This window comes from Arcicella rosea, assembly GCF_040543805.1.
Lineage (GTDB): Bacteria > Bacteroidota > Bacteroidia > Cytophagales > Spirosomataceae > Arcicella > Arcicella rosea.
The window spans coordinates 1-115,343 of the sequence record NZ_JBEUMS010000005.1 but is presented as its reverse complement, the minus strand read 5'-3'; the positions used below and the strand labels follow the sequence as shown (position 1 = coordinate 115,343).

At 34.3% G+C, this 115,343-nt stretch carries 86 protein-coding genes (1 of these 86 running past the window's edge); 36 read left to right on the top strand and 50 right to left on the bottom strand.

All coding sequences use genetic code 11. The features are described from left to right. The 5 genes from ABID42_RS08200 to ABID42_RS08180 form a co-directional block, all read left to right on the top strand. Positions 1 to 428, top strand: the 3' portion of a protein-coding gene (locus tag ABID42_RS08200; RefSeq protein WP_367283227.1) for an RNA polymerase sigma factor. 202 nt of this gene lie to the left of the window's left edge; only the last 428 of its 630 coding nucleotides appear in the window; its start codon lies beyond the left edge, outside the window; it ends in the stop codon at positions 426 to 428. Positions 429 to 641: 213 nt separating this feature from the next. After that, positions 642 to 1,745 carry a FecR family protein gene (locus ABID42_RS08195; RefSeq protein WP_367283226.1) on the top strand — a complete coding sequence of 368 codons (1,104 nt, stop codon included), beginning with the start codon at positions 642 to 644 and terminating at the stop codon, positions 1,743 to 1,745. Between the two features lie 191 nt (positions 1,746 to 1,936). After that, complete coding sequence (locus tag ABID42_RS08190; RefSeq protein ID WP_367283225.1) at positions 1,937 to 5,362, top strand: SusC/RagA family TonB-linked outer membrane protein; 3,426 nt, start codon at positions 1,937 to 1,939, stop codon at positions 5,360 to 5,362. A gap of 18 nt (positions 5,363 to 5,380) precedes the next feature. Next, a complete protein-coding gene (locus tag ABID42_RS08185; protein ID WP_367283224.1) occupies positions 5,381 to 7,063 on the top strand; it encodes a RagB/SusD family nutrient uptake outer membrane protein in 1,683 nt (560 codons plus the stop codon). 96 nt (positions 7,064 to 7,159) lie between these two features. After that, positions 7,160 to 8,758, top strand: coding sequence for a glycoside hydrolase (locus ABID42_RS08180; RefSeq protein WP_367283223.1), 1,599 nt, complete (start codon positions 7,160 to 7,162; stop codon positions 8,756 to 8,758). A 70-nt stretch (positions 8,759 to 8,828) separates the two neighbouring features. On the opposite strand, the gene ABID42_RS08175 is transcribed toward ABID42_RS08180, so the two are convergent. Continuing rightward, complete coding sequence (locus ABID42_RS08175; RefSeq protein ID WP_367283222.1) at positions 8,829 to 9,788, bottom strand: sugar phosphate isomerase/epimerase family protein; 960 nt, start codon at positions 9,786 to 9,788, stop codon at positions 8,829 to 8,831. Positions 9,789 to 10,191: 403 nt separating this feature from the next. Here ABID42_RS08175 and ABID42_RS08170 point away from each other — a divergent pair, with 403 nt between their 5' ends. Next, the gene (locus tag ABID42_RS08170) at positions 10,192 to 11,658 is read left to right on the top strand and encodes an arabinose isomerase (protein ID WP_367283221.1); all 1,467 of its coding nucleotides are present in this window, start codon (positions 10,192 to 10,194) and stop codon (positions 11,656 to 11,658) included. An 11-nt stretch (positions 11,659 to 11,669) separates the two neighbouring features. On the opposite strand, the gene ABID42_RS08165 is transcribed toward ABID42_RS08170, so the two are convergent. The 5 genes from ABID42_RS08165 to ABID42_RS08145 form a co-directional block, all read right to left on the bottom strand. Then, positions 11,670 to 12,554 (bottom strand): sterol desaturase family protein, encoded by an 885-nt coding sequence (locus ABID42_RS08165; RefSeq protein WP_367283220.1) that lies wholly within the window; start codon positions 12,552 to 12,554, stop codon positions 11,670 to 11,672. 39 nt (positions 12,555 to 12,593) lie between these two features. After that, positions 12,594 to 12,902 carry a thioredoxin gene (trxA, locus tag ABID42_RS08160; RefSeq protein WP_367283219.1) on the bottom strand — a complete coding sequence of 103 codons (309 nt, stop codon included), beginning with the start codon at positions 12,900 to 12,902 and terminating at the stop codon, positions 12,594 to 12,596. Between the two features lie 11 nt (positions 12,903 to 12,913). Beyond that, entirely contained in the window at positions 12,914 to 13,150 is a 237-nt protein-coding gene (locus tag ABID42_RS08155) for a hypothetical protein (protein ID WP_367283218.1), read from the bottom strand. Positions 13,151 to 13,160: 10 nt separating this feature from the next. After that, positions 13,161 to 13,487 carry a rhodanese-like domain-containing protein gene (locus ABID42_RS08150; RefSeq protein WP_367283217.1) on the bottom strand — a complete coding sequence of 109 codons (327 nt, stop codon included), beginning with the start codon at positions 13,485 to 13,487 and terminating at the stop codon, positions 13,161 to 13,163. Positions 13,488 to 13,581: 94 nt separating this feature from the next. Next, entirely contained in the window at positions 13,582 to 14,217 is a 636-nt protein-coding gene (locus ABID42_RS08145) for a Crp/Fnr family transcriptional regulator (protein WP_367283216.1), read from the bottom strand. A gap of 229 nt (positions 14,218 to 14,446) precedes the next feature. On the opposite strand from ABID42_RS08145, the gene ABID42_RS08140 reads away from it, so the two are divergent. Together ABID42_RS08140 and ABID42_RS08135 are read left to right on the top strand one after the other, a co-directional pair. Further along, entirely contained in the window at positions 14,447 to 15,037 is a 591-nt protein-coding gene (locus ABID42_RS08140; protein ID WP_367283215.1) for a hypothetical protein, read from the top strand. Between the two features lie 16 nt (positions 15,038 to 15,053). Further along, positions 15,054 to 15,884 carry a caspase family protein gene (locus tag ABID42_RS08135; RefSeq protein ID WP_367283214.1) on the top strand — a complete coding sequence of 277 codons (831 nt, stop codon included), beginning with the start codon at positions 15,054 to 15,056 and terminating at the stop codon, positions 15,882 to 15,884. 37 nt (positions 15,885 to 15,921) lie between these two features. On the opposite strand, the gene ABID42_RS08130 is transcribed toward ABID42_RS08135, so the two are convergent. The 7 genes from ABID42_RS08130 to ABID42_RS08100 form a co-directional block, all read right to left on the bottom strand. Continuing rightward, positions 15,922 to 17,211: a TolB family protein gene (locus ABID42_RS08130; RefSeq protein WP_323259191.1), complete on the bottom strand. Its 1,290-nt coding sequence runs from the start codon at positions 17,209 to 17,211 to the stop codon at positions 15,922 to 15,924. Positions 17,212 to 17,244: 33 nt separating this feature from the next. Next, positions 17,245 to 18,855 (bottom strand): thrombospondin type 3 repeat-containing protein, encoded by a 1,611-nt coding sequence (locus ABID42_RS08125; RefSeq protein ID WP_367283213.1) that lies wholly within the window; start codon positions 18,853 to 18,855, stop codon positions 17,245 to 17,247. Between the two features lie 63 nt (positions 18,856 to 18,918). After that, a complete protein-coding gene (locus ABID42_RS08120; protein WP_367283212.1) occupies positions 18,919 to 20,790 on the bottom strand; it encodes a caspase family protein in 1,872 nt (623 codons plus the stop codon). 30 nt (positions 20,791 to 20,820) lie between these two features. Beyond that, complete coding sequence (locus ABID42_RS08115) at positions 20,821 to 22,095, bottom strand: hypothetical protein (protein ID WP_367283211.1); 1,275 nt, start codon at positions 22,093 to 22,095, stop codon at positions 20,821 to 20,823. Then, positions 22,092 to 22,535, bottom strand: a complete 444-nt coding sequence (locus ABID42_RS08110) for a hypothetical protein (RefSeq protein ID WP_367283210.1) — start codon at positions 22,533 to 22,535, stop codon at positions 22,092 to 22,094. Before ABID42_RS08110 ends, ABID42_RS08115 begins: the two co-directional genes overlap by 4 nt. 297 nt (positions 22,536 to 22,832) lie before the next feature. Beyond that, positions 22,833 to 23,063, bottom strand: coding sequence for a hypothetical protein (locus tag ABID42_RS08105; RefSeq protein WP_367283209.1), 231 nt, complete (start codon positions 23,061 to 23,063; stop codon positions 22,833 to 22,835). 92 nt (positions 23,064 to 23,155) lie between these two features. Then, entirely contained in the window at positions 23,156 to 23,719 is a 564-nt protein-coding gene (locus ABID42_RS08100; RefSeq protein ID WP_367283208.1) for a hypothetical protein, read from the bottom strand. Positions 23,720 to 24,422: 703 nt separating this feature from the next. On the opposite strand from ABID42_RS08100, the gene ABID42_RS08095 reads away from it, so the two are divergent. After that, the gene (locus ABID42_RS08095) at positions 24,423 to 27,071 is read left to right on the top strand and encodes a CHAT domain-containing protein (RefSeq protein ID WP_367283207.1); all 2,649 of its coding nucleotides are present in this window, start codon (positions 24,423 to 24,425) and stop codon (positions 27,069 to 27,071) included. Here ABID42_RS08095 and ABID42_RS08090 read toward each other — a convergent pair. Together ABID42_RS08090 and ABID42_RS08085 are read right to left on the bottom strand one after the other, a co-directional pair. Continuing rightward, positions 27,058 to 27,747, bottom strand: coding sequence for a tetratricopeptide repeat protein (locus ABID42_RS08090; RefSeq protein WP_367283206.1), 690 nt, complete (start codon positions 27,745 to 27,747; stop codon positions 27,058 to 27,060). The two genes, ABID42_RS08095 and ABID42_RS08090, sit on opposite strands and share 14 nt — an antisense overlap. After that, positions 27,744 to 28,322, bottom strand: coding sequence for an RNA polymerase sigma factor (locus ABID42_RS08085; protein ID WP_323259209.1), 579 nt, complete (start codon positions 28,320 to 28,322; stop codon positions 27,744 to 27,746). The genes ABID42_RS08090 and ABID42_RS08085 overlap by 4 nt, the downstream gene beginning before the upstream one ends. Before the next feature lie 255 nt (positions 28,323 to 28,577). Here ABID42_RS08085 and ABID42_RS08080 point away from each other — a divergent pair, with 255 nt between their 5' ends. Then, positions 28,578 to 28,751: a hypothetical protein gene (locus tag ABID42_RS08080; RefSeq protein WP_367283205.1), complete on the top strand. Its 174-nt coding sequence runs from the start codon at positions 28,578 to 28,580 to the stop codon at positions 28,749 to 28,751. A 160-nt stretch (positions 28,752 to 28,911) separates the two neighbouring features. Here ABID42_RS08080 and ABID42_RS08075 read toward each other — a convergent pair whose 3' ends face one another. From ABID42_RS08075 to ABID42_RS08015, 13 genes are all read right to left on the bottom strand, one after another. Further along, a complete protein-coding gene (locus tag ABID42_RS08075; protein ID WP_367283204.1) occupies positions 28,912 to 29,553 on the bottom strand; it encodes a hypothetical protein in 642 nt (213 codons plus the stop codon). A gap of 21 nt (positions 29,554 to 29,574) precedes the next feature. Then, the gene (locus tag ABID42_RS08070; RefSeq protein ID WP_367283203.1) at positions 29,575 to 30,747 is read right to left on the bottom strand and encodes a hypothetical protein; all 1,173 of its coding nucleotides are present in this window, start codon (positions 30,745 to 30,747) and stop codon (positions 29,575 to 29,577) included. Positions 30,748 to 30,820: 73 nt separating this feature from the next. Continuing rightward, positions 30,821 to 31,183, bottom strand: coding sequence for a LytR/AlgR family response regulator transcription factor (locus ABID42_RS08065; RefSeq protein ID WP_323259217.1), 363 nt, complete (start codon positions 31,181 to 31,183; stop codon positions 30,821 to 30,823). Positions 31,184 to 31,261: 78 nt separating this feature from the next. Next, positions 31,262 to 32,722, bottom strand: a complete 1,461-nt coding sequence (locus ABID42_RS08060; protein WP_367283202.1) for a hypothetical protein — start codon at positions 32,720 to 32,722, stop codon at positions 31,262 to 31,264. 101 nt (positions 32,723 to 32,823) lie between these two features. Then, on the bottom strand, positions 32,824 to 34,347 hold the full coding sequence (locus tag ABID42_RS08055) for a C1 family peptidase (RefSeq protein WP_367283201.1): 1,524 nt from the start codon (positions 34,345 to 34,347) through the stop codon (positions 32,824 to 32,826). A gap of 42 nt (positions 34,348 to 34,389) precedes the next feature. Continuing rightward, positions 34,390 to 35,496, bottom strand: a complete 1,107-nt coding sequence (locus ABID42_RS08050) for a hypothetical protein (RefSeq protein WP_367283200.1) — start codon at positions 35,494 to 35,496, stop codon at positions 34,390 to 34,392. 135 nt (positions 35,497 to 35,631) lie between these two features. Beyond that, entirely contained in the window at positions 35,632 to 36,495 is an 864-nt protein-coding gene (locus tag ABID42_RS08045) for a hypothetical protein (RefSeq protein ID WP_367283199.1), read from the bottom strand. Positions 36,496 to 36,498: 3 nt separating this feature from the next. Beyond that, positions 36,499 to 37,113: a hypothetical protein gene (locus tag ABID42_RS08040; RefSeq protein ID WP_367283198.1), complete on the bottom strand. Its 615-nt coding sequence runs from the start codon at positions 37,111 to 37,113 to the stop codon at positions 36,499 to 36,501. Positions 37,114 to 37,124: 11 nt separating this feature from the next. Beyond that, positions 37,125 to 38,231, bottom strand: a complete 1,107-nt coding sequence (locus ABID42_RS08035) for a hypothetical protein (RefSeq protein ID WP_367283197.1) — start codon at positions 38,229 to 38,231, stop codon at positions 37,125 to 37,127. A 91-nt stretch (positions 38,232 to 38,322) separates the two neighbouring features. Next, complete coding sequence (locus tag ABID42_RS08030) at positions 38,323 to 39,081, bottom strand: SDR family NAD(P)-dependent oxidoreductase (protein WP_367283196.1); 759 nt, start codon at positions 39,079 to 39,081, stop codon at positions 38,323 to 38,325. A gap of 96 nt (positions 39,082 to 39,177) precedes the next feature. Beyond that, positions 39,178 to 39,567 (bottom strand): helix-turn-helix domain-containing protein, encoded by a 390-nt coding sequence (locus tag ABID42_RS08025; protein ID WP_367283195.1) that lies wholly within the window; start codon positions 39,565 to 39,567, stop codon positions 39,178 to 39,180. A 150-nt stretch (positions 39,568 to 39,717) separates the two neighbouring features. Then, positions 39,718 to 40,386, bottom strand: coding sequence for an MCP four helix bundle domain-containing protein (locus tag ABID42_RS08020; RefSeq protein ID WP_367283194.1), 669 nt, complete (start codon positions 40,384 to 40,386; stop codon positions 39,718 to 39,720). A 182-nt stretch (positions 40,387 to 40,568) separates the two neighbouring features. Further along, entirely contained in the window at positions 40,569 to 42,692 is a 2,124-nt protein-coding gene (locus ABID42_RS08015) for an outer membrane protein assembly factor BamB family protein (protein WP_367283193.1), read from the bottom strand. A gap of 267 nt (positions 42,693 to 42,959) precedes the next feature. Between ABID42_RS08015 and ABID42_RS08010 the strand changes: the two genes are divergently transcribed. Both ABID42_RS08010 and ABID42_RS08005 read left to right on the top strand, forming a co-directional pair. Continuing rightward, positions 42,960 to 44,291, top strand: a complete 1,332-nt coding sequence (locus ABID42_RS08010) for a sigma-54-dependent transcriptional regulator (RefSeq protein WP_367283192.1) — start codon at positions 42,960 to 42,962, stop codon at positions 44,289 to 44,291. A gap of 223 nt (positions 44,292 to 44,514) precedes the next feature. Then, positions 44,515 to 45,564 carry an acyltransferase family protein gene (locus tag ABID42_RS08005; RefSeq protein ID WP_367283191.1) on the top strand — a complete coding sequence of 350 codons (1,050 nt, stop codon included), beginning with the start codon at positions 44,515 to 44,517 and terminating at the stop codon, positions 45,562 to 45,564. 48 nt (positions 45,565 to 45,612) lie between these two features. On the opposite strand, the gene ABID42_RS08000 is transcribed toward ABID42_RS08005, so the two are convergent. From ABID42_RS08000 to ABID42_RS07990, 3 genes are all read right to left on the bottom strand, one after another. Further along, positions 45,613 to 46,350 carry an SDR family NAD(P)-dependent oxidoreductase gene (locus ABID42_RS08000; protein WP_367283190.1) on the bottom strand — a complete coding sequence of 246 codons (738 nt, stop codon included), beginning with the start codon at positions 46,348 to 46,350 and terminating at the stop codon, positions 45,613 to 45,615. Positions 46,351 to 46,425: 75 nt separating this feature from the next. Next, a complete protein-coding gene (locus ABID42_RS07995) occupies positions 46,426 to 46,995 on the bottom strand; it encodes a Crp/Fnr family transcriptional regulator (protein ID WP_367283189.1) in 570 nt (189 codons plus the stop codon). A 440-nt stretch (positions 46,996 to 47,435) separates the two neighbouring features. Further along, entirely contained in the window at positions 47,436 to 48,245 is an 810-nt protein-coding gene (locus ABID42_RS07990; protein ID WP_367283188.1) for a hypothetical protein, read from the bottom strand. Positions 48,246 to 48,717: 472 nt separating this feature from the next. On the opposite strand from ABID42_RS07990, the gene kdpF reads away from it, so the two are divergent. From kdpF to ABID42_RS07955, 7 genes are all read left to right on the top strand, one after another. Next, on the top strand, positions 48,718 to 48,798 hold the full coding sequence (gene kdpF / locus ABID42_RS07985; protein WP_184135434.1) for a K(+)-transporting ATPase subunit F: 81 nt from the start codon (positions 48,718 to 48,720) through the stop codon (positions 48,796 to 48,798). 3 nt (positions 48,799 to 48,801) lie between these two features. Next, entirely contained in the window at positions 48,802 to 50,496 is a 1,695-nt protein-coding gene (gene kdpA, locus ABID42_RS07980) for a potassium-transporting ATPase subunit KdpA (protein ID WP_367283187.1), read from the top strand. 269 nt (positions 50,497 to 50,765) lie between these two features. Continuing rightward, positions 50,766 to 52,811: a potassium-transporting ATPase subunit KdpB gene (gene kdpB / locus ABID42_RS07975; RefSeq protein WP_367283186.1), complete on the top strand. Its 2,046-nt coding sequence runs from the start codon at positions 50,766 to 50,768 to the stop codon at positions 52,809 to 52,811. Between the two features lie 129 nt (positions 52,812 to 52,940). Then, positions 52,941 to 53,513, top strand: coding sequence for a K(+)-transporting ATPase subunit C (locus tag ABID42_RS07970; protein ID WP_367283185.1), 573 nt, complete (start codon positions 52,941 to 52,943; stop codon positions 53,511 to 53,513). 239 nt (positions 53,514 to 53,752) lie between these two features. Further along, positions 53,753 to 54,832 (top strand): porin, encoded by a 1,080-nt coding sequence (locus ABID42_RS07965; protein ID WP_367283184.1) that lies wholly within the window; start codon positions 53,753 to 53,755, stop codon positions 54,830 to 54,832. A 118-nt stretch (positions 54,833 to 54,950) separates the two neighbouring features. After that, positions 54,951 to 56,063 (top strand): sensor protein KdpD, encoded by a 1,113-nt coding sequence (locus tag ABID42_RS07960; protein WP_367283183.1) that lies wholly within the window; start codon positions 54,951 to 54,953, stop codon positions 56,061 to 56,063. Between the two features lie 92 nt (positions 56,064 to 56,155). Beyond that, positions 56,156 to 57,838: a sensor histidine kinase gene (locus ABID42_RS07955; RefSeq protein WP_367283182.1), complete on the top strand. Its 1,683-nt coding sequence runs from the start codon at positions 56,156 to 56,158 to the stop codon at positions 57,836 to 57,838. Between the two features lie 110 nt (positions 57,839 to 57,948). On the opposite strand, the gene ABID42_RS07950 is transcribed toward ABID42_RS07955, so the two are convergent. Continuing rightward, positions 57,949 to 58,461, bottom strand: a complete 513-nt coding sequence (locus ABID42_RS07950) for a RidA family protein (RefSeq protein ID WP_367283181.1) — start codon at positions 58,459 to 58,461, stop codon at positions 57,949 to 57,951. A gap of 291 nt (positions 58,462 to 58,752) precedes the next feature. Here ABID42_RS07950 and ABID42_RS07945 point away from each other — a divergent pair, with 291 nt between their 5' ends. Continuing rightward, a complete protein-coding gene (locus tag ABID42_RS07945; protein ID WP_367283180.1) occupies positions 58,753 to 60,285 on the top strand; it encodes a SulP family inorganic anion transporter in 1,533 nt (510 codons plus the stop codon). A gap of 78 nt (positions 60,286 to 60,363) precedes the next feature. Here the strand turns inward: ABID42_RS07945 and ABID42_RS07940 are convergent, their stop codons facing one another. From ABID42_RS07940 to ABID42_RS07895, 10 genes are all read right to left on the bottom strand, one after another. Beyond that, positions 60,364 to 63,201: a M16 family metallopeptidase gene (locus ABID42_RS07940; protein WP_367283179.1), complete on the bottom strand. Its 2,838-nt coding sequence runs from the start codon at positions 63,199 to 63,201 to the stop codon at positions 60,364 to 60,366. A gap of 55 nt (positions 63,202 to 63,256) precedes the next feature. Further along, positions 63,257 to 65,317 (bottom strand): protein-disulfide reductase DsbD family protein, encoded by a 2,061-nt coding sequence (locus ABID42_RS07935; RefSeq protein ID WP_367283178.1) that lies wholly within the window; start codon positions 65,315 to 65,317, stop codon positions 63,257 to 63,259. Between the two features lie 28 nt (positions 65,318 to 65,345). Next, a complete protein-coding gene (locus ABID42_RS07930; protein ID WP_367283177.1) occupies positions 65,346 to 66,449 on the bottom strand; it encodes a PLP-dependent cysteine synthase family protein in 1,104 nt (367 codons plus the stop codon). A 90-nt stretch (positions 66,450 to 66,539) separates the two neighbouring features. Then, complete coding sequence (locus tag ABID42_RS07925; RefSeq protein ID WP_367283176.1) at positions 66,540 to 67,664, bottom strand: redoxin domain-containing protein; 1,125 nt, start codon at positions 67,662 to 67,664, stop codon at positions 66,540 to 66,542. 82 nt (positions 67,665 to 67,746) lie between these two features. Beyond that, a complete protein-coding gene (locus ABID42_RS07920; RefSeq protein WP_367283175.1) occupies positions 67,747 to 69,123 on the bottom strand; it encodes a RagB/SusD family nutrient uptake outer membrane protein in 1,377 nt (458 codons plus the stop codon). 13 nt (positions 69,124 to 69,136) lie between these two features. Beyond that, on the bottom strand, positions 69,137 to 72,505 hold the full coding sequence (locus tag ABID42_RS07915) for a SusC/RagA family TonB-linked outer membrane protein (RefSeq protein ID WP_367283174.1): 3,369 nt from the start codon (positions 72,503 to 72,505) through the stop codon (positions 69,137 to 69,139). Positions 72,506 to 72,792: 287 nt separating this feature from the next. Then, complete coding sequence (locus ABID42_RS07910) at positions 72,793 to 73,761, bottom strand: FecR family protein (protein WP_367283173.1); 969 nt, start codon at positions 73,759 to 73,761, stop codon at positions 72,793 to 72,795. Positions 73,762 to 73,938: 177 nt separating this feature from the next. Further along, positions 73,939 to 74,487, bottom strand: coding sequence for an RNA polymerase sigma-70 factor (locus ABID42_RS07905; protein ID WP_323259274.1), 549 nt, complete (start codon positions 74,485 to 74,487; stop codon positions 73,939 to 73,941). Positions 74,488 to 74,957: 470 nt separating this feature from the next. Next, positions 74,958 to 75,728 (bottom strand): response regulator, encoded by a 771-nt coding sequence (locus ABID42_RS07900; protein WP_323259276.1) that lies wholly within the window; start codon positions 75,726 to 75,728, stop codon positions 74,958 to 74,960. An 18-nt stretch (positions 75,729 to 75,746) separates the two neighbouring features. Further along, positions 75,747 to 78,803 (bottom strand): ligand-binding sensor domain-containing protein, encoded by a 3,057-nt coding sequence (locus tag ABID42_RS07895; RefSeq protein WP_367283172.1) that lies wholly within the window; start codon positions 78,801 to 78,803, stop codon positions 75,747 to 75,749. A gap of 282 nt (positions 78,804 to 79,085) precedes the next feature. Here ABID42_RS07895 and ABID42_RS07890 point away from each other — a divergent pair, with 282 nt between their 5' ends. Further along, positions 79,086 to 81,536: a glutaminase family protein gene (locus ABID42_RS07890; protein ID WP_367283171.1), complete on the top strand. Its 2,451-nt coding sequence runs from the start codon at positions 79,086 to 79,088 to the stop codon at positions 81,534 to 81,536. 110 nt (positions 81,537 to 81,646) lie between these two features. On the opposite strand, the gene ABID42_RS07885 is transcribed toward ABID42_RS07890, so the two are convergent. Continuing rightward, on the bottom strand, positions 81,647 to 82,702 hold the full coding sequence (locus tag ABID42_RS07885; RefSeq protein ID WP_323259282.1) for a glycoside hydrolase family 76 protein: 1,056 nt from the start codon (positions 82,700 to 82,702) through the stop codon (positions 81,647 to 81,649). Positions 82,703 to 83,244: 542 nt separating this feature from the next. On the opposite strand from ABID42_RS07885, the gene ABID42_RS07880 reads away from it, so the two are divergent. From ABID42_RS07880 to ABID42_RS07835, 10 genes are all read left to right on the top strand, one after another. Further along, positions 83,245 to 87,078, top strand: a complete 3,834-nt coding sequence (locus ABID42_RS07880) for a PAS domain S-box protein (RefSeq protein ID WP_367283170.1) — start codon at positions 83,245 to 83,247, stop codon at positions 87,076 to 87,078. Between the two features lie 269 nt (positions 87,079 to 87,347). Further along, entirely contained in the window at positions 87,348 to 88,934 is a 1,587-nt protein-coding gene (locus ABID42_RS07875; protein WP_367283169.1) for a glycoside hydrolase family 32 protein, read from the top strand. A 253-nt stretch (positions 88,935 to 89,187) separates the two neighbouring features. Then, positions 89,188 to 91,884: a substrate-binding domain-containing protein gene (locus ABID42_RS07870; RefSeq protein ID WP_367283168.1), complete on the top strand. Its 2,697-nt coding sequence runs from the start codon at positions 89,188 to 89,190 to the stop codon at positions 91,882 to 91,884. A gap of 171 nt (positions 91,885 to 92,055) precedes the next feature. Continuing rightward, positions 92,056 to 93,399, top strand: coding sequence for a sugar porter family MFS transporter (locus tag ABID42_RS07865; RefSeq protein ID WP_323698113.1), 1,344 nt, complete (start codon positions 92,056 to 92,058; stop codon positions 93,397 to 93,399). A gap of 34 nt (positions 93,400 to 93,433) precedes the next feature. Beyond that, a complete protein-coding gene (locus ABID42_RS07860; protein ID WP_367283167.1) occupies positions 93,434 to 94,342 on the top strand; it encodes a carbohydrate kinase family protein in 909 nt (302 codons plus the stop codon). Positions 94,343 to 94,371: 29 nt separating this feature from the next. After that, the gene (locus ABID42_RS07855) at positions 94,372 to 97,512 is read left to right on the top strand and encodes a SusC/RagA family TonB-linked outer membrane protein (RefSeq protein ID WP_367283166.1); all 3,141 of its coding nucleotides are present in this window, start codon (positions 94,372 to 94,374) and stop codon (positions 97,510 to 97,512) included. Between the two features lie 113 nt (positions 97,513 to 97,625). After that, a complete protein-coding gene (locus tag ABID42_RS07850; protein WP_367283165.1) occupies positions 97,626 to 99,332 on the top strand; it encodes a RagB/SusD family nutrient uptake outer membrane protein in 1,707 nt (568 codons plus the stop codon). Positions 99,333 to 99,496: 164 nt separating this feature from the next. Next, positions 99,497 to 99,733, top strand: a complete 237-nt coding sequence (locus ABID42_RS07845; RefSeq protein ID WP_184135379.1) for a hypothetical protein — start codon at positions 99,497 to 99,499, stop codon at positions 99,731 to 99,733. Between the two features lie 287 nt (positions 99,734 to 100,020). Continuing rightward, complete coding sequence (locus tag ABID42_RS07840) at positions 100,021 to 100,731, top strand: PDDEXK nuclease domain-containing protein (protein ID WP_367283164.1); 711 nt, start codon at positions 100,021 to 100,023, stop codon at positions 100,729 to 100,731. Positions 100,732 to 100,900: 169 nt separating this feature from the next. Beyond that, on the top strand, positions 100,901 to 102,472 hold the full coding sequence (locus tag ABID42_RS07835) for a M61 family metallopeptidase (RefSeq protein ID WP_367283163.1): 1,572 nt from the start codon (positions 100,901 to 100,903) through the stop codon (positions 102,470 to 102,472). Between the two features lie 40 nt (positions 102,473 to 102,512). Here ABID42_RS07835 and ABID42_RS07830 read toward each other — a convergent pair whose 3' ends face one another. From ABID42_RS07830 to ABID42_RS07810, 5 genes are all read right to left on the bottom strand, one after another. Then, on the bottom strand, positions 102,513 to 103,910 hold the full coding sequence (locus tag ABID42_RS07830) for a hypothetical protein (protein WP_367283162.1): 1,398 nt from the start codon (positions 103,908 to 103,910) through the stop codon (positions 102,513 to 102,515). 30 nt (positions 103,911 to 103,940) lie between these two features. Further along, on the bottom strand, positions 103,941 to 104,420 hold the full coding sequence (locus tag ABID42_RS07825; protein ID WP_367283161.1) for a DsrE family protein: 480 nt from the start codon (positions 104,418 to 104,420) through the stop codon (positions 103,941 to 103,943). Continuing rightward, positions 104,417 to 105,517: a c-type cytochrome gene (locus ABID42_RS07820; protein ID WP_367283160.1), complete on the bottom strand. Its 1,101-nt coding sequence runs from the start codon at positions 105,515 to 105,517 to the stop codon at positions 104,417 to 104,419. Before ABID42_RS07820 ends, ABID42_RS07825 begins: the two co-directional genes overlap by 4 nt. A gap of 8 nt (positions 105,518 to 105,525) precedes the next feature. Further along, entirely contained in the window at positions 105,526 to 105,936 is a 411-nt protein-coding gene (locus tag ABID42_RS07815) for a rhodanese-like domain-containing protein (RefSeq protein ID WP_367283159.1), read from the bottom strand. 140 nt (positions 105,937 to 106,076) lie between these two features. After that, positions 106,077 to 107,498, bottom strand: coding sequence for an MBL fold metallo-hydrolase (locus ABID42_RS07810; RefSeq protein ID WP_367283158.1), 1,422 nt, complete (start codon positions 107,496 to 107,498; stop codon positions 106,077 to 106,079). 125 nt (positions 107,499 to 107,623) lie between these two features. On the opposite strand from ABID42_RS07810, the gene ABID42_RS07805 reads away from it, so the two are divergent. Both ABID42_RS07805 and ABID42_RS07800 read left to right on the top strand, forming a co-directional pair. Then, positions 107,624 to 108,211 carry a Crp/Fnr family transcriptional regulator gene (locus ABID42_RS07805; RefSeq protein ID WP_367283157.1) on the top strand — a complete coding sequence of 196 codons (588 nt, stop codon included), beginning with the start codon at positions 107,624 to 107,626 and terminating at the stop codon, positions 108,209 to 108,211. Between the two features lie 63 nt (positions 108,212 to 108,274). After that, the gene (locus ABID42_RS07800; protein ID WP_367283156.1) at positions 108,275 to 109,477 is read left to right on the top strand and encodes an MFS transporter; all 1,203 of its coding nucleotides are present in this window, start codon (positions 108,275 to 108,277) and stop codon (positions 109,475 to 109,477) included. Between the two features lie 54 nt (positions 109,478 to 109,531). Here the strand turns inward: ABID42_RS07800 and ABID42_RS07795 are convergent, their stop codons facing one another. Next, the gene (locus ABID42_RS07795; protein ID WP_367283155.1) at positions 109,532 to 110,518 is read right to left on the bottom strand and encodes an App1 family protein phosphatidate phosphatase; all 987 of its coding nucleotides are present in this window, start codon (positions 110,516 to 110,518) and stop codon (positions 109,532 to 109,534) included. 47 nt (positions 110,519 to 110,565) lie between these two features. Between ABID42_RS07795 and ABID42_RS07790 the strand changes: the two genes are divergently transcribed. Both ABID42_RS07790 and ABID42_RS07785 read left to right on the top strand, forming a co-directional pair. Beyond that, on the top strand, positions 110,566 to 111,465 hold the full coding sequence (locus ABID42_RS07790; RefSeq protein WP_367283154.1) for a diacylglycerol/lipid kinase family protein: 900 nt from the start codon (positions 110,566 to 110,568) through the stop codon (positions 111,463 to 111,465). Positions 111,466 to 111,663: 198 nt separating this feature from the next. Further along, on the top strand, positions 111,664 to 112,758 hold the full coding sequence (locus ABID42_RS07785; RefSeq protein ID WP_367283153.1) for an AI-2E family transporter: 1,095 nt from the start codon (positions 111,664 to 111,666) through the stop codon (positions 112,756 to 112,758). Positions 112,759 to 112,873: 115 nt separating this feature from the next. Here the strand turns inward: ABID42_RS07785 and ABID42_RS07780 are convergent, their stop codons facing one another. After that, positions 112,874 to 113,923, bottom strand: a complete 1,050-nt coding sequence (locus ABID42_RS07780) for a sugar phosphate isomerase/epimerase family protein (protein ID WP_367283152.1) — start codon at positions 113,921 to 113,923, stop codon at positions 112,874 to 112,876. Between the two features lie 342 nt (positions 113,924 to 114,265). Between ABID42_RS07780 and ABID42_RS07775 the strand changes: the two genes are divergently transcribed. Next, the gene (locus tag ABID42_RS07775) at positions 114,266 to 114,775 is read left to right on the top strand and encodes a hypothetical protein (RefSeq protein WP_367283151.1); all 510 of its coding nucleotides are present in this window, start codon (positions 114,266 to 114,268) and stop codon (positions 114,773 to 114,775) included. The last annotated feature ends 568 nt before the right edge of the window (positions 114,776 to 115,343 follow it).

The following is a 115,343-nucleotide window of genomic DNA, read 5'->3' as shown; positions in this document are numbered from 1 at the left end:
TGGAAATTTGGCTTCGCCGTGCTACACTTGGCGAAACGGATTTTGTGAAATATTATTTGTTGAAATCACTTAGAAGAAGAATTTTTAGAGAGTACAAAAAGTGGTTTGCTCAACATGAAGAAGCTTCGGATGATTATCATTTTATGGTAGATTTTTCGGTAGAAACTCAACTGATAGAACAAGAACATTCAAGCGAGCAAATCGGAAAAATGGAAATGCTTTTGAATAAATTGCCGAAAAGACAAAAAGAGGCGGTTTATTTAAAATTCTATCAAAACCTGAGCAACGAGCAAATTGCAGAAGTACTTGGCGTGAACCGTCAGTCGGTTTATAATTTATTATACGAAGCCCTCCGAAAGCTCAGAACTGAATGGCCAAACGAATACGTAAATTGCATTTTACTGCTTTTTGCTTGGCGTGTTATATAATTTCATTTTAAATTTATATATTTTTTTACACTTCGAAAATGCTTCATTTGGTTCATTAATCATTTGATTATAAGTTGTTTACAACGATGGTGAAAACTATTAATAAACATTTAATTATATTTTTTTATAAAATTTTATAATTATTACAGTAGATACCAATAGCCACTTGCATATTATCAATAAAGCGTATGTGTTGAGTTTGATAATATGGAAATGAAAGAATATCACAATTTTGAAATAGAAGATTTTTTGCTGGATGAGTATTTTGTGCAATGGGTAAAAAATCCCAATGCAGAAAATAATGCTTTCTGGAAGGCTTGGCTAATTGCTAATCCGTCTAAAGAACGCATACTTCACGAAGCGAAAAGTTTGATTTTATCTATCAAAGTAAAACCGTTTAAAGAAATCTCATCTTCAAAGATTGAAAGTCATGTGAAAGTGATGATGGATGAAATTCAGCAGATTGATTTACAAGAAAAAAGTAAAGGAAAAACAAAACGACTACCTTGGGCAAATTGGATAAAAGTTGCTGCAATTTTGACAATTGGTTTAGGTGTTTCTTGGCTATTTTATCAACAGTATAATGAAAAAGGTAACTCTGCACCGATGTATGAATCAATGGTGGCATCTTCTAAAATACAATTAATCGAAAAAATTAATGAAGATGAAAAACCTTTATTGGTAAAACTGAGTGACGGAAGTAAAATTACACTTTATCAAAATAGTAGAGTAAGTTATCCAGTAAAATTTGAAGCAGACAAAAGGGAAGTATATTTAACGGGCGATGCTTTTTTTAACATTGCAAAAAATCCTAATAAACCTTTTTTAGTTCATGCTGGCGAGATTGTCACCAGAGTATTAGGAACAAGCTTTTTCGTGAAAGCACCGAACAAAGAAAGCAACGTACAAGTTGAAGTAATTACAGGTAAAGTTTCAGTTTTTGAGAAAAATACGCAACCAAATAGTGGAGTCGTGCTATCTCCAAATCATAAAGTTACTTTTTACGAAGGACAACATCATTTTGTGACGGGCTTGATTGATAATCCACAGCCACAAATTGCTGCTGAGCAAGACAATGCAAATATTTTTGAATTTCACGATACGCCACTTTCGGAAGTATTAGAAAAAATTTCAATGATTTACGGCATTCGTATTGAAGTAGAGAATGAAAAATTATATGATTGTCCGTTTACGGCAGACATCAGAAAACAGCCATTGCATACACAATTAGAAATTATTTGTACGGCAATTAATGGAAATTACGAAATCAAAGGAACAGTGATACTCATCAATGGGCAAGGCTGTGACTCACTTTAAATTTAATATTCAGTCCAATAACAATCAACCATAAAAATTTCTCAAATGAAAAAGTAAACATTTTATTACAAAAAAAGGTCTAGCAATGTTCGCACCATTGCCAAACCTTAGGAATTACCTACGCTCTGAGAGAGCGATGGGCAAATATTGTCATGCTAAAAATGTGAAAAATTAACAAAACAGTCCAAATTATGAAAAAAAATCGACAAAACAGTAGGATGCTACTGATTGCTATGAAAATTTCGGTAATACAAATTGCCTTGGCGATGGTCTTTACAAGTTTTTCTTATGGCTTTGATACAAAGGCACAAGAATTCTTGAATAAATCCATTACAATAAAAGCAGTAAACATAAAACTTAGAGACGTGCTGGAGAAGATTGAACAGCAGGCTCAAGTAAAATTTGTGTATAGTTCAAAGGCAATTAAAGCGGATAGAAAGTTAAATATTACTTCTTCAGAACAACGTTTATCAGAAGTATTAGAAGCACTTTTGAAACCTATGAATGTAGGTTATAAAGTACTGGGTGGACAAATTATCTTAAATGCCAATCCCTCGCTTTCGGTCTCGTTTGTTAATGAAGACCCAATTACTTCTGACATATTAGTGAAGGAAGAACGTACAATTACTGGAAAAGTAGTGGATTCGGAAAAAGGTGAACCTTTACCGGGTGTAAATATTAGCATCAAAGGAACCCAAAGAGGAACTTCAACAGATAGCAATGGTAAGTATTCTATTACCGTACCCGATGATGCTGAAGCATTGGTTTTTAGCTTTGTAGGTTACGACAGACAAGAGCAAATTATCGGAAAGCGTATAGTTGTTGACGTTAGCATGAAAGTAGATGTTCGTTCATTGGAAGAAGTGGTTGTTGTGGGTTATGGTACACAGAAAAAAGTAACTTTAACGGGTTCGGTTTCTGAAGTAAAAGGTTCTGAAATTGTGAAAAGTCCACAGCCCAATTTATCAAACTCTTTGGCTGGTCGTTTTTCTGGTTTTGTGGCAAACAACAGAGGTGGAGAACCTGGTTATGACGGTTCAAGCTATACGGTAAGAGGTTTTGCTTCTACTGGGAACAATGATGTATTGATTGTAGTGGATGGAGTACCCGGACAAATTGGTGGTTTAGAGCGTTTAGACCCAAATGATGTAGAAAGTATTTCAATTTTGAAAGATGCTTCGGCGGCTGTTTATGGAAGTAGAGCGGCAAATGGAGTAATCCTTGTAACAACTAAAAAAGGAGGAAAAGGAAAACCAACGATTTCTTACAGCTTTAATCAAGGCTTGAGTTCACCTACTCGTTTGCCAAAATTGGCGAATGCGGCTACTTATGCAACAATCTTGAACGAAATCGATTATTATAATAATCCAGCAGGTGGAATGAATCAGCATTATAGTGCAGATGAAATCACTAAATTTGGAAATGGTTCAGACCCAATTAATTACCCAAATACCAACTGGCAAAAAGAAACATTGAAAAGTGTTGCTTTACAAAATCAGCATAGTTTAAGTATCAATGGTGGAACGGATAATACCAAATATTACTTGTCACTTGGAACAATTTACCAAGATGGTTTATACAGAAATGGCGTTACGCAGTACAAACAGTATAATTTCAGATCGAACGTTGAAGCTAGTATTACTGATAATTTCAAGGTAAGCTTATCATTGGCAGGTCGTCAGGAAGACAGACAATATCCTACTTCTGGTGCTGGTAATATTTTCCGTTCTATTTATAGAGCATATCCAACAGTTGTTTCGGTATATCCAAATGGCTTGCCATCAACTGGTGTTGAAAATAATAATCCAGTAGTTTTAGGTACTTCAGCAGGTGGAATCAATTCGAACCCAACAACTGTTTTCAATGGTATTTTAAGAGCAAGTTATAAACTTCCTTTTGTAAAAGGAGTAAGTATCGACGGATTCTATTCGGCTGATAGATCTTATAATTTCTCAAAATCTTTCAGTACTCCGTATCCTTTGTATTCTTATGACAAAAATAATAATGTCTATAATAGAGTAATTACAGGTGGTTCTGCGGGTGCAGCAACTTTGAGCCAAGATGAAACAAATACTTCTTCGATGGTTCAAAATATTAAATTGAACTATGAATTACATGCTGGCAAACACAATCTTTCAACGTTTGTAGCTTACGAGCAAAGTAAAAATTCACAACAAAGATTTGGTGCTTCAAGAATCAATTATCCTACTGTTTCAACGCCTGAATTATCGCAAGGTGGTGCGGCTGCAACCGACAAAAACAATTATGGAAGTAGCTACAACTTTACTAGAAAAAGTTATATCAGTAGAATTGCTTATAATTTCAATGAAAAATATCTTGGAGAAGTGCAGATGCGTGTTGATGGTTCTTCAATTTTCCCTGAAGGAAAACAATATGGTTTCTTCCCTTCGGTATCGGTAGGTTGGAGAGTTTCTGAAGAGCCTTGGTTTAAAACTGATAAAGTAAATGATTTGAAATTACGAGCTTCTTATGGTTCGTTAGGAAATGATAACGTTGGTCAGTTCCAATATTATAATAATTACTCGTTCAGTAATAATTATGTGATTGGCGCAAATACAATTCATTCAGGAATTGATTTAACGAAATTAGCGAACCCAGATATTACTTGGGAAACAGCGAAAAAGATGGATTTAGGCTTGAATACTACTGTTTTCAAAGATATTACTTTAGAATTTATCTATTTCCAACAACAACGTTCAAATATTCTTGCTACCAGAAATGCTTCGATTCCTAATGTATCAGGAATTGTGAATCCTTATGGCTCAGGAACTTTAGTGCCTGACGAGAACATCGGTAAAGTAAATAACAGTGGTTTTGAAACAAGTTTGGGTTATAGCCATGCTGGAGAATTTAGATACAATATTTCTGCCAATTTTACTTATGCTAAAAGTAAAGTAATTTTTATTGACGAAGCCGCTGGTGCTTTGGATTATCAACGCCAGACTGGTCGCCCACTTTATACTTATCAATTATATAAAGCAATTGGTATTTTCAGAACAAAAGCTGAGTTAGATACTTATCCTCACGTTGCAGGAGCACAATTAGGAGATTTGATTTTGGAAGATTACAACAAAGACGGAAAAATCACAGCTGATGACCAAACCAGAACGGAATACGGTAACGTACCACAAATTACTTATGGTGTAGTGTTTAATGCAGGATATAAAAACTTCGATTTTTCATGTGTTGTTTCTGGACAAACCAATGTAAGTCAATACGTTTTACCTGAATCTGGACAAGTAGGGAATTTCTACAGCAGTTGGGCTGATAACCGTTGGAGTCCATCAAATCCAAATGGTACTTATCCACGTGTAGATACTAGAGCTTCTTCATCTATCAATGGTGGCTTATATAATAATACTTTCTGGTTGAATGATGCTTCTTTTGTTCGTTTGAAAAATGTTGAGGTTGGTTTTACGCTTCCAAAAACATTGTTAAGTTCGATAAAATTACAACAAGTACGTATTTATGCGAATGCTTTCAACTTGCTGACACTTACAGGTGTAAAAGATTATGACCCTGAAGGAAACAGTAACAGTGGACAGTTCTATCCACAACAGAGAATTATCAATCTCGGTGTAAATGTTAAGTTTTAATATTTAAAATTATCGACCATGAAATCAAAAAGAATAATATCAATATTTGTCATTGCCACAGGGATTTTCCTTTCTGTAAATGCTTGTAAAAATGACTTCCTGAATGTAGTACCAACCGATAGAGTATCTGATGCGTCTATTCTTTCAGATTCTTCTTTGTTTGAATCTTATGTAATTAACCGTTATGTTGGCGTGCGACTTACCGAAAAAGAAGCCGAAGGTACTCCTCCTGGTTTTGGTAGAGGTTTTGAATATGCCTTATGGTCTTCATTGACCGACGAGTCAATTTATAATAACGATGACAATACTTGGTTAGTACAAAGAGGACAATTAGCGCCAGAAAATACAGGAATTGCGGGTACGATTTGGGGAAGAAGCTACCGTGGTATTCGTGACGTTAATTATGCTTTATCAAACCTTGATAAAGTACCAATGAGTGCTACTCAGAAAAATAGATTGAAAGGCGAATTGAAGTTTTTAAGAGCTTTCCGTTATCAAGACCTTATTCGTAACTACGGTGGTGTGGTTTTGATGAAAGATAAAGTAATGGAATTAGGAGAAGATTTAGCCAATGCCGACATTTATACAAAATCGTCTATTAAAGATTGTATCGATTACGTAGTAGCTGAATTGGATGAAGCAGGCACGCTTTTACCAAGAGATAATGGCAACAATTGGCAGTTGGGCAGAGCTACAAAAGGGGCAGCATTGGCTTTAAAAGCACGTTTGTTATTGTACGCAGCGAGTCCACTGTATAATAGTGGTAACTGGCAAGCCGCTGCAAAAGCAGCCAAAGATGTAATGGATATGGGTAAATACAGCCTTTATACAAATGGTTATGATAAGCTATTTTTAACGGCAGAAAACAATCCAGAAATCATTTTTGAGAGATTATATACACAAGGTGCTCGCCACGTATGTTTAGAAATTTCAAATGCACCAAACAGCTATGGCGGTTGGGGTGGAAATGTGCCTTTACAAAACATGGTAGATGCTTACGAAATGAACAATGGTAAACCTATTACTGAACCAACTTCTGGTTATAATAGTCAAGACCCATACACCAATCGTGATCCACGTTTTTATATGACGATTCTTTATAATAATGCGGGTTATAGAACAAATACGGTTCAATCTTATTTACCGGGTGGAAAAGACAGTAAGGATGGACCATCAAACTGGAATACTTCTAAAACTGGTTATTATTTAAAGAAATACATGAATGATAATTTGCCAATTGATAATCCTTGGGATGTTGCAGGTACTCAGCCTTGGATTTACTTTAGATATGCTGAAATTCTGTTAAACTACGCAGAAGCACAAAACGAAGCAGTTGGTCCAGACCAAAGTGTTTACGATGCCGTTAATGCTATCAGAAAAAGACCAAGTGTAAATATGCCGGCACTTCAAGCAGGTTTAACACAAACACAAATGCGTGAAGTAATTCGTCGTGAACGTCAGGTAGAATTAGCTTTTGAAGAACACCGTTATTATGATGTTCGTCGTTGGAAAATTGCAAATGTTACTGAAAACGTTCCTGCGTATGGTATTGAAGTTGTGAGAAATGGTACCACGCTTACTTATAACAGAAAAGAAGCTTTATCGGGTCGTCATTTTGAAGAGAAACATAATTTCTTGCCAATTCCAAGAGCTGAAATTCAAGCTTCTAATGGAAAATTAACACAAACGAGCGGTTATTAATCATAGAACCCTTTCATTTAAAATCACTTGAATGAAAGGGTTTCTTTCTATATTGGTGTCTCATTCTATCTTTTTATTCAAACATACCTCGAAAGCATGATAAGAACATCTTTTAAAGTAAGCAAATCATTTTTGCTAAGAAAATGGCTGATGGCTTATATTTTTCTGTTTTTACTTTTTAGCTGTACAAAAGCTCAAGTAGTTCCAGATAATGTAAAAGCACAGGAAAACAAACAAGTAAACATTAGCATTGATGGAGCAAAAACCTTTCAAACCATTGAACATTTTGGAGCTTCGGACGCATGGTCTTGTCAATTTGTTGGAAACTGGCCCGAAAGTAAAAAAAATGGCATTGCCGATTTATTATTTAGTCAGGATACAACTTCCAACGGACAGCCAAAAGGCATAGGCTTATCTTTATGGCGATTTAATATTGGAGCTGGAAGTGCAGCTGTTGGCGACGATAGTGGAATCAAAGACGAATGGAGAAGAGCAGAATCCTTTCTTGATAATGATGGAAGTTATCATTGGGATAGACAAGCTGGACAAATTTGGTTTCTGAATGCTGCAAAACAAAGAAATGTAAAAAACTTTTTAGCGTTCACCAATTCACCACCGATTCAATTTACTGTTAATAAAAAAGCGTACGCAAGTAACGGTAAGTCGAACCTAAGTGTGGATAAATTTGATACTTTCGCTAATTTTTTGGCGACTGTTATCAAAGGTGTGAAAGATAAAACAGGAATTCTGTTTGATTACGTAAGTCCAGTGAATGAGCCTCAGTGGGAGTGGAGCGATGGCGGACAAGAAGGTACTCCTTTTAACAATACTGAAATTGCAGGTATTACTCGTTCGTTGAGTACAAGCTTATTGAAAGCAAATCTTTCAACTAAAATCAATATTGCTGAAGCGGGGGAATTAAACTTTTTGTATGCGAAAGATAATCTTGTGAAAGGCTATCAAATCACAGACTTTTTTGAAGCAAGTTCTTCTAATTATGTTGGAAATTTACCGAATCTTGAAAAAGCCATTTCGGGACATAGTTATTTTACGAGTTCACCATTTTTGCAAGCTCGTGATAAAAGAAAATTATTGGCTGAACGTGTTGCCACGATTCCTAACCTAAAATACTGGATGTCGGAATATTGTATTTTGGGCGATAACGCTGGCGAAATGGATGGCAATAAAAAAGACCTTGGTATCGACCCCGCTTTGTATGTTGCCAGAACAATTCACAACGATTTAGTCAATGGCAATGCTACAGCATGGCATTGGTGGTTATCAATTTCGCCTTATGATTATAAAGACGGATTGATTTACATTGACAAAAATAAAACAGACGGAAACTTTAGTGCAAGTAAAATGCTTTGGGCTTTCGGTAATTTTAGTCGTTTCGTTCGTCCGAATGCAGAGCGTATTGCCACAACAGTTGAAAATGAAAATACTCAGAATAACTTATTCCAAGTTTCATCTTACAAAGACCTTGCTCAAAAACAATTGATTACCGTTGTTATCAACTCGGATATTAATCCTGTTGATGTGAAACTTGTGCTTTCAAACATGAAAGTAAGTACAGTAAAAGCTTACATTACTTCTAAAGATGCAGATTTAAAGCCTTTGCCATCTACCTCTACTAAACAGTTGATTACAGTTCCAGCCCGCTCGATTATTACTTTGGTTGGAAATTTAGAGTAGTATTAAATAAAATTGGATAATAATATTAAAAGCATGCCATTTTTGATGACATGCTTTTTTGCTTTAAATCTTAAATAAGATTTCCTTTGATATAGTCGTAACTCATTTTAATACTTTCAAATTTGTCCTCTCTATAAATTTGGTCTTGTTCTACAAAAATATATTCAAGGTCTTTGTTATGAGCGAAAATTTCTTTGAAATTCACTGCTCCAGTTCCTACCTCTGTAAATTTTACTTCACGCAAAGTATCAAAAATACCTTTCTTGTTGGCATCAGGATATACCGCTTTAGCAAATTGTTTGTCGATGTCTTTTACGTGCCACATCACAAAGCGTTTTGGATATTTTTTGAACAATTCAACTGGATTTTTTCCTGCTTTTACAGTCCAAAACAAATCTAATTCAAAGCTCAATAAAGCTGGGTCAGTTTCTTCTAGCAATACTTCATAACCCGACTTATTATCTTGTAATACTTTAAATTCCCAGAAGTGATTGTGATAACCTAATTGTAAGCCTGCTTTATGGCACAGTTCGCCAGCCTTGTTGAATTGCGCTGCCATAAACTTATAATCATCCAAAGTCATTTTGTCGATTAAACCGAACGGAGGTACTGGCACAACTAAATATTTTTGACCTAAAGCTGCCGCAAGTTCAATTTGGGTTTTTAGTGCATCATCCTTTCCATTGTTGGGCGTAAGGAAATCATTCAACTGGTAATGCCCACTGTGACTTACTAAATTATTATCCGATAATAATTGTTTTAACTCAGTTGCTTTTAAATTCCAGAATAAATCTTTGCTTGCATCGCCTGTGTAATTAAAAAAAGTTTCAACATGGTTGAAGCCAATTTTTGATACTTTACTGATGGTTCCTTTTACATCTTTCGCTAATTCTTCACGAAGTGTGTACAATTGCAAGCCGATTTGCTTAGGCTTTGCAAAGGAACGTGCAGCGAGCAAATCTGATTGTGCCATCAGTAAGCCAGCACTTGCCAATCCCATCTTCTTGAGAAAGTCTCTTCTTTGGTTCATGTAATAATCGGATTAATAGTAATAAAATGTATTATTGTGTTTTTGATTGATTGTCTTTTGTTTATAAAAACATCGCTAATGGATGCTTGTTGATATTATTTTATCATTATGATACAATAGTACAAAAAAATATAGTATCACCAAAATATTAAATCTTTTTATTGAAATAATTATACAAAAAAAGATGTTTTAAATGGAATATTATTTCTTTAAACATTAAGATGTAGTATCAAAAAATGCAAATAATGAATCATAAATGGTATTTAATTGCATTGATTAATACTATTATTTTGTGAAAAAATAATAAGAATAAATAGATTGGTGGATAATGGCGAATCTTATAATGTATATTTTGATATGTTAAATAGAGTGTCGTTTTTATCCCGATAAAAACCCATCCAAAATGTCAATTATAGTAAAAGAAACAGGAGTAACGTCAGACAGTATTTCATCCCTTAAAATCGGCTTATTCGGTATCGGTTTAGATACTTATTGGCCACAGTTTGAAGGATTAAAAGAACGTTTGGAAGGTTACCTTGCTATTGTAGAAGAAAAAATAACTAAGATTCATCCTAATATTATCAACGTTGGTTTGGTGGATACGCCTGATAAAGCTTTTGAAGCAGGTAAAACTTTCAGGAGAGAAGATGTTGATATTATCTTTTTGTATGTTACTACTTATGCACTTTCTTCGACTGTTTTGCCAGTAGTTCAAAGAGCTAAAGTACCTGTGATTATTTTGAATCTTGCTCCTGAATCAGCCATTAATTATCAGCAATTTAATGCCATGACTGACCGCACCCAAATGACGGGCGAATGGTTGGCGTATTGTTCAGCCTGTCCAGTGCCAGAAATTGCGAATGTTTTTAATAGAGTAGGTATTACTTTCCACCAAATTACAGGAATGTTACACGATGATCCTGAATGTTGGAATGAAATCGGCGAATGGGTAGAAGCTGCTAAAGTAAAATACATTATGGCGTATAATCGAATGGGTTGTATGGGACATTATTATAGCGGAATGCTAGATATTTATTCAGATTTAACCCAGCAATACGCACATTTTGGCGGACATATTGAATTACTAGAAGTAGAAGAATTGGCAATGTTAAGAAAAGAAGTAAGTGCTGAAGCAATGCAAAATAGGCTCAATTACTTTTATGAAACTTTTGATATTCAGTCAGATTGTCCTGTTGATGAACTTGAAAAAGCGGCAATTACTTCTGTTGCGCTTGATAAATTAGTAGCAAAACATCAATTGGGTTCTATAGCATATTATTACAAAGGCACTGGAAATCTTGAAAATGAAGAGGCAATAGCTTCAATAATTTTAGGAAATTCTTTGCTAACAGCCAATGGAATTCCTGTAGCAGGTGAGTACGAAATTAAAAATGCACAAGCCATGAAAATTATGGATAGTTTTGGCGCTGGCGGTTCATTTACAGAATATTATGCGATGGATTTTAAAGATGACGTAGTTTTGATGGGACATGATGGTCCAGGACATATCGCTATTGCTGAAGGAAAAACGAAGGTTCGTCCATTGAAAGTATATCATGGAAAAGTAGGGAAAGGTGTTTCTGTAGAAATGAGTGTGAAAAATGGTCCAGTTACTTTATTATCAGTTGTTGAAAAAAGAGGTGGTGGTTTAATGCTTTTGGTAGCTGAAGGAAAATCTGTTGCTGGCCCAATCCTAGAAATTGGAAATACTAATAGTCGTTACCAGTTTTCGATTGGAGCCAGAAAATTTGTGAACGATTGGAATAGCCACGGACCAGCGCATCATTGTGCTATTGGCATTGGTCACATCAGTAGTAAAATTGAAAAATTAGGTGCTTTATTGGAAATGGATGTTATTAAAGTATGTTAATTAAAGTAAGATTAATGTTTGCCTTTGATTTTCTCAAAAGGATATTTTACTTGTTTCCAAAAAGTTTTTGGAAACAAGTGAATATTGGGAAAACCCAATTTCAAAGTGCTGTCTTGATAAGGAATTTTAGCATAGCCGAATAAATAATCCCAAATACTGAGTGTAATTCCAAAATTGATGCCATTCGGATAACCTTCTGGTAGTTCTTCAGCATGATGCCACAAGTGCATTTGTGGGCTATTCAAAATGTATTTGAATGGACCCAAAGGCAAATAAATATTAGCATGATTTAAATGCCCAATTGTCAACGTAAATAAATGAACGATAATAAAATCATCAATACCAAAACCAATCATTGCCAAAGGAATATATTCAAGGCTTCGATAAGTAATAGTTTCCATCCAATGATAACGAAGATGTGCCGCAAAACCCATTTCCATAACACTATGATGTACTTTATGGAATTCCCAAAGCCAAGGCACATGGTGTAATAATCGATGAATATTCCATTGCACAAAATCTCGGACAATCAATAAAATCAATAATTGTGACCAAAAAGGAAGGCTTTCTACTTGAATAGCAATTAGATTTTGGATGCCGAAAAGCCCTAAGAAATCTTTGAAAGCCAGAACCGCTACATCTGAAACGGCATTATAAACAACTAACGAAAACAAGAAAAAATTGAAGAACATATAGAATACATCCAACCAAAAATCATGTCGGATTGTAGCCTGTTGTTTTCGCCAAGGAAAAACAATTTCCAATGCCCAAACAAAAAAAGAAATAGCAATGAGCCAATAAAAGTAATTATGCCAACTTGGATGTAAAATTTCGTTCAAAACATACATAAAGTAATTGGCATATCCCATGTAAAAGGCTTCAAAGTATTTTTCCATTAATCGTTAAATTGCTTTTTTGAGAACGAATAACTAAGCTTAGTGTGGCAATTGGTTAACGATTTGTGTTAATTGTTGTTTTTGCACTACACCCGACTGTCTCCAGACAATTTTTCCATCCTTAAATAAAATCAAAGTAGGCACACCCTGAATACGATAAGTTGCGGCAGTACTTGGGCTTTTATCTACGTCAATTTTCAAAACCCTTACTCTGTCGCCCATTTGGGTAGCAAAATCTTTTAAAATTGGCGACCTTGTTTTACAAGGTCCGCACCATTCCGCAAAGAAATCTACCAAGACAGGTGTTGAACCTTGAATTATTTCTGAAAAACTTTCTTTCTTTTCCATTTTTTTCAAAACTATTTAATTTCCTCAAAATCTACCGTTTCACTATTTGAATTTCGAGTATAGTGTTTAGGTTTTACTTCACAAGCTTCCATCGTACAACCTGTATTCATTATGGCTTGATATAGGAAAAACCCACCCAATAAGCCCAATAAAATTTGATGTTCCCTGATTGACTCTACAATGATATAGATTCCCATCAACAGACGTACTATTCGTAAAACGCCCCAATCTTTAAATATATTCTCCATGATGATAACCTTAAAATGTATTATTCATAATGCCACCTGAAAGATTATATAGATTTTTAAAACCCAAATCTCCCATCAATTTACAGGCTTGTCCGCTTCTATTTCCACTTCTACAATACACAAAATAAGTTTTATCTTTATCCATTTTTGCAATTTCCTGTTTGAAACTCCCGCCAATCAAATCAAGATTTACTGCACCCCTGATTGCACCTTGCTTAAACTCTTCTTTGGTTCTAACATCCAAAATTACGGCATTCGGATGTTCATCAAATAATTTTTTAAAAGCATCCGCAGATACATTTTCGTAGCTCTTTTTTACATTAAAAAAATCAAACATTTTCATAAATCTTTTTTGTTTATAAATTGATGCTACAAATGTCAGTTTTTATAATACAATAAACCGTGATAAATGTTACATAGAAATCTGTATTTTAACAGAGTTCTACTTTATTTCTCGAAAGTTTTACTTTACCAAGCTTTTCTAATTGCTTTAAAAGTCTAGAAATCACCTCCCTAGAAGTAGCAAGTTCATTGGCTAGTTCTTCATGAGTGATGTTAAAAATGTTATTTCCGCTTTGTTTAGCCTTTCTTTGAAGAAGCTTAATGAGACGTTCGTCAAGTTTATGAAAAACAACATCGTCAATGACATTGAGTAAATCTTCAAACCTTTTTTGATAGGTAGCAAAAACAAAATGTTTCCAAGAGGAATATTTAGTAATCCATTCTTCTATTTTTTCGACAGGTACACTGATTAAAGTCGTTTTTTCTTCGGCGATAGCAGTAATTTCACTAACCTTTCGGTCAAGACAACAAGTAAGAGATAACGCACATGAATCCATTCCGCCCAAATAATATAAAAGCGCTTCACGACCTTGACTATCATTCCTAAGAATTTTGATAGAACCCTGCAAAATAATTGGTACAGAACGAATATATCCACCCGGACGTATCAATACAAAACCCTCTTCAACCGTCATAAAATTACCAGTTAGAGCCAACTCTTTGAGTAACTCACTTTCAAAAACATTTCCAAACGTTTCCTGAAGAAATTTTAAATCAATTTGCATAACTAATGTTGGGTGATAGTAATGAGACGCTAAAGATATTACATTCAATTGTTTTTTTGAGGATAATTGTAGAGAAATTAGGCATCTTTATTTATGTTAAAAGCTGTAGATAATGCAATGACAATTAACAGCTTTTTTACAAATTACTTTTACATTCTATTATACGCTATTGCGAAATTTCTCTCTTTGTAAAATACCTTCATCCATTCCCAAAGTACTGTAGGCTCTCATGAAAATAAAAGTATTACATATTCTATTTTGGTGGTTTACCTTTTACCAAACTGGATGGTCGAATCCTAATCTTTTATTTAATGAGAGAAAAAAAATAGCAGTAATCAATCATAAAAATACTTTTGAAAATACAGATTCTACTTCTGAAGTATTTAAGGGTTTTAATCGATTTAGACTTTTTTTAGGAATGAACGCTAGTAAAACCATTGTACAAGCAGAACAGATTACACCATTTCTTCTTTATCCATTTAAACATGACGGTGAGACCTTTGCAGGTTATACTGTCCGAAAAAAAGGAGCCTTACTTACACAAAATGAAATAATTAGTTTGAAGAAAATAATTTGTTCTGATAGAAATTACGCATTTGATAACTTGATGAAAAATTGCACGTTTACACCAATTTTAGGATTAGAGTTTAAAAAAGGTACTCAAATAGTGCAAGTCTTAATTTGTTTGGATTGTGATGTTTGGCGTTTTGTAGGGCATAATCTGAATAAAGAAGAAGATTTTGATATTGCCCATGAACGTATGATAAATTATCTCAGGCAAATATTTCCTACGGATGCAGTTGTAAAACAAATACATTAAAATAAAGAGAAATTTTATGAAAAGAAGAATGTTCCTTGCGAAGTTATATGGATTTGGGGTATTTACTTTTTTGAAGAAACCAAAAGTCAATTTACAAATTGGAAAACCAATTTTAAATGTGTTGTTAGCAATTGATTTAAGTCAAGAAAACAGGAAAAAAGATAGATTAGCTGACCTCAGAGCAATGGAATTTTTTTTCCGCTCCAAGGGAGAAATGGCAGGGATGAATGTTCAAGTTCATACTTTTTTAAATGCAAGTTTTACTCCTACACATTTAATCGAAACTATTAATAAAATAGGAGATATTACTAAAAATCAACCACAGAATAGCGGAATTGTCTTTTACTTTTCAGGACATGGTGCAAATTTTGGAGACGAAATTTTTCCACGATTTTCGTTTGGAAACGAAGTGCTTGCGATGAATAAACTAAATGCAATGATTGGAGCTTGTAATCCTAGATTAAGGTTTATCCTTGCTGATTGTTGTAATAATTTTATTCAAGGGATGTCGCAGATTCCTAATACAGCTAACCCAACAGATGAAGATTTGGTTAAAAAACTATTTTGGGATTTTGGAGCTTCTAATGTTAAAAAGACAATATTAATTTGTGCTGCAGAACGTGGTGAGTATTCATATAGTGTGGAGTCTGGTAGTATTTTTCAGCAAATGTTTAGGAAGGCTTTTTATGAATGTACTTCTAACGATAACATTAATACTAGCTGGGAGCAAATAAAAAATAGGACAATGAAGGAGGTAAAGAGAATTTTAGATAGACAATCTAAAACCACAGGTATTAATTATGGACAATCGCCTATTTTTACAATCATCTCTACCTCAGACATTTGAGTAATACACATCAATTCAACTAAACGCTATTATAAAATCATTGCCTATTTTTCAGAATTTCAATTCTTTTAGTTTTTGTATTGTTTTTAGGTGTTGGTGTTGATACACTCATTGTACTAGCTGGAATCAGTTTTGGAATGGCTTGCATCAAAAAATCTTTTGCAATTAATTCACAGTTATTGAAGGAATTTCCTCCGATAGACAAACCTTTGTTTATATAACCTTCCGTTTTAATATTTAAAGTAAATTCATCATAAGTTGGTAAAACAACAGTGTATCTACCATCTGAAATATTTGTTTCGAAAGTAGCGAAAATTTCACTAGGAGAAGTTTTCGCTATTACATCAATTTTGGCATGAAGAGGAGCTTGAGAAAGAGAATCTAACACAAAACCTTGTATGACAGCATTTTTTTGTGGTTTGTATTCTTCTGGAATTACTGAGGAGTAAATATCACCATCAGAAACAAAGTAAAGTATATCACCGCAAGGATTAATCGTCACAAACTTATCATCTTTTCTTGAGTTGATAAACTTCAAATTAACAGGTTCTAGCCAAGTTCCGTCGTCCTGTAATACAGATTTATATACATCGAAATCGCCTTTGCTTTCTTTTCTGATTGACGAAAAAAATAGTGTTTTACCATCAGCATGAATCCTTGGAGCACATTCACAGCCTTGATTGATAGGATATGGTAGCTGGATGGGGCGTTCCCAAGGGTCATTAATACTTTCACGTTCAGATAGCAGGATTTTATAACATTGTTGATTCCCTATTTTTTGATTAGGTATTTCTCGAATAAAAAAAAGCCTTTTGCCATCTGGAGATATACTTGGTGAACCTTCGAAAGCTGCTGTATTGATAGCTTCCCCTGCATTTTGTGGAATACTCCAATTATCATTAATTCTGGTAGAAAAGTAGATGTCTTCACTTCCTTTTCCAATTTTATTAATGCCAGAAAAAAATATACTATTACCATCATAACTAATATTTGGATGGTTTACAATACGTGATGGTTGAAAAAAATTATTAATATTTTCAATAGCTTGCGGTGGTTGATATTCACCTCTTTGATGGAGCTTCGTCTCGAATATTCCAATAATGTGAGGATTTATGATAGAATCTCCAATATAAGAGACCTCTCTATTGGGGTTATATTTATTAGATTGATAAATAAAACTAGTTCTATCTGCACTTATTGAAGGTGAATCTTCTAAAAACTCGGAGTTAATCGGACTAGGTAAACGCTTTTTGCTGACTTGGCCTAATCCGAAATGACTTAAAGTAATAAGAATAAGTATTGATATTTGAATTTTTATTTGCTTCATATTTAACAGTCTTTTGAATCAATATTATATTCCTTATTTAATAGGACATCCCTTGTTTTCTTTTGGTCCTGCTTCGTTGGGACAATTATCTTTTTCATCAGGAATACCGTCGTTATCAGAATCTGGACAACCATTGAATTTTGGAAGTCCTTTTTGATCAGGACATTTATCGCTATCATCAGGAATACCATCACCATCTCTATCAGGGCACCCGTGTGTTTTAATCGTTCCTGCTTTATCTGGACAAGCATCATCTTTATCCTGTATGCCATCATTATCGTTATCTGGACACCCGTCAAATTCAACTAAGCCTTGATTATCTGGGCATTTGTCTTTGCGATTAGATACACCATCATTATCATTATCTTTAATTCGTTTAGCTTTTTTTGATATTGATATTCCAACATAGAAAGTAGGCTTAATTCCTTTCGACTGGTCAAAAAGAAAATTGATATTTTCTGTTCCGAAAATTAATGAGCCAAGACGTACATGGAAACCAACACCTATAGATTTATTGTCAATGTCATATGAAATTGGCATGCTCCAACTTCCATCACCAGATTCTGCTCTAAAAGCTGCAGAAACCATAGATGGTTGAGAGTAACTATTACTCTTTTTCACATTTCGGTACATCAAATTAAAATACCAGGTTTTTCCTAGATAAGCATCTGCTTGAAGTATGAGGGTAGAAGGTAAAACAGAAAGGTTATCTACAATAGTATCTTTAAAATATGGATTAAAGCTTTCTGTGATAGGGTCTAAGGCAAGCCCACTAAATGTTTTGCTGTTAATACTACTTTTGGCAATACTCCCAGTTAGTAATTTTTTAGCATTATTAACTCTGTAATTGCCCAAATCTAAGAGAGAAAGCCCTAATTTCAAGCGATACTTATTTTTTTCAACATCTGAACGGTCATATTTATCCATTTTGTAATGATATTGCTGATAATTAGGTCTGAATTCATAGGTTAAACCTAAATCAAAACCTGTTCCATCATGCTGAGCCATAATATTATTATAGCTATGATCAATATCGCCAAAGAGTCTTTGTCCAGTAAAGTTTATTTTGGATGAATCAGCATCAAAGCTATAAGCTTGATTATTGGTTGTTCTGTACCATTTTATGGTTGCACCAATTTTCAAAAAATGCTGATTTCTGATGAATATTGGTAAGGCATATCCTAAACTGTAATCTCTGACTGTGGCTGTATTGTAAGTTTGATTCTTGAAAAGAAATGTATCAACACTAATAGGGTCTGTTCCGAATAAACGGTTTAGATTTCCATTTTCACTTTGCCAAGTCCGAAGGCGAGTACCAAATACGATGGCATGATTATTATAAAGTTGTATCATCAAACCTGGTCCAGCCCAATCTTCATAATTAGTTCTCCACTTTTTTTCGCCAACATCAACAGTGGTAGATGATGGGGATGCCCAAGGATTATTTAAGGTATTCTCTGTACCGACCCAATACATTGATCCCAAGTGAATTTGCCAAGCTAGCCTAGAGTCTGAAATACTAGATGGATTCATCTGTGCTTCTCTGACGCCAGCATTATTATTCGTTTGCCATATTCCAGTATATTGGGCATTGATTGTGGATATTAAAGAAACAAAAAATATGGTAAAGAGCGCTTTTTTCATGAGTAAGTTTTTAAATAAATTTTAATTTTGAAGCAATGAAATTTTGTAAATGCCTGATGAGACTCACCAAGTCATCCCAAAACGTCCGAGGGCTTTTTGTGCTGAATCATTACCTAGTTTAGCTGCTTTTTTATAGTAGTCTTTTGCTAAACTGCTATTTTTAGATACACCTTTTCCGTATTCATATATAATTCCTAAATTATAATACGCCAATGGCAGCCCTTGTTTAGCTGCTTTTTGATACCAATTGATTGCTTCATCATAATTTTGATTTGAACCATTTTTAGTTGCATCGTACATTACTGCTAGATTAAATTGCGCTATAGGATGTCCTTGATTAGCTGCTTTTTGATACCAATTAATTGCTTGTGAAGTATTTTGAAGAGTCCCTTTACTTGTTTCATAAATGTATCCTAAATTTAACTGTGCCTCAATGTGCCCTTGTTTTGCTGCTTGAGTGTAGAGATTGATTAATTCTTGGCTTGATAAAGAATTGCTAGCCAATCTAGCAAAATTATATGAACCTTCAGCATCACCTTGGTCAGAAGCCTTTTTATACCATTTTACGGCTTCTTTGAGGTCTTGTGGAAGTCCTTGAGCAGTTTCATAGATAAAGCCTAAGTTTACTTGTGCATCGGCATCTCCTTGTTCGGCCGCTTTACGATACCATTCGGTAGCTTCCCGGTAGTTTTGTGCTACTCCCAATCCTTTTTCACATAAAAAACCTAGGTTGAACTGAGCATCTGCTAAATGATGCTCTGCGGCTTTAAGATACCATTCTGCGGCTTTTTTATAGTCTTGACGATTACTTAATCCTCTTTCATAAAAGATGCCAAGATTATATTCAGCACGTGCATCACCTTTTTCAGCAGCTTTTAGATACCATTTCATCGCTTCTGAATAATCTTGACGTACACCAAAACCCATGTCGTACATAAAACCAAGCTGCCCTTGATTAAATGATTTAAAAAGGGTATGTTCTTTATGTGGAAAATAGTATCTGAAGGCATCATCATATTGTTTTTGTTCAAAAGCGGCTTCTCCTTCTTGAATAGACTTATTTACATCATCATAGCTGATGACTGTCCTTGTTTTTAGGAAATAAAAATCTCCTTCTAGTTCATCATAACGGCCAGGTGATTGACGATAATTTGTTTTTGTTCTTACTCCAGCTGTTGTACTATCTAAAATACTTCTGATACCAATATTAGGTATCTCAATATACTTTAGAAGAGTCCCTGTAAACATTCCATTTCGCTCGTTGATATTATCATCGGCTGTACTGCCTTCTCGAGTAGCGTAAACAACCATACTTCCTTGTGGATTATTGGTAGGACGTACAAGCCCTGTCGGAGCAGTAATGTTTCTTTTACTGGCATCACAACTCATTAAATGTGGAAAATCTCTACAAGCATCAAGAAAGACGAAGCTGTTTTTTACACTTTTTGAAGCAATATCTACTAAGATACGATTGAGTGAAATACCAGAAGATTCAATTTGTTCTAGGCAACGAATTTTGGTATCAGTTGGCAATAAGTAATTAACGTTGTTATAACTTACACCATGCCCCGAGTAATAGAACAAAACTACATCGCTACTCCTAAGTTGAGAAGTGAAGATGTTTAAAGAATCTATAAAAGTTCTATAATCAGCATTTTTTAAAGTAAATACTTCAAAGCCTAGCCTTTTCAAGGAGTTTGTCATATCAATAGCATCATTGATAGGGTTTCTAAGCTTTGAAACACCAGTATAATCTTTGTTCCCAATAACGAGAGCAATTCTTCGTTCGCCTGTCGGATTTGGGCTAAACGACCTATTTTGTGCTATTGATGTTTGTAATGCAAAAACCAAGAAAAGGAATGAAAGTACCGCTTTCTTTTTAGAGGTTAAAAAAAAGGATAGCTTGAGTATTTTATTAAAAAATAGAGCAATCATCTTAGTAATTATTTATTAGTTAAATACAATTTATTTAGGTTTGGCGATTGATAGCCGATCTTTTGTGGTAATTAATAATTTATCTTCTAAAACAATATTATTAGGGGAGTTCCTGGAACAACTCAAGACTTCCTTCAAATCTTCTTTAACAAATTTTGTACCCTTGTATATCATAAGGTTTAGCTTGCAAAAAGGTTGTGTAGAAGCAAAAGACATTAAATAATCTACTCCAAAAGGAGCAACACAGATAATAGACTTGCCTTTTGCAATTTTTATTTCAACCCATTTTGAAACCTCTTCAGGTTTTACTTCATAATTATCTAATAACAAACAGATACGATTATCTGGCCAAATATCAATTAGTCTTAAAAAACAGGGTTTAGTCGTTTTAAACCAATATCTTATTGTATCACTTTTGTAATAAACTATATCGTTTCGCCCCTTATCGGTTTTTATCTCAATTTCAAAATCATCAATTCGATAAGTATTAGTACTAACATCAATAACTATCTGTTTTTCAATTTCTTCTTGAGTTTTATTAGATTCAACGTATTGAATATTGTTTTCATAAACTGGATTTTGTATAAAACTGGCATCATTTTCTAGTACTTTTTTAGGGGTTAATTGTGCCGTTTTTTGTGCAATAACTTCCCAATGCGGTAGCTCTGAATAAAACTGTTCATTTAAAGCACTAAAAAAACATTGACCAAAAATTCCTCCTTCATCAGTAATGATTGAACGTTGACTAACATTACAAGACATCATAATAAATGACCCTTTTGAATCATTGAACAATGCCTTTATTGTCTTTTTATTAAGATTTGTCCGTGGAGTATTCCTACTAAAAAGCTGTTGAGTTTTATAAAGTACATTGCAGGATTCATTCAAAAGAACATAAAGCCGAACTTGTTTTTGTGTTAGAAGTTGCTTTAAACTTCCCAAATAAATGTCAGATTGATTCGTTGTCCCTAGTCTTACAGTAGGATACAATTCATTATTTTTGTTATAACCATGAGCGGCTACGTAGCAGAAAATGGCATCATTTTGATTTACTTGTAAATTTTTAATTTTGCGGATTACAAAATTTGTATCAGCCAGTTCTTCTTTTAAGAAAAAGATAGTATCTACCTCATAATCTGTATTTCTAAAGATGTTTTCTAACTCAATGAGCTGATTTTTTATATATTTATTTCCATACACTCTTTCATCACTTTGATAATCTATCAAACCAATAATGTGTATTTTTTGTGAAAACACCGAAAATACAAAGAGATGTAAAAGAAGAGTAAAGTATATTTTCCTCATAAATGATTGAATTGCTTAATTAGAAATTGATTATGCTTTGTCTTAGGCAAACCGATCCTTAGTCCATTTTTTCCAATATTGTCAATTGCGTAAGGCTCACTCCAAACGATAGATGATGTATCCACATTGGTTGCCGAAATAACTAAACAATTAATTTTATCGTCTTTTAGGAGTCGGTATAGTTCTTTCAGAGTCCTACTTTTATATTTTTCTGTGTTGATTTTAGCCTTATAATACCGCTGAAAACGGAATAGTAACATTTCATGATCAACATATTCTTCAGTAGAACCAATATACAGCGTATCTGAATTTAAGTGTATATCTTTATATTGGCTGACATCCCAGTTCTTAGCCTTTATTCTATAAATAATTACTACGAAAGCTATGGCTAATAGCGCTAAAATTTTATAAAAAACTGATTTTTGCCCATGATTTTCCATCCTGAATATGTTGATTTAGCTTTTATAAAAAACGATTAAAACACAAGGATTAAAATTATCTAAGGTTGTATAAACCTTAGATTCGAAGGGTTAAAAAAGTAAAAATGACAGTCAGAAAAATAGCAATAAGATACCGCTAAACTGAGAAAAGTAGCAATTGATATATTTTTTTTCATGATGGGAGAAATTAATGGTTCATGCCATCACTAAATAGAATTGTAGTCTATTTTGTAATTTTTAAGAAAGAAAAAAATGTAAAGAAGGTATATTTAATAGAAAAAGGAATTTGCAAACAAATCAATCTGTTTGTCCTGATTCTTCTTTTTGGGCAGTTTCGTGTATTGCTTTTAGTTTTTTACTTATTATAGATGCTTTTAGAGCAGTACGTAGTTTTTGAAGTTTTTCATATTCACGGAGAAGATTTGGGTTTGAATTTAATTCTTCAATGATTGCGGTCTTCTCTTGTTCTGTTTCATCTCCACTTAAATGGTTGATAAGCCTTAATGTATCTTCACTAGTAATATTCATTTGATATAAATTTTAGTGTAAAGCTACCAACCTTTTAACTAAAGAAAAATGATATTTTTAAAATTATTTAACAAGCACAAAGTAAAAAATGTCTATTCATCTAATTGGTCTCTTAATATTTTTAAACAATTGCTGAAAAGTACTCTCAAGCTTCCTTCGTTGTCATTAGGGTATTTTTGATATATTTTTTTCCATTCCAAATCGTTTATTAATTTATCAGTAAGTAAGTCCCTGCATTTATTTGGCATTCCATCTATCAATGTAATAACTTGCTGATAATATAAAATGCTCTCAGCTTCTGATTGAACAACGCCAAAAAGTTCAGTAACGTTATCAAGTCGGCTAACATCTTTATAACCACAACTTTTCCAATAATCTCTTCTCTTCCAGTCGAGATGCCTTTTGGCCCATGCAATAATCATCGCTGAATTATCATTATTTAGTTTTTCTATTTTCCCTTCAGTTACTCGAATATAAAGTTCAATAATTACATCATGATAAAGATCAAACGCAGTATTTGAGTCTCCTTTTAATTCGAATAAATGCCCAGAATAGAGTATTTTTTCTAAATACTCAAAAGCCCATGTTTCCCCGTTCTTAATTGCATCATATAAGTCCGAGTGAAGAGGCTGCTTGATTTTAATAGATTGTGCCAAGTGTTTGTAATTTTATAGGTTATTAATAAGTAAGTTCTTCAAAAAATTAATCTTGAATCAAGGAATTGATGAGTTTTGTTTCTTTCTGGGTATAATGAAATTGCAAAACTGAATATTAATCTATTTGATAATATGTTAGTTGCTTGTTGTGGGATAAACGCTGAAAAGATCAACGATGCTTTTCAACGTTTAAATTTTTCTTTGATGACCTAATTGCATAACATTGAGTTATAAATATAGGAATAAATAAATAATTAACTTTTTTAAGTAAGTCCAATCCAAGTGTTTCTATTAACTACAAAGAATATACGTTTACAGTTTAGCTCAAAAATTAAAGCGTTTGTAAAAAAAATACGACGTTTAAAAAAGAAGCAGACCGAAAAATAAGTTTTTGGCTTTTGCCGCATTGATGCAGGCTAATTGAGCTATTTACATACTCAAAAATTCAGATTTAGAGTATTTTCTCCTTCTTTCTCTTCCAAAAGGCTTTTTCTTGGTTTATCAAATTCTTTTTAATCTGAAGAGGTTATTTGTCTGATTATTCTAAATAATTTATTTATATTAACATAGTGTTTTCCTAAGTAATATTTACATTCAGAATGTAAATAATGTCTTTTACTTAACCACTCCTTGCTTTTTATACATGAAATATTTTATACTAGGCTTTTTAATAAATTTCTTCTTGATTCAAAATGGAATCTCAATGAGATTATCCAAGGATAAAAATTTGGAATTAGCTGAAAAAAAACTAGATGAATTAGAATCTTTATATGCTCTTGCTCAACATGAAGCCTCCATCAAAGTAGGTAGAGAAGTTCTCCAGCTTTTGCCTAATATTAATAAGTCTAATGAGAAATGTATTTTTAAAGTATATCTGAATCTAGCTACGAACTATTTTACTTTGTATAAAAGTGATTCAACGGATTATTTTTTTAGCAAAGCCAATAATTTACTACGACAAAGCCCTAATTTAACTGTTGAAATTCCTAATTATGTTGCCAATCATTGGGATCATCAAGGGATGTTTTATGCTCGTAAAGCAAATTATACACAGGCGATTCATTATATCCAAAAAAGTTTATTGGTTTGTAAAGAATACCACTTAAATCAATATGAACTTCCTTTTCTGAATAATCTTGCCAATACTTATGATTGGATGGGAGATTATCAAAATGCGTTTTTGATATATCAAAAAATCCAACAAATTGGAATACCTAAGCATTATCATGGTTTACAAACGCTCATATCAATGGGTTGGAATGCCTTACGTAGAAAAGAATATGTCCAAGCGGAAGTTTTTTTTCAAAAAGGTTTAACAATGTATCAATTCCTTGTTAAAGAGAAACTTCTCGTTCATAATGAACGAGATAAAATGCTCATAAAATTTGATTTAGGAGTTTGTTATTCATTGAGTACGTCATTTGAAAAAAGTAATTTATATCTTGATAAAGTAATTGATTTTTATGGGAAGAGTAAAATTAAAAAAGATAAGTATTTAAGTTTAGCCCATTTACAAAAAGCTAAGAATTTATATGCTTTAGGAGCAAAGCAACAAGCTTTACAGGAAGTTCAAAAAGGACTTCAGGCACTTGTGCTTGAATTTAATAGTAATATTATAGCTGATAACCCGTTGCTTTCACAAACTATTTTAGATAAAAAAAGCCTATTTCAATTGTTAACTTTTAAAGGTGAAATTTTGAGTGATTTTTACGCAACCAAACACCAAGAGGAAATACTTGAAAAGAGTGTTAGATGTTTTTATTTAGCTGTGCTATTAGCAGAAAAGCATCGAAAAGCTATTGATTACCAAGAAGATAAATTGAGATTTAATCAAGATAATAAGCTAGTGTTTGAAAAAGCTATTCATTTAGGATATAAGTTTTACCAATTACAGCCTAGCATTGCTAATGCTAATTTATTTTTGAGAATTATGGAAAGCACAAAAGCCATAGCGCTAAATGATAAAATAGCAATTGATAAAGTAAAAATTTCAACCAAAGCAATGCCTATTCAAGATGAAGAACAGAAAGAATTACGTTATAATGCTGGATTAAAACAGGCTATGCTTGATAATAAAGTTAATGCTAAAAGCTTGGATAGTTTACGAAAATTGTTGACAGACAGTGAGTTAAAACTTTATGAATTGAATAATAAACTGGCGTCGTATATGCCACATCGTAATAGCCAATACTCTAATGCTGATATATCAATAAAAGAAATTATAGCAAATTTAAGTCCCGAAAGCGCCTATGTCAGTTATACAATAACCTCTGATTTTAAAGTTTTTGTATTGGCTGTTAATCATCAAAAAGTAATCATTAAAAAACTAGATATAGGCTCTAACTTTATACATCAAACGCAAAAATTAATACTTTCATTAAGAGAAAACCCTACTTTATTTGCTTACCAAGGAAGTCCAGAGGCTGTAGCTTTGTATAAGATTTTAATAAATCCTGTAGAACAAGTATTGGTAGGAACAAAATGCTTAATTATCAGTAGAGATGGCATTTTAAATTATTTACCTTTTGAAGTATTAGAATTAGGGAAAAATAAAAATGATTATCTCGTTCGCTATTTTGCCATTTCATATCAATATAATGCACTTACTTATCTACTAAAACAAGAGTTAAAGACTAATTCAAAACCTAAGCTTTTAACAATTGCCCCTTTTACTAAGCAACAAATTATTGCTGAAGACACACTAATGGCTTTGCCTGCGAGTTCGAAAATAGAAAATAATGATGTTTTACAGGATGCTAAAGCAACTAAAAATCATTTTATTCAGCTTTCGGATAAGTATGATGTATTCCATCTTAAGTGTCATTCCGTTTCCGACCCCAATAAGTATGCAGACTCATACATTTATTTTAATCCATCTTCATCACCTTGGAAATTAGGCTTTCATGAAATTTTGACTTTACCAATGAAGCAATGTCAATTGTTAATGTTGGGTTCATGCAATAGTGGAAATGGACATATTGAACCTCAAGAAGGAGTAATGTCTCTTTGTTATGCTTTTTATAAAGCAGGATGCAAAGCAGTATTATCTGCTCAATGGCAAGCACATGATCGTTCGAGTGAATTCATTACTTCAAGATTTTATACTTATCTTAAAGAGGGAGTAACGAAAGACATTGCTTTACAAAAGGCAAAAATAGATTTTTTAAATGAACCACTTGGTAATGAATTAAATCACCCTTTTTATTGGGCAAATCTAACAATTACAGGAAATATTAGCCCAATAGTTGAGAACAGCTTTTCAAGTATTTACCTTTTTGTTGGAATAACAGTTTTTTCACTCCTAATCATATTTTTATTCAAAAAATACGTCAAGAAGCCTAGAAAACCTTAGCCCAAAAAATTTGCCACCAAAGTTTAGCTTTATCGATTTTTCCAATTGGATACACACAATCATTACAAGAACTTAACTCATCATATAAATGATTGGCTTCTTGTATTTGACCACTTTTTAAGTAAGCCAAAACCAAGTGCCATTGAGTCGCTTCTTTAAAGTATGGACGAAGATTATTATTCTTTAATACAACTTGAAAACTTTGAACAGCTTTTTGAAACTGCCCTTCAGCTAAATAACTTTGTCCAGCATAAAAGTTATCAAATACTTTTTTTTCTACAGGAGAAAGAATAGAAACATCTACATCCCTAACAATTGTAAGGTCATTTTCCGAACCAGGTAGTTGAATAACTGAGAATGAAGCATACAATACAAAAATTAAACAAGCTGCAACCAGACCGCTTAAATAAGGGAAAAGTGTTAGGAAAGAAGCCTTTTTCTTTAAAGGAGTTATAGGCTCTTCTTGTTCTAATTTATCTAAAGTTGCTATTATGTTTTGTTCAATTGTTATCTCTTTTATCATATTTGTTAATTTTTGATAATCGGATACTTCTTTTGAAAAATCAAAATCATTCTTTAAGGCATTTTCAAAGTTAGCCATTTCGTCAACTGATAAACTGCCATTGAAATATTGCTCAATGGTTTCTAAACGTTGGTAATCATCTTGTGTATTCATGGTTTAAGTAGAAGTGTTTTAAGTTTTTCTAAACATCTAAATTTGCGAACTTTTACTGCATCTGGATTCCCTAAATTGAAACGTAGTGCAATATCTTTAATTGAAAGGTCCTCGCCATAATATGCCATCAGAATACTTCGGCAAGGTTCTCCTAATCGTTCAAGTATATTGGGAAGAAAACTATTTTCTTCTTCGTTTTCTATTATTGCACTAGATATTGGTTCTTGAGTGTAAACGTTTTTTTGAGTCAAATATTCTTGTTCTCTTCTGAAACGCCTTCCATCAGCCTCTTTTTTTTTAAGCCATTTGTTGTTGGCGATTTGTATGAAATAACCTTCCATTTCCTTTAAAGACTTTGCTTCAAACTTTAAATGTCGTACTTGACGAAAAAAAATAATAATTACTTCTTGAAAAATATCCTTAGCATCATCATAATTACCACCTTGTTTAAAAATATGTGATGCTATGATTGGTTTAAAAGAACGATATAAAAATACAGTCACATTATTAATCTCTGTGTGGTTATTACTTCTCAGTATATCAACCACATCACTTGGGCTATATCTTTGATTCATAATTATTTATATTAAAAAATAGGAAGGTAAGGATATGCTGTTTGAAAATTTATTTGATACAAAACAGTACTTAAAGATAGCTGAGAGAAAGTTGAAAATTAACGATTATCATTAAAAATAAAATTGGTTTTATGAATATACCGTCTCTTTTAGTTCAATTTATTTCCTTTAAAATTAAGCACTAAAATCAAAAAGGTTATTTCAGATACATGTAGAGTTGTGTTGCGCTAAACATCCACCAACACGCCTAAGCTCATGTATAAGTTATTAAGCATTTTTGTTTTGGGACTTTTGTTATCTGCTTGCCAAGACGAATCAGTAATTCAGCCTAAAGCAGCTAATGCTAAAAATGTTACTTTATCGGATTCAACAACTGTAAAAAAGGTGAGTGATGACCCTCCAGCTTCAACTGGCAATGGCCGTCCATAAACATGCTGTCGTTTATCTCTAAATGTACTCTTTATTTACCCCATCTATGTTTATAGATGGGGTATTTTTTAATAGGTGTGCTTTTTCAACAATTATGACCCCTTTTGTCAATATATTTATTCCCGCTAATTTAAAAATGTTACATCTTCTTCTTTTAATTTTATAATTCAGCAGTTAGCTTTTCCCATTTGTTTGATTTGATGAGTATGAACTTCTTTTTCCCCAATGTTAATACAAATTTATTAGTAGTATCATCGAAATATATTTTGGCATTCTTATTAAAATCAACACCAACTTTAGGTAATTTGAGTACAATTTTACGCAGGTTGGCGTCTTCATAAACCATTTGATAAGTGGTATCCTTTTGTGATGCTTTTATAACTTCCCATGCTAAGGTTTTTGTAGAAAATTTATGAGACTCTTTAGAAGGGTTTGAGCTATTTTCATAAAGTTTTGTTTGATAACTAAAACTACCTTGTAGTTTATTTAAATCATAAAAGCGTTTATAAATGATTAGGCTAAAGGAAAACATAAAAATCAAACAGGCTGCTAATTCAATGAATTTTAGGCGAAACAATGGGATAATAGGCTTTGTGTTTTCTTTAATGGTTATTTCATCAATCGTTTTTTCTATTTCAAAATAAGTAATTGCATCAAGCCAATTATCAAGCTTTGTCCAAATTAGGTAATCTTGATAAAAACCGTCGTCTTCTTGTAATTTTTTCAAGAAATTTTTCAGTTGATTTACATCTAAATCACCCTTTACGTATTCTTCGAATACTTTATAGTTATCTTCTTGCATATAATATATTTTGCTTTGAAGTTATGGGTTCTCATTACAGATAAATTGATATATAGCTTTCCCTTTAGCATTTGCCCAAGTACTTTCGGGATGATTGATTTCGTTTTGCATCCAATCAATTAAGGCTTTTTTGCAATCTTGTCGTTGTTGAGCTTCTGATTGTTTATTTTTATAATTATATTTTTTGCCAGAACTCAAAAAACCTCTTGAGGCTTCACTAAGCATAGCCTCTATTACGAGTTTGATAAAATGTGATTTACGTCCAGTTAATAAAAGCCTTCTCGCATTTCCAGCATGAACTTTTTCAATGGCATCTAGTCCGTCTTGAATAAATAGAAAAACTTCTTCTAAACAAAATGATTTATCAGCAGGTACTTTTAAATGTTTTATACTTTTAGAACTGCTTTTCTCTCTATTAGATTTATCCAATAAAGTATTGAAGATTCCATGCCAATACTTTTGTATGCTTGTTTTAAGAATAAAATCTTTTCGAGATAATTCACTAAAAAGTAATTCCATACTTTCTGAAAACAAGTCATCGTCAGTACTCCTCTTTTCTGCAAAAGATAGCCTGCAAAGCTCATTAATTTTGTTTTCGGCTTTTTTCTTTGCCGATTCATTTTGAGAATAACGAATTGTAAAAATTAAATATGTTTCATGAATAATATGATGAAATTTGGCTAGTCTATTTCTAGTAATTTTTTCATCTTTCCCTAAAGTTCTATAGATGTAATAATCAAATGTTTGCTGTGCTATCCAATCTGTCATTAATGGTTGGTTAGCGACATTGATGAGTATGTAGTTGTTTTCTGTCGAGTTAAATAATTGTAAAAAAGGGTTTAATATTTTACGGATTTTTTTTTCAATGCTCAAGTAATCTGTTTCTTGTTGATTAATGAACTTGAGCATTTCTTCAGTTAACCGACTTTCATAATGCGTTAATGATACAGTTTTTCTAAGCCTTTTTATTAACTCATCTTCTTTTGGTAAATAGTCATACTCAATAATGGCAGATAATATCATTTTCAAGGCATTATCAATTTCTTTTTCTGCTTCAGTATCAGACAGATACTTTTGTTTAGCATGATTCTTCAGATGCTTACTATACATTGCTCTAAAGTTATGAATAGCATTAGTCTGAACTGTTTTATCATTACTTTTTAAGGCTAATATTACTTCTTCATGTAAAGTCATTATAAATTTTTGATAAATGGTTGTAATTCAGCAATGTAACAATGATAGTTTCTTTGAGAAATGAAGAAAATACTTAAAAAATATGTGGGAAAGATGATTTTTGATCGAATAAGTAATAATCTAAGAATTCTTTTCTCCTTCTTGAGATACTAGCTCTTAGGTTATTTTGCATTAATATATAATTTTTATGTCTTGAATATCTTTCCATATAAGCACTATTGATAATATATGCTCGATGTACCCTTAAAAAGCCATGACTGATAAATTGTTCTTCAAACGACTTTATTGTTTTGGCATACATAATTTTTTTTCCATTATTTAAGTAAAAGAAAGTGTAATTGATGGATGCTTCCAGCATTACTATGTCTGAAATTGGGTAAATCTCAGCTCCAATGCGAATATCATTAGACTGTGTTTTGTTCTTATGTGTTTTCATAAACCTATGTTAAGAAAAAGGTAGAGTTCCTCTGTTGAATTCTTACATATGAATACCGCCACATCATGAAACGTTACATCATTTTGAATATGTTGTTATTTGAATAATTCTTTCTACTGTCTGTTCTGAAGTAGATTTACTCTTTAATTTCTCTAATGAATCTAAAATATAAGTAATGCCTTGTTTTTTTTCTGACTGTAATATTCCAAAATCACCAGTAGTGGCGAAACCAATCAAGGCTTCAATGCCAAAAGGTGCTGCACATTTAAATTCTTCTGGAATTTTTATGAGTCTATTAATGTCTTGAGCTTTTATTTCAATGTCATTATTATTCATCAACAAAAGATTATTTATAGCATCTCTGTAAACTAATCTTATTTTACAAGGGCGATTAGCCATGATAAAAATAGAGAGAATCTCTCCTTCTGTAAAACGTTGTGCCTGATTCCCTTTATTTGTCCTTATATCAAATTGTAATTGTTTGGAGTCATAGTTTGCAGGAGTGTTTTTAACGATTTTATTAATATTTTCTACTTCAACTAAATGCTCTTTTTGTGGAATAATGTCTTTTGACCAGCTTTCAGCATTATTAATAATTACTTTATCGGAAATTTTGATAATCTCTGTTCCCTCTGTATTGATAAGTGTTGCATTAATCTCTAAGTATTTTCCAATTATTTTATAATCGCTTTTTAAACTTAGAATTCTATTCATTGAACGACTTGTAGTAGGTAAAGTAATCTTTAGGCTTGGGTGGGCAAGTCCCAACATCGTTTTTAATTCACCTGTAAACATTGTAGAAAAAGTATTCACAATGTTTTTTCCTTCAAATGAAGTTTTTTCAATATTAATCTCTTCTGTTTCAGATTTTGGAATAACCTTACTGAGTTCTCCTGCTAATTTTTCGGCAACATCCTCTAAAGTTCTTTGTTGAAGGTTATTAGTGTAGTCTTCAACGGTTGTTGCTTTATTAAATTCGCTTAGGTCGTTATCTAGGTATGCAATTTTAATTTCTCTTTGATCTTTATTATCTTTTTCATTTAATCTTAACGCTATTCTACACCATTGATAATTATTTAAGAAGGTTTTTCTTTTACCATCAAAATACCAATCGCCTTGCATATACTTATGTGCATACACATAAATTTCTTTATTTTTCTTGAAAAAGATTCTCGCTTTACTAAAATCAATATTAAAATTTAGTCCATTAGGATATCTTGTCTGAACCAATTGTAAATACTCTTCAATTGGTAAATCTTTACTATCATCTTTTAGAAAACCTTTTGGATTTAAATCATTTTCAAAAACTACTCCTTCAAGTAAATGAGAAGCAATCTGCCTCCAAGCATTTTTTTCATCATCATCCGTTTTAGCATTGAAGAACACTTGTAATGAAGCCTTGGTTTTTTTGAGTATTTTGATACTTTTTTGAGTGGATTCGATCTGATTATTCGATTTATTTGAAAGTTTTTGAGACTTCGATATTGCTGAATATATCAAAAATAAGAATAGTAATATGGAGCTGCTTTTTATATTCATTTTGATAAAAAGAAAAGAGAATGCTGTTTTTTGATGTCCAAAATCCTCTTCTCAATTATTGAGAAGAGGATTTAATAGGTATCTTTTCGCTAAATAAGGTGTTACTTCATGTGTTTTATTTTAAGTAATAATGGAACAATCGTCCCGTTAGGTGTGCCCTTCAGCTCAAAAGCAATATTGTTTGATTCATATAAGATAGTATCAGCTGACACTAAATCTTTGCCAATTACTGAATATACTTTCTGTTTAAATTCGCCTTGAGCATTGGCAATATCATTTTTGAGTTTATCAATATCTAGTTCTTTGGTTGAATACAATACTAGGAAATAATCATTACCAGGTTTATTATCCATCGTAAATGAGCTATTTGTTGATGGTAACATGGCAATATTATTAGATGGAATCAAAGCACTTACTTCATCATCATAAGGAAATAATTTGGTTACTCTATTGTTATCATCTGAGGCAATGATGTACATATAGCTTGATATATTATTGATGATTTCGGTTTTGAAAGATGTTCCAGATGGATATTCTTTAGTGACATTATAGGTAATCATATCAATATTAGCATCGTTTGTTACATCTAAACCTCTTTCCGCTGAAGTAGAAACAGGCATAAGATCACCATTTGCTAAAAGTGGTTTGATACTTCCCTTTAAAAATATCTCTTGTACAGGTTGTACTGGAGCTGGCGGAACAACATCCGTTGTTGTATTATTTGAAGGTACTACTGGTACCGGAGTAGGTACTGGAACGGGTGTTATTGGTGATAGTACTTCGTAAGCATAAGGAGTAAACTCTATTAAATCTTTATAACTAGCCCATACAAACCCATTATTTGCCCATTTATTTCCCCAACTATTTACAATTAAAAAGGCGTTTTTAGTATCGTCATAGCCAATGACTGCCATTGCATGTCCACCTACTGCATTTTTGATAGTTTCTGCAGGTGCAGCTTTCCAAACTTCTTTGGCTTGAAAAAAGGAATTAGGAATCCACATCCCAATCAAAACTGCATTTTGACTTTCAACCAAAGCCGTTTTAATAGATAAAATCTTTTCTTCAACCGATGCTGTACTTGGAATATCAAAAAGAGTGGTATAGCCTTCAATTTTGTTGGCCGCCGCTTCCTCTTCAAGCATTGTATATTTATTACCACAAGCATAAGGAGCACTTTTTAAAGTTGCAACGCCTTTTTCTTTCATGATGTCAAGTGCATCAGAAATACTCGAGCCTGTTTGACATTGGTAGTCGGTTGGGCTTTTGATACGTTCAAAAACAAAGGTTGGAGAAAATGCGATGGCTCTAATAGTCTCTGGTCCTTTGATGTTTAGCTTTTTAGCCTGCATAATCGTTCGCATGTAATATGCCGTTGACCAACCCACACAAGTACTAAAATCTCCTTGGTCTTCAACTTGTGGAACAAAAGATTTTAAGTTGAACGTGGATGGTAAAATACCTCTCATCAAAGAAAAATTCTTGCTTCGCTTAGGTAGATGGAGATATTTTTTGTCATCTCTGACAAGCCCTAATTTACGTTTTTTTTGAGCGGTGATAGACTGTGAGCAAAGTACTACAGCACAAATTAAAAGAAGGATTCGGCTTAATCTTGAGCTTTTCATATTCTTGTTTTTTGATTTTTAAATTCGGTTATAACGTTAAACTTAAAGCTCTTTTAGCCCTAATTCTGCAAGTTGGTAGTAGCCTCCTTTTGTGGAAAGACAATCTCCATTGACTGGCATACTCGATACAGAGGTTACTTTATTTGTAACTGGATTTTCACCTTCAAACTGAACAACCTCATGAAAAGTAGTGATTCTACAAAACCATTTATCAAACTCGCTTTTTCTAAAATTATCGTACAAGCTGATTTTTGCATAATTGAATTGATAACTGTTTTTATTTTCTAGAACTTGTTGTAGAAACTTCTCTCTTGTTAATTGCACATTTTTGCCATCTTTTGTAGTCAAGTTAACATAGCCACTTGTATCAAAAATAAGATTACTCTCAAGAATCATTTTATTAATTGAGGTTGAATCTTTCTCATTTTTATCCTTTAGTATTGTAAGGTAACCCAAAAATGTTTTTACTTTTTTTTCAGGACTCCAATCAATTATATTATCACTGTTAACTGTAATAAGCTCTTTATTAGTAGTATCAGAGATGTTAGAAACCGTGTTTTTATGATTAACACCACTGATTTTTGTTGATAAAATATTTAGTTTTGAATCTTCTACTATTTCAGTAATAAAATTTAAAGTATCATTAACCTCAACAGCCATTCTTTCATGAGGTTTACCAGTAAATGCCAAACACATCGTTTGTTTATATTTGTACACTTTCTGTTTTTTCAACAAGAGGGAATCTATACTCAATAAACTAGTACTTTGATTACGGAGGTGATAGTTAAAGGCTATCTTGTAAGTACCTACAGTTAGTTTGATAAATTCAGATGCCTCTAATGGAGATTTGCTAACTAAATAATCAACATTAGAGTCTGTTTTAATCATTCCTGGAATTAAATGATTGACAATTTTTATACTATCTGTCGTAAAAAAAGTACTTATAAATGTTGTTTCTTTTTGAACAGAAGGTTTTTTGACCAAAATTGGTATCATTCTAATCAGCTCTTTTTGATAAGCGTTCAGCATTTTATCAAGAGCCTTCTTGTGAGGTTTTGGAATACTATCTTGGGTTAGGCTTGATAAACAGATAAATGAAATTAGCACCCATATACATAGGCTTATTTTATGAAAAATTGATGTTTTCATAGAGTTAAGTTTAGATAGATTCATTAAATAGTTTTTGTGTTTTAATCATTTCTGTAAATAGCCTTTTTGTTTTCATCGTTAAATAAATTTTAAATCACCATAGAAGAAGAAAAGTTACATCAAAAAACTTTTTATTTAATTCAGTTTTAAATCTGTAATTAGCCAACCAGAATTTTCTTTTTCTCTCATAAATTCTCTTATTTCTATTTGATAATTTTTGTGAACACTAATTTTGAATGAGATGTCTTTCGTACCTTTTACTTTTAGCAAGCTTAGTCGTAAAATTTTTTCAAGAATGAATATTTCTTGGTGTTTCAAGATTGTTTGATTGCAAAGAGAAACAATACCTTTTCCTTGATTAAATGCGTTTACCAAAGGAGAAAAAGCTATATCCTGTGCATTAGGACTTAAACCTTCTTCTCTATACGTTGAATCTGTTGTTGTAATATCTTTTCTTTCTATGAGATGCTGATACTCTTCAATTATTTCTTTGGGTAAACTGATATTCGTTATTTGCCATCTAGCTGATCCCTCTTTTTTTAAATATTGCTTTTGTAAAAGAATGTCTAAAATGACACTCTTTTCTTTATACAATGCTTCCAATTTTACATTGGCAGACAACTTCGCTTGTTTGTCGATTTTAATGTCTTCTTCGCATATCATCGCTATGAATTGATTAACTTTTATAAAATAAAGTTGTGTTTTTTCTGTCATTTTTAAACGTTCATCATCTTCATTAAATAGTTTCAAGATATATTGACTTCTTGGATAAAGAATTTGTAAAGAATCGTTCATTTTCTCGCCATCAATAAATACTTCATAGTTAAAACGATGAATAAATTCATTAACACTTTTAACCTGCCATAGCATAAAAGACGCTACAGGTTGCTTAGTGAAAACAACAGTACTAATGCTATCTGGGATAAGTTTGGTCTCTGAATTTTGGGCTAAAGAATTATGAATTATTCCCCAAAAAATAAAAATAAGTATTCTTTTCATTTGTCAATTTGGGCTCAAAGCTGTTGTTTCTATCACACTAATATTCCCAAATGAAATCGTGAATTTCCCTTTTGCATTAGGTTTTTCGGTTACTTCTATGGCTTTTCTGTCTTTACTTTCATAAGATACTTTCCCCTTTTGATCATAACCTTTAAAACTTTGATAATAAAATGCTGTGGCGTGATAGTTCCCATCCATACCTTTTTCAAAGTCGGAGCAATACGATACGTCGTAAGAACTAATTTCTATTTTTGGAAAATGAGGCAATTTAAAAAGATTATTAAAATATTGGCGGATAGGAATATTTTCAACACTGCCATCTTTTCTTGATACTTGTACTGTTGGCATTCTGGTAATTTTTTTGCCATTAGCATTATAATAAACAGTATCAAAAAGACTCATTGCCAATTGAATGGATTTTAATCTAGGTCGCTCAGGTAAAGATTTATCACCAATCTGTTTAATATAATTGGTTAAATCATTGACTCTCCTTAAGGTAAGTTCTTTGAATTCTGAGAGCTGTTCAGGACTAGGGTCGGAGTGTTGAGCAAATGTTTTTACTGTGAAAAACAAACTATGAATACACCAGAATATAAAGCAATAAATGATATTTTTCATAATAGCGTAATTTATCTAATTTCCTGAATTGTAATGATTTGGTATCGACCATCCTGACTAAAAGTGGATAGATTTTCAACTACGTTTATTTGTTTAATAAGATTGGCATTAATAAGAATTTTATTCAAAAAGTCTTCAATAGGGATAGCACTCATATTGTTTTCAATCACATTGATGTATTCATTTGCCTCTGCATCAACATTGAAAAGTTTCTTCATTTGAGTTACCATCAATTTTTCTCTTTTCTCATATTTTAATTTTTCATCAGCCAACGTATTGAGGAACAAATTGGTATCGTTAAAACTTACTGTTGGTGTATGAGGAGTCGGAGTAATAGGCTCTTTTATATCAGCAGTAATTTTCCATTGTGAATGCTGTAGATTGGCTTTATTATCTTGAGCTAATTTTTCTTGAAGTCTTAATTCAGCATCTTTCAAAAGAGAGTCCCAAGTAATGTGAATATTATTATTTTCAGCTTGTGAAAGTGCTTCTAACCATGCAATGGTATAATAAGTGCCGTTATGAGCACTACTGAATGCTTTTTCGTTTTTCTTTGAACTTGAAATAAGGATGTTACCAGAACTTTCTTTGAATAATTTTCTTAAAATATCATTTTCAACAAAAATAGAACGAGTAACTAAAGGCTTCTCAATTATTAAAGTTTGTCGTGGAGTGAGTTGATTATTACAATCTACTAGGCTAATATTGAGTTTTACACCTTTATTGCTTAATTTTTGATGAATATTTTCAATGGATAAATATTTGTCTCTAATCAGAATATTAGGGAATAAATCTGTGGGTTGTGATGAAGAAATACCTCGTCCTGTATAATAAAGTACAATGATGTCGTCAGTATTAATTGGCAAATGGAGTATCTCACGATCTAAATCTTTTTCAGTAAAATCATGAGAGTGGACAGCGATAGGTAAATAATCATAATGTATATTTTTAGCAATTTCTCTAAAAACAGAATCCATCATGAAGAGGTTTCGTTCATAAGTTTTGGCTAAATCAGGATGTTTTGAATCAGCTACCAAGATTGTTCTTATGCTTTGTGTAGCACCTTGATAACAAATTAACACCAAAATGATAAGCAATCCCTTATTTTTTTTTAACATGTTTCTATTATAAAGTCTTAAAAAGTAAAAACTTTTCTGTCCTCATAATAGAAACACATATCAATTTTGTAAATCAAAGGTTTAAATATTCCTACAACATCATCCCGCCAGAAATTTCTATGCGTTGGGCATTAATCCAACGAGCTTCTTCACTACATAAAAAGGCAATGACACCGCCAATATCGTCTGGCAAGCCTACTCTTCCTAAGGCTGTTTGAGAAGCAATATGAGCATTTACTTGTGCATTGTCTCGTACAGTTCCACCTCCGAAATCTGTTTCTATAGCGCCTGGAGCAACAACGTTTACTCTAATTCCTCTTTGTCCTAATTCTTTGGCTTGATATTTCGTTAGGGTTTCGATTGCCCCTTTCATCGAAGCATAAGCAGCATAACCCGGAAAGGAGAATCTAGCTAAACCTGTCGAAATATTAATAATTCCACCACCATTGGCTAAAATTGACAAGGCTTTTTGTGTCAATAAAAAAGCTCCTTTAAAATGAATTGAATACAAAGTATCAAGTTGTTCTTCTGTCGTTTCTGCAAATGAAGCATGAGTACCGATGCCCGCATTATTAATAAGGAAATCTATTTCGTCAGCCTTAAAAGTTTCAGATAAAGCACTTTTCAAACTCTCGATAAAACTATCGAATGTCTTTGAGTTAGCTACGTCCAATTGTAAAGCGACAGCTTGTTGTCCTAATTGTTGGATTTCCTCTATTACTTTTTCAGCTTCTTCTTTTTGAGACTGATAAGTTATGATGACATTATTCCCTTTTTGGGCAAGGCTTAAAGCCATATTTTTCCCTAATCCACGGCTACCGCCTGTTACTAAAGCTATTTTGTTTGGCATCTTTCTGTTTGTTTTAATTAATGCAACAAAATTAACTTTAGCCTATAGCTTTTTTATGGTGACAGTTTCAGGGAAAATGGTGAGTACTTCAGTATTTTATACAAATTGCTCTAGCAAACATTGTTCACGATATTGCTTGGGCGTAAGCTTGGTGTATGCTTTAAAGAATTTGGTAAAATTGGAAGGGTCATAAGTAAGTAAAGTAGCGATTGCTCCAATTGACATTTCGTTTTTAGCAAGCATGCCTTTGGCAATATCAAGTATTTTTTCTTCAAAGAAATAACAAGGGGATTTATTGGTCGTCTCTTTAATTGTATTACTTAAATGTGTTGGATGGATATTCATAATTGATGCGAAATCTCTAATTTCAAACATTTCTTGGGTTCTTCCTTCGGTTAAATCCAATAAATGCTTGTCGATTTCTTTTAGAAACTCGTCTCTTATTTCGTATTGTCGAGCAAAAACTTTAGCAGGAATATTTTTCATTGATGATAATGTAAAATGGGCTTGATACAAAAAGCTAACATTAATCTTCAGAGATAAGTTTAGAAAAAATACTTCAAAACAAATCCAATCTTTAACCTTTTAAACATTAGCTAAAGATTGGATTTATATTTGAGAAGCTTTACTTAGGGTTCAGTTCAGCGATGAATTTTGTGCTATTTTAGAAATAGCAGATTTTGAAGAAACAATCAACACTAAAATAACGATGCCCAACACCATTAAAAGTGAAAGCTCAAATTGACTTTGAGATGCTGAACCAAACACAATTTTCTGAGAAGCTTGATTTAGCCTTTGCCCTTCAGTAATTTGAATATGAGATAAATGATTCAAATTGCTAAGTGTTGCATAAAAAGATTCATCTAAAAGCCTTTTGCTTTGTTCAGTAGAAACTCCTGTTTCCATTGCTGTAATATATTGCTTCTCAAGTAATATGCCTTGCTGGATTTTTTTCTTTAAATCCCGAAACAATACTTCTTCTGTCGGTGTGAGTTGCGTTTTTCCAAAAGCTACAAGTAGTTGTTGGATACTAGTATGATGTTCTTTAATAGCATTATTATGAAGTTTTAAAGCTTCAATATCTTTACTATCGTCAATCAATAATTTTTTACGAGAAAGATGATCTGAAAATTCATAAATGTAACTTTCTGCAAGTAATCTGTCTTCATAAACGTTAGAAAAAGTATCACCCAAAGCGATAAAACTGTTTTTATCGGATACATTCTTAACAAATAGTAGAATAAAAATTACACCCAATATGCTTGCAATTTTTAACTTTTGCGCTATGCTATAAGTCCATTTCATGAGCAGATTTTCATTTAGATATAAAAAATACAACTAATGTAAATGTAATATTTATATAAAAATAAAATGAATTACTTGTACTATTATTTTGTGATTTGTAAGGGACTATAAAAAACAGCGATAAAATGACATTAAGATTAATTCATTTTGTCGCTGTTTATCTAAAAAACTTATCGAAGTATTTACAAAGAAAAAGCTATGTAACTGTCTCCTTTTTTTGTTCCTAATTTAGTACCACCACAGGCGATAACGATGTATTGTTTTCCGTTCAATAAATAAGTACTTGGTGTGGCAAAACCTGCTGCTGGTAATTTTGTTTCCCAGAGAATTTCCCCAGTTTTCTTGTCAAAAATTCTAAACATTCCATCCTTCGTTGCAGCAATAAAAAGTAAACCACTAGCTGTAACCACAGGTCCGCCATAGTTTTCTGAACCCGTTGTTGGAATACCTTTCGCTTTCAATTCTGGATATTCGCCAAATGGTTTTTGCCAAAGATGTTTACCTGTGTTTAAGTCGATGGCAGTAAGTGTTCCCCAAGGCGGACGAATACCGGGATAACCTTTTGAATCGATGAATTTATGATAACCATTAAATTGATAGGGAATAAAAGGTGTTTTCCCTTTAGTACTTTCAGCACTTGCTTCTACTTTTTCATCACCAAATAAAAATGAAACTAGCGCTTGTCGGTCTGTATTTGATAAATGTCCAAATCCGGGCATCATTCCTTTACCTGAAGCAACAACTTTTGAAACATACTCACGGTCTTTTCTGTCAGAAATATTCACTAAAGACGGATAGCCACTGCTAGGATTCCCCTTGAGGTCTTTGCCATGACAAACCATACAAGTACTTGCATAAAGTTTTTGTCCTTTGCTTAAATGGGCTAATTCATCCGCTTTTGGCGTTGGTTTTAAGCTAAATAGCCAAGCCATTTCGTTGGCATTTACATACATAATTCCATCTGGGTCAACCGCTGCACCACCCCATTCTGCACCGCCGTCTGCACCCGGATATACCAAGGTTTCTTTTAAACCAAGTGGCTGAAATACTCCTTTTTGAGTTGTTTTGATGGTTTTAAGTAATGTTTCTTTCTCATCAGAATATGGATTTACGTCTGCTTCAGTAATAGTTTGTCGAGCAAAAGGAGCAGGCAAACTTGGAATTGGCTGTGTTGCCCAAGCACTTTCTTCTGGAATACTTGATTTTGGAAAAGGGGTTTCTTTGATAGGAAATAAAGGTTTTCCCGTTACTCTATCAAACACAAAAACGTGTCCTGTTTTGGTTACTTGTGCTACTGCATCAATGCTTTTTCCATTGCGTTTAATTGTCACCAAGTTCGGAGGCGCTGGTAAGTCTTTATCCCAAATATCATGATGAACGAACTGAAAATGCCAAAGTCTTTTCCCTGTTTTTGCATCCAATGCAATTAAACAGTTGGCAAAAAGGTTTTGTCCTTTACGATTTCCTCCATAAAAATCAGAAGCTGCCGAACCTGTTGGCACAAATAAAATTCCTCTTTTACGGTCGATAGCCATGCCCGACCAATTATTTGCTCCGCCAATTTCAGTATTTTTATAAGTATTCTTTGGCCAAGTATTATAACCAAATTCGTTTGGATGTGGAATCGTATGAAAAACCCAAGAGAGTTTTCCTGTACGAACATTAAATGCCTGAACATTTCCCAAAGCAGCATCTGCTCCTTCCGAAAGGCGCAAAGGCATGATAATATTATCTTCATACAATGTGCCAGGCGTATTTGAAATCACAAATTTATTGACGGCAGTACTGCCTAAACCTTCTTTCAAACTTACTTTGCCATTGTCGCCAAAGGTGTTGATTTTCTCTCCTGTTTTAGCATCAACAGCATATAAAAAAGAACCTAGTGCAAAGATGATTCTTGGAACATCGGCATCGTTTTTATCCTTACTTTCCCAATAAGTAACGCCACGATTAGTATTTAAAGCGGTGCTTCCAGTATTGGTAAATGTCCATAATTCTTTGCCTGTGGCAGCATCCAACGCAAAAAGTTTATTCGTTGCTGTTACTGCATAAAGTATTCCATTTACGATAATCGGATTGCACTGAACTTGTCCAGAATCCAATGTATGGTATTCCCAAGCAACTTTTAATTGATTAAGATTGGTCTTGTTGATTTGTGTGAGGCTAGAGTAATGATTCCGTTCGGGTCCTCCCAAATATTCTGTCCAACCAGTATTTTCATTGGAAGTATTATCCTGCTTAGGCAAATAAGCAGCAGTTAATAAGGCAGTTGCCAAAAATGCCAAGGATAAGTAGATTTTTTGCATAATTTTTTAAATCTGTTGTACTCAGTAATTTCTTGATAAGCTGAATTCAAGCTTTTTTATTTGAATGAGAAACTCATTTCTTGTCAAATTTACATATTTCATTACTTTATTAATAATTGAAATACTGAATTGCTGTCTTAAAACCAGATAAGGCATGGTATTGAAATTTGTCAAAGGGAAGATGATGAGTTGAAATGCAATAATTCTTAAAACATCTACTAATTTAGCCGAAGATAAAGCCTACATGGCTGTAGAAATTAATTCAAGATGAAAGGAACAGTACTGATTATTGATGATGAAAAACAATTAAGAGGATTACTCAAGCGAATTATTGAGTTGGAAGATTATACGGTTTGGGAAGTTGGCGACTTAAAATCTGCATGGAAAATTCTTGAAAATCAAGCGATTCAAGTAGTACTTTCTGATGTAAAACTGCCCGACGGCAATGGTGTGGACTTTACCCAAAAGTTCAAAGAGAAATTCCCAAGTCTTGAGATTATTGTAATGACCGCCTATGGAACAATCCAAGACGGCATCAAAGCCATGAAAAATGGAGCTTTTGATTATTTGGTAAAAGGCGACGACAATGAAAAAATATTGCCAATGCTAAGTTTAGCGATGGATAAAGTGCAAAATCAGTCGCAAAGCGTTCAGCCTAAAAACCAAGGTTTTGAAAAGGTTTTAGGGAAATCTAAGCAGATTAAAGAAGTAATCAGTTTAGCCCAAAAAGTAGCTAAAACCGACACCACCGTTCTGCTAACAGGCGAAACGGGAACTGGAAAAGAAGTGTTTGCCAACGCCATTCATCAAGAAAGTAAAAGGGCTTCTCAAAACTTTGTAGCAGTAAATTGTGCTACTTTTTCAAGAGAAATTCTGGAATCGGAATTGTTCGGACACAAAGTGGGTGCTTTTACTGGGGCGACCAAAGATAAAAAAGGTTTGTTTGAAGAAGCAGACGGCGGAACGATTTTCTTGGATGAAATAGGAGAAATGTCGCTGGATTTACAAGCTAAATTATTAAGAGTATTAGAGACAGGAACATTTATCAAAGTTGGCGATACAAAATTGATAAAAGTAGATGTACGGATTATTTCGGCAACAAATCGTGATTTAAGCAAAGAAGCCAACGAAGGACATTTCCGCTCGGATTTATTTTATAGACTTTCAGTTTTTCAAATAGCTTTACCGCCTTTGCGTGAACGCAAGACTGATATTGAAGTACTCGCTCGTTTTTTTGCCAAAGATTTTGCTAAAAAATTCAACATTACGATAGCTGATTTACAAGAAGATTTTCTGGAAAAACTCAGTAATTACGATTGGCAAGGCAACATTCGTGAGCTCCGAAATGTGATTGAACGAACCATTATTCTCAATGAAAACGGACATTTAACCGTAGAAAGCTTACCGATTGCGATTCAATTTCCTGCTGAAAATTTATCTTCTAAAACCCTTAATTCCTTCGATTTACAAAGCATCGAAAAGCAACACATCCAAAAAGTACTTCAACACACCAAAGGCAACAAAACCGAAACCGCTAGACTTTTGAATATTGGTTTGACAACGCTTTATCGTAAGATTGAGGAATATGGGATTGGTTAGGTCGGGTTGGAAACCCAACTTACTGTAAATACAATCAATATAGTTTGTAGAATTTCCAACTCGACAACAGAAAAATCAAACAAGCTTTAAAGCTTATAGAAACCTACACAGTAAAGTGAAACTTGGGCTTATATTGCGTCTTGAATTAATTTAGAGGTAACAATAGAAGAGATTAGAGTAATATATTTCCGATAATCTCTTTTAAAGGCTAAGTCAACAAACAATGATAAAAAACAAACCCCATTTTGAAATATTAGATGGATTAAGAGGCGTTGCCGCTTTGTGCGTAGTAATATTTCATTTTACAGAATGTGTATATCCCGATTATAGTAAAAACTTTATTGGTCATGGCTTTTTAGCTGTAGATTTTTTCTTTTGCCTTTCAGGATTTGTTATCGCTTATGCTTATGATGATAGAATAAAGCAGATGGGAACCTTAGCTTTCTTCAAAACTCGATTAATTCGTTTACATCCTTTGGTCGTGATAGGAACTTTGCTGGGTGTTATCGGTTTTCTTTGGAGTCCTTGGTCAAGTGTTGCTTCTAATTATACTTGGGTCAATATTGTATTGTTAGCTGGTGGTTCAATGTTGATAATTCCACTTCCGTTGATGGAAGACCGTTACTTTAATTTATTTGGCTTTAATGCTCCTGCTTGGTCGCTATTCTGGGAATATGTTGCCAATATTTTGTACGCCTTTTTCCTGCATAAAATCAGCCGTCGTTTATTAAGTATTCTTGTTATTTTGACCGCAATAGCCCTTGGAATAGTCAGTTATCGTGCTGGAAATTTGATGGGGGGCTGGAGTAAAAACAATTTTTGGGACGGTGGAGTACGCTTGGCATATTCCTTTTTAGCAGGATTATTAGTCAATAGAAGTAAATGGATTATTCAGAATAAATTAGGGTTTATCGGTTTAACACTGATGATATTAGCGGCTTTGATGATACCCGTTTTTGCCAATAATTGGCTAATAGAATTTTTAATAGTAGCCTTTTATTTCCCACTATTGATTGCCTTAGGAGCAGGAACGAAGTTATCGTCTTTTACACAAAAGTTTTGTCAGTTTGCAGGAGAACTTTCTTACCCACTTTACATGACCCACTATGCTTTTATATGGATTTTTGCTAGTTATTTAGCTCATTTTAAGCCAGACATCAATCAAATTACTTGGGTAATTGTACTCGGAACTTGTGGCTTAGTACTTTTTGCAATCGTGATGATGCAATTTGTGGACAAACCTATCAGAAAGTATTTGAGAGCAAAAAAGTGACTTTTTTTCATTAGGGCTTAAGTATCGCCCTAATGAAAAAAATAGGTTTTACCAAGGACTTACTCCCGTTTCATCCTCAATATCATTACTGAAAAACTGCCCTGTCGGAGCATTCTCGTCCGTTAGTGTATGTTTAACGATAAAAGTAGCCGCACTTTCTATTGTTCCTGGGCCACTATAGTGGTTAAAATCGGTTGCCGTATAACCTGGGTCAATCGCATTTACTTTGAATGGCAAATCTTTTAGTTCATAAGCCAATACCACAGTAAAAGCGTTTAAAGCAGTTTTTGATGTTCCATAACTTGCCGATTTAAAGGGATAATATTTCCAATTCGGGTCGCTATGCAATGTCAATGAACCCAGCCCAGAAGTAATATTGCTGATTCGTGGACTTTCAGATTTTTTGAGCAGTTCTAAAAATATTTGTGTTACTCTGATAACTCCAAAAAAATTGGTGTCAAATACTTTTTGAATATCATCAATAGAAGTATCTGAAGCATTTTGAGGAAAATCTCCGCTTATTCCTGCATTATTTATCAAAATGTCTAATTTGCCTTGCTCGTTTTCGATACTACTTTTAGCCGCTAAAATTGAATCAAGATTAGTAACATCAATTGCAATCGCTTTGATGTTTTGAAATCCATCTTCATTTAATGCTGTTACGATAGCGTCTCCTTTTGCGAGGTCACGAGTACCTAAATAAACGAATAATCCTTTTTGTGAAAGTTGTTTTGCTGTTTCTAAACCAATACTTCTGTTGGCTCCTGTAATTAATACTGATTTCATTTTCTTGTTTTTAAATTGATGATGCAAGTTGCCTCGTTTAAAAATGAAATCATTTGCCATTTGGCAAAAAGCGTTTTAGCGAATGTTTTTTCTAATTCTGCTCAATGACGATTGCGTAATGCCTAAATAAGAAGCGATGTAAGAAAGCGGAATACGGTTAACCACAGTTGGATATATTTCTATAAACTTCAAGTAGCGAGTTGTAGCATCTTCTGAAACCAAAGGGCTTCTTCTTTCTACTTTTTGCATTAACGCTTTTGAAATAATTTTATGTACAATGGCATCCCAACCAACAATGGTGTTGAGTAATTCTTGCCAATCTTTTTTTGAAAAAATAATCAATTTGCAATCAGTAATGGCTTGTACATAAGCTGTTGATGGGATTTCATTGTCAAAACTCTCCAAATCCACCACAAGATTGTTTTCTTCAATGAAGTATTTGGTAATTTCTTCGCCTTTATTGTTGTAATAACACACTCGGACAATGCCCTCTAAAACAAAGCCGACTTGGCGAGAAGTTTTACCTGCTTCTGAAAAATATTCGTCTTTATGAATCACTATTTCTTTGGCTTTCGAGGCAATGAAGTCAATTTGTTGTGGGTTTAAATTCCCAAACCGTAATATATATGCTATCAGTTCTTTCATTGTAGCAAGTTAGTCAAAGTTATCTTTTCGGGATTTGTCATTTGGCAAAAAATGCGTTTAGTCTTTAAAATAGTCAGGAGTGTATATTCTCATCATTAAAGAGCTTTAATACAGAAAAAGCGAGCTTTAACTCACAAATTCTGTATTGTAGCTCCATTTCTGAGAGTAAGCATTCAGTTTTTGTGAGTACCAGCTCACAGAAACTGTATCAGCAGACACAAATCCAGCCTTGTAAATCAACATTTCTGAATAGCGACTCTCTTTTTCTGTATTGGTACTCGGGAAAATTGAGTTGTGATGCGGTTTGTGTGAGTTAAAGCTCAAATTTTGTGAGTCACAACTTGAAAAACCAATAAAATGCTTTACATTTTGTAATGTAATATTGCAGTACTTTTTGAAGTAGTTTAATAACTACGCCAAGTAGAGAGGAGTGAATAGTTTTAAAACTGGATATTGTCGATATTTTTTTTTGATGAAAATATTTGTTCAACGGCATCTTCAATCATTTTTTCGTTTTGTTCAGTTTTGAATTTATTAATTAAGTTGATAATTTCTAAAATTCTTAGTTCTTGATTCTTAATTTCTAATTTTGTTTTTTGTTCAAACCCTTTAGTTATTTCAAAAATAAAAGAAAACATGCTATTTAAGATTGCTAAAAATGGAATCATTGTTTTTAATGTTTCCTCAATATCTAAGTTAGATAGCATTTCATAAACTTTAATAGGTTCTTTATCATAGTGAATAGATAAATCTCTTTGAACTTTGAGGGTTTCAAAGTTTACACTTAGATAATTATCAAGTTGTTGCGTTATTAAATCATATTGCGATTGGTATTCAGGCAATATTTCATGAACTACCGTTCCAACTTCTTTAATCCAAAATGAGTTATTGCGGTATTTACTTACCTTATCACCATTATCTTTTTCAATGATAAAGTTGTAGAGTTTCTTATAGCCTTCACATATTATTATGATGATCTGTCTTGATGAATAAATGGACTCATATTGAAATTTAGCTCTTAAATGAATCAATATAGCTGCACATAAATCAAGATTAATTATTCCTACTATTAGTCGAAAGTTTAACAAGTTTTGAAGATTTTCAAAGTAAACATCGTCAGTACAATTAATAGATTTTCGACAAGTCTCTAATATGGAATATTGTCTGTTTAAATCATCAATATCACTCGTTAGCTCATTTAATCTTCTTTCAATATTATTTTGAAGTTGACTTTTTGCTTCTTCTGTCATTAACATTATTTCTCTAATTTATAATCTAATAATTATTAGTTTTCAAATTTACATTTTGTTTCTTAAAAACATATTAAAGACTAAGAACACCAAAATATAATATTAAAAACTTATACAATTTAGGTAGGTTAAGATTCTGGTTTCATCTGAGCTATTGAAAAACAACCCAAATCCGAAACCACAAATCCCAAATCCCTCCCTTCCATTCTGACAAAAACCCTTCCAAAATGGAAGGGTTTTTTATTGTCCCAAAATATGTTTAAATCTCTATTCTATTGATTTTCAACAAGTAACAATCTTTTCTTTTTTCTTGGCTTATATTTTGGCATAAGGTCATCGAACAAATAATTAAAACGATGATAACAATCCTTCTTTTACTCGCTGGGCTTTTGTGCTTTGCTTTCTTTTTTAAAGCCATTGATTTTTTTGAAAACATTTAACCTTCAACGAATCGAAAGATTCTTTTACAACCATGATGACAGCCCTCTTTGCTCTATCCATTGCCGTTTTTGGCTACTTGTGTTATGTTTTGTTAAAACCTGAAAAATTCTAAAAAATGAATACTGAAATTTTAGGAGTAATCCTCACCTTTATCCTCACCGTCGTTTGTGCTATTCCGTTGGGGAAATATATCGCCAAAGTTTTCGGTGGAGAAGCTACTTTTCTGGATGCTGTTTTTAATCCTATCGAAAAACTTTTCTTCCAAATTTCGGGCATCAATCCTAAACAGGAAATGACTTGGAAGCAACATCTTACGGCGCTACTGACCATTAATTTACTCTGGTTTTTCTGGGCAATGTTTATTTTGATGAACCAAGCTTGGTTGCCGTGGAATCCAGACGGAAACCCTTCGATGTCGGCAGATTTGGCTTTTAACACTGCTATTTCCTTTTTATCGAATACCAATTTGCAACATTACTCTGGCGAAAGTGGCATGTCGTACTTAGGACAAATCGCCTGTTTGACTTTATTCCAATTTATCTCAGCAGGAGCAGGAATGGCGGTTTGTGCGATGGTTTTTAATGCCATGAAAGAACGCACCACCGACAAATTAGGTAACTTTTACAATTACTTCTTGAAATCTTGTACTCGTATTTTATTACCGCTTTCATTAGTCGTTGCCTTGATTACTTTGTTCAACGGAACACCCATGAACGTAGAAGGAAAAGCTTCTTTTATTTCAATGCAAGGTGATACCGTACAGGTTTCTCGTGGCCCAGCAGCAGCCATGATTGGCATTAAACAAATCGGGACAAATGGCGGTGGTTACTTTGGCGTAAACTCTGCTCACCCACTTGAAAACCCCAATTACCTCACCAATATCGTAGAAGTAGGCAGTATCCTGTTGATTCCGATAGCGATGGTCTTTGCTTTGGGCTATTATCTGAAAGGTAAAAAATTAGCCTACACCATTTTTGGCGTAATGACTTTAGGTTTCCTCCTGTTCTTGATACCTTCTATTTATTTAGAAATGAATGGCAATACCGCCATTGAGCGAATGGGAATTACCCAACAGCTTGGTAGCATGGAAGGCAAAGAAGTACGTTTTGGTTCTGCCGCTTCTGCATACTGGGGTATATCCACTACGGTTACTTCAAACGGTTCTGTAAACGCCATGCACGATAGCTTTACACCACTGACGGGAATGTTTACGCTCTTGGGTATGATGATTAACGCCCTTTACGGTGGAGTAGGCGTTGGCTTCTTGAACTTCTATGTTTTTATCATCATCGCAGTATTTATTTCTGGCTTGATGGTCGGGCGTACTCCTGAATTTTTGGGTAAAAAAATCGAAGCAAGAGAAATGAAAATCGCAACGATTATCGCTCTATTACATCCGCTGATGATTTTGGGAGCTACTGCTTTATCGTCTTTCATTTTTGTGAAAAATCCTGAGATTGGTTGGTTGAATAATCCTTCTTTTCACGGATTTTCAGAAATGTTGTATGAATATACTTCTTCGGCAGCCAACAACGGTTCGGGCTTTGAAGGCTTGGGCGACAATACGCTTTGGTGGAATATTAGTTGCGGTATCGTGATGGTACTGAGCAGATTTTTACCCATCATCGGGCCAGTAGCCATTGCAGGAATTTTAGCCAATAAAAAGTACATTCCTGAAAGTGCAGGTACTTTAAAAACTGACACAGGTACTTTTGGTTTGATGGTTTTTGCCGTAATTTTTATCGTAGCAGCCTTATCATTCTTCCCAGCATTGACCTTGGGGCCGATTGCGGAATTTTTCAGCTTATAGCTGTAAGCTACGAGCTGTGAGCAGTGAGATTTTTAGAAATAAACACTCAAAGTCCAAAGCTCATAACTCACAGCTCAAAGCTTACATCTCATTTCTCATATCAAAACTTAAAGCTGATAGCTCAAGGCTAAAAGTTTAAAGCTTTAGCCGTAAGATTTTTAAAAATAAACACTCAAAGCTCATTGCTCATAACTCACTGCTCAAAGCTCATAACTCATATCAAAACTCAAAGCTGATAGCTCAAGGCTCACAGCTTAAAGCTTACTCTCATGAAAACCCAACCAACTTCGCTTTTCCAAGCGGATTTAGTGAAAGAAGCCTTCGCTGCTTCGTTTGTAAAACTAAATCCAAAAATAATGTTCCGAAACCCAGTGATGTTCACGGTTGAATTAGGAACGCTTGTGATGTTATTCGTTACGATTTATAGCATCAATCATACAGACCAAGGTTCATTTGCTTATAATTTAACAGTTTTAATCATCTTATTTTTCACGCTATTGTTTGCCAATTTTGCTGAAGCCATCGCCGAAGCACGAGGCAAAGCTCAAGCAGATTCTTTGCGTAAAACTCGTGAAGAAACGCCTGCAAAGCTTATCAAACAAGTAGGTGAAATGTATTTGAACGAAATTCAAATTGTAAATTCTGCCCAACTCCGTAAAGGAGATGTATTTGTCTGCGAAGCAGGCGACACAATCCCTACTGATGGCGAAATTATTGAAGGTTTAGCAACGATTGATGAATCTGCGATTACGGGCGAATCTGCTCCAGTCATTCGTGAGTCGGGTGGCGATAAATCTTCGGTAACGGGTGGTACAAAAGTACTTTCTGATAAAATTAAAGTAATCGTTACGACCGAACCGGGCGAGAGTTTTTTAGATAAAATGATTGCTTTGGTAGAAGGTGCATCTCGCCAAAAAACACCGAATGAAATCGCTCTAACGATACTCTTGGCAGGTTTTACCTTAATTTTTATCATCGTTTGCGTAGCCCTAAAACCTTTTGCAGATTACGCCAATACGCCGATTACGATTGCCGCTTTTATCTCACTTTTTGTCTGCTTGATTCCTACTACAATTGGCGGTTTATTATCTGCAATTGGGATTGCTGGGATGGACAGAGCTTTGCGTGCCAATGTAATTACTAAATCAGGAAAAGCCGTAGAAACAGCAGGAGATATAGATGTGTTGTTGTTGGATAAAACGGGAACAATTACGATTGGAAACCGAAAAGCGACCAATTTTTACGCTGCGAATGGCACTGATAACAAGACATTTATGAATGCTGTAGTGCTAAGTTCTTTAGCAGATGATACTCCAGAAGGAAAGTCAATCATCGAGTTGGGCATTAGTCATGGTTTGAAAATTCCGACTTTGCAAAATGATGTTGAACTGATAAAATTCACGGCAGAAACTCGTTCGTCAGGTGTGAATTTAGCGAATGGTATTCGTATTCGTAAAGGTGCTTTTGATTCGATGAAAAACCTTGCTGAAAGTGCAGGCAATACTTTTCCAACAGAAATTGCAGACAAAGTGAAATTTATTGCCAGCAATGGTGGTACGCCTTTGGTGGTAACTCAAAATGAAAAAGTATTGGGTGTTATCGAATTGCAAGATATTATCAAAGTAGGTATTCAAGAACGTTTTGAACGTTTGAGAAAAATGGGCATTAAAACGGTAATGGTAACAGGAGATAATCCTCTGACAGCCAAGTATATTGCCGAAAAAGCAGGCGTAGATGATTTTATCGCTGAGGCAAAGCCAGAAGATAAAATGAATTATATCAAAGCCGAACAAGCCAGTGGGAAATTGGTAGCGATGATGGGCGATGGTACAAACGATGCACCAGCTTTGGCTCAGTCGGATGTGGGTGTAGCAATGAACTCTGGAACGGTGGCCGCCAAAGAAGCGGGAAATATGGTGGATTTGGACAATGACCCAACGAAATTGATTGAGATTGTAGAAATCGGTAAACAATTATTAATGACTCGTGGTACGCTCACTACTTTTTCTATCGCCAACGACGTAGCTAAGTACTTTGCCATTGTGCCAGCCTTATTTATTGCCAGTATTCCAAGTTTGCAAGGCCTAAATATTATGCACTTGCATTCGCCCGAAAGTGCTATTTTATCGGCTGTGATTTTCAATGCTCTTATCATTCCAGCGTTGATTCCTTTGGCTTTGCGTGGTGTTGACTACAAGCCTATCGGAGCAAGTGCTTTATTAAGAAGAAACTTATTGATTTACGGACTCGGCGGTGTAATTATTCCTTTTATCGGAATTAAAGTACTTGATTTGGCGGTGGGAATGTTTTTCTAAATCGGTTATCGGTTATCAAGGAGTTCTTTTTGAGCTAAAAAGTTCCCAAATTAAGAAAGTTTATTAAAGTAATATACGGTTAACTATTAACAGATAACAATTAACGGTTAACCGATAACAGACAAGAAGATGAAAACTCAATTTTTTCCAGCACTTAAACTCACTTTATTGTGTGTATTGCTATTTGCTTTTGTGTATCCTTTAATCGTGTTAGGCTTTGCTCAACTTGCTCCTGATAAAGGAAAAGTTACTTTTGTTGAATACAAAGGTAAAGTTGTTGGAGCAGCCAATATTGGTCAGAAATTCGACCAGGACCAGTATTTTAATGGTCGTCCTTCGGTGGTGAATTATAATGCTGCGGGTTCTGGTGGTTCAAACAAAGGAACTACCAACCCTGATTATTTGGCTCAAGTACAAGCTCGTATTGATACATTTTTAGTTCATAACCCAACAGTACCCAAAGCAGAAATTCCTTCTGAATTAGTAACTGCTTCTGGGAGTGGACTCGACCCACACATTTCGCCAAAAGCTGCTTTGGTACAAGTTGACAGAATTGCTACAATCAGACATTTATCTAAAGAAAAATTAATCGCTTTAGTGAATGCCCAAACCGAAGAACCACTTTTAGGCTTGTTCGGAACAGAAAAAGTAAATGTACTGAAATTGAATATTGCTTTGGAAGCTGTGAGCCTTGAGCAGTGAGCTATGAGCTTTTTTTACTGATGGCAGGACTCGAAGTCATGCTATCAGTAGGAAGTAATATTCCCAAAAATTTGAATAAATTATTACAACTCGTTGCTCATGGCTCATAGCTCATAGCTCGCAGCTCAAAGCTCGAAGTCATGCCATGAGTCGTAAGTAGTATTCCCAGAAATTTGAATAAATTATTACAGCTCGTTGCTCAAGGCTCATAGCTCTAAGCTAACAGCTCACACAATCTCATGAAAACCATTTATTTTACTTTCATTGCCTTGTTCTTTTTTCAAACAAGTATTTTTGGACAAACTGAAAGTAAACCAAGTATCACTTGGTCGGGCTATTTGGAAACCTATTATGGCTATGATTTCAATCAACCTGCCAACCACGAGCGTCCGAGTTTCATGTATAATCATAACCGACACAATGAGTTTAACCTCAATCTCGGTTTTATTAAAGGCACTTATACTTCAGCAAACACACGAGCTAATTTGGCTTTGATGGCTGGTACTTATGCCCAGTACAATTTGGCAAGCGAGCCTTCATTGATGCAACACGTTTTTGAAGCGAATGTAGGAATGAAACTTTCAAATAAACAAAACCTTTGGTTGGATGCTGGTATTATGCCTTCTCATATTGGTTTTGAAAGTGCCATTTCAAAAGATTGTTGGACGCTCACCAGAAGTATTTTGGCGGAAAATTCACCCTATTATGAGTCTGGAGCGAAAATTACTTATATCAATGCTGATAATCGTTGGACGATTTCGGGTTTGGTATTGAACGGTTGGCAGCGAATCAAACGACCAGACGGGAACCAAACATTAGCTTTGGGAACGCAAGTACAATTTAAACCGAATGAAAAAACAACACTCAATTGGAGTACTTTTATCGGAAATGATAAACCAAGTAGCCAAAAGCAAGAGCGTTATTTTTCAAATCTTTATGGTATTTTTCAACTGTCTTCAACATTGGGTTTGATTACAGGGTTTGATTATGGTTTAGAACAAAAAGCGGTGGCTTCGTCCGAATACAATACTTGGTATAGTCCTGTGGCAATTTTAAAATATACCGCAAACACAAAATGGTCAGGAGCGGTGCGGTGGGAGTATTATCAAGATAAAAATGGGGTAATTATCGCCAGCAATACGCCAAATGGCTTTCAAACAAAAGGTTATTCATTGAATATCGACTATAAAGTAAGTGACAATCTACTTTGGAGAGTGGAAGGGAAATTATTAGAAAGTAAAGACGCAATTTTCAGTAAAGAAGGAAAAACGGTAAACAATAATTTCTCACTGAATACTTCAATGGCTGTTCAGCTTTGAGTGACGAGCTATGAGCAGTGAGCTTTGAGCTTTACTATTAAATAAGTTAAGTACTCAATTTTATAGCTCAAAGCTCAAGGCTGAAAGCTCACAGCTCATAACTCATTGCTAAAAAAACATGGAACATTCGGCTCAATATTTTTTAGATTTAATTAAAAGTTCCAAAAGAGGGAAGTTTAAAATTTACATTGGTATGAGTGCTGGCGTGGGTAAAACTTTTAGGATGTTGCAAGAAGCCCATACTTTGCTTAGAAACAATGTCAATATAAAAATTGCTTATATCGAAACCCACAACCGAGCCGAAACTCATGCTTTGTTGGAAGGTATTCCTATGATTCCTCGCCGAAAACTTTTTTACAAAGGCAAAGAATTAGAAGAAATGGACGTTCAGGCTGTCATCAACCAACGTCCAGAAATTGCTATTGTCGATGAACTCGCTCATACTAATATTGAAGGCTCTAAAAACGAAAAGCGTTGGCAGGATGTCATGGACATTCTGAATGCGGGCATTAATGTGATTTCTGCTGTCAATATTCAACACCTTGAAAGCCTAAACGACGAAGTAAAACAAATTACCAATGTAGAAGTAGCCGAAAGAGTACCCGACTGGGTTTTGCAACAAGCTGATGAAGTGGTAAACATTGATTTAACGGCTAATGAATTAATAACAAGGCTCAAAGAAGGTAAAATCTACGATTTGAGGAAAGTAGAAACTGCCTTGAATAATTTTTTCCAACCTGCTAAATTATTGCAATTGAGAGAATTAGCTTTGAAAGAAGTAGCTCATCAAGTAGAAAGAAAAGTATTCAACGAAGTTGCCAGTAGCAAATTTACGCATGAACGATTTTTGGCTTGTATCAGTTCTAATGCCAATACTTCTAAAAATATCATTCGCAAAACGGCTCGATTGGCTTCGCATTATGATTCAAAATGGTTTGTATTGTACGTACAAACGCCTTCAGAATCGGGAGATAAAATCAATTTAGCAACGCAAAGGCATTTGATTAATAATTTGAAATTAGCTACAGAATTAGGAGCAGAAGTCATCAGAATACCAAGTGATTCGGTAGCAAAAAGTATTGTAGAAATCGCTGAAAAGTACGAAATCACGACAATTTGTATCGGAAAACCACATTTTAGTTTATTCAGAATTATCTTGGCAACGAATTTATTTAATCAATTACTAAAAAAACTATCGTCTTCGGATATTGATATTGTGATTTTAAGTTAAATAGATTACTCATTAATGGTTGTCTATTATTTCACTGGCAGGCAATCAAAAAAAGCTGAAAGCTCATTGCTCACAACTCACAGCTAATTACCATGAAAATCAAAGCAAAACTTCAACTGGGATTATTCTTCCTTTTTTCCGTCATCGTCTTGTTGGGCGGAATGGGAACGTATTATCTGAATCAATTACAGGCTGATTCCAGCAAAATCTTGAAAGATAATATTGAGTCCTTGGAATATGTGCAAGGTATGGAAGAAATACTCAATACTTGGTCGTCTGTAGATACCGTCAAGCATAAATCTTTTGAAGTTTTGTTGGATAAACAAGCCCACAACGTAACGGAAGTAGGCGAGCTTGAAGCTACACAAAATCTACGAAAAGCCTATTTTGAATTTAAAAAAGATAGTTCAGAAACACATTTTACCAAACTGAATCAAACTTTGTTCAACATTGCAGAGTTGAATCAACAAGGCATTGTTCGTAAAAATGATTTGGCTTTGAAAACCGCTGAAAATGCCAGCAATTATTTAAAGATGGTTGCCATTGTTTGTATGTTGCTGACTTTTACTTTTATCGTCAATTTTCCCTCTTACATTGCTAACCCCATCAAAGAACTGACAAAAGGGATTCAGGCAATTACCAATAAAAATTATGAACAACGCTTGCATTTTTCTTCGGAAGATGAATTCGGTGAATTGGCTTCGGCATTTAATTCAATGGCGGAAAAATTGAACGAATACGAACATTCGAATCTTGCAAAAATACTTTTTGAAAAGAGTAGAATTGAAGCCATTATCAATAACCTAAACGATGCCGTAATTGGTTTAGACGAAAAGAATAAAATACTCTTCGTCAATATTGTAGCGATTAAAATGTTGAATGTAAAATCAGAAGATTTGATTGGAAAATACGCTCCAGACGTAGCTTTGTACAACGATTTACTGAGAACACTTTTGAATGAAAAAGACCAAAATAAAGAAATTAAAATCTATGCTGACGAACGTGAAAGCTATTTTACTAAAGAAACTTTAACGGTAGAAAGTAACGAGAAAGTTTTAGGAAAAGTAATTTTATTGAAAAACATTACTCGCTTCCACGAATTAGATGAAGCCAAAACCAACTTTATCGCCACGATTTCGCATGAATTAAAAACGCCAATTTCAGCGATAAAAATGAGTTTGAAATTATTAGAAAATGAAAAAGTAGGCATTCTAAATCCAGAACAAAGTCAATTATTAGAAAATATCAAATCAGACAGTCAGCGACTGTTAAATATTACGGGCGAATTGTTGGATTTGACCCAAGTGGAAAGTGGAAAAATCAGTTTGAATTTACAAGCCGTAGCACCGCAAAATATAATCGAATACGCCACTTCGGCTATACAGTTTCAAGCACAACAACAAAATATAGAAATTGAAATTCAGCTTTCAGACAAGCTTCCACAAGTACAAGCTGATGCCGAAAAGTCAGCATGGATTTTAGTGAATTTATTGACGAACGCCATTCGTTACAGTCCTGAAAACAGTAAAATTATTGTTTCAGCTATTCGTCAAAATGGAACAGTTGTATTTTCTGTACAAGATTTTGGAAAAGGAATCGCACAAGAATATTTAGAAAAAATATTCGATAAGTACTTCCAAACGCCTGATAGTCAAAAAGGAACAGGCTTAGGTTTGGCAATTGCTCGTCAATTCATAGAAGCACAGAACGGACAAATTTGGGTAGAATCTGAAATCGGGAAAGGCAGTACTTTTTACTTTTCTTTGAAAGGGTAAGCTTTTAAAAAAACCTATAAGGATTTATATAAATATCTAATAATGAGATTTTATATTCAAATCCTTATAGGTTTATATGCTCAATTAATTTATAGGATAAATATTTTCGGCTATTCTACTTCTACAATCATTTCTACTTCAACTGCCATATTAAAGGGCAAAGCATTTACACCAAGCGCAGAACGTGCGTGTTTCCCTTTTTCGCCAAAAACCTGAATCATTAAATTAGAAGTGCCATTTATTACTTTTGGATGGTCAAAAAACTCACTATCGCTATTCACGAAACCCAAAACTTTTACAATTCTTTTTACTTTGCTTAAATCTCCCAAAGTGGCTTTTAGTACTGCTAATTGTTGAATTGCCGCTAATTCAGCCGCTTTTGCACCTTCTTCAATGGATAAATCTTTTCCTAATTTTCCTTTAATATATTGTCCATCAGCCTTTAAAGGACCTTTTCCTGAAAGGAATAAAAGATTTCCTGTTCGTACTACATTTACATAACTAGCCACTGGCTGACTCACAGTGGGAAGCGTGATGCCTAATTTTGTTAATTGCTCTTCAGGCGTTTGAGCATGAACTTTAACAGAGAAAAATAACAGGCAAAGTAAGATAAGTTTTTTCATGATGAATAAATTAGTAAGGATGATGATTTTCGATTACTCAAATATTGTTTAAAAAAAGGATTATTCAAATAGGAGCGAAGAGGCTACATCCTATTCTCTTTGATTTTCAACCTTCAGAAGGTACTTTTGTGTGAAATAATGGAAAAACTAGCTAACAAAGCTTCGTTTATTACTTCATCTTGATAGCATTTCAAGATGATTTTTCTCTCCAAACTTTCTTCAATGACAATTACTTGTATTTAGAAAATTACTTTTCCTGAGGTAATATTTTATAGAATCAATTTTAAAATAATGTTAAAGTCTATCAACTTATTTGATTTTAATCAAAAAGTAAATTATAAAACAGAAGTACTAGCGGGACTTACTGTAGCCATGACGATGATTCCAGAATCGCTGTCGTTTGCCATTTTAGCTGATTTTCCACCATTAATGGGTCTTTACGCCGCCTTTATTATGGGTTTGGTAACAGCAATTTTTGGCGGAAGACCGGGGTTAATTTCTGGCGGAGCAGGCGCAACGGTAGTTGTATTGATTGCCTTGATGAAATCGCATGGTTTAGAATATGTTTTTGCCGCAGTAGCAATGGCAGGAGTATTTCAGATTATTGTGGGTTTGTTTAAGTTGGGAAAATTCATTCGTTTGGTGCCACAACCAGTAATGTTTGGCTTTGTAAATGGTTTGGCGGTTATCATTTTTATGGCGCAAATAGAGCAATTTAAAACGGCACTTGATGGGAAAACTGTTTGGTTATCAGGTACTCCGCTCTATATTATGGCTGGTTTGGTAGCTTTGACGATTGCTATCGTGTTGATTTTTCCTAAAATCAGTAAAGCGGTTCCAGCGTCATTAATGGCAATTATTGTGGTGGGAATTTTGGTTTTTACGCTTAACATAGAAACCAAAACAGTAAAAGATATTGCTTCTGTTTCGGGAGGGTTTCCGCCTTTTCACATTCCAAATATTCCTTTCACTTTTGAAACATTTCAAATTATTTTACCTTATGGTTTGATAATGGCTGGTGTAGGTTTAACCGAAGGGTTGCTGACGCTCAATGTGGTTGATGAACTTACACAGACAAAAGGAAATGGTAACAGAGAATCTTTAGCGCAAGGAGTAGCCAATATTTTGAATGGTTTTTTCTTTGGTATGGGCGGTTGCCCGATGATTGCCCAAACCTTAGTGAATATTTCTGCGGGTTCAAGAGCAAGACTTTCAGGAATCATCGCAGCACTTACTATTTTGTCGGTTATTCTTTTTGCTTCGCCATTGATTGAAAATTTACCGATGGCGGCTCTCACAGGCGTAATGATTATGGTGGCGATTAGCACTTTTGAATGGATGAGTTTTAAAATCATCAACAAAATGCCTAAACAGGATATTATTGTTGGAATGCTAGTGGCTGGGATTACGATTTGGTTGCATAATTTAGCTTTAGCAGTACTTGTAGGCGTAATTATTTCTGCTTTGGTTTTTGCTTGGGAAAGTGCCAAACGTATCAGAGCAAGAAAATATATAGATGATAAAGGCGTAAAATATTATGAAATTTATGGTCCGCTTTTCTTTGCTTCAACGACTGCTTTTACAGAGAAATTTGACGTTGTAAACGACCCAAATGAAGTCGTAATTGACTTTGCAGAAAGTAGAATTGCAGATATGAGCGCCATTGAAGCGGTCAATAAAATTACTGAACGTTATGCTCAATTAAACAAAACGGTTCGTTTAAAACATCTTAGCGAAGATTGTAGAAAATTATTAGCCAGAGCCGATAAAGTAATCGTTGTAAATATTCTGGAAGACCCGACTTACAGAGTTGCGGGAGATTAGAAGAATTTATTTAAAGTTCATCCACTTCTCCTGTAAAGAAATGGATGAGCTTATTTTTAAACATAAAATTTTCAAAAACTATATTTCAACACCACTTTTATCCAATTCCACTACTTCATAACCAAGCTTTTCTAAACCTGATTTGATGTTTTTCTTGTCGCCAACTACTACAATTACCATATTTCTATAAGGTAAATATTGTTTGGCTAAAGCATTTACTTTTGTTTGAGTAAGACTTTTTAGTATATTTTTTCTAGCCTCTACAAAATTATCAATTTGCTCATATTCAAGTATTAAGCCTAAAAATGAAGCTTTTTGAACAGGCGTTTCGTATTTTAGCGCATCACTTTGTCCGATAGAATTTTTGGTAAAAAGTAATTCATCAGTAGTAATTCCCTGTTCTGCATAGTTTTTGATTTCCTTCATAAACTCTACAACTGAACTATCTGTTGTAGAAGCTTTTACTCCCGCTTGTGCCGTAAAACTTCCTGAAATTTTGGTATTACTAAATGACGAACGAGCACCATAAGTATAACCTTTGTTTTCTCTTAAATTCAAGTTTAATCGGCTATTAAATGCTCCGCCCAAAATATAATTCATCACATACGTTTGGTAATATTCACCTACTGGACTGTAAGGTAAATTGGTAGCATAACCAATTCTGATTTCAGATTGAGCCGCATTTTCTTTGTCCACCAAGTAAATTTTAGTTTTTAAAGATTTTCTATCTTGATTAATCACAGGCATTTTTACTTCTTTGGCTTTCCATTGCGTCAAGAAAGAAAGTTTTGGTATGATTGCATTTTTTGTAATGTCACCGACAATAATCAAGTTTGTAACCGATGGAGAAAAGTATTGCTGATAAAAGGATTTTACATCTTCTAAAGTAATATTTTTAAGCGTTTCAGCAGTTCCATTCATTGAAAATGACTGAATACTTTCTTTACCATAAAGTATTTTGTCAAAAACTTGATCGGCAATGGCAACGGGCTGAGTACTTTGATTGGCGATGCCTTCTAATTGTTGTTTTTTTAAACGGTCAAAATCTTCTTGAGCAAATTTTGGACTCAAAAGTTTTTCTGCTAAAATCGCCAAAGTAGCATCTAAATGTTTAGTTAAAGAATTTACTTGTACATAAATGCCTTCTAAACCTGAATTGAATGAAACGGAACTTCCTAATTTTTGTAAAGAAGTACTCAGTTGTTCGGCAGTGTGTTCGTTCGTTGCTTCGTTCATCATGGCAACGGTTAAAGGCATGATTCCAACTTTTGATAAATCATTGGCAGATAAAAAATGTCCTCCTTTAATCGTAAAGGAAAGTGTAACGGCTGGGATTTCATTGGTATTTGTCCCTATTATTTTGATGCCGTTTGGTAATTTTTCTTTCCAATAATTAGGCAATTTCATTTCTGGATTTACTCCAGTAGCTGGCTTTTTACTTCTGTCGAAAATATCTTTTGCCTTTACATATTTCAATCCATCATAACCATAATTAGGTGCTTGGTAATTCTCTGGTTGAGCAACAAAATTATTTTCTGAAGCAATCAATTCCTTTTTGCCTTTTGGATAAACACTCAAAATAACAGCTTTTTTTCCTTGAATATATTGCTGATATACTCGCATGACATCTTCTTTGGTCACTGCTTGAATACTTGCTAATTCTTTGGTCAACAAACCAGCATCACTAGCCAATGCCTGATAATTTGCTAATTGAGAAACTTTACCTGATACGCTTGATAAATTTCGAACTGTACTTGCTTCATAATTTGCCTTGAATTGAGCCAAATCGTCGTCGTTTACGCCTCTTTTTTCAAATTCTTCAAAAGTACTTCTAATCATTTTCTCCATTTGGTTCAAAGGAGTATTGGGTAAAGCAACTACGGTCATGGTAAATTCACCTGCTAATTCTGACGTTGAATTGTAGGCTCCTGCCTGCAAAGCTTTTTGATTTTTCACAAAATTCTTGTAGAAAAGGGAAGTTTTGCCACCCCCTAAAATCTGAGCGAGAACATCTAATGCTGCTTCGTCTTTATGAAATGCAGGCGTGGTTGGAAAAACCATTTGCAACATCGGAAAACGAATATTGTCTTCATAACTTACATAACGGTCGGTTGATAAAGCCACTGCTGGAACGCTCGTTTTATCAACAGCAGGACAAGTAGGAATTGAACCGAAGTACTTTTCAACCAATTTGATTACTTCTTTAGGATTAACATCTCCACCAATCGACAAAGCGGCATTGTTTGGTCCATACCAACGTAAAAAGAAATTTTTAAGGTCGTTTACATTTACTCGGTTCAGGTCTTCAATATAACCTATTGTTAACCAAGAATATGGATGCCCATAAGGATAAAGCGTTTTGGCAACATATTCACTTCCTAAACCGTAAGGGCGATTATCATAATTTTGTCCTCTTTCATTTTTCACAGTAGCTCGTTGAATCTCAAATTTGCCTTGCGTTACGGCATCTAATAAAAATCCCATACGGTCGGCTTCTAGCCACAAAGCTCTTTCTAATTGATTACTCGGAACAGTTTCAAAATAATTGGTACGGTCACGATTGGTCGTACCGTTCATATTGCCACCTGCTTCAGTAATAATTTTAAAATGTTCTTCGTCGCCTACGTGGTCAGAACCTTGAAACATCATGTGTTCAAAGAAATGTGCAAAGCCAGATTTTCCGATTTCTTCTCTTGCCGAACCCACATGATAGGTTACGTCAACATGAACAACAGGGTCGGAATGGTCTTCGTGAATAATCAATGTTAAACCATTGGGCAAAATATATTTTTCATAAGGAATCACCAATTCATTTCCTTTTTTGGTGACTTTCTCGACCAATTTAGTCTGAGAAAAACTGATATAAGTACTGCTTAAAGCCAGTAATAATGCTATGATAGCTTGTGTTTTTTTCATAAATATTTTAAGTTCTGAATTTGAAAAAATATAATAATTCCTATTCGAAGGCGAATTAATTCGTCGCCGAATGGAAAATTTTTAAACTCGTAAAAGCCTTCAATCCGCTTTCTAGGAATTGTACAAAATTGTTTACTTCATAATTTGCACCTTGTGGTTTAACTAATTCTTTGCCATCGGAATCTAGCAAAACATAATATGGTTGCGAATTGGTATTGAAGCGTTTAGCTTGCATTTCACTCCATTTTTTTCCTATTGTGGTGATTTTCTTTTGACTATAATCCGACAAATATTGCTCTTGTGAAGGCAGTTCTGTTTTGTCATCCACATACAATTGAATCAATACATAATCATTTTGTAAATACTTCAATACTTCTGGCTTCGACCAAACGGTTGCTTCCATTTTACGACAATTCACACAGGCATGACCAGTAAAATCTATCATCACAGGTTTATGTTGTTTTTTGGCAAAAGCTATTCCTTCTTCATAATCAAAAAAAGTATCCAAATTGAGCGGAGCGTGGAAAATATCGGCGTATTTATGGGTGTTTTCAGAAGTTTTTGAGCTGTTTGTACCGAGTCGGGAAGTATATAAATCGAAATCTTGCGTATGTTGTGGTGGCAAAAATGCCGCAATGGCATCAAGCGGAGCACCCCATAAACCCGGAATCATATAAACCGTAAAAGCAGCCGTAACGATACTCATAAACAAACGAGAAGTAGAAAGGTAAGCCAAAGGACTATCATGAGAAAATTTGACTTTGCCTAATAAGTATAAGGTTAGCAAACCGAAAATAACAATCCATAGGGCTAGGAAAATCTCTCTATCAAACCATTGCCAATGATAAGCCAAATCTACATTGGATAAAAATTTTAGAGCAAGTGCTACTTCTAAAAAGCCTAAAACAACTTTCACACTATTCAGCCAACCACCAGATTTTGGGAGCGCATTTAACCAAGATGGAAACATTGAAAACAAAGTAAAAGGCAAAGCCAATGCCAAAGCAAAACCAAACATTCCTATGGCTGGTCCAAGTATTTGTCCCATCGTAGCGGCTTGTACTAACAAAGTGCCAATAATTGGTCCTGTGCAAGAAAATGAGACCAAAGCCAGCGTAGTAGCCATAAAAAATATGCCTAAATAACCACCTTTATCAGCTTTTGAATCGGAAGCATTGAGCCAAGAAGCGGGCAACATGATTTCGAAAGCACCAAAAAACGAAGCGGCAAAAACCAATAACAAAATAAAAAAGGCGAAGTTGAAAATGCCATTGGTAGATAAATCGTTAAGGGCATCTGCACCAAAGAAAATGGTAATCAAAAGCCCCAAGCTCACGTAAATCACGATAATTGATAAACCGTAAACTAAAGATTTGGTGATGCCTTCGGTTTTTGTACCTGCTCTTTTGGTAAAAAAACTTACCGTCATAGGTAACATCGGGAAAATACAAGGCATTAAAATAGCTGCAAAACCTCCTAATAAACCTGCTAAAAAAGTCAGCCAAAGCGGTTTGGGTTCTGTAGCTTTTTCTACGGAAATAGTTGTAACTGTTGATTTGCTGGCGGATGTATCTTGAATATTTGTTACTTGATTTTGTACTTGCTCGACAAGTGTATCTGTTGTTTTGAGTGCTAAAGCAGTATTTTTTTGAAGAGGAATTTTCGCAGTAATTTTTACAGGAATTTCAAAGGCTACTTGGTCTGGCGGTAAGCATTGTACATCGTTACAAACCATAAATTCTACACTTCCTTTTACCAAGGCTTTATTTTCTTTGAGCTTTATTTTCTGAGAAAACTTAGCGGTATGCTCAAACCAAAGTAAGTCCATACTGAAAGATTGGTCGTAAGCTTTAATCACTTTACTTTCTTCGATTACTTTCCCAATAAGTTCAAAAGTAGGCGATGGACTGATATTAAACGAAGTTGGTACTGGTCCACCATCACTAATATGTTGTGAATAAATATGCCAATGCTTGTCGATGTTTGCGGAGAAAGTAAGCATTACTTCTTGCCCAGTAATCGGTTTTGCTTTGAAAGACCATTTCACAGGTTTTTCAATCTGAGCTTCTGAACAAAAGCATAGCAATAGCGATAAAAAAAGAAATATCTTTTTCATAAAGAGTTGTTTTTGATTACAACGATGGTTAAATAATACGAGGAGATAAAATAGATAAACGACTGATAGGACGATAATTAATAAAATCTATTTCAGTAGAAAGATAGCCTTCTTTTGGGTTTTCCTCTTTCATCAAATCGGTACTCAAATATTTTTTATTGTCGTCACACAAAATCGTGACGATTCGAGCATCAGCACCCATTTTCTCTTGTAATTTAATTGCCCCAATCAAGTTTGCTCCAGAAGAAATACCAACAGCCAAGCCCAATTGATGAGCTAGTTTTTGGGCAACAATAATAGAATCTCCATCGCTAGCTTGAACAGGCTTTTCTAGTTCATCAAACTTGATAATTTCAGGAATAAATTCATCTGAAATACCTTGAATACGATGTGTTCCTATTTTTTTACCTGCTGTAAGTGTTGGTGATTCTTCAGGTTCTAAAGGATGCACACAAATAGCAGGATTTCTAGATTTTAGGTAGCGTCCTACGCCCATTACTGTTCCGCCAGTACCGACACCTGCAACGAAAGCATCGGGAGTAATATCTATATTTTGTAATTGTAACCAGATTTCTTTTCCAGTAGTAACTTGATGAGCATCAGCATTATAATCATTCGCAAATTGACGGGGTAAGAAAATATTAGTATTCATTGCCGCCATTTGTTCTGAAAGGCGAATACTTCCTAAAAAACCGCCTTCTTCTTTAGAAATCAATGTGATTTTAGCGCCGAGACTGGCAATTATGTCCATTCGTTCTTTACTGAGCCAATCGGGCATGATGATTTGAACAGGATGCCCCAACGTGCGACCAATGGCAGAAAAAGAAATACCAGTACTTCCGCTGGTGGCTTCAACGATTAAATCGTTCGGAGAAATTTTACCTTCTTGATATGACTTTTGAAGAATATACAAAGCCATTCGGTCTTTGATACTTCCCGTAAGATTATACTGTTCGCATTTTACATATAGCGAGCGAATACTGCCTTTGTATGAATAGAAAATCTCAAGCATTGGCGTATTGCCCACCAAATGCCAAAGGTGATTAAATTTTTCTTGTAAGTCCTTTTTTAATGGATTTATTTGTGTTGATGAGTGCATTTTTGTATTAATTCTGATGAGCAAATCTTGCATTCAGTCATGTTTGAGCAATACTACTTTGTGTATTGTGTAAGCAAAGAGCTTACACAATACAAGAAAGCAACTATTAATCTAGTGATTTGATTAGTGAATTAATTCAGCTAGTTTTTTATGAAGCTCTTCACTTCTGAGGTTTTTGGCAATGATTTTACCATTTTTATCCAACAAGAAATTCATCGGAACAGCACTTACAGCATACATTTTTGCTGCTTCATTTTGCCAACCTTTTAAATCTGAAACGTGAATCCAAGTCAATTTATCAGCATTGATAGCTTTTAACCAATTGGCTTTTTTATCGTCTAAAGAAACACCCACAATTTCAAAATTCTTATCACGGTATTCATTATACGCTTTTACAACATTTGGGTTTTCTTTTCTACATGGTCCACACCAGCTTGCCCAGAAATCTACCAATACATATTTACCTTTAAGCGATGCTAAAGTAAAAGCATTGCCAGTAGTATCTGCCATGCTAAAAGCTGGAGCCATTCTACCAACATCAACTTTTGCTGATTTGTCTAAAAACTCTTTAACACTTGTTCCATAATATGAAGACTGAGCACTTTTAGCTAAAAGGTTATAATATTCTTTCGCTTTGTTTTCAGAACCCGCACCCATGAAATAGCTATTGATGATAAATGCACTAATCATAGAATTAGGGCGAGTCGTAATGAATTGTCTGCAAATACTATCAGCATAAGCTTCCCCAGCAACAAATAGTGTATGAGCCTTCTGTCTGATGGCAACACTATCTGGATTATTCGTTTTTACAGTAGTTCTGTATAATTTATCCGACTGACTCATAATGGCATACGCTCCTTCCATTTGTTTGCGGTGTATCATCCATTCGTTGTGCAAAGGCGAACCTTTTACTGTTCCTTTGCTGATAGAATCTTTAGTAGTTTGTACCGAAATAGCTCCTCCTTGTACAAAAATATTAAGGCGTTCTTTTCTAGGATTCAAATATAAACCATAGATAGATGGATATTTTATTTTCCCTTTGAAGATAAATTTTCCGTCGGCACTTACTAAAGAATCAACGTCGAAACCTTTACCATTATAGTGCGAAAGGAAGATTTTTTCATCTTTTAATCCTTCAATTTTTCCTGTAAGGCTAAATACTTCTTCTTTCTCTGCTGGCTTTGTTTGCGCCATCATACCAGAAATCGACAGAGCTAATAAGCTCAATGCCATTACTATTTTTTTCATAACCTTTACTTGTTTATTGTGAATGATTTTTGGGTTCAATTTTTTATCAATAGGAATGGGATTCATCCCATTCCTATTTGATTTAATATCCTGAATTCTGTGTCAAATTTCTGTTTGCAAGTCTTTGATTTTCAGGAATTGGATAAAGTGATGCAGTCGATTTCCAAGTTTTTGGTTTCAATCCTCCCAAAACTGCATCGGCTCTGTTGGTACGTTTTAAGTCTAACCAACGATGTCCCCATTCTCCGAAAAACTCTACTTTACGTTCTTGTTCAATTGCCAATAATAATTGTTCTTTGGTCAACGAACTTGATAAAGCTGGTAATCCTGCTCTTTTACGAATAATGTCGGCATCAGCTTTGGCCTCTGTCAATTTACCTTGTTGTGCTGCTGCTTCTGAACGAATCAAATACAATTCTGCAAAACGCAAAGCAACGCTGTATTCATTGCCTGTGCCTGTTCTTACTTTGTATTTGTTGATAAAATAATAATTGTTTGTACCAATTTTGGTAACGCCCGTCCAATTGGTTTTTCTTAAATCAACTTCTTCAAACGATTTGTACAAAGTATCATAAAGTGAAAAAGCTGGAATGACACCTGTCGCTGCCAAGTAATTCCCTCCGAAAATAGAAACTCCCGTTGTGTTGGCTACTTGCCAAATAATTTCATTACTTGTATTCACAAAAGCATCGGCTGGTGCTGGCAAAGTATAAGCCTGTGCCGTAATTACTTGACTTGCTTGGCTTTCAGCATTTGCCCAATCTTTGCTGTACAAATAAGCACGTGCCAACAACGTAGTAGCGGCATGTTTGTTGACACGGCCTTTGAAAGTACCCACATAAGTAACAGGTAAATGTGCTTGAGCTTCTTTTAAATCAGTGATGATTTGTGCCCAAATAGCAGTAGCGGGTGTTCTTGGCAAACTTGCTTTTGCTTCATAGTCAGCATCTGGTGTTAGCGACATCGGTACATCACCAAATAAATTCACCAAATAGAAGTACGATAATGCTCTGACAAATTTTGCTTCGCCCAATAATTGTTCTTTTACTGTTGGTGTCAATGTTTGTGATTTATTCAAACCCGAAATTGCATTATTTGCATTTTTGATTTGTTGATAAGAATAAGCCCAAATCGTATTTTCTACCAAAGAGTTATTGGTACTCAAAGCATTATTTTCAAATTCATCATAAGATGTATTGGCTGCATTATACTGAATATCATCTGCCGACATGCCTGGAAAGAAAGTACATCCTTGAACAAATTGACTCATGTTCGTTCCTGAATACAAACCTAAAATAGCACTTGAAGCCGTGGCATCAGCTTTGAAAACATCTTCAGAAACAACCTGCGTAGGCGGTGCACCTAATTCTACAAACGATTCGCATGAAGAAAAAAGCGATAAGGAAGTGATGGCTGTCGCCCAAAATACTCCTTTGAATTTTTTATGGATATTTATCATGATATTTCCTTAATTAAAATGAGCAATTGATACCAAACAAAATCGTTCTAAGTGGCGGTAAAACCTGTGCAATTGTACCTGTCCCTAAACCTGGAGGGCCACCGCCAACAGTAGTTTCTGTATCTAAAATGTATTTGTTCTTAGACCACGTAAACAAGTTTTGTCCTTGTACATAAATTCTACAATTGGTCATTCCCAATACTTTTGAAATGTTTTTAGGAACATTGTAAGCAATACTTGCTGATCTCAATTTCAAGTAAGAAGCATCTCCCCAGAAAGCATCCGACGAGCTGAAGAAATTGTATGAATTATACAAAGCTGTACCTGCTGTGGTCGTTGCTGCTGGAATATTCGTAACATCACCTTCTTGTTTCCAAACATTCAAATACGAAGTATTTTGGTTATTCAAAGTTCCCGGTCTGTTATTTAAAATATTGGTTTGTCCGAAACGATGATTGTATTGGAAGAAGAAATCTAATTGGAAGTTTTTATAAGAAACACTATTCCCTAAACCACCATAATAAGGCGTTCCGATTTTCGCTACATAACGGTCATCAAAAGTAACCACGCCATCTTTGTTGATGTCTTCATATTGAGCAGCTCCTGTCTTTGGGTCAACACCCAAATAGTGAAGGACTTTTGTAAAGTTGATTGGTTGTCCAACTACATAAGAACCACTAGAGAAAGTATTCTCTATGCCTGGGAATTCAACTAATTTGTTTTTCGGTAAAGTAATATTGAAGGTAGAAGTCCACTTCCAGTCGCCAGCAGAAACATTTGTTGTATTCAAATCAAATTCTAAACCGCTGTTTTCAATCAAAGCAGGTAAGTTTGATAGAATGGCATTATAACCAGTTTGTGTTGGCAAACGCAAGTAAGCAATTTGGTTACTTGAACGGTTATTATAATATTCTGCTGTTAATAATACTTTATCTTTCAAGAAACCTAATTCTAAGGCCAGTTCAAATTTCTTTGTTGTTTCCCATTGAATATCGGCATTTGGTAAAGTAGCAGGGTTCATCACAGGATTATTCAAGTACGTTCCTGAAGTACTGTAAAGCGGTAAATATAAGTAGTTAGAAATCTGGTCGTTACCAGTAGTTCCATAACTTGCTCTTAATTTACCGAAACTCAATACTGGTAATTTTTTAGCGAAATCTTCTTCACTGAAAACCCAAGCTGCACCAATTGCACCAAAGTTTCCGAAGCGATTATTTGGACCAAAACGAGAAGAACCATCTCTACGGAAAGTAGCGTTAGCAAAGTATTTCCCTTTCCAATCATAATTTACACGACCGAAAAGTGCATTGTATTTATATTCTACAATGTTGTTGTAATTGATGGTAATTAAACCTGCTGCCGAAAGCGTATTCAATAATGCTTCGCTACTATAATTACTTCCTGTGATATAATATCCATTTGAAGTATTATGTTGCCAGCTTGCTCCTGCTACTGCTAATAATTTACCTTCGCCAATTTCTTTTGTATATTCTGCTGTTGGTTCAATAATGTAGTTTTGTGCCTTATTATTCGCAAAAACAGAATTACTTGTTGGGTTTGAAACAGGATTCAATACCGAAGCAGGCGTTAAATTTTTCTGGTCTAAATCAGTAATGGTATAACCAAAGTTTGATTTGATATTGAAGCCAGAAAATACATTATATTTCACACTTGCATTAGCAATTAAGTTAGAACTATTTGATAAATAAGTTCTTCCCAAAGTTGACAATGGATTCGTGAAATTTGATGACCAAAACCATTTTCCGTTTGCATCATACAATGGCAAGTTTGGCGGTAAATTATACACCATACTCACATCACTTTGTGGTAGATTGGTATTGTCTTTCGAATAACTTACAGCAAAAGCAACATTCAATTTTCTATTTTTTGAATTATGGTCTAAATTCAAACGACTTGTAAATCTTTTGTTTGAAAAATCGCCCGGAAAAATTGTTGTTTCAGTTCTATAACCTGCATTAAACAAGAAACGAGTATTGGCATCACCGCCCGAAAGTGTTGTTTGAATATCATTGATTTTACCAGTTCCACCCAATAAAAACTTTTGCCAGTCGGTTGTTTTAGTTTTATCCCAAACCAATAAATCTGGGGCATTATTAACTGTTGGCGTAATACCATCGTTTTTGAATGCTTGCGTTCTTAAATCATAATATTGTTCAGGATTCAACATCGGGATAAAACGATTCAATTCACTAAAACCCGTTGAAGCATTGACATCAAATTTCGTTTTACCTGATTTTCCTCTTTTGGTCGTAATCAATACTACGCCATTCGCACCACGAGAACCATAAATTGAAGTAGCATCTGCATCTTTCAAAATATCAATACGTTCGATGTCGGCTGGGTTAATCATACTAAATGGACTCACGCCACCATTTGCACCAGAAGTACCAAAAGCATTCAAATTGTCTGTCGCTGGCGAACCACCGTTGAAATTCGTAAATGGCACACCATCAATTACATACAAAGGAATTGTACCTGAAGAAAGTGAACCCTGACCACGGATTTGGATTTGTACCGCACTTCCTGGAAGTCCGTTATTTTGTGCAATCTGCGCTCCAGGAATACGTCCAGGCAAAGCAGCCAATACGTTGGCAATTGGTTGTTTTGAAATTTCAGCCGAAGTAATTGAACTTACCGAACCCGTATTGATTCTTTTTGATGAAGTTCCATAACCAATTACCACTACTTCATCCAAGGCTTTTTGAGAAGGCTTTAGCGATATTTTTAAATCCGTAGCATTTCCAACTGTAATTGTATATGATTCAAAACCAACATAAGTAAACAAAAGAATGTATCCTTTCTTTGCCAAAATGCGGAATTTACCGTTTTCATCTGTGATAGTTCCAAATGGTGTACCTTTGGCAGTTACAGATACCCCTATTAAAGGTTCGCCCGTTTCGGCAGAGGTAACAATACCTGTAACGTCTTCCTTTACTGCTTCACTAGAAGTACTCGTTACAGTGCTTCCTTTCAATAAATTCAAAGGAGTATTGTTGGCACTACGAGAAAGAATAATCAAATGGTCATCTTTCACGGCATATTTTATGCCCATCGGTTTAAGTAATCCATCCAATAAAATTCCTAAAGATTCTTTAGAAGAAGTAACACTTACCGTTTGATTCAAATTGATTTGACTGCTACTGTAAACAAACTTTATTTTCGCTTCTTTTTCCAAACGTGACAAAGCACTTTTGAGTGAAACGTTTTCAATTTTGATGGAAACACCTTGATTAAGAACTCCTTGTGCAAAATTTACATGAGCATTGATGATTCCAGTAAAAACCATAATTATGATGGCTTGATACATGGTAAACCGCATAATTCTTAGGGTTAAGTCTTTGATTCGATAATTTTCTATCATACCTTTGGTTGGGTTTTATTCTTTGTTGAAATGGAGGAATAAGACAATAGTTTCTCATCACCGTTTTCCAAACGGTGTTATGAAATGATTGAGCCAAGGCAGGAGTGCTGGGAACACTCTTGCCTTTTTTTACGATTTTTTTTCTGTCATTAAGGATTATATTGGGGTTTGTTGATTATTTAGTTTGGTTTTATTTTTATTGCTGTAGGCTTTGGGCGGTAAGCTTTAGGCATTTTAATCATTGATAAACCTGTTTTTTCATATTTTATAATTCATAACTCATCACTCTATTTACATCCTTCTGCTTTCAGCCAGACGCTATTGTTTTCTATCTCAAAAGTGCCATTCAAGGTTTGGCAAAGTACTTCAAAAGTTTTTACTAAAGACTGATCTGTGAAATCTGCTGTAATCAAACAATTGGCTACGGTATTATCTGTTAGTTTTACTTTAACATCGAATTTAGCTTCAATTTTCTTGATGATTTCACTCATTTGAGCATCTTCAAAATTCATGTTGTATTCAGTATTTGCCAAATATTCTTCTTTTTGAACGTTTGTTTGTGCTTTAATTTCCTTTTCAGCAGGCATACAAATAGCTTTTTCTGAAGGTAGTATCAACAGTTGCTTATTCGTGTTAGCCAATGAAACGGTTACTTTCCCAGTAAAAACTACGACTTCGATATGCTTACCGATGGGTCTGATGTTAAAACTTGTTCCCAACACACGAGTATCCATATTTCCTGAATGAACGATGAAAGGATGTTGGGCATCTTTGGCTACTTCAAATAGTGCTTCACCGCTTAAACTTACTTCACGAGTGGCTTGGTCAAAATGTTCTGGATAAGTCAAAGTACTTTTTCCCTTCAACCAAATAATACTGCCATCAGGAAGCATTATTTTTTTGGTTTGTCCTTCCGACGAAGCCTGTAATGTTTCATTTTTCCAATCGAATACATCATAAGCAAGTACTAATGAAACTGCCAAACCGATAAAAACAACCAAAACTGCTGCTATTTTAACATAAGCAGCCCAATTAAAAAGCTTTACCGTTTCTTTAGGTAAGGGCTTAATTTCTTCCTTGATTTTGGCAAACATTCTTTGTTTGATAGCCAATTTTTCTTTTTCATTTATTTCCTCAAAGGCGTTTTCCTCAATTGCTAAAGAATTCATCCATTCTTCAACAATTAATTTTTCTGCTGGCGTACAGTTGCCTTGTTGGTACTTGTCAATAAGTACTATAAGTTTTAAATCTTTCATTGCTGTTTTAAAAATGAGTAGATAAAATAATATTTTGGAAGATTCATGAATGCCCAAATATTATTTTATGTATCCTCTTATAGTGAAGTAAATGCAAAGGCGAAATACACCTATCTCAAAATGAAAATATTTAATCTTTTTTTAAAATAGCTTAATACGGCTAAAAAAACAGGTTTTTTAGTGTATAAATAATTCAAAAAAAATGCTGAAAACTAAAAAATCGCCCAAGGAACTACGCAAATGTTTGAGTCCTTTACTAAGATGATTTTCGACGGTCTTATGAGAAATGTTTAATTGAAGCGCAATTTCTTGGATACTTAAATGATGAATTCTACTGAGTCGAAATACTTCTTGACATTTTTCTGGAAGCTCTTCTATGCTTTTTTCTAGCATCATTTTCAAATCATTCAATGCCATTTGTTCATTGGTTGAATCATCAAAAAGAGCATCTCTGAAATGGTTAAAGCTATCAATATAGCTATTTCGTACTTGTGTTGATTTCATAAAATTCAACATTTGGTACTTTACTGCTTGGAAAAGATAGCCTGAAAGAGAGCTCGTAATTTGAAGATTTTCACGATTAGACCAAAGTGAAACAAAAATATCTTGGATGATTTCTTCACAGGCTTCTTTTTCTCTAAGACGATTGTAAGCAAAAGCATATAATTTAGCCCAGTACTTTTCATAAATTTCATCAAAAGCTAAAGTATCGCCTTGCTGTATCAAAGCAAATAATTCTTGGTCAGTATGTAATATCGTTTTATTTATCGCTTTAGGGTTATGAATTTTTTCAAGCTCTATTTTGTGAAATTACAAAAAATATGAGGATTTTCAATCTGAATCATAAAGCTACAAACATCTTATTTAGGATTGATATTTTTTCCAAAAAATGTATAAATGGAACTGATTTTTAATAAAAAAACAAAAAAAAGTCAAAATATAAATCTTTTCGCAAGCTCAACGCATTTGATTGACAAAAAAACAGCTGAAAAATATTGAAAATTAAACCTGTTGTTTTTATTTGATTACATTTGTTATAATGTATAATCTATAAAAACTATAGACAAAATTACAAAATACAATCAATAGCGCAATCATATTCCTGTTTTTTACAAGATTAATTGCACAAAGGATAAGAAAAGCTATTGATTTTTGGAGAATAAATGGAAGAAAAATGAAGCGAATAAAAGGTAATTTTACTTCTTTTCTAATTGTTTAGAATTCATGTATTCGGTAGGCGTAACATTGAATTGCTTCTGGAAATTTCGGGCAAAATTACTTTGTGAACTAAAACCAACCATATAAGAAACCTCGAAAATGCGGTGATTTCCTTGTGCCAATAATTCAGCGGCTTTTTTCAAACGAGTAATGTTAATGAGTTCGATGGGCGTGAGTACTGAAATGGCTTTAATTTTTCGATAAAGCGTTATGCGGCTCATGTTCATGATTTCTGCCAATTTTTCTACATCTAAATCTGTATCTTCAATATTTTTGGTAATGGTATCATGAAGGGTTTCTAAGAATAACTCGTCTGCCCTTGAATGCGCCATACTTTTGATGTGAATCAATGGAGAATTGGCGAAATATTCCCGGATGATATTTCGATTATTCAGTAAACTGGCAATTTGTGCTTGGAGGTATTCTTTAGAAAATGGTTTTTCAATATAGGCATCAGCACCTAGTTCCAAACCTTCTACTTTGGCTTGAATAGCGTTTTTGGCAGTCAATAAAATTACTGGAATATGCGAAAACTCAACATTTGATTTAATTTTTTTACACAATTCAAAACCATCCATCACGGGCATCATCACATCGCTGATAATTAATTGTACGGACTCTCTTTCCAAAATTTTCAAAGCTTCTGCACCATCTTCTGCTTTCAGGATGGCGTACTTACTTTTGAGCATTCTTTCCAAGAATTCTAAAATTTCGTCATTATCATCTACTAATAATACGACGGGTTGCATATCGTTTGTCATTAATTTTTAAGCTTTATTGGTTCTTTCAAGGGGCAATTGCAATACAAAAACAATTGAGCCGTCGGCTGTTTCTTTCAAAAATAAATCGCCATGGAGTAATTCAGTCAGCGACCTAGCCAAAGCCAAGCCAATGCCAGTACCTTCTTGTTTAGATTCTTTGAGGCGATAAAAAGGTTCAAAAATCTTTTCTTTCATCTCAAAAGGAATACTCAATCCATCATTTTCAAATTCAATAGTGATATAATCTGCATTTTCCAGTAATGGCAAAAGACGAATCGCTACTTTCTTTTGCGCAAATTTGATGGCATTACTAAAAAGATTACTGAAAATTTTGTTTAAAGCTTCTTCATCGACTAAAGCAAAAATATCATTTGGCGGATAATCAATGCTATACGCTAGTCTTCGCTTTTTAGTCAGCAAAGTAAAATTGCTATAAGAATCCTTGAGCATTTCGGTGATATTTATGCTGATAAAATCTACCGTAAAACTTTTGGTTTCAACTTTCCTGAAATCCAGAATTTGGGTCACCAAAGCAATTAAACGATTGGTGTTTCTTTCCATCAGCACCACGTCTTCTTTAATATCTGGATTTTCTTCTACTTGTTCTAAAAGATTCTCTACTGGTCCTTTTATCAAAGTAAGTGGCGTTCTGATTTCATGGGCTAAATTGGTAAAAAAGTCAATTTTGGCTTCATAAATTTCCTTCGCTTTTTTATCTTCAATGATGATTAAATAAGTTCTTAATAAATAATAAATCAACGAAATCGTAATGATTCCATAACATAAATAAGCCCAAATTGTAGCCCACCAAGGGGGTAAAATATTGATTATCAGAATCTTTTCTTCTTTACTCCAATTACCATTAATATAAGCCTTTAAGTGGAAAGTGTATTTTCTGGGTGCAAGATTGGTGAAATATACTTTACGATTGGGTTTGATGGCTGTCCATTCTTTATCCAAGCCTTTCATAAAATAACTGTACTCAGTCATTTCGGGCGAAATATAACTCAATGCGGCAAATTCTATATTGAAAGACGATTTATCATAAGGCAAAGTAATTTCGTTGGTGTAAATAATCGACTTTTTTAACAGTGAATGCTGACCATCAATTTCCTGTTCTTTGTTTTCTACACTAAAACCTGTGATATAAATCGGTGCCGAACTAGATGTTTTTATAATCTCATTCGAATTGAAGGTAATCATTCCTTTTACGCTACCAAAATACATTTTGCCATTGGCATCTTGGTAGCCAGAATTATAATTAAACTGGTCGGTTAGTAAGCCATTGTCTTTGGTATAAGTAACCATTTCTTTGCTTGTCGGATTATAATTTACCAGTCCTTTAGAAGTCGTAATCCACATATTATGCTGTTTATCTTCTAAAGCTTTATAGACAAAATTACTTGGCAAACCATCGTTGGTAGTAATGCTAGTAATGGTTTTTCGGTCATTACTTAATTTACAAAGTCCACCGCCTTCTGTAGAAAACCAAATGCAATGTTGGCTATCCTCATAAATGGCATTGATGTTATTGTTGGTGAGGCTAGTAGTGCTATTGGCTTCATGCCTTAGGTGTCCTTTTTCTTTGGTAATTGGATTAAAGTAATAAATCCCACCATGCGAACCCGCCCAAATAGTACCTTGGCTATCTTCAATAATCGTAGAAACCCAAATATTGTAAGGCATTTCTTTTATTATTTCAAAGCCATCAATTTTTGGATTATATTTATACAAAGCCGTAGCACCACCCACATAAATATCCCCTGATTTCGTTTGTAAAAAACTAACAATAAAGCTGTGTTTTAAATCATTTTTGCCTGTGCCAACATTATAATGACGGCGCACTTTGCCAGTTCGGATGTCTAGCACATCCAAACCGTGTTCAAAAGTTCCTATCCAAATATCATTTCCAGCAGCTAACAAACCGTGAATATTGGAGTAAGAAATACTCGTTTTTTCACCTGTTGGTAAAAACTGTGTAATGGCACCCGTTTTTGGGTTGAGCTTATTCAAACCTGCATCTTCAGTACCAATCCAAATATTTCCAAAACGGTCTTCACAAATTTCTCTGACGGCATTTCCGCTGATGGATTTTTTAGAATTATCGGCAAAAAACTTTTGAAAAAGAGAATGTCTTTTAGAGTAAAAGTTGATTCCCCCAAAATAAGTACCGACCCACATTCCACCTTCTTTGTCTTTACAAAGCGAATAAACGGCATTGTCTGCCAAAGAAAATGGATCCAAAAATTTCTTTTTGAGATTGATGAATTTGTTCGTCAGCGTATTCAAAATAAAAATGCCAGATTCGGTGGCAAACCATAATTCATGTTCAGAATATTGTTGAATATCACGCACATGTACTTTGGTTTTATCTGGATTCACACTCAAAATATCTTTATAAGTAGCCGTCGGGATGTCAAATTGCTTTAAACCTTGGCTGGCAGTTCCGATGTACAAAGTATTTTTACCGACAAAGTACATTTTATGAATCCAATTAGGGGAAACTTTAGGTGAATGCCAGAAAACATCATAAGTGCTAAAAGTACCAGTTTGCTCATTGAATTTCTTTAGAAAACCGTTACTTGTCGATGTCCAAAGTTTACCATCAGCATCTACGGCTAATGAAGTAGCTTCAAAAAAATCATAAGTTGGGAAAACCGTCAGTACTTTTTTCTCAAAATTGTAGCGACAAAGCATTAACCTCGAAATAAACCAAAGTTGGTTTTTACCATCTTGGGCAATGGCGTTGATTTCATCTACCAATTCCGATTTAATAAAACGAACCAAACGTTCCTTTTCATTATCAAAATAATATAAACCTTTGGTATTGCCAACCCATAACTTCCCTTCAGTGTCGGTTTTGAGACAATGAATCAAATCGGGATTGAAATTATTCTCTTCACTTGCCTTAAATGTTTTGAAGCGATAGCCATCAAAACGATTTAGTCCGTCTTTTGTTCCGAACCAAAGAAAGCCATTTTTGTCTTGTGCGCTGCAATAAACGGTATTATTAGAAAGTCCATTTTCTACTTGATAATGCCTAAAAAAGTAGGATTGCGCCATACTTTTGTTCAGATAAAAAGACAAAATAAGGGTGACGCCTAGCAGAAATACGATATGTTGCTGTTTTTTCAAAAAGTATAAATTGAATCTGAGAATGAATGATTGCCTTTGTGATGATAAAGTTATGAAATAATAATACAAACAATATAAAATGAAACATTATGGAGAAATAATGATACTTATTGAATTAAGTGTGGAAAATTGAAACGCTAATTTTGTAGCCATCTATTCAATTACAGTTGTATTGATGCCCAACAACATTATTTTTCAAATCATTTTAACATGAAAAAACTGATTTTATTCGGCTTGATATTGTGCAAAACAGCCTTTACGTTTGCCCAAAGTACTAAAGCCCCTGCTTATCCGCTCATTACGCATGACCCATATTTTAGTATTTGGTCGAATAGCGACAATTTGAATGCTTCGCCAACCAAACATTGGACGGGTACAGACCATTCTTTGATTGGAATGTTAAAAGTTGATGGACAAACTTACCGCTTTTTAGGAGCACCAAGCACAAATTATAGCAGTATTTTACCAGCAGGTGATGAAGTAAATTATACAGCAAAATACACAGAAACAAAGCCTTCGGAAGATTGGATGAATCCTAATTTTGATGATAAACAATGGCAAAATGGTTTAGCGCCTTTCGGTAATGTAAGAGGTACTTCAAAAACTTTATGGTTGACGAACGATATTTGGGTTCGTCGTGAATTCACCTTGGATAAGATAAATTTTAAAGAACCCATCTTAAAATTACAGTACGATGACGAAGTAAAAGTGTATTTGAATGGAGATTTGATTTACACAGCAGGCTGTTGCGCAGGGAAGTTCCTTTACTTGCCAATGTCAACCGAAATGAAAAGTAAACTCAAAAAAGGTAAAAACGTTTTAGCGATTCATGTAAAAAATACTGGCGGTGGCGATGCACTGTTAGACGCAGGCATTGTTGAAAAAGTAATTAATCCCGCTGAAAATTTGATTCGTTTGGCAGCACAAAAAAGTGTAAAATTGAACGCTACACAAACTATTTATGACTTTACTTGTGGCAAAACAAACCTTACACTTACGTTCACTTCGCCTTTATTAATCAATGAACTTGATATTTTGGCTAGACCAGTTTCTTATATCAGCGCTAAAGTAAAAGCGAATGATGGAAAGCAACATAGTGTACAATTGTACTTGGGTGCTTCGACGGACATTGCTACCAACACGACTGCACAAGTAGTAAAAGTCGAAAAATATAACAGTAATCATCTCAGTATTTTAAAAGCTGGAACGGAAGAGCAAGCCATTTTAAAGAAAAGAGGCGATGACCTTCGTATTGATTGGGGTTATATGTATGTAGCTACCAAAACGGGAGCGAATGTAAAACAATCAATTAGCAATATGCCTGTTAATCCATTTCAATCAACAGGAACGGAACTTTCATCAGGAAAGCGTTTGGTATTGAATACAATCGTTGACATGGGCAAAATTACTTCTTCTCAAAAAGAACAAGTAATCATGTTGGGTTATGACGATTTGTATGCCATCCAATATTTTGGACAAAATCTTCGTCCTTGGTGGAATAATAATGGCACAATAAGTATCGAAAGTCAGCTAGATTTAGCGTCAAAAGAGTATGATTCAATCATCAAAAAATGTGAAGTAACAAACGCAACCATTTATAATGATGCTTTGAAAGCTGGCGGTGAAAAATATGCCAAATTATGTGAATTGGCTTATCGTCAAAGTATTGCGGCGCATAAATTATTGAAAAGTCCAACGGGAGAAACTTTGTTTTTATCGAAAGAAAATTTCAGTAATGGCTCTATTAATACGGTTGATGTTACTTATCCTTCGGCACCACTTTTCTTGGCTTATAATCCTGAATTGATGAGAGGAATGTTAAATGGTATTTTCTATTACAGCGAAAGTGGTAAATGGGCAAAACCATTCCCAGCGCATGATTTAGGTACATATCCATTAGCCAACGGACAAACTTATGGCGAAGACATGCCAGTGGAAGAATGTGGTAATATGATGATTTTGGCGGCAGCCATTTGTAAAGCTGAAGGCAATAACGATTATGCCAAAAAACATTGGGATGTCATGAAAATTTGGGCTGATTTCTTAACAAAAGAAGGTTTTGACCCAGCAAATCAATTGTGTACAGATGATTTTGCAGGACATTTAGCACGTAATATTAATCTTTCTGCCAAAGCCATTGTAGCACTTGAAACGTTCACACAATTAGCTAAAGAAATTGGGGAAACCGCTACTTACCAAAAGTATGATGCTATCACAAAAGGTTTTGTAACGAAGTGGATAGAAATGGCAAAAGATGGTGACCACTATGCTTTGACTTTCGATAAAAAAGGGACTTGGAGCCAGAAATATAATTTGGTTTGGGATAAAGTATTGAATTTGAATTACTTCCCGAAAGAAGTTTTTGATACTGAAGTAAAATACTATTTAACGAAACAAAATGAATTTGGTTTGCCACTTGATAGCAGAGCGACTTATACAAAATCTGACTGGGTAATTTGGACATCGGTATTAACTAACAATGACAAAGATTTTCAAGCTTTAGTCAACCCAATGTTTGAATATGCTGTTAAAACTAATTCAAGAGTACCGATTAGCGATTGGCACGAAACTAAAACGGGCAAAATGGTAGGTTTTCAGGCTAGAAGTGTTGTTGGCGGTTATTACATGAAAGTATTAGAACAAAAATTGAAAAATAAATAGAGAGGAATCAGTTTATGATGTCGTTTACTATTATCCAATTTAGCAATGGCATCGCATAAAAAATGGAGCAAATTTGCTCCATTTTTTTATTTACAGCCAAAAACAATTTACTACTTTTCAGAAAGTCTCAATAAAATTTCAATCATTCCTGCTTGATTAACCAAATTGACAGCTTTGTTTTTTCCCATTAATCCTTGTGCATTCAAGTCGTTTGTTAAAGCAACATCTGTACAAGTTTTAAAAGCATTCAGGTATTTTTCATCTTTATCATATTTGTAAAGATGTTTAAATGCTCTCAACATCACTGCATTAAACCAATAATCATCTTTGAATTTTGGTTTTGCATAAAAAGTTTTTAAAGATGATTCCGCAATGGTTTTCGCTTCTATCAAGTACTTTTTATCTTTCGTGATTTCATATAAATAAACATTACTTTGAAGCATCGCACCAGTATTATAAGTATAAGCGTGCTTGTCAATCACATCGGTTTTGATGACTACATTATCATAAAAAATACCTTCTGGCGAACGCAACCTTTTGTTTGTCCAATCATAAAGATTTTCTGCCACCTTCAAATACTTTTTGTCTTTCGTAGCCTTGTACAATTGCAAAGCCAAAATAATACCCGGTGCATTCGAACAAGTATTTTTGGTTATTTTATCTACTTCACGCCAGTAAAGTCCACCACCAGCGGCTTCGTCGTAGCCCGTCATCATAAAATCGTAAATCATTATCGAGGTTTTCAAGTAATCTTTTCTCTTATTTCTTTCGTAAGCATCCATAAGAGCAATACCAACCCATTGGTTATCATCATAATAACGATCGCCACCGCCCAATTTCACCAAGTAAGAATCGTAGCCGCCGATTGAATTCTTTTCAGAATAATAGGCATTGATGGCGCTCATCACATCAGACATATAGTCTTTTTTAGGTTGTGCTTTTTCTAATTCATTCACTACTTGAATCATGCAACACAAACCCCATAAATGCGAAAACTTTCGTTCAAGGGTATCGACATCCGTATAGAGTTTTGCGTTTTTGTCATAAAATCGCTCTTGCACTTTTTCATATAAACTGAGTGCTTCTTGCTGATATTTTTGACTGTAAGCAATTTGATTAATCAATAATAAAGTGATGATAATAGTAAAGTGTTGTTTGATTTTCATCGTTTTTTTGTTTAGCGTAAATTAATTTTGGAATCCGAAAGTGGTTTCATTCAAGTATTTTGACTGTAAATAGTTGATAAATCCTTATTAGCCCTTGATTATCTTTCAGCTGAGAAATACCCTTTTGTCAATAAAAAATCTCAAAAAAGAATCAACCAGTGAGGAATAATAAAGCTAAAATCTCATGGAAAAAAGACGGGCATTTTCTAAGAAAAATGTGCTATCAAATTTGCGTAAAGTTTAAAAAACGATGAACAAATACTTTGGTGATATGTTTCATATTATATTCAAAATGACACAAAATAGATAATTTCAATTATTTATTTAACTTAATGAAGATTTGTTTCTGTAATTTCCCTTTGAAATACCTTTTTGATGGAAATACTGTTAGCCATTTTTCCATTAAGATTTTACGAAACAATCACGTACATTTGGCATTAAAGTGCTTTTAAAGCGAGATTTCCATCAATATTGAATAAATGAGCTAGCTCATAAAATACAAATCCTAACTACTTTATTAGATTATTTAACATTTCATCATTATGAATCTAGCATTTCCAAACAACATTTTTAAAGTTCTTCCTTCGCCATGCTTACTATTATCAATGGATGAAAAAGACTTTAAAATCATCGATATTAATGATGCTTATTTAAAAATGTGCGCTTTAGATAATGTTGATTTAATCGGAAAAAGCATTTTTGAGATACAAGGAACACAAGCTGAAATACGCTCATCACTTAGGCTTTCTTTAGCAAAAGTGGTTCAACAGAAAATACCTCATACAATTTCTGTTTCGCCAACGGCAGTGTTAAACAAAGAAGACCAATATTGGGAAATAACACATACTCCTATTTTGGAAGGCGAACAAGTACAATTCGTTATGCAAACGCTAGTGGATGTTAGTGAACGTGTTTTGCAGAAACAACAATTAGAACAGGCGAATGAAATCATTAGCAAAAACACTGAGCTACTGAATAAAGCTGAAGTCATTTCAAAATTTGGTACTTGGGAGTTAGATTTTAAAACGAATAAACTACATTGGTCAGACGGAGTCTATCGAATTTGTGGTTATGAGCCAAAAGCTTTTGAAGTAAATTTTGAAAGAGGTTTGGGCGTAATTCATCCAGAAGATAGATCAATGGCTATTGCAGCAATGGAAAGTGCCATGCAAACGGGGAAGGAGTACAGGGTTGAAAAAAGATTTCTTCTTGAAGACCAGACAATCAAACACATTATTTCGAGAGGAAGCTTAGTTAAAGATCAAGAGGGTAATGCCATAAAATTGTTTGGCGTTTTTCAAGATATTACCGATGAAAAACTTCAACAGATTGCGCTTCAAAAAACAAAAGAGAAGCTTCATAAAGTCATGCAATCGTCTTTGGATATGATTTGTACCATTGATATAGAAGGACGATTCATACAAGTAAGTGATGCTTCTTTCAAAATTTTAGGCTATAAACCTGAAGAATTGATAGGAAAACATTTTATCAATTATGTACACCCAGAAGATTGCAATCGAACAATAGAAAGAGAAAATATCATAAAAAGTGGTGTAGAAACAACAAATTTCCAGAACAGATATATTCATAAAGAAGGTTGGACAGTGCCAATTACTTGGTCGAGTACTTGGGACGAAATAGACCAACTTTATTACAGCGTTGCTAAAGACGCAACTGAAAAAAAAGCCAATGAATTAGCGTTGGTAGAATTGGTAAAACAATACAAACATCTTTTTGAAAACAATCCTGCTCCAATGTTTATTTGGGATTTCAAAACTCTTGAGATTGTGGATTGCAATGAAGTAGCCCATACCAAATATGGTTATACTCGTGAAGAATTTTTGGCATTAACCATCTTAGATTTAAGACCAATGTCTGAAATTCCAGAGATGTTTGAGGTCATATATAGCGAAGAAAGCTATAAGAGACTTTACAAGAAAACAAGAATTCATCAGACTAAAAATGGGGAACTCATAAAAGTTGAAGGCTTGGGACGTTTAATGGACTATCAAGGAAGACGAGTAGTTTTAGTACAAATAAATGATGTTACTGAAAAAGAGAACGTTTTACAAGAATTAAGAGATAATGAAATAAAACTGCGTGCAGCCACTAATATTGCTAAATTAGGTTACTGGCAAGTAAATATCAAAGAGCAAAGTCTGTATTGGTCAGACGAAGTATATGTTATTTGGGGACTTTCAAAACAATCATTTAAGGTTAATAACGAGTCGTTCTTACTTACTTTACAAGCAGAAGACAGAGAGCATTATATCGAGCAACAAGCCACTGCGTTGAAAGGAGAAAAAGACCTTGACATACAGTACCGTATTATTTTGCCAGATGGTTCGAGTAAATGGATTTATGAAATCGGGAAAATTATCAGAGATGAAGATGGTAATCCACTCTTTTTAGAAGGAACGGTACAGGATATTACCGAATATCAAAATAGTCAAATCGCATTAAAAGAAAGAAATAAGTTTATTGAAACTGCTTTAGAAAACTTGCCGATTGGTATTGCAGTAAATAAAATAGATGAAGGAACAGCCACTTTGATGAACAAAAAGTTTAGTGAAATTTATGGCTGGACAAATGAAGATATTTTAGATATTACTACTTTCTTTGAAAAAATATATCCTGATGAAGCTTATAGAAAAGAAATAAGCGAACGCATTATGACGGATATTTTAAGTGGAGATAAGAGTAGAATGAGTTGGGAAGGAATAACCATCACTACTAAAACGGGTGAAAAACGCATTGTAAACGCCAAAAATATTCCGATTTACGAGCAAAACCTGATGATTTCTACTGTGGTAGATGTTACAGATAAAGTGGAAGCTCAAAAATCTGTTATTGAAAGTAATGAAAGATACCAATTTGCTTCTAAAGCAACTTCTGATGCTATATGGGATTGGGATTTAGAAAATAATATTATTCTTTGGGGAGAAGGATACCGCAATATGTTTGGTCATGAACATGAATCTCCTACAACTATTTTAGACTCTTGGACTTGCTACTTACATCCTGATGATAAAGAGAGAGTCATTAAAAGTATCAACCTTTCTATTGAAGGTACTGGAAATAATTGGTACGATGAATACCGCTTTCAAAGAGCTGATGGCAAATATGCGCATGTGATTGATAAGGGATTCCTCATCAGAAATGAGCAAGGAAAAGGCATTAGAATGGTAGGTGCGATACAGGATATTACTTTACAAAAGGAAAGAGAACGCCAATTGAAATTGTTAGAGTCTGTGGTGGTAAATACAAATGATGCAGTAATGATTACTGAAGCTGAACCTTTTGATGAACCCGGACCAAGAATTTTGTATGTAAACGAAGCCTTTACCAGCATGACTGGCTATACTTCTGAAGAAGTAATCGGAAAAACACCTCGTATTTTACAAGGTCCAAAATCTGATAGAGCAGAATTAGCTCGTTTAAGTAAGTCTTTGCGTAAATGGGAACCTTGTGAAATTACCACCATCAATTATAAGAAAAATGGAGAGGAATTCTGGATAAATTTCACCGTAATTCCAGTGGCAGACGAAACGGGTTGGTTTACTCATTGGATTTCCATTGAAAGAGATATTACCGAAATAAAATTAGCAGAAGAAGCTCAGAAACAACTTAAAAAATTAGAGTTATCGTTGGAGAAAGAACGTGAAATGAACATCCTTAAAAATCGTTTCACAGCACTTGCTTCTCATGAATTCAGAACACCCATTGCGACCATTGTAAGTAGTATTGATATTCTGGATATTTATGTAAACATGATTGAAAATGAAACGCTTAAAGAAAAAACGAAACAACATTTAAGCAAAATCGTGTTTCAGTCGAATCGTCTTACAGAAATGTTGAGAGATATTTTATTATTGGAAAAAACTAGCGTGAATCACGAAGAGTACAATGTTGAATCCATTGATATTATCCAATTGATTCATCATGTAAATAATCAATATTATATCGACCGAAAAGACGGTAGAAGTTTAGATTTAATATTGCCAGAAAAACACAGATTGATTACTTCTAATACTTCATTCTTGAACCATATCATCAGTAATTTGGTGAATAATGCTTTTAAGTATTCACCAAATGCTAAAAACCCAAGTTTAGAATTAGTTTTTGCTCAAGATACTTTCAACCTTATCATTACCGATTATGGAATTGGGATTCCTGTGGCTGATCAGGAGCATTTATTTGAACTGTTTTTCAGGGCGAATAATGTATTACAAATCGAAGGAACAGGCTTGGGGTTAACCATTACCAAAGAATTTACCAATATTTTAGGCGGACAAATTTCATTTATAAGTACCGAAGGGAAAGGCACTTCTTTCACCTTAACCTTCCCTTATGATGCTAAAACAAAAGCTTGTTAAGCTGCAAAATGTATGGAATAAAAGGCAAGAGGTTTATGGATGTAACATGAATTGAATTTTGGTAACATATTTAATAGTTTAATGTTTTGATGAATAGCTAATTTGTTGATATTGAGCTAGTTGATTTTTGTATCAAAATTGGAATTTTTGGAAAGATTAATACATCATTTAAAAAATATCTACCAGTAATTTTGAATCATAGAAAAGCACAAAGGTCAACTTTGGCATTCACTCACTATTTAAATGATGAAAAAATGATTTACATTAAAATGGCTAAACACATAAGCTTGCTTTGCATAGTCTTCGTTTTGTTTTTGACAACAGAAGGCTTTGGACAGCATCATGAAACATCAAAATTATACCAAAAACAACACAGACCTCAATTCCATTTTTCACCTGCTAAAGGTTGGATGAACGACCCCAACGGAATGTTTTTTTATGAAGGGGAGTATCATTTATTCTATCAACATTATCCTGATAAAACCGTTTGGGGACCCATGCACTGGGGACATGCTGTTAGTAAAAACTTAACACACTGGGAAAACCTACCCATTGCACTTTATCCTGATACTTTAGGCTATATTTTTTCAGGAAGTGCCGTGGTTGACTGGAAAAATACAAGTGGTTTTGGTATCAATAATCAACCGCCACTAGTAGCTATTTTTACTTATCATAATATGGAAGGGGAAAAAGCTGGAAAAAATGATTTCGAAAGTCAGGGAATTGCTTATAGTAACGATAAAGGACGCACTTGGACAAAATTCACAGGAAACCCAGTTGTTAAAAATACAGGAACACGTGATTTTAGAGACCCAAAAGTAATTTGGGATGAAGCCCATAATCAATGGGTAATGTCGCTTGCTGTGCAAGATCATCATGAATTTTGGGTTTCTAAAAACTTGAAAGATTGGGAAAATACAGGAAGTTTTGGAAAAGAATGGGGTAATCACGGTGGCGTTTGGGAATGTGCAGATATGTTTCCGTTAAAAGATGGTAATGTTACCAAATGGGTTTTAATTGTAAACATTAATCCGGGTGGACCAAACGGTGGTTCAGGAACACAATACTTCGTGGGTGATTTTGATGGAAAAACTTTTATTCTTGACGAAGCCCTTAAACCTTTTGTAAAAAATGGCAACGGACTTTGGTTGGATTATGGCAGAGATAATTATGCGGGCGTAACTTGGTCGGATATTCCAAAAGCTGATGGTAGAAGAATTTTAATCGGTTGGATGAGTAACTGGCAATATGCTAATATTGTTCCAACTGGAGTATGGAGAAGTGCCGCTACACTTCCAAGAGTATTAAGTTTAAAATCAACTAGCCAAGGCTACAGAGTTGCCGTTACTCCTGTTAAAGAACTTCAAGGCTTGAGAAATCCTGCTAAAAAAGCGCTACAATTAAGTAATTTAAACATTGCAGGTTCGCTAGATGTTACTTCGAAATTGAACTTTAAGCCTACTTTATCTGAATTGGAACTATCTTTTGAGAAACCACAAAAAGGGAAGGTGGAAGTAGAACTCTCAAACAGTAAAGGTGAAAAATATATCATTGGTTATGATAGTGAAAATAATACTTTCTTTAGCGATAGAACCAAATCTGGGAAAATAGATTTTTCTGATACTTTTGCTCAAAAAGTACATCTTGCACCAAGATTAGCGAGTGACAAAACTATCAAATTACACGTTTATTTCGACGTATCATCAGCTGAGTTATTTGCAGATAATGGCGAAACAGTAATTACCGATATTTTCTTTCCGAATGAAGATTACACAAAAATGAAAATCAATACTTCTGAAAAAACTTTCAAAGTAAAGGCCTTCAAAGTCTGGAATTTGAAAAGTAGTTGGAAGTAAGATTCCATTAATGTTGCGTACAACTAATAAGTTAAGAGTTGTGAATTGTGAGTGATGAATATAAAAATACAGGTATATATCACTTTAATTCATAGAATAACTTCGTTTATTTTATATTTATATAGAATACTTAGATAAACTACTGGATTAAAACCCAGTAGTTTATCTTTTTCTTGTTTATAAAGCTTTCGTATTTTAGCATTTTCATTGAAACAAAACTCAAAAATTTATACCATTTTATAACAGAAAACAGATGAGAAAAATCTATCAAATATTTGTAGCACTATCGATCATCTTGATGTTGTACGCTTGTAATAAGTCCGAAAAAAAGACCTTTCAAATTGGTTTTGCTCAATGTACAATGAACGATAATTGGCGTAAAACAATGGTAGAAGGAATGGAAAGTGAATTGGCTTTCCATAATAATATCGGGATGACTATCGCCAATGCAAACAGTAATAGTACTAAACAAATCGCTCAGATTCAGCAGTTTATTGATGATAAAGTAGATTTAATTATCGTTACACCCAATGAAGCCAAACCACTGACGGCTATTATTGAAAAAGCATTCGATGCAGGTATTCCTGTGGTTATCGTTGATCGTAAAACTACTTCTGAAAAATATACGGCTTTTGTTGGTGCAGATAACAAACTCATCGGACAAAATGCTGGGATTTACGCAAACATCATCCTGAAAGGACAAGGAACAATTTTTGAAGTAGGCGAAGGCGCAAAAACGTCTCCTACGATAGACAGACACCAAGGTTTTCTGAAAATAATCAATAAGAATCCTCAATTAAAATTGGTGAAATCGCTCTTTTCAGCGAGACAACCACAGTATTTTCAAGAAGAAATTCGGGCTTTTCTAAGTCAGCATCCTAAAGTTGATTTGATTTATGCGCATAATGATAGATTAGCTCACGCCATCGCAAACGTATGTAAAAGCTTGGGTTTGAACAAAAAAATCATTGGTGTTGATGGTTTGTATGGTGCAAATCAAGGCATTGATTTGGTGAGGAAAGGCATTATTTCTGCAACTATTTTATATCCTACTGGTGGTGAAGAAGCCATCAAAACGGCGGTTAAAATTTTGAATAAACAACCTTTTGAAAAGGAAAATCAATTATTTACGACCATCATCAATGCAGAAAATGTAGGCATTATGTTGGCTCAATACCAAAAAATAAAAGAGCAACAAGACGACATTAAACGACAAGCTAGTAAAATAAAAGAGCTAACTCGTATCTTTTCAACCCAACAAAATACACTTTATTTAACCGTTATTTTCTTGCTGGTGGTTATTTCTCTAGGGGGAATTTTATTCTATCTTTTACGAGAAAAACAGAAATCGAATCAAGTTTTAGCCAACCAAAATCGTGCAATTTTGGAACAAAAAGATGAAATTGAACGAATTTCGCAACTTGCCCGACAAGCTACAGAAGATAAATTACGCTTTTACTCTTATATCTCACACGAATTTCGCACGCCTTTGAGTTTGATTTTAACGCCTACGGAAGATATTTTGCATCGTAAATCTGTGGATGCAAAAGAAACCAAAAATGCACTTCAATTAATTTATAAAAATGCCAACAGATTACTCCGCTTGGTTGATCAACTGCTAGAATTAAGAAAAGTTGATGCAGGCAAAATGGAATTGGAAGTAAGTCAACAAGATTTGGTAGCTTTTGTGAAAGACATCGTTTCCGATTTTAATGTAAAAGCTAAAACACAACATATCGACTTACAATTTATTTGTCCATTTGCGCAAATGCCATTCGGTTTCGATGCTGAAAAATTGGACAAAGTACTCTTCAATATTATTTCAAATGCCTTTAAATACACGCCAGTTGGTGGTTTAATTCACGTGTCGCTCTTAAAAAATATTGAGAAAATAGAGATTTTGATTTCGGATAATGGCATCGGGATGAGTAAAGAAGAAAAAGAGCGAGCTTTCGATTTATTTTATCGTGGAAATCAGAATATTTCTTTGGGAACAGGTTTGGGTTTGGCACTTTCTCGTGAATTCGTTTCGCTTCATCAAGGAGATATAGAAGTAGAATCTGAAAAAGGGAAAGGAACAACGTTTAAAATCATTTTGCCTTATGTTGAATGCCAAAGTATTGAAAAAGAGTCGGTTAAAGAAAATGCTTATTTGCGTGAAAGCGTTGAGCCCATCACGCCGATGCTCACAAATAATTCTGTAGTTCATGATAATACGATTGTGTTGATTGAAGATAATCAAGATTTAAACCAATTTTTGACCCAAAAGTTAAGAATCGCTTATAATACTGTTCCCGTAGAAAGTGCAGAAAAAGGCTGGGAAGAAATCCTGAATAATATTCCAGATTTAATCATTAGTGATGTGATGTTGCCAGAAATGGATGGATTTTCGTTGACCCAAAAAATCAAAAATGATTTCCGTACTTCGCATATTCCTGTGATTTTACTGACCGCCAAAGGACAAATGGAAAGCCAAATTGAAGGAGCAAAAGCTGGAGCAGACGCTTATATTTCAAAACCGTTTAATCAGCAATTATTAGAAGAAAAAATCAAAGGACTTTTAGAAAACCGAGATAGAATGCGTCGCCGTTTTTCTAGCGAAATCACCAATCCTAGTCAAATTCAAAAAACAGAACGTAAATTTTTAGTAGAATTTGAATTACTTATTGAAAAAAATCTGAACGATAGCTCTTTATCAGTAGAGAAATTAAGTAAAGAATTGGGAATGTCGAGAGTACAATTATTCCGCAAAATTTCTGCTTTGACAAATAAAAATGTAACTGATTATATAGCAGATTTTAAATTGTTAAAAGCTAAAGCATTATTAAAAGAAACCGATAAAACTATTGCCGAAGTAGCTTACGAAACAGGCTTTAACAACCCAAGTTATTTCACTACTTTCTTTAAACAAAAAACCAATCAAACGCCATCAGAATGGCGAAATTCTTGATGTAACATTTATTAAAATGCTGTATCAAATTTAATGATTTAATTATTTTAAATATATTTAAATTGTTGATTATCAGGTATTTAAAACAATGTATCAAATTAAATACTCTTTGAAAGAATACTGACAGCTCTTCGTTATCCTAAGTACTAATTTTGGTTCATCAAAAAACTTATACCAAAAGTTAACATGAATCAAAATATTAAAATATTCTTGTGGGCATTATCCGCAGCTTTAGGAGGATTTCTCTTCGGATTCGACACCGCAGTAATTTCAGGCGTAGAGCAAACGCTTCAAAAATTATGGAATCTAAGCGTTGTTGAACACGGCGTAACGGTTTCAATCGCTTTAATAGGAACAGTTTTAGGTTCTTTAATCGGTGGAATTCCAGCCGAAAAATACGGAAGAAGAACAACCTTATTATTAGTTGCTATTTTGTATTTACTTTCTTCATTAGGAACGGCTTATGCACCCAACTGGAGTATATTTTTAGTATTTAGATTTCTTGGCGGATTAGGTGTTGGGGTTTCTTCGGTGGTAGCACCTATGTATATTTCAGAAATTGCACCTGCACACAAAAGAGGTCGTTTGGTAGCCATGTTCCAATTCAATGTAGTATTCGGAATTTTGATTGCTTATCTTTCAAATTACTTGTTGGTTGATATTGGCGAAAACGCTTGGCGTTGGATGTTGGGTGTACAAGCATTTCCATCAGTACTGTTTTTAGTGACGGTTTTAGTCATTCCTGAAAGTCCAAGATGGCTAATTTTGAAAAAAGGAGCAGTGGATACCGCCAGAAAAATTTTAGCTACCATTGATGCCGACACCGCTGAAGACATTATCGAAGCCATTCAAAATCAGGCAAAAGGTCATTCTTCAAATAGCTTTACCAATTTATTCAAGCCAGCGTATAGCAAGCCCGTTATGTTGGCGGTATTGTTCGCAGTATTCAACCAAGTATCAGGAATCAACGCCATTATTTACTTTGCGCCACGTATTTTTGAAATGGCAGGTTTAGGAAAAGATTCAGCGCTTTTATCATCGGCTGGAATTGGTTTAATCAATCTTGTTTCAACACTTGTAGGAATTTCATTGATTGATAAATTTGGTAGAAAAGTATTGATGTTTTGGGGTTCTTTAGGATTAATTACTTCGCTTGTTTTGGTTGCTCAGGCATTTTTTAGTGGCAATATCGGCATCAATGTTTCTTTCTATCTATTCATCTTTATTGCCTTTTTTGGTTTCTCGCAAGGGGCTGTTATTTGGGTATTTATCTCAGAAATTTTCCCGAACGAAGTACGTGCTTATGGACAAGCATTGGGTAGTTTCACGCACTGGATTTTAGCCGCTATCATCACTTTTACCTTTCCTTATATCGCAGAAACTTTTGGAGGTGGAATCACTTTTACTTTCTTCGCTTCGATGATGATTTTACAATTATTATTCGTCTGGAAAGTAATGCCTGAAACCAAAGGAACTTCTTTGGAAGGCATGGAAAGAGCAGTAGTGCTTCATTAAGTAAGAAAACCTTAACCTTAAAACAATTGAAAGAATGACCAATCCAACTATCATTTGCTTTGGCGAAATGCTTTGGGATGTGCTTCCCACGGGCAAACAAGCGGGTGGAGCGCCCATGAATGTAGCAGTTCAACTAAAAAATTTAGGACTTAACCCAAGCGTAATTAGCCGTGTTGGCGATGATGAACTAGGGGAAGAATTGATACAATTTATCACTGAAAAAGGTTTGTCAACCGAGCTTGTTCAACATGGAAAAACCCACTTGACAGGTGTTGTAAAAGCCAATGTAAGTGATGAAAATGAGGTAACGTATAAAATTGTACATCCTGTTGCTTGGGATTATATCCAAGTAGAAGATAGTTTAATTGAAGCTGTTGAAAATTCAGATGTATTCATTTTTGGGAGTTTATCTGCTCGCAGTGAACAAACGGCTCAAACCTTGAATACTCTTTTGTCAAAAGCTAAATTCAAAGTATTTGATGTGAATCTCAGAACGCCATTTTACACACCAGAACTCGTTTTTTCTTATTTAGAAATAGCCAATATGGTGAAAATGAATGAGCAAGAACTCATTCAAATTGCTACTTGGTGCAAAGAATCTACTGAATTAGAAATTGCCATGCAGGCAATCGCCAAACGATTTGACATTCAAATACTTTGTGTGACACTTGGAGCCGACGGTGCAATTTTGTTGAAAGATGGTATTTTTTATCTAAACGAAGGCTTTCCGGTAACTGTAAAAGATACAATAGGTAGCGGAGATGCCTTTTTAGCAGGTTTGCTCAAGAATTTATTAGCCAACAATAGTCCTACAGAAAGCTTACAATTCGCCTGTGCTATGGGTTCGTTGGTGGCTACTTATCAAGGTGCTACTCCCAACATTAATGAAAGCGAAGTAAAAACAATGATTGAAGCGCACTTAAACTCTTTTTCTAACATATAAAATAACCTTTTTAATTAAACAATTTCAACATGAAAAACTATTTACTCAGCATCACCATGCTGTTTATTACTACCCACTTTGCCTTTGCTCAGCAAAGAACAATAACGGGAAAAGTAATCGCAGCCGAATCGAACGAAGTCCTTATTGGGGCAAACGTACTCGTAACAGGAACATCAAAGGGTGTCACAAGTAATGCAGAAGGTACTTTTACCTTAACAGTACCTGAAAGTGCAACGTCATTATCAGTCTCTTATGTAGGTTACAACAGCAAAGAAGTTTCCATTAAAGGACTTAGCAATATTGTTATTGCACTTACTGCTGGGAAGGAATTGAGCGAAGTTGTAGTAGTAGGTTATACTTCTTCTAAAAAGCAAGATTTAACAGGAGCAGTAGCCGTAGTGGATATGAAACCGTTAAAAAATATCAGCTCAGGTAACCCGATGCAGTCTTTGCAAGGTCGTGTGGCTGGTTTGTACATTGAAAAAGACGGTTCACCAAATGGTTCAAATAGCCGAATCTTAATTCGTGGAGCGAATACTTTAGGAAATAATGACCCGCTTTATATCATCGACGGAATTCCTACTACTCGTCCAGAAGTATTCCAAAACATCAGTCCTACCAACATTGAATCAGTACAAGTATTGAAAGATGCTTCTGCCGAATCAATTTATGGTGCTCGTGCTTCTAATGGTGTAATTATCGTTACGACGAAAAATGGCGGAAATACCAACGGAAAAGTTGAATTTCAATTCAACAGCAGCGTTTCTGTTCAGTCTGAAAAAGCGATGCGTTTTAAAATGTTGAATGCAGTTGACAGAGGTAGAGCACTTTGGCAAGCTTCGGTAAACGATGGACAAGACCCTGCAGCTGGTTATGGTGAAATCTATAATTTCGACTGGAATAAAAGCTTTACTAATCCAATTTTAAATGGTGTTTCGGTAAAACCATTCGTTGGTGGCGACCCAAATACTCCTGCTGGCGATACAGATTGGCAAGATGTAATGTATAAAACAGGCATTGTTACTAGAAATGACTTTACGATTTCAACAGGAAATAAGGCATCTTCAATTGAAGTGAACTTTGGTCAATTGAAAAACACGGGTATGTTGAAATTCACCAATTATGACCGTATTAATGGAAGTATCAACGCCATTACTCGTGCTTTTGATGATAAATTAAAAATTGGTCTTAGTTTGCGTATCGCTAATTCTAACGAAACCTTAACTTCAACCGATTTGGGTGGTGCTAGTACAACAGGTTTGGCAGTTACATTAGTACCAACGATTCCAGTTTATCAAAAAGATGGCGTTACTTATGCGGGTGCTTCTGGTGGTGGATATTCGGACAGAAATAACCCATTGCACATGCAAGACATCGCAAAATGGAACAATGCCAATCGTTTGAGTACTTTCGGAAATATTTTCATTGAAGTTCAACCGATTAAAAACTTGTTTTTCAAAAGTAATATTGGTGCAGACGATTCAAGATATTTGAACAAAGTAATTACGCCAACGTTCTCGGAAGGAGCTTTCAACCGTACTACGAATAGTTTACTTTTCGACCAAAACCATTTTATCAGTACTACTTGGTCGAATACTTTGCGTTATAACTGGGATTTGAATACTGACCATCACTTCAAATTTTTGGTAGGAACAGAATACATCAAAACAGATTTAGATTTCCAAGCTACTAAAAAAGAAGGTTATGCTTTACAAACAGAAGATTACTTTACCTTGAATGCTGGTACTGGTAATACAACTGTTTCTGGCGGTTCTACGGGTCATCGTTTATTTTCACAGTTTGGTCGTGTAGATTATAATTTAGAAGATAAGTATTTGTTAGCATTAACGATTCGCCGTGACGGTTCGTCTCGTTTTGGTACTGATAACCGATATGGTATTTTCCCTGCGGCATCGTTTGGTTGGAGACTTGACCAAGAGAATTTCATGAGAAGTAGCAAATTGTTTTCTGAACTAAAAGCAAGAGTAGGAGTAGGGCGTGTGGGTAACCAACAAATTGGAGATTTGGCTCGTTTTGGTTTGTTTGATACAAGATATGGAACTACGCAAGCACAATTATCTGGCGGTTTCTGGGAGCAGTATATGAATATCGGAACGGCATACTCTTTGTCGGGTGCTAATACAGGTACTTTGCCTTCTGGTTTTGTACAAACACAAGCAGCGAACTCTGCTTTGAAATGGGAAAGTACAGAAGAAATCAACGCAGGTATTGACTTTGCTTTCTTGAACAATAAAATTTCTGGTTCATTCGATTATTTCTCTCGTAAAACATCAGGTATTTTAATTACACCTCCAGTTGCTTCTGCTTTAGGTGAAGGACAGTCGAAAGCTGTAAACGGTGCATCAAAATCTAACAAAGGTTGGGAATTTGTATTGGGTTACCACGGAGAAATTGAAAATGGATTGAAGTATAATGTAACGGCAAACTTTGCACATTTCAGAGATAAAATCACTGATTTACCTGAAAATGTTCGTCCAGCTTATGCAGGAAACTTGGTAAATACTATTATCGGACATTCGCAATTTGATATTTTTGGATATAAAACAAACGGACTTTTCCAATCGCAAGCTGAAGTAGATGCAGCACCAACACAAGTAGGAGCTGGTCCGGGTAGAATTCGTTACGTAGATATTAACAGCGATGGAAAAATTGACGACTTAGACAGAACTTGGATTGGAACTACACTTCCAACGCTTGAATATGGTTTAAGAATAGATGCTTCTTACAAAAACTTTGACATCGCCATTTTTGGCTCTGGAGTAGCAGGTAGAACAGGTTTTGATGTTTATACTTTGTTCAACAACTTGATGAAAGGCAGAGAAAACGTTGGTCCGGGAGTATTCAATGGTTGGACACCTCAAAATACCAACACAACTGTTCCAGCTTTGACTTTGAAGGACAACAACAACGAAGGACGTACTTCTGATTACTTCATGGTAAATACTTCTTACTTCAAATTACGTAATATCCAATTGGGTTATACGCTTCCAACAAAAACGGTTTTCTCAAGACTTCGTTTATTTGTAATGGCTGAAAACTTATTCTGGATTAAAAGTAGTAGCTACCAAAGTCCAGACCCAGAACGCATAGACCTTGGTCCAGTACCAATTCCACAAACATTCACATTTGGTGTAAATGCGTCATTCTAGGCTATAAGCCTTAAGTTATGAGCTATGAGCTTTCTGGCATCTAATATACAAGTCATTACTCAAAGCTTATTGCTCACAGCTCAATGCTAATCATTCAAACTCAGATTCAAAAAATGAAAAAGAAGATATTTTCCCTCATATTAGTTACAGGCTTACTTTCTTTGAATGCTTGTAAAGATGCCCTTGAATACACGCCAACGGGTGTGTTATCATCCTCAGATTTAACTTCTCCAACAGCCATTGATGGCTTGGTTACTTCTGCTTATGCGGCAATTGGTAATGGCGACATGATTGGTCCAATCTATAGCAATTGGGTTTATGGAAGTGTTCGTTCAGACGATGCCTACAAAGGTGGCGGTGGAACGGGCGACGTTGGCGAAATTGATGCTTTAGAGCATTATAACTTGGTTACTCCAACAATGGGTTCGTTTGTAACACGTACTTGGCAAAACCTTTTTAAGTCAATTTCAAGATGTAATGTAGCTTTGCGTGCGGTGAATACACTTTCTGAAACGAGTTATCCAAATAAAAAGATTCGTTTGGCAGAATTACGTTTCTTAAGAGCGCACAGTTACTTCACGATGAAACTTTTGTACAAAAACATTCCAATTTTTGATGAAACAGCTACGGAAGCAGACATTTTAAAAGTGTCAAATACGTTGAGTAATGATGAGTCTTGGAATAAAATTGCGGCTGATTTTCAATTTGCAGTCGATAATTTACCAGCGAATCAAGCTGAAATTGGTAGAGCAAACAAAGTAGCAGCGCAAGCTTATTTGGCGAAATTAAAATTGTATCAAGCTTATGAGCAAGACAATAATCATAAAGTAACGACTATCAATAAAACGAGATTGCAAGAAGTAGTAAATTTAACGCAAGCGGTAATTTCATCAGGAAAATACAGTTTGAGTAACGACATTGCCGACAATTTTGTGCCAGAAACTGAAAATGGACCAGAATCAATTTTTGCCATTCAGTTCACGATTAATGATGGAACAACTGCTGGTCGTTTGAGTTTTGAAGATGGTTTAAATTACCCACACGGGGCGCCACAATATGGCTGTTGTGGTTTCCATGCACCAAGCCAAAACTTGGTAAATGCACATGCAACGGATGAAAATGGCTTACCAAAATTCGATACTTTTAATACTGGAAATGTAGATTTAACAAGTGCAACGGTTGACCCACGTCTTGACCATACAGTTGGTATCGACGGACATCCATATAAGTACGATAATACAAAACCTTTCAGCAATAGTTGGGTGCGTGATGCGGGTGTTTATGGAAATTTCCACTCGATGCGTTTCCAACAATTGGCAACAAGTGGTTCATATTTCAAATTAGGGCCATTTATGGGAACTGCCAAAAACTATGATATTCTTCGTTATGACGATATTTTATTGATTCAGGCAGAAGCGTATATTGAATTAGGACAGCAGGATAAAGCCTTGCCTATCATCAATCAAATCAGAAAAAGAGCTTCAGAAAGTACTGGTAGATTGAAAAAAGCAGATGGCACTTTTGCATCAAAGTATAATGTAAAACAGTATTCAGCAACAGGTTGGACACAAGATTTTGCTCGTAAAGCTTTGCAATGGGAGCGTCGTTTAGAATTTGCTACAGAAGGTGCTCGTTTCTTTGATTTAGTACGTTGGGGCATTGCAGAACCAACGTTGAATGCCTACATCAATGTAGAAAAAACGAAAAGGACTTACTTGACAACGGCAAAATTCACCGCAGGAAGAGATGAATATTTACCGATTCCGCAAGCTGAAATTACTTTTACCAACGGTTTGTATAAACAAAATCCTGGGTATTAATATTTGAATAAATTGGGTTATTATTGCAAAAAAGATAGTCTCGTAAGGACTATCTTTTTTCTTGTTTTAAGGAAAGTCTAAACTAGTTAAACACGAGTAACCAAGAGAGAATCTCGTGGGAAAACCAAATAAATCGTAAATTGCACTGGAATTTAATCACAATCATGGAAGAAAAAGCATTTGTCCCCGCCATCCTTACAGCACAATGGAAAACCCTTCAAAGAGGGCGTAATGCGAAATTTAGGTCGGGCAGATTCAGAGATTCTATGATGAAACATTTATCCTTGCAAGAATCTCAAGTAAATACTTTTTATGCTATTATCAACGGTAAAAAATCAATCGAAACGGGCTACATTAAATATGCAATGGATTTAATGAAGAATTGTCTTTTGATTAAATAATTCTTTATGAAGAAAAGGGATTTTAATAAACAAAATACAGCAAATAAGAAATAAATTGACTTTAAATTCCAAGAAATTTATAACAAAGGATGCAACCAAGTAATAATTTTTATCAAGATATTCGCTTACTTATAGAACAAGCTCGATGGCTATTCTGTGAGTAACTTAGGTTACTTTAGACAATTTTATCTTGAGTTCCCAATTTAATTTACCATGCACTGCATGGTGAATTGGAACGCACATCGTTGCACTTAAGAAAAGAACTGAGCTGGACACACTATAAAATTTTGTTAAAAGTAAAAAATCATCAAGCTCGTGAATGGTATATGAACGAAGCTGCTAATCAAATATGGTCGAGTCGTGCCTTAGAACGTCAAATAAATGTTTTATACTATGAAAGATTATTATCAAGTAAATTTGATGAAGAAATAAAACAAGAAGGGATTCAAAAAATCAATGAATTAGCTCCATCACCACTTGACTTTATTAGAGATCCTTATGTCCTTGACTTTTTGCAAATTTCCCCGAATCATAAATTATATGAAAGTGATTTAGAACAAGGGCTCTTGGATAATATTCAACAATTTCTCCTTGAACTTGGTAAAGGATTTGCCTTTGTAAAACGTCAACAAATTATCAAAGTAGAAGACGAAACCTTCAAAATCGACTTAATTTTTTACAATTATTTGCTTAACTGCTTTGTATTAATCGACCTAAAAATGGGAAAATTGACACATCAAGATGTTGGTCAAATGGATATGTATGTTAGAATGTACGAAGACCTTCAAAGAAAAGAGAATGATAACCCAACAATTGGTATCATTTTGTGTTCAGAAAAAAATGAAGCGGTCGTAAAGTATTCCGTTCTAAACGATAATAAACAATTATTTGCTTCAAAATATTTAACCTATCTACCCACGGAAGCAGAATTGAAAGCAGAAATAGAAAAAGATAGAGAAATTCTAGAGCGAATAAAAAGGATAGGTGTTGAAGAGTAATATTTAATAAATGGAATTACCCCCTCAAAGCTAACAGCTCAATACTCATTCCTGAATTAAGTATAATTACCTGAATTTTGAGGATTCCTTTGTCTTTCAAGAATAATGATGAATATTTGGTAATTAAACCAACTAAAATTCATCTTCTTCAACAAGGCTTTTAATCGAAATGAAAAAAACGAATACCTCAACAAAATATGTTTCGCTCATATTGCTATTATTAATCTTCACTACAACAATTTCTCATGTCGCTGAGGCTCAAAACAAAAAAACTTTAGCTTATACATTATCAATGCCTCAGCCTGAAAACCATACTTTCCATGTAGAACTAAAAGCAAGTGGCTGGTCGCAAGATACTTTATCGTTAAAAATGCCCAAATGGATGCCGGGTTATTATCAAATAATGGATTATGCAAAATCAGTAGAAAATATTTCGGCAAAAGACCAACAAGGCAAAAAACTTAGCATTGTACAAAGTAATGATAATACTTGGAAGCTTACTGGTGCTAAAAACAAAGCTTTTACAGTTAGCTATGACATCAAAACGAAAAGACAGTTTGTAGCGAATAGTTATTTAGACAGCGACCACGCTTATGTGATTTGTACGAATACCTTTTTTTATATTGATGGATTTTTGAATACTCCCGTTAGCATAAAGGTTTTAACTAATCAACCAAAGCATATTATTGCTACAGGTTTAGATAAAGTGGTTGGAAAAAGTAATGAATTTACAGCGCCAGATTTTGATATTTTGTATGATTGTCCCTTACTCATTGGTGAATTAGAATCCTTGCCTAGTTTTAAAGTAAAGGGCATTAATCATCAATTTATTGCCTATAAAATGGGTACTTTCAACCGTGATTTATTCAATGAAAACCTTGAAAAAATTGTCGGTTCAGCAGTGAAAATCATGGGTGATATTCCATACAATGAATATACTTTTATCGGAATTGGACCGGGAAGGGGAGGAATTGAGCATTTGAATAATACAACTGTTAGTTTCGACGGAACTGGACTGACAACCACCGCTTCGATGGGACAAGTAATGAATTTTCTAGCGCATGAGTACTTCCATCATTATAATGTAAAACGCATTCGTCCTTTTGAATTAGGCCCTTTTGATTACGACAAAGGAAGCAGAAGTAATTTACTTTGGATAAGTGAAGGCTTGACGGTTTATTACGAATATTTGGTTGTAAAAAGAGCGGGTTTGATGGATGAAAAAACGCTTTTCAATAATTTAGAACATAATATCAATGCTGTAGAAAATAACAATGGTCGCTTCTATCAATCTTTGAGTCAGGCGAGTTATAATACTTGGAAAGATGGTCCTTTTGGTACGCAAGGCGAAGAAGTTGGTAAAACAATTTCATATTACGATAAAGGACCTTTGGTAGGATTATTATTAGATTTCGCTATCAGAAATGCTAGTCAGAATACGAAATCACTGGATGATGTGATGCGCTTACTTTATTGGCAATATTACAAAAAACAGAATCGTGGATTTACTGATGCTGAATTCCAAACTGCTTGTGAACAAGCTGCTGGTGCATCCTTAGCAAATGTTTTTGAATACATTAATACGACCAAAGAGTTGGATTATCGTAAATATTTAGCCTTTGCTGGACTAGGCATTAAAGAAGAAATTGAATTAAATGGAAAAAGAAAACTAAGCATTGCAAGATTAGAAAAACCAACTCCATTACAAGAACAAATCTTAAAATCTTGGTTAGGAGAATAATGATTTTAGAGGCTATTTTCAATTAAAATAGCCTCTGAAATTAAAACTGATAGTTGAAAATTACATTCCATTGCGACATATTTACTTTATTAATCACGTAACGTTTATTGTTGTACGTTTCTCCTTGATTATCTTTTCTAACAAATAATACTTGTGCCGAAAGTCCTTTCAAAAAGCCTGAAAACTGATAATTGATATTGCCAATAAACTGTGTATAATCTGCAAAACCGTATTTGTTCAGATGAGTATTTTTGGCATCTGGATAACGATAATAACCATAGCCCAATTCTACTTTTAAGGCTTTCTTAAAATATGATTTTCCTAATTTTGTTGAGTAAGCCCAAACATCGCCCGCACCTTCATTTCTTTCTCTGGCTAAAAAAGTATAAAATTGTTCAACGCCCCATTCTCTGGGCATTAAGAAACGCCCTTCTCCCGTAATTCTTCCAAAATTCAAAGAACTTTCCCAAGTATCAAAAGTATATCCTAAACGAGTATTGATAATCAATGAACGATTATTTACAGGAAAATATGCTTTGACGATATCAGCATTTCCGCCATTTCCTGTAGCATTTTGTCTAACTAATAAAGTACCGAAAAACCAACGATGATTTACTTTTTGCAAGCTGTATTCTGTTTTCAGATAAGCTGTATTGAAAACATTTTCAACCAAAATGTCACCTAATATTACCGTAATTTGTGGTTTTGGTTGATAATAAATTTCTAATATCCCCAAACCAGCACTTTGTATTTGATTGGCATATTGAGATTTACTCCCATCTGGATTTACGCCAGTAGGATAATAACCAATGGAGTTTTCAACAGAATACCAATGAGTTGTAGAGCGTGGAGCGATTCGCCAAATCCAATCGGACTTGATTTTCCATTGCTTATTTACTTTCCAGTCTATTCCTAAACCTTGCACATAAGTTGGCGACATTCTACCATCTTGGGCATTGATAAATAAATTTTTAGGTAAATAATTTCCTAAGATGATTGTACCTTTTTTGAATTGATACTTTATGTGAAAATCTTGCAAACGAAACAATAAATCTTTTCGATTAACATCCGTGACATCGTACAAACCTATTTCATAACGATTGGGTGTTTTGGTGATAGAGTCTAATTGTGTAAAATCTGGAGAATTAATGTTCTGATTTACAAAAGCACTTATCCCAAACTGAAAACCTTTGTATGCCAAAGTACGATAAGTTAAGCCAAAACCAATGGCTGTGGCAGCGTAGTCAGATAGATTCGCTTCGTTGTCGGTAACCATTGTCATGAATCGACTTTGTCCACTCCACTTTCCTTTTATAAAAAAATATTTAATACTGATAGAATCTTTAGGATTCACTGTGGAAACCAAAGAATTTTGCCCAAAACCTTGAAGCGAAATCATCAAGATAATGGGCAAAAAGACACTCAATCGTTTGGTCATTAATGGTTTTGAATTGTTATTAATTCAAAATTATAAAAAGCCCCAACCAAGTTTTGTGACAAATGTTACACTGACCAAAAAATAATAGCCAGCCTTAATATAAGACCAACCTTCTTCTTGTTTTAACGCTAATTCTATCAAACCAACAGGTACGTAAATGGCTTGTGGTAATATTTGGTCTTTCGATAATTTCTGAGCCTTCATGGTATTTTCACAAACGGCAAAAACTACGCCTTTATCTTTCAAAGCCTGAATTTCTGATTCTAAAACACTTTTATCTTTGCGCATAAAGTCTATGCCTTTGTTGTGAACCACTACTTCTAATTTTGCGTCTGTCCAAACTGCTAAAACATTATTTAATTGTTTCGTTAAAGAACGATAAGCAGAAGTATCTGCTGTTGATAAATGAAATACGATTTTGTGTTCTTTCATACTTGTCTGTTTTTGTGCCATTAATGAACTTGAAGTCATTAATAATAAGGCAAAAATGCCCATAAATACATTTTTCATAAGGAAGCTATTGGGGTTTTATTAAGTTGATTTTTCTTTTTATCATGGCTTTTATGCCAATCTTTTATGGCTTTATAAGGACCAAATTTATGTTGTTCTTCCGTGAAAGGGTCAGTATAAGGACCAAAAGGATGATCAAAGGGTTTGCTAGCAACATCTGGCCAATCATTACTTAAATCCTTTTCAGGTCTTGGCATCGAATTAATAAAAGCCGCTACGTCCCAAGCTTCTTCGTTACTTAATTGCGGGCTATCATAGTTTACGCCCAAAGGCATATTATATTTTACATAACCCGCTAAATTACTGATTCTGAACAAACCTGCACCAGTATTATAACTATGTTTTCCCCATAAAGGTGGATAGGTATAAGCTTTGGTATTTTCGGCGAGTACTCCTGCTCCATTGGCTTGATGACAGGTTTGGCATTTGGCTTCATAAACTAATTTTCCATTAGCGGGGTCGCTGGCACGGCTCAACATTGGAACTTTAAAAATACCTGCTCCACGAGGTATTTTCTTTTTAGGAACATCAGAACCTAGCCATTTAATATAAGCTAAAATACTTTGCATTTCACGACTGTTTGAATCTAAAGTATTTCCGTTCAAACTTCTTTCAAAGCAATCATTAACTCTTTTAACTTGATTTTCAATCTTGCCAGAGCGAGCTCTAAATTTAGGATAAGTAGCCTCAACAGCTCCATAATTATTTCCCCAAGCTTTTCTGCCTGCATCCAAATGACAATTTTGACAATTCATTCCGTTAGATATTATTTTTACACTTCCATTTGGACCTAAATACTCAGCGGTATGGGCAATCAATTGTTCGCCATATTGTATTTTTTTCTTCGTTTCAGCGTCAACTTGCATCAATCGCCAGTCGGCTGGAGCTTGCCAAAGATGGGTAAAATTTGTATCAGGCATTGCAAGTATTGGCTTATTTTCTGTACTTATTACTGTTTGATTGGGCATTACTTCGCTCAAAGTCATTTGAAACATAAAAAACATAATAAGTAATACCAGAGCGACAATCGTAACTGACAACCACCGAAAAGATGACGACAAAGAACTAAGCGTTTTTTGTATTTCTGAAGATTTCATCACGACAATCAATTATTATTTTTTACAACCGCAAAGCCTTTTTCCTTCCAAGCCTCAATACCACCTTCAAGATTATAAACATGCTCGAACCCATTTCCTGCTAAAACACTGGCAGCCGCAGCACTTCTTCCTCCTGTAGCACAATATACAAATACTGTTTTGCTTTTATCTAATTGCGTTATTTTTTGCTCAAAATTATCGTCCGTGTAATCTATTTGAATGGCATCCGGAATAACTCCTGTGGCTACTTCCATATCTGTTCTTACATCTAAAACAAGCGGAGCATTGCTACTTTCGATTAATCTTTTGAATTCGTCGCTATTGATATTTTTAACGGATTGAGGATTTGAGCAACTAGATAAAACAAAAATTATAGCCACAAGCCAATAATCAAATTTTGAGAACAATCTTTTTTTCATGATGAATAATTTTAAAATATGAGAAAGTAAAATAGCAAAATCTTCCTCTAGCTTGTCAGTGATAAATGTTACAGAAATAAAAAAGGGTTTAATATCCTGAAGATACCAAACCCTTTTTAAAATGTATAATTATAGATGAATTACAAAAGTGAAGTCGGACAAACGTAATCTGTCACTGCTAATTTGCTTACTTTTTTGATGGCTGAAAAACCACCACTTACATCTACTAAATTATCAAAACCACGAGCTTTCAAAATTGAAATCGCAATCATCGAACGATAGCCCCCTGCACAATGAATATAATTAAGCTCGTCTTTTTTTAACTGTGCCATATTAGCATTGAGCGTTTCTAAAGGCAAATTCTCAATACCAACAACGTGTTCAGACAAATACTCATTTTTTCTGCGCACATCGAAATATGCTAATGTTGGGTTTTCTTTGAATAATTGACTAAACTCTTCTGCAGATAAGCTTTGTACTTGGTCAATTGGCTTTCCTGCTTTTTCCCAAGCTTCAAAACCGCCTTCCAAAAAGCCAATACAATTATCATAACCTACACGAGCTAAACGAATAATGGCTTCTTCTTGCTTTCCTTTTTCAGTAATTAACAAAATTGGATGTTTTAAATCTGGAATTAAAGTACCTACCCAAGTAGCGAATTGTCCTTCTAAACCGATATTAATGGCTTTTGGGATAAAACCTTTGGCAAAAACAGAAGCATCACGAACATCTAAAACAAGGGCATCTACTTCATTGGCTACGGTTTCAAAAGTTTCAGGAGATAAGGCTTGGGTACTTCGGTTTATTACCGTATCCAAACTTTCATAACCTTTAATGTTCATCAACACATTTTTAGGGAAATAGGCTGGAGGCGGAGTCAAGCCAGTTAAAATTTCCTTTATAAATTGTTCTTTCATCAATGCGGGGTTCAAAGCATAATTTACTTTCTTTTGATTCCCCAATGTATCAGTGGTTTCTTTACTCATATTTTTCCCGCAGGCACTGCCTGCTCCGTGGTTTGGATAGACGATTAAATCATCCGATAAAGGCATGATTTTATTGCGAAGAGAATCATACAAATAGCTTGCCAATTTTTCTTGTGTTAAGTCCGCTATCACATGTTGTGCCAAATCTGGGCGACCAACATCGCCAATAAATAGAGTATCGCCCGAAAAAATGGCAACATCTTTCCCATTTTCATCCATCAATAAATAACAAGACGATTCCATCGTATGCCCTGGCGTATGCAATACTTTGATACTGATTTTACCAAGTTTAAATACTTGTCCATCTTCCGCAACGATGGCTTCATAAGCTGGTTTAGCAATGGGGCCGAAAACAATTTTTGCTCCTGTTTTGGCTGCTAAATCTAAATGTCCCGAAACAAAATCAGCATGAAAATGGGTTTCAAAAACATATTTAATCTGTGCTTTGTCACGCTCAGCACGGTCTATATAAGGTTTTGTTTCACGTAATGGATCAATAATGGCAACTTCTCCTTCCGATTCGATGTAATAAGCTGCTTCAGCTAAGCATCCAGTATAAATTTGCTCTACTTTCATCGTTTTTAGTGGTTTGTTTACAAAAATATTAAACAAATGTATGTTGAAACCTTACACATTTACCGTAACATTTCTCACATAAACATTATGATTATTGTCAGTTTTTATAAAATAAGCCTACATTTGTGTCAAAAGCATATTGTATCTCCTTGAAAGAATTAATCGCATATTTTGAAACTTTCCAACCACTTTCTCAAGAAGCCATTGAGGCAATCACTGCCATTTGCAAACCAGTCAATATCTCAAAAAACAAAGATTTACAGCCAATAGGTCATACTTGTAAAACCATTTATTTTATCAAAAAAGGCATTGCTCGTATTTATTATTTTAAAGATGAAATGGATATTACTGAGAGCTTTGCTTTTGAAGGTGCTATTGTGGCAAGAATAGAAAGTCTTTTTACAAACAAACCTTCTCGCAAAGCCATACAAATGCTAGAAGATTCGGAACTGATAGCCATTGATGCTATACAGTTATTCAAATTGTATGATACCTTCCCAATGATTGAAAGACTATTCCGTAAAATCTTTGAAGCCGCCTATGTAGAGTCCGTCAATCGAGTGGAAAGTATTCAATTTCATCTTGCCGACGAGCGGTATAATACTTTAATGAAAGAATCTCCCAACATTTTACAAAGAGTACCGCTTAAATATATAGCCTCTTATTTAGGTATTACTCAAGTAAGTTTAAGCCGTATCAGAGGACTAAAATGATTATTTATCTTATGATAAATTTTGCAAAAATCTTCTAGCATACCTTTGCAAAAAGGATTAAAAATGATGGAAGCAAAATTAGGGCTTAAAGAAAATTGGCAACAATTCACGCTTTTAGCGATTATCAACGCATTTGTGGGAGGAATGGTTGGTTTAGAGCGCTCTATTATTCCTCAATTGGCGGAACATGAATTTGGAATTGTTTCTAAAGTAGCAATACTTTCTTTTATCACAGCTTTTGGTTTTAGTAAAGCTATTGCCAACTATTTTGCAGGGCGTTTTGCTGATAAAATAGGAAGGAAAAATCTCTTGACAATCGGCTGGTTGATGGCTTTGCCAATTCCTTTTATCTTGATTTATGCAAATAATTGGCAATGGGTAATTGTTGCCAATACACTTTTGGGTTTTAGCCAAGGGATTACTTGGAGCAGTACCGTTGTAATGAAAATGGATTTAGTCGGCGAAAAAAACAGAGGTTTAGCAATGGGTTTAAACGAATTTGCGGGCTATTTATCAGTTGGGATGGTCGCTTTTCTTACAGCATATATTGCCGAAAATTATGGCATTCGTCCTTATCCATTTTACTTGGGCATTTTCATGGCTGTTGTTGGGTTAATTTTATCTCTCTTTTGGGTGAATGATACTCGCCATTTTGTAGCACAAGAAGGAAAAGAATCGAACATCATCAAAGCTGAAAATGTATTTTGGAACACTACTGTTAAAGACAAAACCTTGAGTTCCGTTACCCAAGCAGGACTCATCAATAACTTGAACGATGGGATGATTTGGGGTTTATTGCCCATTCTCTTATGGCAATTAAAATTAGCGACGCCTCAGATTGGCATTATTTCGGCTATTTATCCAAGTATTTGGGGTGTCGGTCAAATTGTTACAGGACGCCTATCGGATGTACTTTCAAAAAAGAAAATGCTTTTTTGGGGAATGTTTTTGCAAGGAATCGCTATTATTTTATTGATTTATACCCGCAATTTCTACTTATTGGCTATTCTTTCCGCTTTATTAGGAATTGGCACGGCTTTGGTATATCCTACATTTCTTAGCAGTATTGGGCAAGCAACGAATCCTAGCCAAAGAGCAGAAAGCATTGGTGTTTTTCGCCTTTGGAGAGATTTAGGCTATGCTTTTGGTGCTATCATTTCAGGTATCATTGCCGACTGGATGGGCTTGAATTATGCTATTGTTTTCATTGGGGTACTTACTATTCTGTCATCAATTATTATTCAAGTGAGAATGCCCGAAAAATAATGCGTTGATGGAATTTAATATTTTGTTCGAGAATCTGTGACAAAAATTAACAGACTAAACAATTAATCCTATTGATTTTGCATGAGAAATGGCTTGGTCTGTATGCTCAAACTGACAAGTATGGATGGCTTTATTTTTTATAGCCTTCATCAAGGATGAAGTGATTCCTACTTTTTTAGGACTAACATTTCTGATATAAATTGCCATTACTCTATCAGGATATTTATTGGCAATTCCTGCATAAATAGCGGGGTCCTTTTGCGAATTATCACCCAATAATACAAATCGTTGCTTCGGAAAGGCTTCAAATATCCTTGCAACTCTAATTAATTTTCCTTGATGCTTGGTCTTCCCTGTTTTTAATAATTGATACCAACGTTTTATCTCGTTCAATAAAAATACACCTTTTGGTAATTGATTATGCTTAAAAAAGACATTCAAATCATCATACAAATTCCATTCGCTACTGGATACATAAAAGAAAGGATTCAATAAACTGGGTTCGGTATGAGCCAACGAAAGTAATTTATAGAACTTCACTACATCGGCAAAAGTTTTTCTACTCAGTGGATTTTTTGTAAACATTACTCTTAACTTTTTCCCTGTAGAAGCCGAATGCGAAACCAATACGGTATCGTCGATGTCGGAAATAAAGCCATATTGAGTAGCTTCTGGTACAAAAATTTTACCTTCGCCAGTAGTTAATATTTTATTCTCAGGGTTTACTAAATCCACCGATACATCATGCCAACCCGCAGTAATCTTTTGGGTGGATTTCCATTCAAACTTAAAAAAACCATCTTTGGCTGTTGTACTATAAAAAAACTGATTCTCCCATCTTAAGCGTACTCTAACACCAGCAATAGGTTTAACAGAAAAGATTTTAATTAAATGTTTGATATTTGATAGAACGCCATTACTTGTGGATGCCTTTGGCGGTTTTCCTGCTAAAACATGACCATAAACAATAAGATTATCTTGATGCCCATATCCATGATATACTTTTACGGTGGCAGGGGCTTGGTATGATTTTTTAGTCATAATAATATAAAATTGAAAGGTACTAAAATAGATTGCTTAACGCAATTATGAACGAGTTATTTATGCTTGAAAAACACACCCTTAAAATACTCTTTGTCATCAATACTGGTGCAGGGAGTAGCTCCAGAGATTGGTCTTCATTAATCGCTGAATACTTTGTCTTAAAAAAAACAATCATTGAAATATATGATTTACAAAAGAATTGTACCATCGAGGGCATTAAAGAAAAAATTTCACAGTTTGCCCCTAGTCAAGTAGTAGCTGTTGGCGGTGATGGAACAGTAAAATTGGTTGCAGAATCTTTAATTCATAGTCATATTCCTTTAGGGATACTCCCAGCAGGTTCTGCAAATGGCTTGGCAAAAGAATTAGGAATTAGCAATAATCCAGAAAAAGCCTTGGAAACGCTACTGATGGGAGTAACGAAGAAAGTCCATTTAACCAATATCAATGAACAATTATGTATTCATCTGAGCGATATTGGACTGAATGCTTATGCGATGAAAAAATTTAAGCATCAAGGGATTAGAGGAATGTGGGGCTATTTAATCGCCTCTTTAAAAGTACTTTGGCAAAATCCTTTGATGCAAATAGAGATTGAAACCAATGGTGAAATCCATCATTTAAAGGCAGAAATGATTGTGATTGCCAACGCTACACAATATGGAAGTGGTGCTGTAATTAATCCAATTGGGAAATTAGATGATGGTCTGTTTGAAGTTGTGGTTTTGAAAAAAATATCACCTTATGAAATCTTCAAAATGACATTTTTAAATGATGAATACGATGCTGAAAAAATAGAGATTTTTCAGACCTCATCACTCAAAATGCGTTCTGTCAGAAAAGTACATTTTCAAATTGATGGAGAATATTTGGGCAAAGTAAAAGAAGTAAATGCCGACATCATTCCTGATGCGCTTGAAATTATCGTTCCTGAAGTGTCATAGACCGCCATTTCTAGCTTACAGGACTAAAGCTTAAGTAGTACTTATCTTAATAAATTTTTCGAAAAGAACATCTAAAATGACTTCTATAATATGATAAAACCTAAATATTTTGAAAATTGCGAAGCGATTATTTCTTCCAAAATATTCTTGTGAAGTCCAAGCAATTCATTTGGCTTTTTGCTAACCAAAGATTTAATTATGACTATTACTAACACTTCTGTTATCAAAAAAACGCTTCTTATCTTTCTAGTTATTGCAGGTTTAATTTTTGCTAAAGCATTTTTGATTCCTTTGTTTATCGGCAGTATTTTGGCTACACTTTTTATTCCTTTTAGTAATCTTCTTGAAAAATATGGTATTCCGAAAGTATTAGCAGCTTTTATTTGCCTGCTCACTTTGGTGTTGATTATGTCGGGATTAGTGGCTTTGCTTGCTTGGAAAATTGCAGAATTGGTCAACGATGTTGAATTGATTAAACAAAAAGCGATTGCTTCAGGTGTTGAAGCTCAAGAGTATATCTTCAATCATCTTGGAATTTCGGTTGAACAACAATCTAACATATTAAAGCAAGAACAGCCTTCGCTCAGTAGTATTATGCAATTGACTTTCTCCTCTATTACTTCACTGATTACGAACCTTATTTTATTACTTGCCTACGTTTTTTTCCTTTTGTATTATCGGAAACATATTAAACAATTTTTCTTGAAACTGGCGAAACCTGCTCAGCAACAAGAAATGAGTGAAATTCTCAGCAAAGCCACTCACGTTTCACAACAATATTTGTTCGGCTTATCAAAAATGATTGTTTGCTTGTGGATTATGTATAGCATCGGGTTTAGTATTTTAGGTGTAAAGAATGCCATCTTTTTCGCTATTCTTTGTGGTTTATTGGAAATTGTGCCTTTCGTTGGAAACATTACTGGTACTACACTTACTGTTTTGGTAACGGCTTTGCACAGTGCGCCTCTTTCTGTACTGGGTGGTATAGTGGCAGTTTATGGCACCGTTCAATTTATACAAGGTTGGGTGTTAGAACCACTTATTTTAGGACCACAAGTCAAAATCAATCCCTTATTTACCATCATTGCTTTAGTCGTTGGCGAGCTGATTTGGGGTGTTCCGGGAATTATTTTAGCGATACCATTGACAGCCATTTTAAAAATTGTTTGCGACCATATCGAATCTTTGAAACCTTATGGTTTTTTAATCGGCGAAATTGAATACGAAAACCAAGAGAATACTTTGCTAACAAAATTGAACAAGCAAATATTAAAACTCAGTAAGCGTAAATGAATCATACATTAATTCATCAGGTTATAATAAAAACCAAAAAAGCCTAAGATTTTACTCCTAAGCTTTTTTTGATACTCGCTATTGTTTAAAAAATGGTTTTCGACTGAAAAAACATTTAACTCAAAGCTTTTCTACAATACTCTACGCATCTTTTTACTTCCGCAACCGAAGTTGAGCCTTCTGGGATTTTGTATTCCAATTCTACCGTAGCAGGGAAATTATACTTTTGAGTTTTCATCAAATTCAATACTTCTGTAATAGGCGTATCGCCTTGTCCCCACATCACATTGCCTTTTCCATGTTCAGGTGTTTGGCGATCTTTGATGTGCATACTGACAATTTTATCATGCTTTTGTTTGATAAAATCTAAAGGATTCTGATTACCCGCAGCCACAAAATGTCCTAAATCAATATTCAGTGCATTCGCTGGCGATTGTGCCAAAGCTGTATCCCAGAAAGTAGGCGTTTGTTGTTCGTGACCATGATAGCCAACTTTGATACCATACTTTTGGGCAATCGTTCCCAATTTTAACGTATGAGCATCATTACTTGGGTGTTCGAGCGTCACTTGACTTGCTCCCAAAGCTTTGGCGGCTTTCATACCATATTCAATTTCAGCATCAGTATTTTGCATTCCGAAAGCATTCGGTTTGAAAGCATAAATTTTCACACCTGCATCATTGTACATCTTACGAACCTGTTCAAACTTATCCATCGAAGCCGACAAACGCCATTTACTTACTTCGGCATTATAGGCTTTCATTTGTGTTTCTGCTTCTGCCAAGGTTTTTTGTTCGTCTTCAGTAAGTTCTTTTTTCTCACTTCTCTTTCTCATCAATGGGAAAACAGCACGCATATCCACTGGATTTTTTGGTTTCCCTGCAAAAGACTCTGCCGGGTCGCCCATCAATTCAATGGCACTTACGCCAGCATCCAGTACATACTTCAGGGTAGCTTCCGCACTTTGGTCGGGCATATCTCTGAAAGAATAAGTAATAACGCCAATTTGTACTCCATTAATGAGTGAGTTGGGTTGATTTAGATGGCGAATAATGGCAGGAGAACCCCAGATTTTGTTAGCTCCTAATACGGCACCAGCAACCAAAGCCGAAGTAGTTCCTAAAAACTGGCGGCGAGAAGATGATGAGCTTTGTTCGTTTTTCATGTTTTTCAGTTTTAGTGTTTTTGATATAGTTGAAATATCTTTCAAAAGAATATCTAAAAGAAATCTATTTTAATTATTCTTAGATATAATTGTACAATAAATTGTATTCTCCCAAAAGTAATTCATTTATCATAAAAAAACAGCCGAAAAACGACAAGTGACTGAGAATAACAGATAATCAAGCCTATTGCTTCGATTTGTTTATAATGGTAATCAGTAGCAATAACAACTTCATCAAGTTCAGATATTCTTAAGATTTGATAGATTTGTAAAGTAAGATTTTTAAGTGGTGACGGGAACGCTTCGCTTAACCAACGACCAGATGGGCTAAACAAAAATAAGATGAAGATATTAATAATGTTTTTTTTAAGTATGGTTAGTATGACATCTTTTTCGCAAAAAAAAGAATTTGATGTTGCATGTAGAATTATTCAAAATTTACATTCTTTTCGTTTTACAGAAAAAAAATATAACAAAATTATCATTGATAGCAATATATCTGATGGAGATATAGATATTATATTATATCTAAGAGGTAAAATAGAATGTGATACTTTAAATGATATAATTAATAATGAATCACGGTTTAAGAATTATTATGATAGAATCGTAAAGCCATCTAAGGATTTCGACCCGAAAGAAAGTAAATACTTTTCATGGAGAAATTTAAAAAACCTAAAAGATGGGATTAAGATAAGTTTCGTGAAGTTTGATGGGAAATTTCTTAGATTAGATGCCCTTATTGGACATAATATTTTCTCTAATACAATTGAAAATACTTATATTGAATATCAGTTTGTGTTTATTAATGGTGAAATAACTCAACTTGACTGGGTTGAGCGTAAACATTAGAGATTAAGATAGTTTGTTTCCACACCTTACTCTCGTTCAGCGTAGTAAAACACTACGCTGAGCGGGGGCTAGTCTAAAAAAGCATTATAATAAAATCAAAAAGAATCAAAAATATCAGTATACAAGTAACCCAAAAATGCTTTTTAATATAATTTTTTGTATAAATATCATCATCATAATTTTCTTCTGGCAAAGTAAACAGATATATTATTGTATTTTCAATTCCTATATTACTTGCTCTCCAAAAAGTTTTAAAGAACGACATCTTGTTCTCTTTTTTTCGCATTTCTTCCACCATAAAGAAAAAATAAATTTTAATATGAACTAATAAAACTATTAAAATGACAGATAATACTAAGTATAAAGCTAAAAAAACATAAGTATTCATATTTGTTATTTTTGTATTGTGATATATTTAGGAGTATGATAAACTCGAGTTGCATCAGCTCGAGTTAGACTCGTCCTTGGGGTATGGTAATCATAGTCACTAAATGTTTGTTTCGCTTTGTCTGGTCGTTGGTTAAGCGAAGCGTTCCTACGACCCCAAACGGAGAAGAGCATCTTGCTC

Excerpts from the sequence above, each read along its gene's own strand:
- kdpB (WP_367283186.1), top strand. The coding sequence starts at position 50,766 with ATGAAAACCCAACCAACTTCGCTTTTCCAAGCGGATTTAGTGAAAGAA.
- ABID42_RS08040 (WP_367283198.1), bottom strand. The coding sequence starts at position 37,113 with ATGAAAAATATCATTTATTGCTTTATATTCTGGTGTATTCATAGTTTG.
- ABID42_RS07845 (WP_184135379.1), top strand. The coding sequence starts at position 99,497 with ATGGAAGAAAAAGCATTTGTCCCCGCCATCCTTACAGCACAATGGAAA.
- ABID42_RS07965 (WP_367283184.1), top strand. The coding sequence starts at position 53,753 with ATGAAAACCATTTATTTTACTTTCATTGCCTTGTTCTTTTTTCAAACA.
- ABID42_RS07895 (WP_367283172.1), bottom strand. The coding sequence starts at position 78,803 with ATGGCGCAATCCTACTTTTTTAGGCATTATCAAGTAGAAAATGGACTT.
- ABID42_RS08165 (WP_367283220.1), bottom strand. The coding sequence starts at position 12,554 with ATGGAAAAATACTTTGAAGCCTTTTACATGGGATATGCCAATTACTTT.
- ABID42_RS07790 (WP_367283154.1), top strand. The coding sequence starts at position 110,566 with ATGAACGAGTTATTTATGCTTGAAAAACACACCCTTAAAATACTCTTT.
- ABID42_RS08195 (WP_367283226.1), top strand. The coding sequence starts at position 642 with ATGAAAGAATATCACAATTTTGAAATAGAAGATTTTTTGCTGGATGAG.
- ABID42_RS07940 (WP_367283179.1), bottom strand. The coding sequence starts at position 63,201 with ATGAAAAAAACACAAGCTATCATAGCATTATTACTGGCTTTAAGCAGT.
- ABID42_RS07960 (WP_367283183.1), top strand. The coding sequence starts at position 54,951 with ATGGAACATTCGGCTCAATATTTTTTAGATTTAATTAAAAGTTCCAAA.
- ABID42_RS08060 (WP_367283202.1), bottom strand. The coding sequence starts at position 32,722 with ATGAATATAAAAAGCAGCTCCATATTACTATTCTTATTTTTGATATAT.
- ABID42_RS08070 (WP_367283203.1), bottom strand. The coding sequence starts at position 30,747 with ATGACTTTACATGAAGAAGTAATATTAGCCTTAAAAAGTAATGATAAA.
- ABID42_RS07830 (WP_367283162.1), bottom strand. The coding sequence starts at position 103,910 with ATGACCAAACGATTGAGTGTCTTTTTGCCCATTATCTTGATGATTTCG.
- ABID42_RS08080 (WP_367283205.1), top strand. The coding sequence starts at position 28,578 with ATGTATAAGTTATTAAGCATTTTTGTTTTGGGACTTTTGTTATCTGCT.
- ABID42_RS07855 (WP_367283166.1), top strand. The coding sequence starts at position 94,372 with ATGAAAAACTATTTACTCAGCATCACCATGCTGTTTATTACTACCCAC.
- ABID42_RS08180 (WP_367283223.1), top strand. The coding sequence starts at position 7,160 with ATGATAAGAACATCTTTTAAAGTAAGCAAATCATTTTTGCTAAGAAAA.
- ABID42_RS07815 (WP_367283159.1), bottom strand. The coding sequence starts at position 105,936 with ATGAAAAAAAGATTGTTCTCAAAATTTGATTATTGGCTTGTGGCTATA.
- ABID42_RS08150 (WP_367283217.1), bottom strand. The coding sequence starts at position 13,487 with ATGTTTGATTTTTTTAATGTAAAAAAGAGCTACGAAAATGTATCTGCG.
- ABID42_RS08095 (WP_367283207.1), top strand. The coding sequence starts at position 24,423 with ATGAGATTATCCAAGGATAAAAATTTGGAATTAGCTGAAAAAAAACTA.
- ABID42_RS07915 (WP_367283174.1), bottom strand. The coding sequence starts at position 72,505 with ATGATAGAAAATTATCGAATCAAAGACTTAACCCTAAGAATTATGCGG.
- ABID42_RS07955 (WP_367283182.1), top strand. The coding sequence starts at position 56,156 with ATGAAAATCAAAGCAAAACTTCAACTGGGATTATTCTTCCTTTTTTCC.
- ABID42_RS08135 (WP_367283214.1), top strand. The coding sequence starts at position 15,054 with ATGAAAAGAAGAATGTTCCTTGCGAAGTTATATGGATTTGGGGTATTT.
- kdpA (WP_367283187.1), top strand. The coding sequence starts at position 48,802 with ATGAATACTGAAATTTTAGGAGTAATCCTCACCTTTATCCTCACCGTC.
- ABID42_RS07820 (WP_367283160.1), bottom strand. The coding sequence starts at position 105,517 with ATGAAATCTTCAGAAATACAAAAAACGCTTAGTTCTTTGTCGTCATCT.
- ABID42_RS08085 (WP_323259209.1), bottom strand. The coding sequence starts at position 28,322 with ATGAATCAAAGATATAGCCCAAGTGATGTGGTTGATATACTGAGAAGT.
- ABID42_RS08005 (WP_367283191.1), top strand. The coding sequence starts at position 44,515 with ATGATAAAAAACAAACCCCATTTTGAAATATTAGATGGATTAAGAGGC.
- ABID42_RS08175 (WP_367283222.1), bottom strand. The coding sequence starts at position 9,788 with ATGAACCAAAGAAGAGACTTTCTCAAGAAGATGGGATTGGCAAGTGCT.
- ABID42_RS08015 (WP_367283193.1), bottom strand. The coding sequence starts at position 42,692 with ATGCAAAAAATCTACTTATCCTTGGCATTTTTGGCAACTGCCTTATTA.
- ABID42_RS08065 (WP_323259217.1), bottom strand. The coding sequence starts at position 31,183 with ATGAAAACACATAAGAACAAAACACAGTCTAATGATATTCGCATTGGA.
- ABID42_RS07870 (WP_367283168.1), top strand. The coding sequence starts at position 89,188 with ATGAGAAAAATCTATCAAATATTTGTAGCACTATCGATCATCTTGATG.
- ABID42_RS07920 (WP_367283175.1), bottom strand. The coding sequence starts at position 69,123 with ATGATAAATATCCATAAAAAATTCAAAGGAGTATTTTGGGCGACAGCC.
- ABID42_RS08055 (WP_367283201.1), bottom strand. The coding sequence starts at position 34,347 with ATGAAAAGCTCAAGATTAAGCCGAATCCTTCTTTTAATTTGTGCTGTA.
- ABID42_RS08170 (WP_367283221.1), top strand. The coding sequence starts at position 10,192 with ATGTCAATTATAGTAAAAGAAACAGGAGTAACGTCAGACAGTATTTCA.
- ABID42_RS07910 (WP_367283173.1), bottom strand. The coding sequence starts at position 73,761 with ATGAAAGATTTAAAACTTATAGTACTTATTGACAAGTACCAACAAGGC.
- ABID42_RS08130 (WP_323259191.1), bottom strand. The coding sequence starts at position 17,211 with ATGAAGCAAATAAAAATTCAAATATCAATACTTATTCTTATTACTTTA.
- ABID42_RS08025 (WP_367283195.1), bottom strand. The coding sequence starts at position 39,567 with ATGAAAAATATTCCTGCTAAAGTTTTTGCTCGACAATACGAAATAAGA.
- ABID42_RS08050 (WP_367283200.1), bottom strand. The coding sequence starts at position 35,496 with ATGAAAACATCAATTTTTCATAAAATAAGCCTATGTATATGGGTGCTA.
- ABID42_RS07950 (WP_367283181.1), bottom strand. The coding sequence starts at position 58,461 with ATGAAAAAACTTATCTTACTTTGCCTGTTATTTTTCTCTGTTAAAGTT.
- ABID42_RS08075 (WP_367283204.1), bottom strand. The coding sequence starts at position 29,553 with ATGCAAGAAGATAACTATAAAGTATTCGAAGAATACGTAAAGGGTGAT.
- ABID42_RS08145 (WP_367283216.1), bottom strand. The coding sequence starts at position 14,217 with ATGCAAATTGATTTAAAATTTCTTCAGGAAACGTTTGGAAATGTTTTT.
- ABID42_RS08190 (WP_367283225.1), top strand. The coding sequence starts at position 1,937 with ATGAAAAAAAATCGACAAAACAGTAGGATGCTACTGATTGCTATGAAA.
- ABID42_RS08035 (WP_367283197.1), bottom strand. The coding sequence starts at position 38,231 with ATGTTAAAAAAAAATAAGGGATTGCTTATCATTTTGGTGTTAATTTGT.
- ABID42_RS07860 (WP_367283167.1), top strand. The coding sequence starts at position 93,434 with ATGACCAATCCAACTATCATTTGCTTTGGCGAAATGCTTTGGGATGTG.
- ABID42_RS07935 (WP_367283178.1), bottom strand. The coding sequence starts at position 65,317 with ATGAAAAAGATATTTCTTTTTTTATCGCTATTGCTATGCTTTTGTTCA.
- trxA (WP_367283219.1), bottom strand. The coding sequence starts at position 12,902 with ATGGAAAAGAAAGAAAGTTTTTCAGAAATAATTCAAGGTTCAACACCT.
- ABID42_RS08110 (WP_367283210.1), bottom strand. The coding sequence starts at position 22,535 with ATGGAAAATCATGGGCAAAAATCAGTTTTTTATAAAATTTTAGCGCTA.
- ABID42_RS07775 (WP_367283151.1), top strand. The coding sequence starts at position 114,266 with ATGAAGATATTAATAATGTTTTTTTTAAGTATGGTTAGTATGACATCT.
- ABID42_RS08120 (WP_367283212.1), bottom strand. The coding sequence starts at position 20,790 with ATGATTGCTCTATTTTTTAATAAAATACTCAAGCTATCCTTTTTTTTA.
- ABID42_RS07885 (WP_323259282.1), bottom strand. The coding sequence starts at position 82,702 with ATGAAAATCAAACAACACTTTACTATTATCATCACTTTATTATTGATT.
- ABID42_RS07810 (WP_367283158.1), bottom strand. The coding sequence starts at position 107,498 with ATGAAAGTAGAGCAAATTTATACTGGATGCTTAGCTGAAGCAGCTTAT.
- ABID42_RS07875 (WP_367283169.1), top strand. The coding sequence starts at position 87,348 with ATGGCTAAACACATAAGCTTGCTTTGCATAGTCTTCGTTTTGTTTTTG.
- ABID42_RS07785 (WP_367283153.1), top strand. The coding sequence starts at position 111,664 with ATGACTATTACTAACACTTCTGTTATCAAAAAAACGCTTCTTATCTTT.
- ABID42_RS07825 (WP_367283161.1), bottom strand. The coding sequence starts at position 104,420 with ATGAAAAATGTATTTATGGGCATTTTTGCCTTATTATTAATGACTTCA.
- ABID42_RS08125 (WP_367283213.1), bottom strand. The coding sequence starts at position 18,855 with ATGAAAAAAGCGCTCTTTACCATATTTTTTGTTTCTTTAATATCCACA.
- ABID42_RS08140 (WP_367283215.1), top strand. The coding sequence starts at position 14,447 with ATGAAAATAAAAGTATTACATATTCTATTTTGGTGGTTTACCTTTTAC.
- ABID42_RS07970 (WP_367283185.1), top strand. The coding sequence starts at position 52,941 with ATGAAAACTCAATTTTTTCCAGCACTTAAACTCACTTTATTGTGTGTA.
- ABID42_RS08090 (WP_367283206.1), bottom strand. The coding sequence starts at position 27,747 with ATGAATACACAAGATGATTACCAACGTTTAGAAACCATTGAGCAATAT.
- ABID42_RS07990 (WP_367283188.1), bottom strand. The coding sequence starts at position 48,245 with ATGACAGAAGAAGCAAAAAGTCAACTTCAAAATAATATTGAAAGAAGA.
- ABID42_RS08000 (WP_367283190.1), bottom strand. The coding sequence starts at position 46,350 with ATGAAATCAGTATTAATTACAGGAGCCAACAGAAGTATTGGTTTAGAA.
- ABID42_RS07795 (WP_367283155.1), bottom strand. The coding sequence starts at position 110,518 with ATGACTAAAAAATCATACCAAGCCCCTGCCACCGTAAAAGTATATCAT.
- ABID42_RS07800 (WP_367283156.1), top strand. The coding sequence starts at position 108,275 with ATGATGGAAGCAAAATTAGGGCTTAAAGAAAATTGGCAACAATTCACG.
- ABID42_RS08155 (WP_367283218.1), bottom strand. The coding sequence starts at position 13,150 with ATGGAGAATATATTTAAAGATTGGGGCGTTTTACGAATAGTACGTCTG.
- ABID42_RS08105 (WP_367283209.1), bottom strand. The coding sequence starts at position 23,063 with ATGAATATTACTAGTGAAGATACATTAAGGCTTATCAACCATTTAAGT.
- ABID42_RS08115 (WP_367283211.1), bottom strand. The coding sequence starts at position 22,095 with ATGAGGAAAATATACTTTACTCTTCTTTTACATCTCTTTGTATTTTCG.
- ABID42_RS07780 (WP_367283152.1), bottom strand. The coding sequence starts at position 113,923 with ATGAAAAACGAACAAAGCTCATCATCTTCTCGCCGCCAGTTTTTAGGA.
- ABID42_RS07945 (WP_367283180.1), top strand. The coding sequence starts at position 58,753 with ATGTTAAAGTCTATCAACTTATTTGATTTTAATCAAAAAGTAAATTAT.
- ABID42_RS08010 (WP_367283192.1), top strand. The coding sequence starts at position 42,960 with ATGAAAGGAACAGTACTGATTATTGATGATGAAAAACAATTAAGAGGA.
- ABID42_RS07930 (WP_367283177.1), bottom strand. The coding sequence starts at position 66,449 with ATGCAAGATTTGCTCATCAGAATTAATACAAAAATGCACTCATCAACA.
- ABID42_RS07900 (WP_323259276.1), bottom strand. The coding sequence starts at position 75,728 with ATGCAACCCGTCGTATTATTAGTAGATGATAATGACGAAATTTTAGAA.
- ABID42_RS08030 (WP_367283196.1), bottom strand. The coding sequence starts at position 39,081 with ATGCCAAACAAAATAGCTTTAGTAACAGGCGGTAGCCGTGGATTAGGG.
- ABID42_RS07890 (WP_367283171.1), top strand. The coding sequence starts at position 79,086 with ATGAAAAAACTGATTTTATTCGGCTTGATATTGTGCAAAACAGCCTTT.
- ABID42_RS08045 (WP_367283199.1), bottom strand. The coding sequence starts at position 36,495 with ATGAAAAGAATACTTATTTTTATTTTTTGGGGAATAATTCATAATTCT.
- ABID42_RS08020 (WP_367283194.1), bottom strand. The coding sequence starts at position 40,386 with ATGAAATGGACTTATAGCATAGCGCAAAAGTTAAAAATTGCAAGCATA.
- ABID42_RS08185 (WP_367283224.1), top strand. The coding sequence starts at position 5,381 with ATGAAATCAAAAAGAATAATATCAATATTTGTCATTGCCACAGGGATT.
- ABID42_RS07925 (WP_367283176.1), bottom strand. The coding sequence starts at position 67,664 with ATGAAAAAAATAGTAATGGCATTGAGCTTATTAGCTCTGTCGATTTCT.
- ABID42_RS07835 (WP_367283163.1), top strand. The coding sequence starts at position 100,901 with ATGAAAAAAACGAATACCTCAACAAAATATGTTTCGCTCATATTGCTA.
- ABID42_RS07880 (WP_367283170.1), top strand. The coding sequence starts at position 83,245 with ATGAATCTAGCATTTCCAAACAACATTTTTAAAGTTCTTCCTTCGCCA.
- ABID42_RS07850 (WP_367283165.1), top strand. The coding sequence starts at position 97,626 with ATGAAAAAGAAGATATTTTCCCTCATATTAGTTACAGGCTTACTTTCT.
- ABID42_RS07995 (WP_367283189.1), bottom strand. The coding sequence starts at position 46,995 with ATGAAAGAACTGATAGCATATATATTACGGTTTGGGAATTTAAACCCA.
- kdpF (WP_184135434.1), top strand. The coding sequence starts at position 48,718 with ATGATGACAGCCCTCTTTGCTCTATCCATTGCCGTTTTTGGCTACTTG.